At 54.0% G+C, this 115343-nt stretch carries 89 protein-coding genes and 1 tRNA gene (1 of these 90 only partly in view); 71 read left to right on the forward strand and 19 right to left on the reverse strand.

What is annotated here, in order from left to right:
- From KF752_20135 to KF752_20360, 46 genes are all read left to right on the forward strand, one after another.
- On the forward strand, positions 1 to 372 hold the 3' portion of the coding sequence (locus tag KF752_20135; protein MBX3423873.1) for an NAD-dependent epimerase/dehydratase family protein. Its footprint begins 573 nt before the window's first position; the window shows 372 of its 945 coding nt (coding positions 574–945); the start codon falls outside the window, past its left edge; the stop codon is at positions 370 to 372.
- Positions 373 to 425: 53 nt separating this feature from the next.
- Positions 426 to 1751 carry a glycosyltransferase gene (locus KF752_20140; GenBank protein MBX3423874.1) on the forward strand — a complete coding sequence of 442 codons (1326 nt, stop codon included), beginning with the start codon at positions 426 to 428 and terminating at the stop codon, positions 1749 to 1751.
- A gap of 9 nt (positions 1752 to 1760) precedes the next feature.
- The gene (locus KF752_20145; protein MBX3423875.1) at positions 1761 to 2780 is read left to right on the forward strand and encodes a hypothetical protein; all 1020 of its coding nucleotides are present in this window, start codon (positions 1761 to 1763) and stop codon (positions 2778 to 2780) included.
- Positions 2777 to 3709, forward strand: coding sequence for a hypothetical protein (locus KF752_20150; protein ID MBX3423876.1), 933 nt, complete (start codon positions 2777 to 2779; stop codon positions 3707 to 3709). The genes KF752_20145 and KF752_20150 overlap by 4 nt, the downstream gene beginning before the upstream one ends.
- A 192-nt stretch (positions 3710 to 3901) precedes the next feature.
- Entirely contained in the window at positions 3902 to 4126 is a 225-nt protein-coding gene (locus KF752_20155) for a hypothetical protein (protein ID MBX3423877.1), read from the forward strand.
- Positions 4127 to 4213: 87 nt separating this feature from the next.
- Positions 4214 to 4387 carry a hypothetical protein gene (locus tag KF752_20160; protein MBX3423878.1) on the forward strand — a complete coding sequence of 58 codons (174 nt, stop codon included), beginning with the start codon at positions 4214 to 4216 and terminating at the stop codon, positions 4385 to 4387.
- A gap of 24 nt (positions 4388 to 4411) precedes the next feature.
- Positions 4412 to 5860, forward strand: coding sequence for an oligosaccharide flippase family protein (locus KF752_20165; protein MBX3423879.1), 1449 nt, complete (start codon positions 4412 to 4414; stop codon positions 5858 to 5860).
- Positions 5857 to 6831, forward strand: a complete 975-nt coding sequence (locus tag KF752_20170) for a hypothetical protein (GenBank protein MBX3423880.1) — start codon at positions 5857 to 5859, stop codon at positions 6829 to 6831. Before KF752_20165 ends, KF752_20170 begins: the two co-directional genes overlap by 4 nt.
- 3 nt (positions 6832 to 6834) lie before the next feature.
- Positions 6835 to 8187 carry a polysaccharide pyruvyl transferase family protein gene (locus KF752_20175; GenBank protein MBX3423881.1) on the forward strand — a complete coding sequence of 451 codons (1353 nt, stop codon included), beginning with the start codon at positions 6835 to 6837 and terminating at the stop codon, positions 8185 to 8187.
- Positions 8180 to 8920 (forward strand): class I SAM-dependent methyltransferase, encoded by a 741-nt coding sequence (locus tag KF752_20180; GenBank protein ID MBX3423882.1) that lies wholly within the window; start codon positions 8180 to 8182, stop codon positions 8918 to 8920. The genes KF752_20175 and KF752_20180 overlap by 8 nt, the downstream gene beginning before the upstream one ends.
- A 4-nt stretch (positions 8921 to 8924) precedes the next feature.
- On the forward strand, positions 8925 to 9194 hold the full coding sequence (locus KF752_20185) for a hypothetical protein (protein MBX3423883.1): 270 nt from the start codon (positions 8925 to 8927) through the stop codon (positions 9192 to 9194).
- A complete protein-coding gene (locus KF752_20190) occupies positions 9194 to 10582 on the forward strand; it encodes a polysaccharide deacetylase family protein (protein ID MBX3423884.1) in 1389 nt (462 codons plus the stop codon). The genes KF752_20185 and KF752_20190 overlap by 1 nt, the downstream gene beginning before the upstream one ends.
- Before the next feature lie 13 nt (positions 10583 to 10595).
- Positions 10596 to 11702 (forward strand): UDP-N-acetylglucosamine 2-epimerase (non-hydrolyzing), encoded by a 1107-nt coding sequence (wecB, locus tag KF752_20195; protein ID MBX3423885.1) that lies wholly within the window; start codon positions 10596 to 10598, stop codon positions 11700 to 11702.
- Positions 11702 to 13006, forward strand: coding sequence for a glycosyltransferase (locus KF752_20200; GenBank protein MBX3423886.1), 1305 nt, complete (start codon positions 11702 to 11704; stop codon positions 13004 to 13006). The genes wecB and KF752_20200 overlap by 1 nt, the downstream gene beginning before the upstream one ends.
- Before the next feature lie 14 nt (positions 13007 to 13020).
- The gene (locus KF752_20205) at positions 13021 to 14322 is read left to right on the forward strand and encodes an O-antigen ligase family protein (protein ID MBX3423887.1); all 1302 of its coding nucleotides are present in this window, start codon (positions 13021 to 13023) and stop codon (positions 14320 to 14322) included.
- A 23-nt stretch (positions 14323 to 14345) separates the two neighbouring features.
- A complete protein-coding gene (locus tag KF752_20210; protein ID MBX3423888.1) occupies positions 14346 to 16388 on the forward strand; it encodes an acetylxylan esterase in 2043 nt (680 codons plus the stop codon).
- Positions 16381 to 17265: a hypothetical protein gene (locus KF752_20215; protein MBX3423889.1), complete on the forward strand. Its 885-nt coding sequence runs from the start codon at positions 16381 to 16383 to the stop codon at positions 17263 to 17265. The genes KF752_20210 and KF752_20215 overlap by 8 nt, the downstream gene beginning before the upstream one ends.
- A 208-nt stretch (positions 17266 to 17473) precedes the next feature.
- Entirely contained in the window at positions 17474 to 18091 is a 618-nt protein-coding gene (locus KF752_20220; protein MBX3423890.1) for a hypothetical protein, read from the forward strand.
- The gene (locus tag KF752_20225) at positions 18081 to 18890 is read left to right on the forward strand and encodes a hypothetical protein (protein ID MBX3423891.1); all 810 of its coding nucleotides are present in this window, start codon (positions 18081 to 18083) and stop codon (positions 18888 to 18890) included. The genes KF752_20220 and KF752_20225 overlap by 11 nt, the downstream gene beginning before the upstream one ends.
- A gap of 81 nt (positions 18891 to 18971) precedes the next feature.
- Positions 18972 to 20747, forward strand: a complete 1776-nt coding sequence (locus KF752_20230; GenBank protein MBX3423892.1) for a hypothetical protein — start codon at positions 18972 to 18974, stop codon at positions 20745 to 20747.
- 4 nt (positions 20748 to 20751) lie between these two features.
- Positions 20752 to 21951, forward strand: a complete 1200-nt coding sequence (locus tag KF752_20235; protein ID MBX3423893.1) for a glycosyltransferase — start codon at positions 20752 to 20754, stop codon at positions 21949 to 21951.
- Complete coding sequence (locus KF752_20240; protein MBX3423894.1) at positions 21921 to 22832, forward strand: hypothetical protein; 912 nt, start codon at positions 21921 to 21923, stop codon at positions 22830 to 22832. Before KF752_20235 ends, KF752_20240 begins: the two co-directional genes overlap by 31 nt.
- Positions 22833 to 22834: 2 nt before the next feature.
- Positions 22835 to 24742 carry an asparagine synthase (glutamine-hydrolyzing) gene (gene asnB / locus KF752_20245; GenBank protein MBX3423895.1) on the forward strand — a complete coding sequence of 636 codons (1908 nt, stop codon included), beginning with the start codon at positions 22835 to 22837 and terminating at the stop codon, positions 24740 to 24742.
- A gap of 635 nt (positions 24743 to 25377) precedes the next feature.
- Positions 25378 to 25770, forward strand: a complete 393-nt coding sequence (locus KF752_20250; GenBank protein MBX3423896.1) for a GxxExxY protein — start codon at positions 25378 to 25380, stop codon at positions 25768 to 25770.
- Between the two features lie 126 nt (positions 25771 to 25896).
- Positions 25897 to 27057: a glycosyltransferase family 4 protein gene (locus KF752_20255; protein MBX3423897.1), complete on the forward strand. Its 1161-nt coding sequence runs from the start codon at positions 25897 to 25899 to the stop codon at positions 27055 to 27057.
- A 226-nt stretch (positions 27058 to 27283) separates the two neighbouring features.
- Complete coding sequence (locus tag KF752_20260; GenBank protein ID MBX3423898.1) at positions 27284 to 28249, forward strand: GNAT family N-acetyltransferase; 966 nt, start codon at positions 27284 to 27286, stop codon at positions 28247 to 28249.
- Positions 28250 to 28251: 2 nt separating this feature from the next.
- Positions 28252 to 29430 (forward strand): glycosyltransferase, encoded by a 1179-nt coding sequence (locus KF752_20265; protein ID MBX3423899.1) that lies wholly within the window; start codon positions 28252 to 28254, stop codon positions 29428 to 29430.
- 158 nt (positions 29431 to 29588) lie between these two features.
- Positions 29589 to 30611: a glycosyltransferase family 4 protein gene (locus KF752_20270; protein MBX3423900.1), complete on the forward strand. Its 1023-nt coding sequence runs from the start codon at positions 29589 to 29591 to the stop codon at positions 30609 to 30611.
- A gap of 58 nt (positions 30612 to 30669) precedes the next feature.
- A complete protein-coding gene (locus KF752_20275; protein ID MBX3423901.1) occupies positions 30670 to 31356 on the forward strand; it encodes a class I SAM-dependent methyltransferase in 687 nt (228 codons plus the stop codon).
- Positions 31357 to 31637: 281 nt separating this feature from the next.
- Complete coding sequence (locus KF752_20280; protein MBX3423902.1) at positions 31638 to 32597, forward strand: hypothetical protein; 960 nt, start codon at positions 31638 to 31640, stop codon at positions 32595 to 32597.
- Positions 32594 to 34426 (forward strand): hypothetical protein, encoded by a 1833-nt coding sequence (locus tag KF752_20285; protein MBX3423903.1) that lies wholly within the window; start codon positions 32594 to 32596, stop codon positions 34424 to 34426. Before KF752_20280 ends, KF752_20285 begins: the two co-directional genes overlap by 4 nt.
- A 402-nt stretch (positions 34427 to 34828) precedes the next feature.
- A complete protein-coding gene (locus tag KF752_20290; protein MBX3423904.1) occupies positions 34829 to 35647 on the forward strand; it encodes a class I SAM-dependent methyltransferase in 819 nt (272 codons plus the stop codon).
- Between the two features lie 50 nt (positions 35648 to 35697).
- The gene (locus KF752_20295; protein MBX3423905.1) at positions 35698 to 36792 is read left to right on the forward strand and encodes a FemAB family PEP-CTERM system-associated protein; all 1095 of its coding nucleotides are present in this window, start codon (positions 35698 to 35700) and stop codon (positions 36790 to 36792) included.
- Positions 36793 to 37084: 292 nt separating this feature from the next.
- Positions 37085 to 38338, forward strand: coding sequence for a glycosyltransferase family 4 protein (locus KF752_20300; protein ID MBX3423906.1), 1254 nt, complete (start codon positions 37085 to 37087; stop codon positions 38336 to 38338).
- Positions 38317 to 40206, forward strand: a complete 1890-nt coding sequence (locus tag KF752_20305; protein ID MBX3423907.1) for a hypothetical protein — start codon at positions 38317 to 38319, stop codon at positions 40204 to 40206. Before KF752_20300 ends, KF752_20305 begins: the two co-directional genes overlap by 22 nt.
- Before the next feature lie 29 nt (positions 40207 to 40235).
- Complete coding sequence (locus KF752_20310) at positions 40236 to 41087, forward strand: polysaccharide deacetylase family protein (GenBank protein MBX3423908.1); 852 nt, start codon at positions 40236 to 40238, stop codon at positions 41085 to 41087.
- Positions 41088 to 41144: 57 nt separating this feature from the next.
- Positions 41145 to 41798 (forward strand): sugar transferase, encoded by a 654-nt coding sequence (locus KF752_20315; protein ID MBX3423909.1) that lies wholly within the window; start codon positions 41145 to 41147, stop codon positions 41796 to 41798.
- Between the two features lie 6 nt (positions 41799 to 41804).
- Complete coding sequence (locus KF752_20320) at positions 41805 to 43055, forward strand: glycosyltransferase family 4 protein (GenBank protein ID MBX3423910.1); 1251 nt, start codon at positions 41805 to 41807, stop codon at positions 43053 to 43055.
- 111 nt (positions 43056 to 43166) lie between these two features.
- The gene (locus tag KF752_20325) at positions 43167 to 43772 is read left to right on the forward strand and encodes a sugar transferase (GenBank protein ID MBX3423911.1); all 606 of its coding nucleotides are present in this window, start codon (positions 43167 to 43169) and stop codon (positions 43770 to 43772) included.
- Between the two features lie 90 nt (positions 43773 to 43862).
- Positions 43863 to 44087, forward strand: a complete 225-nt coding sequence (locus tag KF752_20330; protein MBX3423912.1) for an acyl carrier protein — start codon at positions 43863 to 43865, stop codon at positions 44085 to 44087.
- 50 nt (positions 44088 to 44137) lie between these two features.
- Positions 44138 to 45412, forward strand: a complete 1275-nt coding sequence (locus KF752_20335; protein ID MBX3423913.1) for an AMP-binding protein — start codon at positions 44138 to 44140, stop codon at positions 45410 to 45412.
- A 1-nt stretch (position 45413) separates the two neighbouring features.
- Positions 45414 to 46139, forward strand: a complete 726-nt coding sequence (locus KF752_20340) for an SDR family oxidoreductase (protein MBX3423914.1) — start codon at positions 45414 to 45416, stop codon at positions 46137 to 46139.
- A gap of 144 nt (positions 46140 to 46283) precedes the next feature.
- Positions 46284 to 46895: a hypothetical protein gene (locus KF752_20345; protein ID MBX3423915.1), complete on the forward strand. Its 612-nt coding sequence runs from the start codon at positions 46284 to 46286 to the stop codon at positions 46893 to 46895.
- A gap of 62 nt (positions 46896 to 46957) precedes the next feature.
- The gene (locus tag KF752_20350) at positions 46958 to 48109 is read left to right on the forward strand and encodes an aminotransferase class I/II-fold pyridoxal phosphate-dependent enzyme (GenBank protein ID MBX3423916.1); all 1152 of its coding nucleotides are present in this window, start codon (positions 46958 to 46960) and stop codon (positions 48107 to 48109) included.
- 257 nt (positions 48110 to 48366) lie between these two features.
- Positions 48367 to 50187 (forward strand): exosortase U, encoded by a 1821-nt coding sequence (gene xrtU, locus KF752_20355; GenBank protein MBX3423917.1) that lies wholly within the window; start codon positions 48367 to 48369, stop codon positions 50185 to 50187.
- 304 nt (positions 50188 to 50491) lie between these two features.
- The gene (locus tag KF752_20360) at positions 50492 to 51889 is read left to right on the forward strand and encodes a UDP-glucose 6-dehydrogenase (GenBank protein ID MBX3423918.1); all 1398 of its coding nucleotides are present in this window, start codon (positions 50492 to 50494) and stop codon (positions 51887 to 51889) included.
- On the opposite strand, the gene KF752_20365 is transcribed toward KF752_20360, so the two are convergent.
- Both KF752_20365 and rpiB read right to left on the reverse strand, forming a co-directional pair.
- Positions 51836 to 53515, reverse strand: a complete 1680-nt coding sequence (locus KF752_20365; protein MBX3423919.1) for a HEAT repeat domain-containing protein — start codon at positions 53513 to 53515, stop codon at positions 51836 to 51838. The genes KF752_20360 and KF752_20365 overlap by 54 nt on opposite strands.
- A 78-nt stretch (positions 53516 to 53593) precedes the next feature.
- On the reverse strand, positions 53594 to 54112 hold the full coding sequence (gene rpiB / locus KF752_20370) for a ribose 5-phosphate isomerase B (GenBank protein ID MBX3423920.1): 519 nt from the start codon (positions 54110 to 54112) through the stop codon (positions 53594 to 53596).
- Between the two features lie 550 nt (positions 54113 to 54662).
- On the opposite strand from rpiB, the gene KF752_20375 reads away from it, so the two are divergent.
- Positions 54663 to 56471 (forward strand): 30S ribosomal protein S1, encoded by a 1809-nt coding sequence (locus tag KF752_20375; GenBank protein ID MBX3423921.1) that lies wholly within the window; start codon positions 54663 to 54665, stop codon positions 56469 to 56471.
- Positions 56472 to 56583: 112 nt separating this feature from the next.
- On the opposite strand, the gene KF752_20380 is transcribed toward KF752_20375, so the two are convergent.
- Together KF752_20380 and KF752_20385 are read right to left on the reverse strand one after the other, a co-directional pair.
- Positions 56584 to 56769, reverse strand: a complete 186-nt coding sequence (locus KF752_20380; GenBank protein MBX3423922.1) for a hypothetical protein — start codon at positions 56767 to 56769, stop codon at positions 56584 to 56586.
- Positions 56770 to 56941: 172 nt separating this feature from the next.
- Positions 56942 to 57310, reverse strand: coding sequence for a DUF971 domain-containing protein (locus KF752_20385; GenBank protein MBX3423923.1), 369 nt, complete (start codon positions 57308 to 57310; stop codon positions 56942 to 56944).
- A gap of 248 nt (positions 57311 to 57558) precedes the next feature.
- On the opposite strand from KF752_20385, the gene KF752_20390 reads away from it, so the two are divergent.
- The 4 genes from KF752_20390 (at position 57559) to KF752_20405 (ending at position 63175) form a co-directional block, all read left to right on the forward strand.
- A complete protein-coding gene (locus KF752_20390) occupies positions 57559 to 59082 on the forward strand; it encodes an RtcB family protein (protein ID MBX3423924.1) in 1524 nt (507 codons plus the stop codon).
- 261 nt (positions 59083 to 59343) lie between these two features.
- On the forward strand, positions 59344 to 61368 hold the full coding sequence (locus KF752_20395) for a hypothetical protein (protein ID MBX3423925.1): 2025 nt from the start codon (positions 59344 to 59346) through the stop codon (positions 61366 to 61368).
- Between the two features lie 209 nt (positions 61369 to 61577).
- The gene (locus KF752_20400) at positions 61578 to 62525 is read left to right on the forward strand and encodes a DNA integrity scanning protein DisA nucleotide-binding domain protein (protein ID MBX3423926.1); all 948 of its coding nucleotides are present in this window, start codon (positions 61578 to 61580) and stop codon (positions 62523 to 62525) included.
- Positions 62526 to 62716: 191 nt separating this feature from the next.
- Positions 62717 to 63175 carry a DinB family protein gene (locus KF752_20405; protein MBX3423927.1) on the forward strand — a complete coding sequence of 153 codons (459 nt, stop codon included), beginning with the start codon at positions 62717 to 62719 and terminating at the stop codon, positions 63173 to 63175.
- A gap of 116 nt (positions 63176 to 63291) precedes the next feature.
- On the opposite strand, the gene KF752_20410 is transcribed toward KF752_20405, so the two are convergent.
- Positions 63292 to 64026, reverse strand: a complete 735-nt coding sequence (locus KF752_20410; GenBank protein ID MBX3423928.1) for an NAD(P)H-hydrate epimerase — start codon at positions 64024 to 64026, stop codon at positions 63292 to 63294.
- Positions 64027 to 64331: 305 nt separating this feature from the next.
- Here KF752_20410 and KF752_20415 point away from each other — a divergent pair, with 305 nt between their 5' ends.
- From KF752_20415 to smc, 7 genes are all read left to right on the forward strand, one after another.
- Positions 64332 to 64565 carry a zinc ribbon domain-containing protein gene (locus tag KF752_20415; GenBank protein ID MBX3423929.1) on the forward strand — a complete coding sequence of 78 codons (234 nt, stop codon included), beginning with the start codon at positions 64332 to 64334 and terminating at the stop codon, positions 64563 to 64565.
- A 40-nt stretch (positions 64566 to 64605) separates the two neighbouring features.
- Entirely contained in the window at positions 64606 to 66501 is a 1896-nt protein-coding gene (locus KF752_20420; protein ID MBX3423930.1) for a PQQ-dependent sugar dehydrogenase, read from the forward strand.
- Between the two features lie 17 nt (positions 66502 to 66518).
- Entirely contained in the window at positions 66519 to 67628 is a 1110-nt protein-coding gene (gene ald / locus KF752_20425) for an alanine dehydrogenase (protein ID MBX3423931.1), read from the forward strand.
- A 2-nt stretch (positions 67629 to 67630) separates the two neighbouring features.
- A complete protein-coding gene (gene mtnA, locus KF752_20430) occupies positions 67631 to 68692 on the forward strand; it encodes an S-methyl-5-thioribose-1-phosphate isomerase (protein ID MBX3423932.1) in 1062 nt (353 codons plus the stop codon).
- The gene (locus KF752_20435) at positions 68689 to 70089 is read left to right on the forward strand and encodes a serine hydrolase (GenBank protein ID MBX3423933.1); all 1401 of its coding nucleotides are present in this window, start codon (positions 68689 to 68691) and stop codon (positions 70087 to 70089) included. The genes mtnA and KF752_20435 overlap by 4 nt, the downstream gene beginning before the upstream one ends.
- 244 nt (positions 70090 to 70333) lie before the next feature.
- Positions 70334 to 72010, forward strand: coding sequence for a flagellar basal body P-ring protein FlgI (locus KF752_20440; protein MBX3423934.1), 1677 nt, complete (start codon positions 70334 to 70336; stop codon positions 72008 to 72010).
- A gap of 94 nt (positions 72011 to 72104) precedes the next feature.
- Entirely contained in the window at positions 72105 to 75722 is a 3618-nt protein-coding gene (gene smc / locus KF752_20445; GenBank protein ID MBX3423935.1) for a chromosome segregation protein SMC, read from the forward strand.
- A 29-nt stretch (positions 75723 to 75751) separates the two neighbouring features.
- Here smc and KF752_20450 read toward each other — a convergent pair whose 3' ends face one another.
- Positions 75752 to 76165, reverse strand: coding sequence for a YkgJ family cysteine cluster protein (locus KF752_20450; GenBank protein ID MBX3423936.1), 414 nt, complete (start codon positions 76163 to 76165; stop codon positions 75752 to 75754).
- Between the two features lie 34 nt (positions 76166 to 76199).
- The gene (locus KF752_20455; GenBank protein ID MBX3423937.1) at positions 76200 to 77402 is read right to left on the reverse strand and encodes an aminotransferase class V-fold PLP-dependent enzyme; all 1203 of its coding nucleotides are present in this window, start codon (positions 77400 to 77402) and stop codon (positions 76200 to 76202) included.
- Between the two features lie 183 nt (positions 77403 to 77585).
- Between KF752_20455 and der the strand changes: the two genes are divergently transcribed.
- From der to KF752_20470, 3 genes are all read left to right on the forward strand, one after another.
- Positions 77586 to 78968 carry a ribosome biogenesis GTPase Der gene (gene der / locus KF752_20460; GenBank protein ID MBX3423938.1) on the forward strand — a complete coding sequence of 461 codons (1383 nt, stop codon included), beginning with the start codon at positions 77586 to 77588 and terminating at the stop codon, positions 78966 to 78968.
- Positions 78969 to 79039: 71 nt separating this feature from the next.
- Positions 79040 to 81181, forward strand: coding sequence for a penicillin acylase family protein (locus tag KF752_20465; GenBank protein ID MBX3423939.1), 2142 nt, complete (start codon positions 79040 to 79042; stop codon positions 81179 to 81181).
- Between the two features lie 9 nt (positions 81182 to 81190).
- Positions 81191 to 81778, forward strand: coding sequence for a DJ-1/PfpI family protein (locus tag KF752_20470; protein MBX3423940.1), 588 nt, complete (start codon positions 81191 to 81193; stop codon positions 81776 to 81778).
- A 67-nt stretch (positions 81779 to 81845) separates the two neighbouring features.
- On the opposite strand, the gene KF752_20475 is transcribed toward KF752_20470, so the two are convergent.
- Entirely contained in the window at positions 81846 to 83321 is a 1476-nt protein-coding gene (locus KF752_20475; protein MBX3423941.1) for a hypothetical protein, read from the reverse strand.
- A gap of 320 nt (positions 83322 to 83641) precedes the next feature.
- Between KF752_20475 and KF752_20480 the strand changes: the two genes are divergently transcribed.
- The 4 genes from KF752_20480 (at position 83642) to KF752_20495 (ending at position 89955) form a co-directional block, all read left to right on the forward strand.
- Positions 83642 to 83715: transfer RNA gene (locus KF752_20480), tRNA-Lys, on the forward strand.
- A gap of 646 nt (positions 83716 to 84361) precedes the next feature.
- On the forward strand, positions 84362 to 85873 hold the full coding sequence (locus KF752_20485; GenBank protein ID MBX3423942.1) for a DUF3375 domain-containing protein: 1512 nt from the start codon (positions 84362 to 84364) through the stop codon (positions 85871 to 85873).
- Positions 85870 to 86595 carry a DUF4194 domain-containing protein gene (locus tag KF752_20490; GenBank protein ID MBX3423943.1) on the forward strand — a complete coding sequence of 242 codons (726 nt, stop codon included), beginning with the start codon at positions 85870 to 85872 and terminating at the stop codon, positions 86593 to 86595. The genes KF752_20485 and KF752_20490 overlap by 4 nt, the downstream gene beginning before the upstream one ends.
- Positions 86596 to 86598: 3 nt before the next feature.
- Complete coding sequence (locus KF752_20495) at positions 86599 to 89955, forward strand: hypothetical protein (GenBank protein MBX3423944.1); 3357 nt, start codon at positions 86599 to 86601, stop codon at positions 89953 to 89955.
- Between the two features lie 384 nt (positions 89956 to 90339).
- Here the strand turns inward: KF752_20495 and KF752_20500 are convergent, their stop codons facing one another.
- Positions 90340 to 91008, reverse strand: a complete 669-nt coding sequence (locus KF752_20500) for an isochorismatase family protein (protein MBX3423945.1) — start codon at positions 91006 to 91008, stop codon at positions 90340 to 90342.
- A gap of 185 nt (positions 91009 to 91193) precedes the next feature.
- Between KF752_20500 and KF752_20505 the strand changes: the two genes are divergently transcribed.
- Together KF752_20505 and KF752_20510 are read left to right on the forward strand one after the other, a co-directional pair.
- Positions 91194 to 91541 (forward strand): helix-turn-helix transcriptional regulator, encoded by a 348-nt coding sequence (locus KF752_20505; GenBank protein MBX3423946.1) that lies wholly within the window; start codon positions 91194 to 91196, stop codon positions 91539 to 91541.
- 221 nt (positions 91542 to 91762) lie between these two features.
- Entirely contained in the window at positions 91763 to 92938 is a 1176-nt protein-coding gene (locus KF752_20510) for a hypothetical protein (protein ID MBX3423947.1), read from the forward strand.
- Between the two features lie 150 nt (positions 92939 to 93088).
- Here the strand turns inward: KF752_20510 and KF752_20515 are convergent, their stop codons facing one another.
- From KF752_20515 to KF752_20545, 7 genes are all read right to left on the reverse strand, one after another.
- Positions 93089 to 94678 (reverse strand): porin, encoded by a 1590-nt coding sequence (locus tag KF752_20515; protein MBX3423948.1) that lies wholly within the window; start codon positions 94676 to 94678, stop codon positions 93089 to 93091.
- A 530-nt stretch (positions 94679 to 95208) separates the two neighbouring features.
- Entirely contained in the window at positions 95209 to 96321 is a 1113-nt protein-coding gene (gene moaA / locus KF752_20520; protein ID MBX3423949.1) for a GTP 3',8-cyclase MoaA, read from the reverse strand.
- An 8-nt stretch (positions 96322 to 96329) separates the two neighbouring features.
- Entirely contained in the window at positions 96330 to 96809 is a 480-nt protein-coding gene (locus tag KF752_20525) for a molybdenum cofactor biosynthesis protein MoaE (protein ID MBX3423950.1), read from the reverse strand.
- 12 nt (positions 96810 to 96821) lie between these two features.
- Complete coding sequence (locus KF752_20530) at positions 96822 to 97130, reverse strand: MoaD/ThiS family protein (protein ID MBX3423951.1); 309 nt, start codon at positions 97128 to 97130, stop codon at positions 96822 to 96824.
- A 47-nt stretch (positions 97131 to 97177) separates the two neighbouring features.
- The gene (locus tag KF752_20535; GenBank protein ID MBX3423952.1) at positions 97178 to 100285 is read right to left on the reverse strand and encodes an anaerobic glycerol-3-phosphate dehydrogenase subunit C; all 3108 of its coding nucleotides are present in this window, start codon (positions 100283 to 100285) and stop codon (positions 97178 to 97180) included.
- A gap of 11 nt (positions 100286 to 100296) precedes the next feature.
- Positions 100297 to 100623: a hypothetical protein gene (locus KF752_20540; GenBank protein MBX3423953.1), complete on the reverse strand. Its 327-nt coding sequence runs from the start codon at positions 100621 to 100623 to the stop codon at positions 100297 to 100299.
- 179 nt (positions 100624 to 100802) lie between these two features.
- Entirely contained in the window at positions 100803 to 102887 is a 2085-nt protein-coding gene (locus KF752_20545) for a hypothetical protein (protein MBX3423954.1), read from the reverse strand.
- A gap of 748 nt (positions 102888 to 103635) precedes the next feature.
- Between KF752_20545 and KF752_20550 the strand changes: the two genes are divergently transcribed.
- Together KF752_20550 and KF752_20555 are read left to right on the forward strand one after the other, a co-directional pair.
- Complete coding sequence (locus tag KF752_20550; GenBank protein MBX3423955.1) at positions 103636 to 107655, forward strand: hypothetical protein; 4020 nt, start codon at positions 103636 to 103638, stop codon at positions 107653 to 107655.
- Between the two features lie 179 nt (positions 107656 to 107834).
- A complete protein-coding gene (locus KF752_20555; protein ID MBX3423956.1) occupies positions 107835 to 108998 on the forward strand; it encodes an LptF/LptG family permease in 1164 nt (387 codons plus the stop codon).
- A gap of 16 nt (positions 108999 to 109014) precedes the next feature.
- Here the strand turns inward: KF752_20555 and KF752_20560 are convergent, their stop codons facing one another.
- Positions 109015 to 109632, reverse strand: a complete 618-nt coding sequence (locus KF752_20560; protein MBX3423957.1) for a DUF4254 domain-containing protein — start codon at positions 109630 to 109632, stop codon at positions 109015 to 109017.
- A 214-nt stretch (positions 109633 to 109846) separates the two neighbouring features.
- Here KF752_20560 and KF752_20565 point away from each other — a divergent pair, with 214 nt between their 5' ends.
- Positions 109847 to 110983 carry a hypothetical protein gene (locus KF752_20565; GenBank protein MBX3423958.1) on the forward strand — a complete coding sequence of 379 codons (1137 nt, stop codon included), beginning with the start codon at positions 109847 to 109849 and terminating at the stop codon, positions 110981 to 110983.
- 56 nt (positions 110984 to 111039) lie between these two features.
- On the opposite strand, the gene KF752_20570 is transcribed toward KF752_20565, so the two are convergent.
- Together KF752_20570 and KF752_20575 are read right to left on the reverse strand one after the other, a co-directional pair.
- Complete coding sequence (locus KF752_20570; protein MBX3423959.1) at positions 111040 to 112470, reverse strand: sigma-54-dependent Fis family transcriptional regulator; 1431 nt, start codon at positions 112468 to 112470, stop codon at positions 111040 to 111042.
- Entirely contained in the window at positions 112461 to 113909 is a 1449-nt protein-coding gene (locus KF752_20575; protein MBX3423960.1) for a HAMP domain-containing histidine kinase, read from the reverse strand. The genes KF752_20570 and KF752_20575 overlap by 10 nt, the downstream gene beginning before the upstream one ends.
- A gap of 316 nt (positions 113910 to 114225) precedes the next feature.
- Here KF752_20575 and KF752_20580 point away from each other — a divergent pair, with 316 nt between their 5' ends.
- Positions 114226 to 115254, forward strand: coding sequence for a DUF1559 domain-containing protein (locus KF752_20580; protein ID MBX3423961.1), 1029 nt, complete (start codon positions 114226 to 114228; stop codon positions 115252 to 115254).
- The last annotated feature ends 89 nt before the right edge of the window (positions 115255 to 115343 follow it).

Here is a 115343-nt window from a genome sequence, read left to right on the forward strand (position 1 = left end):
ATTTTTATCAAGCGTGCTTTGAAGAACGAAACCATTCGCATGAACGGCGACGGCAATCAAATCCGCGCCTGGTGCTACGTGGATGATTTTGTCGAGTGCATCATGCGCTGCTTGACCAGCCCACAGGCCATCGGTGAAAGTTTCAACATCGGCAACGCCCGAGCGGTGATTACGATCTTGGGCCTGGCCAATACGGTGTGCCGTGTGCTTGGTTCGTCCTCCAAGATCGTGCATGATCCGCCACTGTCTGCCGATATCGCGATCCGAATTCCTAGCGTCGACAAAGCCGAGAAAATTTTGGGCTTTAAGGCCAAGGTGGATTTGGAGCAAGGGATTTTGCAAACCGCCCAGTGGATGAGCAAGGCAAGTTAAATGGGGTCCTGTCGCAATGGCTCGTAGCAATTAATTGCACCAATCGACGGATCGTGCACACAGAATACCGAGTGTTCATAGGCCCTGTGGAGGTGGCAGGGTATTACCACCATTTGTACGCCGGGCTGCAATCATTGGGCGTTAATTGTGATTTGGTTGAGTATCGACCGCACCGATTTCGATACGGCACTAAGATCAAGACCCCCATGTTTGTCCGTTGGTCACAGCAGTTGGCAGCGCTCACCAGCGGTAAGAAAACTTGGCGCACGCTAGCTCAGCCAGTCGAAAAGCTATGTCTGGTGTTGTTTGCGGCGCAAGCCATATTTCGCTACAACGTTTTTGTATTTGGATTTGGTAAGTCACTGTTGCCGGCGAATTTGGATCTACCCATTTTGAAGCTGCTTGGCAAGCGCGTGATTATGAACCTGGGTCACGGTTCAGAAGCTCGACCGACCTACTTCAACGGCGCTGAACCCGAAGTAGATGGACGGCGACGCATGTCAGTGGTACAGCTTAAACGCAAAGTCAAACGACGCAGGCGGCTGGTGCAGCGGCTTGAGCGACTGGTCGACTACTGCGTGGGCGCCCCTTACACCAGCCAGTTCGCTCACCGACCGATGATCAATTGGTTTGCCCTGGGGGTTCCGTTTCAGCTACCGCCGTTGGCTGGTATTTCAAACTCAAACGATGTACAACTTGACAGCCACCAACGTCCAGTGCTCATTCTACACAGTCCCTCCCATCAAGCCGCTAAAGGCACCGCCTTGATTCGTGCAGCAATCGAGCGGCTGCGTGCCAAAGGATACGACATCGACTACCGCGAGATTGTTGGCCGTCCTAATTCGGAAGTGCTGCATGAAATTGCCAATTGTGACTTGGTAGTCGATCAACTATACTCCGACACCCCGCTGGCCGGATTCGCCACCGAAGCCGCCAGCTTCGGCAAGCCCGTAGTCGTGGGTGGTTATGCTCTCGGCGAGCTGCAACAATTTGTACCTGAAGGCATGTGGCCTCCCTCGCTGGTCTGTCATCCTAACCAGCTGGACGACGCCATTGAACAGTTGCTGGTCGACAGCCAATTGCGAGTAGCCCTGGGGCACCGCCTGCGCCAGTTCATGGCAAGCAAATGGACTGCCGAGCAAGTCGCTGAGCGTTATCTACAGTTGTTCGCCGGCAACGTGAATAAGGATTGGTGGCTACAACCGAGCCAGATTCATTATGTCCAAGGATATGGACAAGACGAGTCGGTCACCCAAGACCGAATTGCGAGACTTGTGAAGACGCATGGCGCCTGTTCGCTACAGTTGGCTCATCACCCTGCGTTACAGAGTGCGTGCCTGAAGTTTGCCGGAGTGGCACCGTCGACAAACACGCCCTGAAGGCGATGAATGATTGCCCACTGGCTGATCCTAAATGCAGTCAAGCAGTTCCAACTCGAACTGACCGGCAGAACCGTCTTGACGGAAGCGGCTTCTGGCAATTACTGCTGCACACCGCTGATCGCCGCAGCAGCCGGTGCTCGCGTGTTCGCATTTGGCAAAGACAGTAAGTATGGGCGTTATACAGACGTGCGCGACAGCCTACTGACGATGTCGCAGCAACTGGGATTGGCCGACAGGCTGACCGTTGTCGACCATATTCCAGACGTTCCATTGGCCAAGGTAGACATCCTGACGAACACTGGATTCTTGCGGCCAATTAACAAGCCATTGCTGGATCAGCTGTCCCGCAACTGCATCATTCCACTGATGTATGAACCTTGGGAATTCAGGCCAGCCGACATAGACCTGGACTATTGCAGGCAACGTGGCATTAAGGTAATTGGCACAAACGAGTCCGACCAGCGCCTGAAGACGATGTCGTACATTGGCCTGACCGTCCTCTACTTTTTGCTGCACGAAAAACTGACCCCGCCAAACGCACGAGTGCTGCTGGTCGGTTCAGCAAAGTTTAATGATGCCATACTTGAAACCCTGTCGAGCTTGCATTTTGATACGACTGCATACACCACCGACCAGTTTCCTACGGAGATCGATATCGCCAGCTTCAACGCCATCGTGCTGACCGAGTTTGTAGACCGACGCCTGTTGCTAGGACCGTCCAGCGCACTCATTCCACTCGACAAACTTGCGCAACACCAGGTGGTAATTCACATAGCGGGAAATACGAACACCCAAGGCATAAAATCAAAGTTATATCCCAGCTGCCCGGCTCCTGCCCAAACGATGAGCTACACAACGGATTTCATCAACCCCAGGGCCGTAGTGGATCTACACGCTGCGGGACTGGCAGTGGCCGATGGTGCCATTCGCGCTAGAGAAGCCGGAATTGCTGACGACCAGTTCGCCAATTACCTGCAGTCCCACTACCCGGCACTCCTGTTCCCAGAAGATCTGCCAAGCCAATGAAAATCGCGATCATTGGCCGGTCGGAGTACATGTATGAAACCATGGTGCTGTTACATGAGTCGAACTACGATATCCGCCTCATCGTTACCGCCAAAGGTGCCCCAGAATACATCTACCAGTCATCGGACTTTAAGCGCTTTGCCGAGGCAACGCAGACGCCCTTTTTGCACCAGCCCCAGCTGACTGCTCAACAGTTACAAGAGCTAGCTAGCGTTCACCAGGGACTGGATGCCGCCGTGAGCATCAACTATTCTGGCGTTATTTCAGCAGACATCGTCAACATGTTCCCGCTTGGGATTCTGAACCTACACGCTGGAGACCTACCCAAATATCGGGGCAATGCGCCGGTCGCTTGGGCAATGCTGAGGAACGAGTCACGCATCGGCCTGTGCGTGCACAAGATGATTGGTGGCCAACTAGATTCTGGCGACATCATTGTCCGTGACTATTTTCCGATTGGAATCAATACGCGCATTGCCGAGGTATTCCAGTGGATTCGTGTTCGCGCTCCTGGCATGATGCGCGACGCCCTGAGGCTCTTGCAAGCAGATCCGAGTTATGTGCTGGAGCGCCAGAGCCCAGATCCCCATGATGCGCTGCGTGGCTACCCGCGATTACCGATCGACGCCCGCATTGACTGGAACCGCTCAAACGAGGATGTGCTTCGCCTCATCAATGTCTCCTCTGAGCCGTTTTCGGGAGCATACTGCGATTTCAATGGCCAGCAGATGAACCTGTGGCGGGCTGAAATCCTGGAAGATGGCGAGCAGTATTGCGCTGCGGCGGGACAAATAACCGAGATCCGTGGCGACGGCTGTGTTGTTGTCACAACCGGAGCAGGAAAATTGGTCCTGAGCGAAGTTTCCGTGGACGGTAACCGCGCTCGACCAGCTAGTTTTATCAAGAGTATCCGCACGCGGCTCCTGTGAATAGCAGCAACTATCCTGAAGACTTACCCTGCGCAGCCGATTGGGCCGCTTGACAATGCAGGTAAAGCACAGGCACTCTGCAATTTTATCATCATCTGGCATCGTACAGCACGCGCTTGAATTTTGCGGGCGCTGCCGAATTTAGCACTTAAAGCCATGCTCTCTCCAGAGACACTTTAATACTATCGAGAAATGACGCCTGGCCAGCGGCTTAAATTGACGCTGGAGATGAGCCGGGCTGCCTGGAAGGCGCTGTGCGAGGGGGACGAAGAAATCATCCGCCGTCGGATACTACGGCGACAGCAAGAAAACGACTTGCGGAATCAGAGGATAACTGAAGGGCTGCTGTTGGCTGAGCAGCGAATGGAACAGTCGCCGGGAAAGGACCAAGTCGATTGCTGCTGGTCTGTGGGATAGGGGCGACCTGTTTGTCAATGAAGCACACTTCCAAGCATCCGTCATCGCTCGACGCCAGCAGTTTGACTTTGATGGTCGTCCAGCTTGGTGCGTGACCTGCGAAGACTTAATTTTGCTCAAGCTGCTCCCAATTGCCCTCGTGATCTGGGCGGTGTGACCGACATGCTGTTCGTGCCAGGTCAGTTGGACACCACCTACCGACGCCGCTGGGCGGAGCGGTTAGGAATAACCCAAAGACTGGCTCAAGCTCCGGCCGTTTGAGCCGTATTGAACTAACGTAACTAAGTGCGCAAAAAAACCAACACATCGTTTCGAGGAGATGTCCTACGTTTGGCTTCAGGCACCGGAGTGGCTCAAGCAGTTGGATTGGCTGCTGCGCCAATTCTTACGCGACTGTTCGCACCTGACGCCTTTGGCCAGTCCGCCATGTTTGCGACCATTGTCAGCGTGTTATGTATTGTTGCTTCATTGGGTTACGAGTATGCGATTGTGTCGCCAAAGTCGGATAGGCTGGCCGCCAATCTTCTGGTTGCGGTCATGCTGGTTTGCACCGCTGTCGTCGTCCTGATTCTTGCACCTCTAACGATCTTCTTAGGCACACCAATTCTTTCCGGCCTGCGGATGACAGAGCTAGCTGGGGTTATATGGCTGATGCCGATTGCCGTTTGGCTTCATGGAACCTATCAAGCGTTGAACTATTGGAATGTTCGTTCAAAGTATTTTACGCGACTATCTATCTCTCAGGTCACTGCCACTGCAACTTCTAACGGAACGAACTTAGGATTCGGATTCGCGGGGTACGCAACCGGCGCGTACATGATCAGCGCGCAGATCACTGGGCAAGCCATTGCGACCATCGTCTTAGGTGCCCAGATCTTGCGGGATGATGGAAGATTCATTGCATCGTGCTTGTCCGGCCGAGCAATGAAGCATCTCCTGGGCAAATACAAAAACTTTCCGCTGTATTACACCGGTGCAAACTTGGTCCGGACGGTCTCTTCCTCTCTTGTAATCTTTTTGCTAGCAGCTTCATTTTCCCCCGCGATCCTAGGCTTTTACTCCCTTGCTTTGCGATTATTGCTCGCTCCTGTAGGCCTGCTTGGGGGAGCAATTTCCCGAGTGTTTCATGAGAAGGCGGCGGTGGCAAGCCTGGATGGCACGCTGCCGGTCCTGGTAACAAGCACCTTTGGGCAGCTCGCCAATCTTGGCGTTTATCCCATCATGCTTACCGGCATTTTTGCCGAGGAATTGTTCAGCTTTGTTTTCGGTGACAGGTGGATCGAAGCAGGATTGTACGCAGCCATTCTCAGCCCCTATGTAGCCCTGCAGTTCATTACTGCACCCATCGGCATTCTCACTGCCGTCTTGCAACTTCAGCGATTCTCTCTAATTTTTAATTCACTCGTGTTAGTCTCTACGGCGTCAGGACTGGTCATCGCTGGCTACGTCGGAAACGCAGTACTAGCCGTCGCGCTTGTGTCCATAATTGGCAGTGCCACTTATATTATCAAGTCAGTACTGATCAATCGCTATGCGGGCGTACCGGCTAGGCAGACACTGTCGATCGCTCTCAAACCCTTTCTGCCTGTTTGTTTTATCCTGTTTCTCTATACCATCTCCAAACAGGCTGATTTTAACAGGCTAGCGTACATCGCCATCTATGCCGTTCTAATGGCTGGAAGCTTCCTCTATTTCTATCGCCATTCCCGGCGGCGTATGAGCACTAGCAAATGACCATTCAAGTGAGAGAACTGGCAAGGACTGACTGGAAACGCTTCTTTTCATTGAACGAAACCAGCCCTCAGGGTTCAGTCTTCTGCACTGAATCTTGGGTGGACACCGTGTCCGGTGTTTTACATAGGAAGCAAGAACCTAAGATTTACATCGCTGAAAAAAATGGCGAGATTCTGGCTGGCTGTCTGGTCATGGCCAACTTGGAACGGCGAACAAGTTTTCGCGATTTGCCTTTCACTCCGTACACGGGAGTGATCATGGACCACGCTGTCAGCGACCTCAATCTAATTCGAGCGATTGAAAATGCGTTTATTGACACATTGATCAAACCTCATTCCTTTCAGCTTAAGCTCAGTCCAGACTACTTGGATCCAAGACAATTCCTGTGGAAGCGAGTGAACCTCAACCCCCTTTGGACCTTTAGAATCACCAAAGATCATTGGCAACGGCATAGAGAAAAAATAAAAACTGAAAAGTGCATTGACCAGGTGGAACCCCAGACTGTCTGCCAATCGAACGATGCTGCACTTTTACAATCGCTATGGAGAATGACGTATACTCCTAGAGACAGTACGCTGTCTGATAGGTTTCTGGCACACGCCATCAAATGTCAGTGGGCCAGATTCTACATATGTCGCGATGTCAGTGGAGAACCGTGTTGTGGAATGCTATATCTGCGGTATCGCAATATTGGATATGGCTGTGCAACCTTTCACAATGGCAAGATTGGTAGGGAATATGATCGCCTGCGCTTTCACGTCCTCGACACAGAATTGAATGGGCAGATTGACGTATTCGATTGGTGCGGGGCAAACGTCCCCTCGCGGAATACTTATAAGGCAGACTTCATGCCCCTCCTGACTCCGTACTATCAATTGGTGCATGGCACAGGTTCGCCAGACCTAGGATGGCTCGTCAGTCAAAGGGCAAAACTTGGTGTACTCTTGAAGAAGGTGGGGCTTAGGAAATAGTTTATGACCAAAATCTTAGTAACAGGCCTATGCCTCAGTCGAAATCTGGGCGGCCCAGCCATGGGCCTCACCTTGGTGGATCAGCTTCGAAAGCACTTCGGTGATGCACTTGAATTCAAATTTGCAGTGTCTGCTGAAGCCTTCGAAGAAGAGTCACGCTGGGCGGAGCATTATGGATTGAAAGCCGTTCGGCGCGATTCGATGTTTTTTTACTGGCTTCAGACCAGCAAAATCGTGCGGTGCATACGCGGGGTGAAGAGAATCGTTCGGGCACTCCGACAGCGCAAGAGCGTGATTGCTGAACTGCGCATGGCGGCCCCTTGGGATATTCACCAAGTCCATAAAGAATACCTGGCTGCCTTCCAATGGGCAGACTTGGTTATCGACATGTCAGGCATTAGCTATGTTGGCGATGGAGTGGCTAGTCCGCTGGCGGCAATTCATAGCTACAGCAGCCTGTACTATTCACAACGAGCCGGCAAACCCTTCGCTCGGTTCATTCAATCGTTTGGCCCATTCGACAACTGGTTGGTCAGATATGTAGCTAAAAAAGAGTTTGCAAAGCTGCCCTTTATTCCTGCGCGGGGCAATCATAGTGCAGAATTCTGCCGACGCATTGTGGCGGATACCTCGAAAGTCCACGCGTTTCCTGATTCTGCTATTCTCCTTCCTGCAAACTTCACTTGGGCTACAGATTTTCTTAAGAAAAACAATCTCTCGCAGAAAGAATATGTGATCGTTTCTCCAAGTGCTGTGATTCACGCCAGCATTCGTGGAGCAGTCGGCGGAAGCGTCGGCAGTAAACACGTCGAAGCTATGGCCAAAATTTGCATGGGATTGATTGAGCGGGGTGAACAGATTGTCTTTCTCCCCCATATGTATTCACAGAATTTGCGCGAATGCGATCGACAGGTTGCTCGGTTGGTAGCTGCCCGTATCCCCAAAGGCAAGTGGTTGATTGTCGAGGAAGATATCGATCCCATGATGGCCAAAGGCCTAATTGCAACTTCAAAGTATGCGATCGTATCGAGGTATCATGCGCTGGTGGCCGCACTGTCAACAGGAGTTGATGTCATCACGGTAGGATGGAATATTAAGTACCAAGACATGATGGAGTATTATGGCAAGGAGCGATACGCCGTAGACATGCGGCAGCATGAACCTCAGGAACTCGCAGACCGAGTTCGTGCTCTCGCGGATGACTTTGGCAAGCCGCTATCTAAGACAGAAGACGAAAAATTCAGGCACATGCAGAAAGACGCCGAGCAACGGGTTCATGATGCTTTCAAACTGTTGTTTGACTGGATGGAAAATGTACGACCACACAGTCAGGCAGGAGTGAGACTCAATGGTTGATGAGTCAATCGACCGAGAACAGATTAAATCGATCTATCAAGAGTGGTTTCGTCAACCAACGTTACTTTCTGCCCACGACGCGCAACTCCAGTATTTACTGGCAATCCTACCTGAAGATCAAAGCGTTGCGATCCTGGACGCAGGTTGTGGCGATGGTCGGTACAGTCAGTACCTGCGTTCGCGGGGTTATGCCAACATTATGGCGGTAGATTTGTTTGCCAAGTCACCGGTGGATGATCTACCATATCGCTCCGCAAGTATCGACGCACTGCCCTTTGAGAATGAGTCGTTTGATGTCGTGTTTTCAAATTCTGTCGTATATTATGCCGATCCGCCGGGGAGAGCATTAGCCGAATTCGCGCGTGTTTTGAAGCCGGGAGGGACGCTCATGTTCACGGCGCATACGAAGTGGTCCTTATTCACTCTGCAAAGGGTGATCAAGCGAGACGTTCTAAAAAGTAAAGCGGTGTCGCATTTGACCGGTGTCAAATTTTATTCTGCCGAGTATTATAATAGAGCTTTGCGAGCACAGGGGTTTGAGGTGTGCTTGAGAGATGGATGGCGATGTTCATTCCTAGCATATCCGACTTATCTATATGCATCGGCTATTCTGAATAAAGTTGCGGGCTTTCGACTGCCTGAGATTCGGCCATTTATGAGCAGAGCAAGGTGGATCGGTAAGTTGAAGAGTGAATTCGCCTACCATTCGGTATTTATCGCCAAGAAGCCTTAGCTAAGTGAGGAATGCCACCACTTTTCTTGTCATGGATGTTACCTGCTGTCGCAACGATATGCTTGAGACTAACGTTGATACTAAGTTTGACCGAAGCGACGCGTTCGGCAGCAATGCGCTACTTCAATCTTCCACGTTTCGCCTGCAAGTTATTGAAGACAACGCCGAAGTTCATAGAAATATGCACATGTTCATGAAGTGGTGCATTGCGGAGGCGGAGGCGGGCAAGAAGTTAGTTGACGACGCAAGCCACAATCTGGGGAGCGTTCGTTAGTGCTCGTAATCGCGTCATCAAACGCTGGGTCGCCCAATGTTTTGTACGCTGCCAGCCGAGTTTTCGACGAGGCTTTAGGTCTACCGTGGAGAGCGGAAGCAGCAGAGATACCAGACTTTCGAATCAGGCTTGAGGGTGCAACTGGTGAAGTCCGTCTACCGGATGTTTTCTTTCGACGAGCCGAAGCCGATTGGCTGAGCCCTGATAGTCTTCCCGTGGAGCCGCTTCAGAAGTGGGACAGTCGTGAAATCACGTCCGAGATTTCGCTAGTGCACCCCGTCGTTCCGGTGATATTCGGTGCACCACATCCTCAGACGCAGGTAAATTCAGAATGCATCACGCTGCCAATTGATATCCTTGGCTCAACTTTCTTCATGTTATCCCGTTACGAGGAGGCGGTCCTCGCGGATCGTGATGAACACGATCGGTTTCCGGCAACGGCATCGTTGGCCTACCAGGCTGGTTTTTTAGATCGCCCAATCATCGACGAATACATCGAAATCCTCTGGGAGGCAATGAAGCGGCTGTGGCCGGGGCTTAAGCGGAAGCCCAGAAGTCGCACAATCCGGGTAACTTGTGATGTTGATAGTCCATACGCTGTGGATTATTCCGGACGCTCCATGGTGCGTGGGCTGGTCAATGATTTGGTTAAGCAAAAAACTCCTGGCCTGGCACTTCAAAACCTATACACACGCTTAAGAGCGCTGTGCGGCAATTTTTCGGGCGATCCCCATTTGGAGAAGATCCAGTGGATGATGGATGAAAACGAGCGGGCGGGCAACCGTGTAGCATTCTACTTTCTGACCGACTGCAAGTATCCGGGACTGGACGGACGATATCGCATCGGCCAGCCAGTGATCCGCAAGCTCTTACGGCAGATATATGATCGAGGTCATGAAATCGGTCTGCATCCCAGTTACGCCACCTATCTGAATTCCCAACAGACCACACACGAAGCAGAATTATTGCGCCGTACACTTGAGGAGGAGGGAATTCCATCAGCAGGACTTGGAGGACGCCAACATTACCTGCGTTGGCGCACTCCGACCACCGCCCGCAACTGGGAAATGGCTGACATGGCCTATGATTCGACGTTATCGTATGCCGACCGAGCCGGGTTCCGCTGTGGCACCAGTCGCGAGTTTACAATGTACGATGTCGAGCAACGTCGGCCAATGAAGCTCAAGCAGCGCCCGCTGATACTTATGGAATGCTCGGTGATCGCGGAGCGGTACATGGCGCTGGGCTATACCGATGAAGCCTTAGCATACATGCGGTCATTGAAGGAGCGAGCCCTGTCGATCGGTGGCGAATTCACTTTGCTGTGGCACAATTCGTTTTTCTTGAATCCGGCAGCAGATTGCTTTTACCAGGATATGATTCAGTGATTACCGGAATGACATGTTAGTTGCCACGATCATCGGCGCGCGCCCTCAGTTCATTAAAGCGGCTGTAGTGTCGCGCGCCATTGCTGTGTACTCAGGCCAACATCCAAGTGCCTTGCGTGAGGTTATCATCCACACTGGGCAGCACTTTGACGCCAATATGTCGGATGTGTTTTTCGACGAACTGGATATTCCTCGCCCAGACCATCACTTGGGTATCGGTGGTGGAAGTCACGGTCAAAATACCGGTCGTATGATCGAAGCCCTCGAGGCGATTCTAATCCAGCAGCGCCCCAACTGGGTATTGATCTACGGCGATACCGACTCGACGTTGGCTGGGGCCTTGGCTGCGGTCAAGTTACACATACCGGTGGCGCATGTGGAAGCCGGCCTACGCAGCTTCAATCGACGTATGCCGGAAGAGATCAATCGCGTCCTGGCAGACCATGCCTCCGACTTGCTGCTCACTCCCACAGACACCGCTACACGGAATTTGGTTGGTGAAGGTCTCAGCGGAGACAAGGTGCTGCAAGTTGGCGATGTGATGTATGACGCGGCACTCTACTATGGTCAAAGGGCACAGAAGACGAGCCGCATCATAGGACAACTTGAACTACAAGAACACCGATTCATCCTGGCCACAATCCATCGCGCTGAAAATACGGACGACCGCAATCATCTAGGCGAGATTTTATCCGGGCTGAGTACGAGTACGCTGCCTGTTGTACTACCCATTCATCCGCGCACTCGCAAGCGGCTGACCGATTTTGGAATAGCCCTGCCAGAAAACATTAAATTGATCGATCCTGTCGGCTACCTAGACATGGTGCGACTGGAGTGCTCGGCTGCACTGATCGTTACCGACAGCGGCGGAGTCCAAAAAGAGGCCTTCTTCCATCGCGTGCCCTGCGTGACGGTCCGCAATGAAACCGAGTGGGTGGAGACTGTCGCGTCAGGCTGGAATCGACTGACCGGTGCTAACGGCCAGAGAATTGCCAAGGCACTAGTAGATTTTGCGGCACCGACGGAAGTGTCTCACAACTTTTATGGCCATGGGGATGCAGGCGGTAGTATTGTTCGCTGCTTGATTGAACGTAACCGTGCGGGCCAGTCAGCGTCCTAATGCAAACCAGCCCTGCAGAACAGCCCCAGACACTGCGTCTGCTGCTGGTGGCCTATCCGTTTCCGCCTTCACCGGCTATCGGGGCGGTGCGTGCCTGGGCAATGGCTAAGTACTTGTCGCGACTTGGTTGGCAAGTCACCGTACTGACACCGCGTCCAGCAGACTCCATGGGAGCAGACGCCATACAGGCGGCAGACGAGCAATGTCAGCGCGAGAATATTCATCGACTATTTGCCGGTCACCAGTTTTGGCCACCCACTCAGTCGTGGACTAAACAGCCTGGGCGATGGGGAAGCTATTTACTCCAAAGACTCTTGTCGAAACTCCTTGGACCATTCGGACTTAATCCAACGGAAATGTGGTGGCTGGCCTGCCGTCGGTCGCTCGGTCGAATTTGCCAAGGCAGCTTTGACGTGGTGCTGACTACCGGATCGCCCTTCTACCCGTTTCAAGCTGTGCAGCATTTTGCAGCCAAGCACAAGATTCCGTTCGTCTTGGACTACCGAGACCCCTGGACGGCCAACAATTTGACCCCCACGAAAATTCAGCGATCCTTGCGGCGACTTGAGAATCGAGTTGTTGCCGACGCTGCAGAAGTTGTGATGATTTCGCCGTCTCAGGCGCTGTGGCAGGCGCAGCATGTGCGTCTGAACCGCTCGGCTGCTGTCATCCATAACGGCTACGATCCAGAGCAGTTACACAACGTCCAGGCAACTCAGTTCTCGGACTTGGCCATTGTATACACCGGTGAGTTTTACCCTGGGCAACGCGAAATCGATCCTATAATTAAGGTGATTGTTCGAGCTAATGAATTTCTGGGCTCTTCAAGTCGACCAATCCGCCTACACTATTATGGCCGAGCAGGGGATTACGTGAACGACAAGGCGACTCAGTACGGAGCTCAGGCGTTGGTCGAGTGCCATGGTCGCGTTCCCCGCAGCCAAGCGTTGGCCGCTGTCAAGGGTTCGCACCTAACAGCCGTGATCGCTGGCATCGCCGATCAAGCTGACCTGGACGAGCGTGGAATCGTTACCGGCAAGATTTTTGAACCCTTGGGTTTGGGCGTTCCCATCCTGCTGATTGCACCAGAAGGCAACGATGCGGCCGCCATTTTGGAGGAGACTGGTGCGGGTCGCAGCTTTCGGGCTTCGCAGATTGAAGAAATGGCAGGCTGGCTGGTCGAGCAAGCTAGCATCTCCAAACCTCGACAACTCACTCCACCAGCCAATTACGCTTGGCCGCATTTGGCGTCTAAATTGGACGTAATCCTGCGACAAGTCATTGATCGGCAGTTTAATCTCTAGGAGCAAGTAGAGCCATGCAAGACAGACTTTCACCCAAGTATTGGCTGACCGTGTCAACGGTATGGGCGGTTTGGTACACGGTTATTTTCAGTTTTACCAATAACGACAACATTCGCATCTTCATCTGGGGTGGGGCCGCCATAGCTCTGGTTGGATTGCTACCCGCACTTTCACTGAAATTCACGTGGGACGCTGTCCCCGCAGAAGCCTTATTTTTGGGATTTCTATCCGCTTGGGGACTGGCTGGTGTTTTGGTGGCGATCGAATCTGCCCTGGTGATTCCTTACGTTCAGAAGTTGATTCAATTCGTTCTACTGGTTAGTGCCATTTCGTTTTTGATCGGTAGTTCGGGCTTCGTTCAGCCGCTGTTGTATGGCTTTATTGCAGCAGCGGTTCTAAACGTATTCTTGCGAGTGACCAGTCTAGACGTTGGTTTCGCCGAGGCTACACAGGTTTTAGAGCGCGAGGCGGGTGCCAATGCGGCTGGATTCCGGACCGTAGTAGCCATGTTTGCAATATTATCATTGTACCCTGAAACCAGAAGTCGATTCGTGCGCGCCGGACTACTGGGTGCGGCGGCCATTGTGCTCTATGGGATGGTGTTATCGGGCTCACGCGGAGCGATGGTGGGAATGATGATGCTGTTCTTCTTTTGGTTTGTGTTCTGCTCCGCAACTTTATTCAAGGGACGACAGATTACAGCTCTGCTCATTCTGCTTGGCATCGGTATCGTCGGCGTGCTACTCTACGACGTGATTTTGGAGAACACCAACCTCGGGAGACGCTTTCAAGACCTTCAAAGATTCGAAGATGGCAGTACACAATTGCGCTGGCTACTGATCGTCCGAGGATTCGAGATATTCTTGGAGAATCCAATCTTCGGAGTTGGTTTGGGACAGTTTGGCATCGCCTCCGGATTGGATATGTATGCCCACAACGAACTAGCGGAACTCATTGCCACGACAGGACTGGTCGGCACGCTGATCTACTATGGTGCATATTTTACAACTTGGCGGCGGTTACGATTTGGTGTCCGAGATACCTGTAATCCGACTTTTCACTATCGAGCCAACATGGCCACCGCTGGTCTATTGCTGTTGATCGCCTGTGGTTCTCTGTTCCGGCCTAACTTTCTCGCGCAAGATACAATGTTTTTCTATGCTTATCTGATTGGGTTAAGTATTTGGTTGCAGAGTGCCGTAGCCTCAGAGCGTAGAGTTCACACTGCGCTTGCCCGCGCACGACAAAACTTGGCTCGTCCCAAACGCAGACAAGTCACCCCACGTGGCGGCGTCTCAGGTCGATTTTCGTCATAACGCCCATGCTACTTGGAAGACTAATGCGATTAGCTGTCAGGTTCATGCCTGCTGAGCTTAAAGTCCGCGCAAAACGTACAGCTGATCACTATAGCGTGCGTCGGCGTCACTACTTAGCTTGGCAGGTGCTTCACGAACAGGCCAAGCAAATCTCCGAGAGCTGCCTGTGTGAAATCGAGTGTCTGCCGGATTGGCAACGGCTTCGGCAACAGCGGCACACTCAACTGGTCGAAATGCTGGGAATGGATCGGCAGCCAGAGCGAGGTGAAGTTCCGTACCACTGCACTGGAATCGTCGAGCGTTCCCAATATCGAATTGAAAAAATAGTCTTTGAGAGCCAGCCTGGGCTGTTTGTCACAGCGAATCTATACCTACCCAGCGCCCCTGCCGGCCCACTACCGTGCGTCGTCTACCTGAATGGACATTGGCCATCGTTGGACGGTGCCAAGACCGGATATCAGAATTGCTACCAGTGGTATCCTCGCAACGGGTTTGCACTGTTGGTCATAGACCCCATGGGCTACGGCGAGATTCCCGGAATTCATCACGGAACTCAACGCCTGGGGCGTTGGCATTGGACCTCGTTGGGCTACACACCAGCCGCCGTCGAACTTTGGAATGCCATGCGTGCAGTCGATTGGTTGGAACAAAGACCAGAGGTTGACTCCAACCGCATTGGAGTGACTGGCATTTCGGGCGGAGGGGTGATGACCCAGTATTTGACGGCACTGGACCAGAGAATCAAAGTCGCTGCGGCGTCCTGTTCCACGTTTACTGTTGGTCATCAAGTTACGCATGACCTCGTGCGGCAACAATGTGATTGTAGTTTTTTTCCTAACATTTACGGCTGGGATTTTCCAGATGTGCTGGCGCTGATAGCTCCTCGTCCGCTACTACTGTTAGGTGGTAGAAAAGACCCGATCTTTCCGCCCGCTGGATTTCGGGCTGCATTTCATCGAGTTCAATCGGTTTACAAATTGTATCCAGAAGCTCAAGCCACCGATCGAATCCGGCTCGTCGAATCAAATGCTGGACATACCGACCCGCCTGCGTTTTTGCAGGAGACCTGGCAATGGTTTAGCAAATGGCTGGAGGTCCCAGCTACTGCAACTGGTGCGACCAATGCAGTTGAATTCACTCCGGAGACGCCGCAGACGCTACGAGTCTGCGCACAATCACCGGTTTATCGAATTAATGAACATATCGATGACTTATGGTATGGTACCAGGCATGACGACTCAGACTCATCTGGACCGTTGAGCGACCAGCGCGTGGCTGAACTGGAAAATGTGCTAAAGCGAAGGGTATTTCGCTGGCTTCCGAAATCGACAGCCCCATTCAATACCAAACGGTGCCATACTTCCGGTGGCATGCTGCAGGAGTTTGTTGAATTCGGTGAGTTTACTTTCGACAGTGAACCAGGGGCTCAAGTTCTGGTACGCCTTCTGAAGCCTCGCGACACAACGGCACACCTTCCGGTTATTGTGTACGTGCGCGGAATTCAAACGGAATCGAGCTTTCCAGATCTGGACGAGTTTTATCCGTTGTTGCAAAGTCATGCCGTAGCTGTGCTCACGCCCCGATTTGCCGAACGATCTAATACGGCGGCAGAGTACACTCGAATTCAGCGTTCCGCCATGCTGTGCGGTAGAACGATCGTCTCCCAATGGGTGTGGGATGTGCTACGCACACTGGATTGGTTGACCGATGATCGACAATTACCTCTCAGGGAGTTCTCCGTGTATGGATCAGGCGAAGCGGGCGTAGCCGGATTGTATGCTGGATTGCTGAACCGCCAAGTCGATCATGTGATTTTGCGTGATCCCCCAGCATCGCACAGGCACGGAGCACACTTGCCGACCATTCTCCGGGATACCGACTTAGGGGAAATTGCCGGTCTACTTGCCCCGCGGCGACTGACATTCTTAGGACCATCGAACGAATTGTACGTGCGCGCCGCGCAACATTACTCCCAGCGCTGTGTGACAGATCAATGCACCTGTCAGCCAAGCTTAATTGCCGCCATACAACATTGGCCTGCGCCAAGCGCTTGCAGCAATGCTTAGCACCGTATTAACCGAGGCTCAATTCGCAGCTCAACAGCAATCTCTGGGACGGGCTATTCATTTTCATGATGGAGTGTGGTGGGAGAGACTGTTCGGGTGTTACTGTCAGCCGGCATTCTTCTTTCGCGCGGTCACGCCAAAGTTGGCCCGTCCGGCGTTTCGACATAGTCTTCTGGGTTATAGTCATCTGACACCAGCGGCTCATCAAGCGAATCGCTCCTTGACTTTTATGACCATTCAGCGAAAGGCTCTGGAGTCGTTTTCGCTTAGCAGTCTGCCATCCAAAAAGCGAAACCAGGTTCGCAAAGCGCAAGAACACTGCCAAGTCGCCAAGATCCTTGATTTGGAACCCTGGCTCGAGCAAATGCGCTGCATCAACATTGCTCAATCATTACGACAGCAGCGAGCGTATGGTGCTGAGACCCCCTTGCACAGGTTTACGAAGCAGGCACAGGAGTGGAGGCAAGACACTCGTCGACAGTTTATGTTGGAAGGACGAGCATGGTGGGGAGCGTTTAGGACGAACCGACTAATTGCTTATCTGCGCTGTCATCAAGTAGAAGATGTGTGTGTTATTGAGCAGGTACGCTCTGACACGGATTACCATAAGTTGAATCCAGTTGACGCGCTGTACTTTCATCTACTGCAGCTTGTATCCGCGACCGAATCCTGCAATCTGATCATCAACGGCAGACCGCATCATCCGTCGCTGAATCACTTCAAGCAACAGTTTCTATTTCGACCGGTCGAGTTTCCATATTACTCCAGTAATTTGCTGTTGTTTCGGCTTGGGAAGTTTGTTCGACAGCAAATGCGGAGTATATCAAGCTTTAAGATTACGCGTGATGTGAGGCAAGTAAATGTTGTCGGAGGCTGAATTTGCGGAACAACAGAGGCTGCTAGGCAGACGTATACACTTCCATGACGGCGTATACTGGGAGCAAGTGAATTCATGGTATTGTAAGCCGGCCTTTCAGTACCAAGCTTTTGAGCCAGGTAGCGCGCGACCCAGCCGAATTCGGAGTCTGTTGGGGTACAGCCATTTAACTTTAGACCCAGGTCAGGCAAACCGCACCAGCCCTGCCATGCTCCTCGACCGCTCGACGCTTGATCGTTTTGAACTTAAGAATCTGCAACCTCGCAAGAGAACTACCATCCGTCGTGCATTGGAAGCCTGCCAGATTCAATTAATTCCAGATGTAGAGGCGGACTTGGAGCGAATTCGCTTGATCAACGTCTCTCAGGCTCAGCGACAAGCAAACATTAGCCACACTGCCGAATCAATTGAGCGTTACACTGCCCAGGCGGATGATTGGAGAGCGCAAATTCGCCAAGAGGCTAGATTGCCAGGTCGCCAGTGGTGGGGCGCTTATATCGAGGGAAATCTAGTGGCATACCTTCGCAGTTATCAGGTTGGCAACCGGTTGGTGATTCAGCAGGTCAAGTCCGACACGAACTATCTGAAGTCCTCGCCAGTTGATGCCTTGTACTATTCTGTGTTGTCTCAAGCCGCCAGCGATCCGAGTTGCGATCTGATCTTCAACGGCGAACCGATGCACGCCTCACTCAACCAGTTCAAAGAATTATACCTGTTTCGTGCCGTTGACTTGCCAGTTTATTCTAGCAACGCGATGCTGATCAACTTCTATAAGCAACGATTGCTACGTCATTCACAGGCAGCCAGTACCGTCCATGCCTCCTGAAGAATATATTGCCGCCAAACGCAAGACTGGCTGCCGACTGCATGAGCACGATGGTGTGTGGTGGGAAACCACACGTTGGGGCTACTGCAAACCTGCCTTGCCCTTCCAGGAACTCGTTCCTGGAGTAACCAAGCCGAGATTGAGCGAAGCGTTCATAGGATACACTCATCGCGTGTCCGAAGCGTATCCAGCCTCAGGACATTGGCACGCGCTGTTGATGCAGGCAGAGACCATCGCCAACTGGACAGTAGAACATTCCGTGGATTCCAAACGCCGTAATCTGATTCGTAAAGGACTGAAACTGAACGAAGTAAGAGTCATAGAGGACATCGAGCCCTATCGAGACAGTTTCAGTCAGATTGCGATCTCCACGGCAATTCGCAACCAGCGGGGCTATCCTGCCGAGTACTACCGGGATCAAAACGACGAATGGTGGGAATCCATGCGGGCGGTAGCCAGTTACTCGGAGGTCTGGGGAGCATTTCATCAAGATACCCTTGCTGCCTACTTTAGCATTCAGGTTGCGGGCCAGCGGGCGGTGATTGATGGCGCCAAAAGTGCAACTGAAAGTCTCAATGTCTGCCCCAACGACGCACTGTTGTGTACTTTCTTGCAGTCTTGCCGCCAGCGAAGTATTGAAGAGATTTGGTACGGGCACTGGAGCTTAGACAAACCTTCACTCAACCAGTTTAAGCAGAGCTTTGGTTTCGAGGATGTGCGCGTTCCATATTGTCGCAAGATGCTGGGCGGTCTAACTTCGATGCCTCATTGGCTGGGCGGTTTGCTGCGTGCTTCTTAACGACGCTAGTTCTACGCAACGCAACGTAAACTCCAGTCGCCTGTTTGTTTCAGTGTCATCCTTCGTTCGATAATCAATTGCGTGTCTACCGCTACCGTTCCTGAGACTATACGAAATCTGCTGGTAAGAGTGCGCTGCGGCGAGGCGGTGCAGGTGCGGCTAGGTAGCGGACCTGTTTCGAGCCAACGCCCCAACTCGTCTGAGCCCATAGCGCCTGACGGCAAATGGCTCCCGCTCAGCGAAGTCGGCACCACTACAGATGACTTGGCCTATCTAGCTGTCGGCTGCAATTACAGCTCAAACCGCGATCAAGTGTTGCGCACGCTTAGACAAGCCTTCGACAGCAAATCAGAATCGCAATTAACTGCCAGCATCCACGATTTTGTGGCCAGTGAAGATGGTGAGTTCCTCGTTATAGCTGAACAGCTATCAAGTGGCAGATGTTTAATATTCAATGATTTCTTGGGGCGATTGCCACTTTATCAAGCAGTGAACTCTTCCACAGACGATCTTGTCTTGGGACGCTCCGTTGTTGAACTTGCCAAGGCAATCGGCAATACCTGCCCGGATCGACTAGGCCTAGCTGCACGACTGCTCTTCTGCTATCCGCTGGACGAGCGCACTGAGTTTTCGGCGGTATCCAGCGTCGCTGAATCTAGCATTTTCTTCCGCAACAGTCAGATGGATCGAGTGCGACACTCGCGCCGTGCCGTCGATTATGGAGGAGACGATGGTGTAGAACTGAAGATATCTCGTAAACCCATCACCTCGCAGATCGTATCTGATTTGGGTGAAGCGCTAGTACAAGCGTGCGTTCGGCGCGCAAATGCTCTGCCTGATTTGTTACCCACCGTATCTCTCAGCGGCGGATTAGATTCGCGATTGGTAGCGTGCGGGCTGCGAGCGGCGCTGGTTGAATTTGAAGCCATCACGCGGCAGGATTACTTGGCGGAAGCCCTGGATGCGAACGTTGCCTGCCAAATTGCGCGGCTATTGTCTGCTCGTCATCATAAATTCTCGTGTGGCCAGATCAACTTTCCATTGATATCCAAATTGACTCAAACCGCCGATGGTGTCTTATCCACCGATTCGGCACACATGTTAGGATTCTTGCTGCAAGCTCAAGCCACACTGGGTACTGAGCGTTTCATGTTGACGGGCGACGGTGGTGACAAGACCGTAGCCCCGTTGCTGCCGCTAGGGACTATCAAAAGCCGGCGCGAGGTGGAACGCTTGTTTGCCAATCCGACCGCCGAAGAAAGGCAAGCGGTGCTGTCCTGGTTAGGACTTTCAGACAAGGAGCTACGCGAATACTGCCTGACGAGTTTTGAAGGGCAACCCGGCCTCACAGCGGCCCAGAAAACGCGAGCAATTGCGTTTCGGCAACGGGCAAGGCGCTGGCTGGCAGTGGCCGAGGATAGGAACCGCTCGGTGTATTGGTCGACATCCCCTTTTTACTCACCGACCTTCTTTAAACTGACCAATCAACTGCCGGATCGCTGTAAGCAGCGTGATAGATTGTATTGGAAGCTGTTGGCCTACTTGAATCATCAAGCAGCCAGCATTCCTAGGCCAGGCCAGCGGCGTTTCATTGGGTTACGTCAGTTGCTGCTGGAAATCTACATGCAATTGGACCGCATGCCAAGCTTGACCGCCTTCTACAGGCGACTAAAAGCCCCGAAGCAGTCCAAACAGGCCGATACGGGGTTTCTTGATTGGATAGTTCAGGCAGGAGATCACAGTGGGTTGCTGTCCGAATTCGGTGACCGCAGCGCAAAAGAACTAGTCTGTGCCATGCCTACGGACAGACTACGTAACCGGCTAATACCGCTTCTGCTCCGCGATCTTCAATCCTGACCCGATGTCTATAGATTCCATAAAGCACCTGCTGGTGATCACGACCAACTTCCCATCGCCTGTAACCCCTAGCCATGGGACATTCGTCAAGGAATTTGCACAAGCGGTCATTCGCCTAGGCACTTCTTGCACGGTTGTTGCTCCGATACCGCTGCATAAGGCATTAGGCAGGTCCGACCTTTGTAAAGATGAGTATATCGACTACGCCAATGGCCAATTACGGGTTTTGCGACCAACCTATTTATCGGTCGGTACGCACGGCAGATTTTCTTTCATGGGAAGGTTCAACCCTGGCCGCAGCACATTCCTGCTGTTTGAACATGCTGTTCGCTCCGCAATTAAGAAACACTCAATTCAACCTGATGCGATTTACGGGCACTTTTTGTATTTTGCGGGTGCTGCGGCAGTCAGGGTTGGAAGCAGATTAAACGTACCAGCCTTTCCTTGCGTAGGTGAAGGCGAGCTGTGGAGTATTCGCTGGTATGGCAAGCGAACCGCCCAGCGTGACTTGGCTGGAGCAGCCGGTTTTCTGACGGTCAACTCGGACCTCGCCAAGACTCTGCGTGAAGATTTGCACTTCCGATCGCAGCCCATCGGCATTTTCCCCAACGGTGCGGACCTGAAAAAATTTTTTCCGCGTGATCGCCAGCAGTCGCGCATAGAGTTGGGCTTGCCGCAAGATAAGTTTTTAGTGGCATCCGTGGGAAATTTTTTGGAACAGAAGGGCGTAAACCGAGTGGGCCAAGCCATCGACGGATTGCCCGGGGTGGCCGGAGTGTTTGCAGGTTCGGGACCCGTGCCGCCGGTCTGCCAGAATGTCGCACTGTGTGGTCGAGTATCGCACGAAGATATGCCTAAACTGTTGTCCGCCTGCGATGTATTCGTCCTGCCAACCTTGATCGAAGGTTCATGTAATGCGATCATCGAAGCCATGGCATGCGGTCTGCCGATTATTAGCTCCGACAGCGCATTTAACGATGACTTCTTAGACGATAGCCTGTCGGTTCGTGTCCATCCATTGGACATCGCTGCGATCCGAGAAGCGGTTGTGCGGCTGCGCGACAATTCCCAATGGCGTAAACAACTGGCGGTGAACAGCCTGAAGAAGGCACAACATTTTGACGTGAATCAGCGTGCTAGGAATATGCTGGCCTTCATGTCTAACCCTTCGCAATGGAAGACACCGGCACAAGCATCGTGCTAGAGTTGGCATCAATTACAGAAGCTGAATTTGCGCAAGCTGAATTGCGACTCGGCAGAGAATTGCACGAGCACAATGGAGTGTGGTGGGTCAAGTCTGCCCCGTATTACTGCAAGCCGGTCCATGAATTTCGACCATTCAAGCGTGGTTCTGTACGGCCCGCCTTTCGCCGTTCATGGTTGGGGTATTCGCACCAGCTCGAGAGCGACCACCGCGCCTCGCGGCTACTGACGTGGAATATCTTGCAGGGACAAAACCTGCGACAGTTTTCACTGACACTGATCGGTCAGAAGAAACGAAATCAGGTACGACAGAGCCTAAAGCAGTGTACGGTGCTTCCGATCCCTGATGTCGCTCCCTGGCTGGACGCCATGAGACACATCAACATCGCGCAGGCTCAGCGCTTTGATGCGCTCGGCGACCGTAAGGCCTATTTGCCCGCCGAGTATTATCAAACGCAAGAAGCCCAGTGGCGACAAGACATGCTCAAGATATTCTCACATCCTGGCCATACACTGATCGGTGTGTTCGTCGATCAGGCCTTAGCTGCCTATATGGATTTGGTGCGAATCGAAGACACCTGGATGTTTGGTGCCGTCAAGAGTGCTGACGAATACCTCGCCTTTCGCCCCGTAGATGCGCTGTACTTCAGTGTCTTGAGCTTGGCGGCTCAGTCTGATTGTCAGCGCGTTGTCAACGGCGGCGGCCAAGAGCGCGAGGGATTGGTGCATTTCAAGCGACAGTTTCTGTTTCAGGCTGTTTCGCTACCCTACTTCACTTGGTCGTTACTTCCAATCGAACGACTTAAGCGACTCCGGCAATTCATGCTCCGCAGATCATCCAGTACAGCTCACACATACATTCTTGACTGTCAACTTCCTTAGTTATGTGTGGCATTACCGGCGTAGTCGATTTCCAACAACCATCTTTGGTTGTTCAATACTTACAGCAAATGAACGACGTCGCAGTCCATCGTGGCCCAGACGATTCAGGGTTTATCTATTTTTCAGATGACAATGCGGTAAAGGTGATGACCGACCAGCAGTCGGCCGCACAGCAGGTTTGTCCTATCGGCGTGGCAATGAGGCGGCTGGCTATCGTTGATCTGTCGGAAGCTGGCCACCAACCGATGACGGACGAGAGTGGACGATATTGGATTGTCTACAACGGCGAAGTTTATAACTTCATCGAACTCCGCCAAGAACTGGAACAATTGGGGCGAGCGTTCCGCAGCCGTACCGACACGGAAGTTGTCCTACAAGCCTTTATCGAATGGGGACCTACGTGCCTATTGAAATTTAATGGCATGTGGGCGTTGGTGATCTACGACAGACAGACTCGTCAGATTTTCTGCGCGCGTGACCGATTTGGCGTCAAGCCGTTCCATTTTGCACACCAGCCAGGCCGCTTCGCATTCAGCTCGGAAATCAAACAATTACTGGAGCTGCCGTGGGTCAGCCGACAGGCAAATCGACAACGCTTAGCCGATTTCTTCCTATGGGGTTTCGAGAATCACACCAACGAGACCTGCTTCCAGCATGTCCATTGCCTGCCGGCCTCGCACTATATGGTGCTGACCTACGATGACATTCAACGCGGTAACTACGAACCCAAACGCTACTGGCAACCCAATGCAGTTGAACGACTGCCGGACGCTGATGCAATTGAAAAATTTCGTGATCTGTTAGCTGACGCAGTTCAGTTACGTTTGCGCAGCGACGTGCCAGTCGGTGTAACCCTTTCCGGTGGACTCGATTCGTCTAGTATTGCCTGTCTGGCTGGCGATTCGCGGCAAAAACTGGGGGTGACTTCACCATTGGATGCTTTCAACGTCGACTTCGGGACTGCAGGGTATTCAGAACGGGAATTTGCGGCAGCAGCTGCCAATAGAGCCCATGCCAGACTGGTGACGTTGCGGCCTGATCAAACTGACTTGCTGCGTGACTGGGACAAATTTATCTGGCACATGGAATGCCCGTTTGGGGGCTTATCTTATTTCTCGAACTTTCAAATATATCGATTGATTCGTTCCAGCGGAATCTCGGTAGTACTCAGCGGCCAAGGTGCGGACGAGCTTCTGCTGGGTTACGAACGATATCGTGTCTACGACATGTTATTCAAATTCCGATCAAAGCGTATCGTTGCAGCAGTACAACAAATAATGCAAGCGCGCCGTTCTGCTAACCTGCGACTATCAACCCAAATTGGACACACACTCTACTTTTCGATTCCCAAGTTGCGTAGCTTTAGACGCCAATTGGCGATGCGCAGGTTTATGCAGCCCAAGTTTTATGCAGACTTTAGGAACCAGACGGAGCATGTTCGTGCAGCTACGGTTCATCCAAGCCGTGAATCGCTGCAAATTAGTGAATACTATCACTACAAATTGCCACACTTATTACATCACGAAGATTGCGTGTCGATGGCTCATTCGGTCGAAACGCGATTGCCATTTGTCGATTACCGACTTCTAGAGTTTGTTTTAGGGCACCCGCTTGACCTGTTGTTTCGGGACGGCTGGAGCAAGTATATTCTGCGTCAGGCCATGCGAGGTGTATTACCCGATGTCGTGCGATCTCGCACAGACAAGATGGGTTATGAAACGCCAACTGGCAACTTGATCCGACAGAATAGCGATCTGTTTCGGCCGATGTTAGCTCGACACCGTGACGACCCTATCATCTGCATTCCCGCTATTGAAGCTCGCTTTGCCAAACCTAATTTGGATGAGGGAACTCTATGTCGCACGGTTAGCTATCTCAGTTGGAAAGAAGCATTCGGCGTAGCGATTTAGTCTGTTACAAACCAATTCAATCTCTGATTCCTCAATGCAACTGAAGAAATGAACATCGATAGACAGGATTTACAGGATAACTGACGATCCTCGATCCGATTTAATGTTTGGGAAAGTCACTAAGCAATTTGTCGGCTGCGCGCTGGAAGTTCGCTGGGAGCCGGGCTCCTTGAATCAGTCGATCAGTAAGCCTTGGGCATCCGAAACTCGAATTCATACGATTCAAACGCCACAACTGACTCTATCAGCGACTTAAGCTCATCCTGTCTATCCTGTCCATCCATGCCAATTCGCTCTTTGATACTCTTCCTTCGCGGGCGAGTTCATAACGAACATCGATAGACAGGATTTGCAGGATAACTGACGATCCTCGATCCGATTTAATGTTTGGGAAAGTCACTAAGCAATTTGTCGGCTGCGCGCTGGAAGTTCGCTGAGAGCCGGGCTCCTTGAATCAGTCGATCAGTAAGCCTTGGGCATCCGAAACTCGAATTCATACGATTCATACGCCACAAGTGAATCGATCGCTTGCTTAAGCCAATCCTGTACATCATGTACATCCCTGTTCATTCGCTCTCGGAAGACTTCGTTAACCGGCGCGCTTATTACGAACATCGATAGACAGGATATGCAGGATAACTGACGATCCTCGATCCGATTTACAGTTTGGAGAAATCACTGAGAAAATCATCGGCTGTGCGCTGGAGGTCATCAGTGAACTTGGAGCCGGTTTCCTTGAGTCAGTCTATGAGAAGGCCTTGGCAATCGCTCTCCAGGAAAAGGGGCTCCGCGTACACTGCCAACATCCTATCCATGTTCATTTTCGACAACGCATAATCAGCGAATTCTATGCTGACCTGCTTGTTGAGGGAAAAGTCATCGTCGAGCTCAAGGCTGCAAGGGCGATCGCCCGCGAGCACCAGGCTCGGATCATTAACTACCTCAAGGCAACAGCGATCGAGGTTGGCTTACTGATCAATTTTGGCAATCCAAAACTCGAATACAAACGATTCACGCGCCACAAGTGACTCGACCGGTGACCTAAGCTCATCCTGTCCATCCTGCCCATCCATGTTCATTCGTCTTGTTCACACACTTGTTCATCAGCGACGATCTCCACGTTCTGGCGAACGTAGCGACCAGTTTTTTAATTGATGCATATTGCTTTTTTAACTTTGAACTACCCAACACCAGCGCGGCCGACGGTGGGTACCTTTGTGCAGCAGTTCGTGTGGGCCATGGCTCGCCAGGGCCATCGCTGCAGCGTGATCAATCCGGCCAGCTTGCATCACAAGCGATTCGGAGCATTGCCTCCCGAAGCATCGACTGAGCAAGCGGGGCAGGGCAGTCAAGTGGCAGTGTATCGTCCACGCTTCCTGTCGCTGTCGTCCAGAGATTGTGGAGTCTTCCACACGGGTCGCTGGACGCAGCGAGTGCTGAACAGCGTGTCGATCCGTGCCGTCAGAAAACTGCCTAGCAAACCCGATATCGTCTATGGACATTTTTTGTATCACTGCGGACGCAACGCCACAGTGGTCGGCAATCGTTTGGGCATACCCTCGGTCATCGGTGTCGGAGAAGGCACTTTTTGGACGGTCAAGCCTTTCGGATTCCGACGAGCCCGCAGGGATTTTGCTACCACAACTGGCTTCATCGCCGTAGCCTCACATATCCGCCAAGGACTAGTCGATCAAATTGGCGTCGCCCCCGAGAAGATTCTGCTGGCTCCTAACGGAGTCGACTTGTCGCGCTTTGTGGCCCAGGATCGTCAGGCCATTCGCCGTGAATTGAAGATACCGACGGACCTATTTCTGATCGCCTTCGTGGGTACCTTTGATGACCTGAAAGGTGGTACTGAACTGGTGCAAGCCACCAGCGGACTGGATGGCGTCGGTCTGGCGATGATCGGCCAGGGCGATAAACTGTTTGAAGGCCCGCAGATTATTCATCGCGGTCGCCTCAGGCATGACATGATCCCCAAGTGGCTGAGCGCTGCTGATATTTTCGTGCTGCCAACTCGCGAAGAAGGGTCCTGCAACGCAGTCATCGAAGCACTTGCCTGTGGACTGCCGATCGTTACCAGCAGTGGCGACTACATGAACGACATCGTCGATGATCAGGTCGCCTTGCGTGTCGATCCCACCGATGTCCAGGCCATTCGACAGGCGATTATCACACTCAAGAATGATCCGGAGCGTAGAACCGCAATGGCGCGTGCCTGCCTGGAGAAGGCTGGCACTCTAGACATTAATAAGCGAGCACAGCGCGTTACACAGTGGTTGGAAGCACTGGTTCAACCAGGACGAGTGGAGTAGCGTCTCAGACGAATTACGTTCAAGGCCTGCAAGAGGCTCAATTGAATCCCGCAGTCTCGAACTGCGGAGTATTCGGCTTTATGCTACAGATATGCCTTCGACAAACTCCAACTACTGCCAACATTTGCGACGGATGGTCCTTAGCAAAAAACGGAACAATCCACAGGTTAAACCTGCGGGATTATGGTTTGTGGCGAGAAGTTCCCGAGGAAACAAATAGAACTCAATGAAACTACGCGCCCTGGAGGCTGAAGAATTACCGGCATACGATCAACTGGCCCGAAGCCACGGCACGCTGTTTAATCGCGTGGACTGGTTGAGCATGTTCGGCGATCGCGTGAGACTGCTGGGCTTGTTTGACAAAGGCGATCGAATGGTCGGCGGTGCTGCTGTGTATGCCGAATCGCGATTTGGCCTTACGCTGCTGCGTCGCGCACCGTTCACGCCTGGTTGCGGACCTTTTCTGAAACCAGCCGCTAAGAATCCTGTGGCGCGGTTGGAAGAACATCGTGAGGCGCTGTCGTTGCTGCTGGATTATGTTGAATCACTCAAACCCGCAATCTGCATGTTACCGCTAAATCAACAGGTGCGGGATGTTATGCCCTTGCTGTGGCGCAAGTACAAAGCAGTGCCAGCCTACACTTACCAAATCGACTTGACTCAAGCTTTGGACGAAATCCGTTCGCAAATGTCACCTACGCGCCGCAACGATATCTCCAAAGCAGTCCGCGATGGTGTTGAGGTACGACAGATTTCGGATCCTCATATCGTCTACGAATTGGTGCTCAGCACTTTTCGTCGTCAGAGTAAGGCAGTGGATACACAAACGCTGAATTCGATCTTGCACCACTATCGCAACGAACAAAATAGTTTTGCTTTTTGCGCCTATCGCGATGCCTTACCGGTTGCCGTATCACTGATCGTGCACGACGGTACGATCGGTTATTATCTACTGGGTGGTGCCATCGAATCCAATCGACACCATGGTGCTGGAGCTGTGGCATTATTCGCAGCCATCGAGCACGCTCATCGCATTGGATTAAAAGTTTTCGACTTCGAGGGTTCGGTCATCCCGGCTATTGAACGATTCTTTCGCGGTTTCGGCGGACGGCTGGTGCCCTACTACACCATGAATAAGGCCTGGCTGCCGCTGGAGATGTTGCTGAAATTTAAGAAACGCGAGTGGTTTTAGGGGTGCTTGCTGTAGCTGGAAGCCGAACGATTCGCAGGGCAACTCTACGGGATTCGATTTGCCAACTGACTTCAGCGCACGCGCTGGACGACGAGCGTATTCTACATCGCATGGCGTGGTCGGCCCAACGTTTGGGATACCGCAGTCAGGTTGCTGGCCCAGCAGCAACTGATGGCCACTACGCGGGCATCACGTTGCACTCAGTTTATGACCGCACAGCGCCAGGCTTATGGAACCGAAGATTGCTGGCTTGGCTACGATTGGCTTGGTGGGCACTGCGCAGCAACTTTCGGGTCTTTCACCTTCATGATCCCGATTTGCTGCTGACTGGCATGGTGCTTAGGCTCTGCGGCAGAAAGGTGATCTACGACGTACATGACGACTATCAAGCGGCCTTTCAAACTCGGCTGCGCGGACGTCCCGTGCTACGGGCTCTTGTGCCTCGCACATGGTGGCTCCTGGAACGCAACGCTGCCCGACTATTTCAAGGCGTAATCGTGGCTGATCATCATCTGGCCAGAAAGTTTCGCCACTGCCAGCCAGTAATCTTAGGGAACTATCCACGGCTGGATTTTACAAGAGCTGCCGACACGTCGCGCGAAACAACCTTTAATCTGCTGTATGTTGGGGGAGTATCCAGATATCGTGGGCTGCACATTGTGGCTCAAGCCCTCCAATTGCTGCCTCAGACCGATTTGCGGCTGCATATCGTGGGAACTTGTAGAGAGGCTGGACTGCGAGACGAACTCACAGCGGATGCAAGGGTTGTGCTGCATGGGCAGGTCGAGTGGACTCGGCTACACACCATTTACGAGCGCGCGCATGTGGGATTAGCGATCTATCAGCCGATACCAGAGTTCGTGACAGTGGACCACTCCGCTAAAATCATCGAATACATGGCCGCCGGGCTGCCGATTATCACCGCCGACTTTCCAGGCCTTCGCCGTTTCGTGCAAGAACCTGGCTGCGGAGTGGTAGTGGATCCGACCAGTCCCACAGCGCTGGCTGCCGAGATCGACAGTCTGTACAAGGATCCCCAGAGACGTCTGGAGCTTGGACGGCGTGGGCGCAAGCTGTTTGAAGCCGAGTATCATTGGGAACAGCATGAGCCCAAGCTGGCGGCACTTTACGGACAGCTTCGACATCATGCGCCCGTCATAGAACGATCAGCATATTATTGATGGTGTCGCTTAGCCACCACCTAGCATCCCCTCAATGCAACGCATACTTCGCAATGGCTGAATGCATCGATCGCTCTACCGGCATCTGTCAACTCACGACCGGACATTCACTCGATGACGAGCGAATACTGCACCGCATGGCTTGGACGGCTAATCGAATGGGGTTTCGTGCAGCTGTCGCAGGCCCAGCAGACGCATCCGGTGATTATCAAGGCATCGCGCTAATCTCGATCTTTGACCCAACTCGGATTCGCTGGTTTCGCCACCGAGTTTTTGCATGGATACGAGTTTGCTGGTGGGCATTGTTTTCAAAATTTCGTATCTTCCACTTTCACGATCCAGACCTGATCCCAGCAGGCATCGTACTCAGGCTATTTGGTAGAAAGGTAATCTACGATGTGCATGACGATTACCAAGCGACCTTCCAGTTATTGACTGCCAATCGCTGGTGGTTACGGAATTGGTTTCCGAGTTGCTGGTGGAGATTCGAGCGAACTGCTGCTAGGTTATTTAACGGCGTAATCGTGGCAGACCGGCATTTGGCACAAAAATTCCAAGCTTGTAGACCCATCGTTCTGGGAAATTTTCCCCGTTTGGATTTCACCAATCCAGCAGACACTTCTCATGAATCAACATTCAATGTGCTGTATGTTGGAGGCGTTACACGTGAGCGCGGACTAAAGGTAGCTCTTGATTCGCTCAAGACACTTCCGCAACAAGATATTCGGTTGCATGTAATTGGCCCTTGTCACGATCAATTGTTGCTGCAGGAGCTAAGCCATGACCCACGTGTCGTAGTACACGGTCGGTTGAATTGGACTGAACTCAGTCGCCATTACGAACGCGCCCACATTGGGCTGGCTCTGTATCAGCCGCTACCCATTTTTTTGTATTGTACTGGGGAAAACGCCGTAAAAATCATCGAATATATGGCCGCTGGCATTCCGGTACTGTCAGCGGATTTTCCCGGCCTGAGGGCATTCGTTAGCGAAGCCGGAGTTGGACTGGTGGTTGATCCGCAAGATGCTGTGGCCGTCGCAGGACAAATCCAGCGACTGTACAGTGATCGCGAGCTGCTGTCTCACTTGGGGAGGCGGGGACGAGAACTATTCGAATCTGAGTACCATTGGGAAAAACACGAGCCCAAGCTCGCCGAACTCTATCGGCAAGTCAGCAACTGACGTAAGACTACGAACCGACCAGGTGTGTTGATTTCACAGATGAAGGTCATGAAATACGATGGCTAAAGAGACCTATTCGCAAATTCTGCTCAAAGGCGGGCCGTTGGTGCGCTGGCAGCGGTTTGCGCGATTCCATGCCGCCGTTGGCTACATGCAGCAACTAGGTGCACACCAGCAGCAACGGCTATTGGACATCGGAGCGGCCGATGGCATCGGATTGCCTTTTTTTGAACCGTTGTTCAAGGAAGTCGTGTGCTTGAACTACTATGAAAACCATTGTCGCGAACTGCTGTCCGCCTTTCCAGGCCGGACTGTTGTTGCGGCTGACGCTCGCAATATTCCGTTGCCCGATGGTGGGTTTTCCTTCGTGGTCTCGCTAGAAACATTGCATTTGATCCCGGAACGTCGGGAGGATGCAATCCGCCAAGTACATCGACTCCTGGAACCGGGTGGTCATTTCATCTTCAGTGTGCCCATTGAGATCGGATACACGGCGCTGCTCAAATATTTCTCGCGCGGTCTGAGCCGTCATGGATTAGATGGCATGAATTTTCCCATGGCTCTGCGACACGTCTTCCCCAAGGCGTTCAATGTCAAACAATTCGACAAAGGTCGGCAGGTTGGCTTCGATGCCTACGATTTTCGCGATAGCATCGCACCTTGGTTTGATGTGATCCGCACACGTGTGCTGCCTCTGCCCGTACTGCTGCCATTCAATTTGATGGTGGTCGCACGTCGTAAGTAAACCGGCCAACGAGAGCAGATCAGTAGCCACCGTCACCAGCCGGTGGAACCCATAACCACTTCCACACAAATAGTTTGATACAACGGGAGAAACTAACATGGATTTACAGGATTTACAGGATGATCGTCGATCCGTATTACAGGCTGGAGAGACCACTGAGCAAATTATCCTGTATAACTTGTCCATCAATGTTTATTTAGTTTTTAGACCTTATGTATAGGTGACGATCCGTCCACGAATCTGCCCACCGTCTGGCGACGGTAACTACAAAGAAAAATAGATTGTTAACTACTCAGACACCTTCGATAGCTCGCGCGACGTCCGACGATCCAATCCTTTGGCCCGATGGCCAGCGGTTCGCGCTGTTTCTGTCGCACGACATCGATCAGATCTACGACCGCGAAATGTGGCGGATACTGGCCGATGGAAATCACGTTCGCAGAATGATCACCCAGGGTGAGGGTGGCAATGTGGCCCTGGCACTGCGACGGATGGCGCGCTGTATTGTATGGCCGAGGCGTACCGGTGAAGATTTCCGTGTGCTGCTAGATATTGAAGCGCAGTATCGGTTTCGTTCGACCTACTACGTGCTGCACGACCCTTACTGGAAACGCAACGGACCGCGCTATGGATTAGACTCGGCTGGGTTGCGCGGCATCATCGAGCAGATCAAATCCGCCAACTGCGAAATCGGTGTTCATGGTGGTTACTATCGCTACAATAATGCGGACGCCTATCGCGAAAGTCGTCTGGCGATCTCCGACAAATTTGATGTGCCAGTGACGGGAATTCGCAACCATCTTCTACGGTTCTCGTATCCTGAGACCTGGCGCGCCCAGGCGGCGGCTGGCTTTTCGTACGATTCGACCTACGGACCCTACAGACAAATCGGTGTCGCTGATGGTCACTATTTTCCGTTTCAACCAGTCGATCCGGCTACGGGTCACTCGATGAACTTGACCGTGCTGCCGCTGAGTGTCATGGATGTCAACCTATTCAGTCACTTGCGGCTGACGGGCCAACAGGCACTGGAGGCGGCATGGAAAGCGATCGTGCCTATCATCGAGCGAGGTGGTTTGGTCAGTTTGCTGTGGCATAACAACTATTTTCACGAGCCCGAGTACGCTGATTGGCAGTGGGTGTACCACCAGTTGTTGGATCGCTGCGCCCAACACCAGCCCTGGTGCGCGACGGGGGCAGAAATTGACTCGTGGTGCAGACAACAGTGGGTGAACAAGTGATGTGGTTGGTTCTGGTGGCTGGCTGGGCGGTGGCAATCGCCTTGGCTGCGCATTTTATCGTCGCCAAGTGTTGGTTTCTGTCCAGCAGTTGGCTGGGCTGGCCGATGCTGATAGCGAATGCCATTTATGAAACGGTAGAAATCCGAGGCCGCCTGCCGCGCATGAAGCAAGATGTGTTCATCTTTGTTGTATTGACGGCCGGTTTTACGCTGCTGGGTGGGCCATGGTTCGGACTCGCGTTTGTACTGGTAGGTGGAACAGCTTGGCTCGGCTCACAAATCGTCGATATGCAGTGGCGACTGGATGTACCTGCAACCCAACTGGCGTCCGTGGGCGGTCGAGTTCCCTTGCCGATCCCGTGTTACATCGCCTGGCTAAAGGGGCCGGTAGTCGAGCGCCGATCGAGCCTCTATGAACTTGGCCATTGGCCTCAGGGTTTAACCCAAGCCTTTGAACTATGGATTCTGAATCCTGGCACCGTGCGACCCCAATTGCCCCTGTCGATCCGCATCGAATCGTCAACTACGTCAATCACTGTTGAGCGAACAAATCAAGTCGACGTTTGCCCGGAGCCCAGCCAGGTGGTCTGCCAACAGTTTCGGCTCTCGGCCGCTCAGGCGGGCCGGGGCGGTCGCGTAACCATTGAGATCGTCCACGGCGATCGCGTTTGGTCAAGGACTTTGAATCTGAGTGGCATTGTGCCGGCCGAGCAAGTTCAGATTCGATCAGCGCAAATCAATCGCTGGAAATATGGCTGCCAGGGCGGCTTTGTGTGGCGTGGCGATCACGACCTTTACGATCCATCAACGTTTCAGTCCGAAGAGGGGTTGAAAAAGGCACTGGGCTTGGCGGCGCGATATCGAATGCCCACGACGGTCATGCTGTCCACAGGTTTAAATCTCGATCAACAGACGCATCGGGCGTTCTGCGAAAAGTTTGGCTGGAATCGTCATTCCGAAGAGATACCTGCGTTTATCGAGTTCATGCGGCGTGATATTGACATGACCAATGAGCAGGATTTTCCAACCAGTATGGACAAGCCGTTTTCAGCAGAGATCGGCAATCACATGCATTTGCACTACGGCACTCATGCCGCTGCCGATGCTGGCAATAATTGGAAATCCCACGCGCGGATGGGCGATGGCAACTATCCATGGTTGCAGAAATATCCCTGTTCATCACTGGACGAGCAGCGCGACAACATGCTCAAGTGCGATAAGATGATTCAGCAGCATTTGGGGGTCAAGACGACCTGTTTTACGGTCCCGAGCGATGCGTGGGATGAGTTCACGCCTCAAGCTGTCGAGGCGGCGGGAATCCCTGTCAGCGTCGAGACGGCCATGAGTAAGCTGGCTAAGCTGCTGTTTTTTCCGCGCGAACACCATCCTGCGGGCTGCGAGTCGTTGGCTGAAATGACGCGCATGTTGCCACGTGATCCGGTCAATGGTGCTCAGATCGCCATGCTAAAGTTCTGGGTGGGGGTTGCCCGACGACGCCGACAAGCACTGGTCTTTCTGGCGCATCATCACTTGGTGATGTACCAAAGCAATGCCTGCTATAACCTGACGTCTGAGCTGATGCGCCATGTCCTGGCAGACACCGAAGGCGATGTCTATCCTGGTACTCTAACAGCCATGGGATTGTACTGGCGCGATGTCCTGAGCCAGCGAACCCGCAAAGTGCAATTGGAAGTGCGCGGGCGCGAGGTTGTGGCGCACAATTCGGGCGAGCGTCCATTGTCGGGATTGCCTGTCGAGATATGCTTGGCCGATGGACGCCACTGGATGCAGTTGGTTGACATCGCGCCGCAATCTTCGGTTCGCTTGTAAGGCAGAGTTTCGGAAGTCTCATGCCAAAGCTCTGCCCTCCTCGCGATACACAACTTTCACCTAGTTCAACTTTATTGATTACATGCAGGAGCCAGGAATCACGGGACACAAGTTGCGAAACCCGTCCCGTCGGGACAAGATGTTGGTAGAACAAACGATCCCAAGCGACATGGAGTTCCGTAGGAACGCTATGTTTTCATGACCACAAATAACTTGCCAACAATATTTCGCCACTATCGGGGCTAGATGAACGTTGCGGCTGTTTGTTGGCTACTAATATTTCGCCCCTATCGGGGCAGAATTGTCAATTAATCAACGAGTTCTAAAAGCAAGATTATCCATGCTATGGTTAGTGAATTAAGGCCTACTCTTGAACCTTGCGATTTATGTTCGTCCGACAGTTTGAAACCTATCGTCCAGGAGCGGGGCTATCAGATTTATCGTTGCCGGAACTGCGGGCTGGCTCAGGTGCGCCCGATTCCCCAAGATACCACGATCGAGAATAGCGATTACTGGCACGTCAACGTAGACGACCCGCAGGTACAAGTCTCTCGTTTGGGATCGCAAAAGGTATTTGCGGGTGGCATCGACAAGATTGAACAACATTCAGGTCTGTCGGTTCGCGGCAAAAAGTTGCTGGATGTTGGCTGCGGAATGGGGTTGTTCTTGGAAGTGGCTCAGCAGCGTGGCGCCGCTATTCACGGCATCGACTTGACTCCTGAAGCCGTACAATTCACTCGCAAACTGTGCGGTGTCGACACGATTCAACAAGGCAGCTTTGAATCCAGCGATTACGCACCCGGCAGCTTTGAGATCATTACCGGTTGGAACATGTTGCACTCGGTGAATAGCCCCACCGATTGGTTGAAGAAAGCTCATCAATTGTTGAGCGATCATGGAATCTTGCTCCTGAAGGTGCCGAACATCACATTCTTCAACGCGTTGCACCGCCTGCCGCGACTGACCAAGCTGTTGGGTATTCCCAAGACGCCGTACTTGACCACCGTTCCGCCGCTTGCCTTGTACGGTTATTCGACAACGACCTTGAGTAAGCTGTTGCGTAAAGCGAATTTCGATGTTTTGTGGGTCGGCTGTTCACCGATTAACGAACGACGCGGCATGCACGCCAAGTTATCAACGGCGTTGTCGACACTGGCGACTGCTTCGATGGGTCATGTCAACTATCACCCAGTCATCATGGCCGTGGCACGCAAGCGATAAGGCCAGGTAGCTGCGCTCGCCAGTGCGTGGTCGGTCAAGGTAGCTACGAATTGTCTGCTGATGTTTTATTTAAGTACACAAGCCACGACGATCAACGGGAGTCCGCTGCAGTGGTGACGGTACGGCTACTTCAGTCCGCGACAGAGGACCTGCATCGCTGGGATCGATACGTTTTGGCACATCCTGAAGCCACCATGTTTCACCTCAGTTCGTGGCAGATGGTTATTCAGCGTGCACTGGGATATCAACCCAGCTATTTGCTAGCTGAGCAATCCGGCGCGGTAGTGGGCATCTGTCCGCTTTTCGTCCTGCGGACACGTCTATTCGGTACTTTTGCGGTTAGCCTGCCATTCTTGAACTATGGAGGAATTGTTGGAGATTCAATTCAAATTCAGCAGGCGCTGTTGGATCAGGCTAGCGACATTGGCCGACAGGCCGACTGCCGATACATTGAACTCCGCCAGCGTTACCCGCTGCAGCTCGATCTGCCGCGTGACGAACGTAAAGTAGGGTCGTTTTTGTCGTTAGAGGGTGGCACCGAGCAAGTCTTCAAGCGGCTGCACCAAAATGTGCGGAACAAAGTTCGCAAAGCTGAAAAAAACGAAGTGATCGTCCAGTCAGGGCCAGAATGTCTGAAGGATTTTTATGCGGTCTACTCGCGCAATTTGCGCGACCTGGGCACTCCGGTGATTTCGCCACGTTTTTTTGCCGAGATTCAGCGAGCGTTTCCCGATACTTGCCGCGTGTATCGGGCTGTGCGCCACGGACACACGATCGCGGCTAAGTTCGTAGTTTTCGACGCTAACACCTGCTATTTTGTGTGGTCGGCGTCGATTCGCGATCAATTGCAGTACGCACCTGTTCAGCTCATGAACTGGCGAGCCATTGAGGATGCGATCGGGGTTGGCTGCCAGACCGTTGACTTTGGCCGCAGTACACGGGGTTCGAGCCACGAAGAGTTCAAAAAATTCTGGGGCGTTCAGGCGGAGACGTTGCCTTGGTGTTACAAGTTGCTAAGTCAGACTGAGATGCCTGGACTAGCCAAAGAGAATCCGAAATTCAGTTTGGCAATTGAAGGTTGGAAACGCTTACCGCTGCCAATCAGCCGGCTACTTGGCCCACCTTTGGCTCGATTGCTACCGTAAATGCTGATCTCTTGGTAACCGTTCGCGTCCCATGGTGGGTCGGCACGGGGCTAAACAATGTGCAGGGAGACAGTCTTGAGTCGAATCGGCAAAATTTAACGTTGAACACCCATTTTCATCATCCCCGCTTGACCCAGCCTACAACTAGCGTGAACGGTTATCCTTCGCCTGAAGTACCATTGGCAAATAAGGTGCTGTATCAGCTGGTACGCCTTAGCGTCCGGTTTTTTGTTAGAAACCGGGTGCTAGCGCACTGCGGCTGATCAGAAACGGGCACTGTCCAGAAAACAATATGCGTCTGATTTTCATCCACCAATTTTTTGCCGGCCCCGAATCGCCTGGCCCAGCGCAGCCGCGCCGATTGGTGCGCTACTTGGCTGATCGGGGCCATGAGGTCATCGTACTGGCTGGCGATTACAACGCCTACACCGAACAGACCGAACCGACGGAGTCGATCACGACTCAGCAGGGCGGTTCGGTAATGGTTCATCGCTTGAAGGTGCCCAGGCAATTACGAGCCAGCATGCTCAATCGCCTGCGGTCATACGGTTATTTCGCGTGGGCTGCCTATCGGTTTGGTCGCAGTCTACCCGCTGCGGATGTGGTGCTGGCGAGTATTCAACCTCTGTTCAGCGGGATGGCTGCGCGAGCGCTAGCGCGTAAGTTTCGTTGCCCGTTCTTGTTGGAAGTACGCGATCTTTGGCCCGACGCGCTGGTCGTTCGTCGTTTGGTAACCGGCTATAAAGCCTGGATATTGGAGCGAATGGCCCGGTCGAACTACTTCTCCGCAGATCGCGTCGTGTGTTTGACTCCGGGGCTCAAGACCGAACTGCTAAAGAAGGGCGTGCCCGCCGAGCGAATTGACCTGTTCCCCAATGCTTATGACAAGCATTTGTATGATCTGCCGCCTGAAACCCGACAGCAGGTACGCCAGCAGATGGGCTGGGGCGACCAATTTGTGGCAGTCTATACCGGCACACACACTGTGGTCACCGCCATCGATGTCATCGTCCGTGCTGCCAACGAATTGAAGGATCGCGCGGATATTCGTATCGACCTGTTTGGTACTGGACAGACCAAGCAGGAAGCCATCGAACTGGCCGCGCAGTTAGGTCTAACCAACATCCACTTTCACGATGCGGTGCCCAAGAAGCGTGTGCCCGAGATTTTGGCCGGTGCGGACGCCGGTATCATGACGTTGTTTCAGAGCCCGCTGATACATATTTATTTTGAGAACAAGTTGATCGACTACATGGCCGCAGGCAAGCCGATACTGGCTGCGATGGACGGAGTGCAGCCGATCTTAATAGAGCGAGCTGGTGCCGGTCGCGTTGTTCATGGTCTGGATCATGCTGGACTGTCGAAACTGATCCGTGATACAGCCGACAATCCGGCCAATGCGAGAGCCATGGGCGAGGCAGGATACAAATTCGTATCTGCCAATGTGACTCAAGAAATTGTCCTGCAGCACTACGCGGCTGTTCTGGAGGCGATGGCTCAGCGCAAACTGCATGAGGTACCGGTTTGGGATCCACTGAATCTGTGATGAATCTGGTGGTCAGCTTAATTGCATTGAGCGGCTTGGCTGCGTGGCTGCCGTTGATTTTGAGTCGCTGTTTGGAGCTAGCGCCCTACCGCATCGGCTGGACCATGTACCTGTCCAATGTCCTGTTGGAGACCGCCGAAAAGCGATTGTCGCTGAACCGATGGTGGTTGGAAGCTGGTCTGACGATCGTGGTTGCCGTTGTGCTAAGCATTGGCCTACAGCGATGGTGGGTAGGCTTGGCTGTCGTGTTGCTGCAGTTGCTGCTGGCACTGAAGAATCTGCTGGAAGAACGACACGTTGTCAATCAAGTGTATGCGACACAAGAGACTGTTGGACTGCGCGGTGGCGGCGACGGTCAAGCTGCTGAGCGTTATCCGGCTCCCGGCTTACACCCCAGGTTGTGCTTGAATCTGGAAGGCCCTTTTATCGAGCGATTGCCAGAGTATCAGCTCGGGCTGGTAGCGCTCGACCAACCGTTTCAAATTCAACTACTGATCGGCAATCACAGCCGAGTACCCTGCCAGACGCCTGTGGCAGTTGAAATTCAATTGCCATCCGGCTGGAATATAGTGGACGGAGAATTGCAACTGCAACTACCGGCGATTGCATCTGGGCAGGTTCAGCAAGTATGTTGGAGACTGGTATCGACCAAGGCTTCAGTTCAACCACAAAGTCTGCGCATCTGTGTTCGCGGTAGCCGTTTTGAGGGTAATCTGCAGGTTCATTCATTGGGCACACGCACAGTCCAAGTCAGCGAAATTGAAAGTGTCGAAATCAGCCGCTACCCGGGTGGGCGGCGTTCGGCGTTCTCCCTGCGCGGAGATTTTGATCTATACGATACGGCTTCGTTTCAGACGATCGAAGGATTGGAAGCCGCTTTCGGCTTGAGCATGCGGTATGGTATGGCTCAGACGATGTATCTGTCTACGCGATTGAGTTTAGATCAGCAGGCCGCCGCCGAGTGGGCCGATCACTACAGTATTGCGCGGGGCGCTGATCAGATCCCCGAGTTTATCCAGTGGATGCGGGAGCACGTAGAGCTGTGTTACTCCGCGGCGTACCCAGTTCGTACATCTCGGCGTTACGCAATCGAATTGGGCAATCATGGGCACCTGCACTACGATACTGACGCTTCAGGTGCACCAGGCAATCAGTGGCTGGCTGGTGCTAAGGCCGGGCAAGGTCAATATCCCTGGCAAGGTGCGGATCGTTCGTCGCTGGCAGATCAGCGCGATAACATGCTTGAAGCGGCTCGCTGGTGCCAGCAATTGTTTCAATATGTGCCACGCTCGTGGGCTAAACCGGGTCGCGGCAACGATCGGTTCTCACCGGCTGCAGTCCAGGCCGCTGGCTGCGAAGTGGCCACCGGTTCGGACATCAGTCCCAAAGACAATGTGCTGCGACAGCCAGCTCCCCATCATCCATCCGGCACGAGCATCGTGGAACTGACCGCTCGCTACCCATCGGATCCACAGCATATACAACATGCAGCCATGCTCCGATTTTGGATCTACCGTGGTCACCGCCTGGCTCGTCCGCTGGTTCTGCTGGTGCATCAACACCTACGACAATTCGATGGCGTTGTTTGTCAGAGAATGACGGAGTGGCTGTTGCATCAAGCTGTACATGCATTTCATGGCGATCTATTTGTGGATACGGTGTATGGCGTGGGGCGATATTGGCTGGATGTCTTGAGCCCCTTAACCAAGCAAGTTCGCGTGCAGTTTGAAGATTCCTGCATCAAGATTCACAATGACGGCACGCGTGCGCTATCACAAGTGCCTGTTGATGTGCGACTGAAGTCGGGCCAGCGGCTAACACGACTGGTGGACCTACCTGCACACCAAACCCTAGTCATTGCCCTCTAGTGCCTACACTACATACCAAATCGATTTTATTGTCAGCCGACATCGAGGATTGGGCGCAGTCGACGCTCGATCCGGAAATGCCAATCTATCCGCGAGCCGGTACCAATACCGAGCACTTGCTGGATCTGGTAGCCCGAGCGGACTGCAAATTAACCTGCTTTGTGCTAGGCAAATTTGCTGAGAAGTTCCCAGAAACGGTACGGCGCATGGTCCGTGAAGGACACGAAGTCGCCTCGCATGGATACGGCCATGTGAACATTTATGAACAAACTCCGGAGCAATTTCGCAACGATGTGCGGCGATCCAAAGCGCAACTGGAGGATCTGACAGGTCAGGCGGTTGTGGGCTACCGTGGGCCGTGTTTTTCACTGGGACCAGCGGGCAACTGGCCCTTGGAGATTCTGGCTGAAGAGAGTTTCTTGTACGACTCGAGTATCTTCCCGTCGCCCACCTATCGCAACGGCCGAGCAGACTGGCCGGCCCATCCGGTCAACGTGACACTGCCTTCAGGTCGGAAGCTGGTCGAGTTTCCGGCGGCAACATTGCAGCGGTTCGGGCGCGTGTTGCCGGTGGCCGGCGGTGGTTACCATCGACTGTTGCCCTGGCCACTCATCAACTGGTGTGTCCAACAGTCGCTGGCTGACAATGGCATCTTTACCTTGTATTGCCATCCATACGAATTTGATCCCGACGAATTTGCACATTTGCCACTTGAACTTTCCTGGAAAGTTCGACTTCACCAAGGACTGGGACGCCGCACATTTGAGTCCAAGTTTTGTAAGTTGATGTCAAAATATCCAACGACTACGGCGCGAGAGTTATTGGCAAGGGATTGGCCTGAGTTTCGCGCTGCGTCGGACACTGCGCAGCGTCAGACGTAGTTGGAGATACTCTTCTCTGGTCTAATGACTCCCCGACCTATTCCCGTCTCTTGAAGAATTCCTGACTTGTTAACCCCGACACAATCCGCAATCAAGCGATGCTTTGATCTGGCTATGTCCGCCATCGGATTAGCCCTGACTGGCTGGATTATTTTGCTCGCTTGGCTACTGGCCTCACGAGACTGCCGAGCCAACGGCTTCTTTACACAGTACCGAATTGGGGCTGGTGGCAAACGATTCAAGGTCATCAAAATTCGCACAATGCGAGTCACCGACCAGCATCAGTTGGAAGACGAATTAGAAGGCCGGTTGCCAGAAGGTGGCTGGACGACGGTGACAACCGCCAACGACCCGCGCATTACCAAATTGGGACGCTTTTGGCGCAAGACAAAGATCGACGAGTTGCCGCAATTGATCAATGTCTTGCTGGGACAGATGAGTTTTGTCGGTCCGCGCCCCGATGTGCCAGGTTTCGCAGATTTGCTGGACGGCGATGACCGAATTGTGTTGTCGGTCCGCCCTGGCATTACAGGTCCAGCAACACTCAAGTATCGACACGAAGAAGAAATCCTGGCCGGAGTGGACGACCCCGAAGCCTACAATCGGGACGTTATCTTCCCCGACAAAGTGCGACTCAATCGCGAATATGTTCAGCAGTGGTCGTTCTGGAAGGACATCGGTTACATATTGCAGACGATTTTCTCGCGGTAGTCTCCGATGCGTATCCTGTATATCAGTAAATATGCGGTTAGTCCTGTTTTCGGCGACCCAACGCGACAGTTTTTCTACTGCAAGTATTTGTCGCGTCAACCTGCCACGCACGTGCATTTGGTCAGTTCGGCTTCCGCTACCTGTCATTTATTACAACCTTTTCGAGGGGCCTGTGTGCAGCAGCAGTACGAACGGCTGACGCACAGTGTCCTCAATGGTCCGCGCATTAGCCTGGGATTTAGTCTCAAGCGAATCTGGTCATGGTTATGGTTCGAATTTCAAATCTGGCGACAATTCAGCCGCATTCGACGCTGGCAACCGGATGTGATCATCGTCAGCTCGCTTTCCATTTTGACTTTTGTCACAGGGTTGATCCTAAAGTATATTTTGCGCAGACCGCTGATCATTGAAGTCCGCGACGTGTATCCAGAAACGCTGATTTCACTGGCCGGTTACCGCAGTTACCACCCGCTAGTGATCGCCCTGGCATGTATCGAGAAGACCGGCTACCGCCGCGCGGACGCTATCGTTAGCAGTTTGCCTAATCTGGCCCCTCACGTCCGACATAAGCTGGGACATGACAAACCTGTTGCCTACCTGCCCATGGGTTTTGATCCTGAGTTCTATGCTCCAGCGCCGCCTTCGCCGAAAGGCCAAGAGACCATCCGACAGTTGCAGACATTGAAGGATAAGTTTGTCGTTGGATACATAGGAACGATAGGCCTGGCCAACGCGCTTGAAGAACCGCTGCGAGCCTTCCGCGACTTGCAACGGTCTCATCCTAATATTCATCTGGTCATCGTAGGTGATGGTCCGCTGAGTCAAAAGTATCAGGCCGAGTATAGCGGCCTAGGCAATATTCATTTTTTTGATCGACATCCCAAGAGCGACTTACCCTATTTGCTCGAGCACATGCAGGTAGTCATTAGCCCCTGGCTGGATCGCTCCATTTACCAATTTGGGATCAGCCCAAACAAGTGGATTGACTACTTGGCCGCAGCCAAACCGATCCTTGCCTGTCTGAGCGGATTCCGGTTTCTGTTGGACGAGCAACGTTGCGGATGGTTCATTCCACCACAGGATTGTGCGGCGTTTCAAGCTGGCGTCATCAGGGCCTATCAGACTCCGGCAAGTGAACTGACGGCGATGGGGCAACGCGGTCAAAAATACTTGAAGGAAAACTTGACATACGACGTTTTGGCAGCGCGGCTGCGTGAAATTATCGACCAGGTTGTGGCGGGACCATGCGGCAGTTGACAATCTACCGTAGCGATCGTCGCCAGAGGCTGGTCTTGCCTGGGATTTACCGTCTGGCGACGGCCGCTTCAGTTCGGCCGCTTGCCTGACAGGACACTTGGAAAACTCCCATTGCTAAAACGAGCCATTGATATTGCGGTTGCCGCAGGGGCCATCCTGCTGTTTTCGCCGCTGCTGGCGATCATCGCACTGGCGATTGTTCGCAGCTTGGGCAAGCCGGTGCTCTTTTCGCAGCAACGACCCGGAATCAAGGGACAACCCTTTTGGATGTTCAAGTTTCGCACCATGACCGATGCACGCGACGCCGAAGGTCACCTCTTGCCCGACGATCAACGTTTGAATCGCCTGGGTAAGTTTCTGCGTTCCAGCAGCCTGGATGAACTGCCTGAACTGTGGAACGTACTCAAAGGCGACATGAGTCTGGTTGGACCGCGACCGTTATTGATGCAGTATCTGCCCCTGTATACACCTCGGCAGGCTCGGCGCCACGATGTGCGCCCTGGCATTACCGGTTGGGCGCAGATTAACGGTCGTAACGCGCTAACTTGGGAACAAAAGTTTGAATACGACGTATGGTACGTTGAGAATCAGTCGCTGTGGCTAGACTTGAGAATCTTGGCCTGCACCATTTTCAAGGTCTTAGGTCGACAAGGAATTTCTGCCCCCGGACACGTCACGGCAGACTTTTTTCGAGGTAGCCCCGATGAAAACGGCTGATGACTCACCACCAAGGCTGTCACCAAATCATCTCCAACGTAAAATGACGACTCGGAGCCCTTGGAATTGAATCACGATACTGATCAAAAACTGACTGCGGTCACCAAGCACCTCAACGAGGTGCTTCGAGTCTCGCAGCGCCCGCCGGTGAGCCGGTTGACGCCAACGCTGCGTTTACGTCAAGACCTGGGCCTGGATTCTCTTGAGCTGGCCGAGTTCACCGTGCGGTTGGAAGCCGAGTTTGGCGTCGACATCTTCCGCGATGGCCTAGTCAATACGGTAGGTGAAGTGCTAGATCGACTTGGCGCGGACTGATCTAATCGCCTAGCACGCAACCCTTAGCACTCGCTGCATTTTGAAGTTCCATGCTGTTCTTAATTAGTCCCACAGGGGATGTTCAATTTGGTTACGATCGACTGCTGGACGATTTGATTCGTGGAACAGCGTTGGTACCAAGTGGTGATGCGACCTCGGATCTATACGCCGAACTGGTTTATTGGTTGGGAAGCATTCTGCGATGTCGGCCAGAAGTGCGCTGGAATGGAACCGTATCGCGCGATTTGGCGGAGAATCATCGCGACGAGTTGCCGGAGAAAACTAGAAAAGCCTTAGAAAGCGCGAACTTCTCCAACCCTCAGTCGAACCTGGCCCCATGGCGAGAACCGTTTCTCCGGTCAACCAGCCGAATTCTGCTGGAGACATCGGGGTCCAGCGGCCATCCCAAACGTGTCTGGCACTCGATGCAGTCCCTAACACGCGGTGCCAAATTGTCCGCCAAACATCGTTCAGCAGTCTGGGGTTTGACCTATCCCACGGATCACTTAGCGGGTATTCAAGTATTGTTCCAAGCGATACTGAACAGGAATCCCCTTGTGAATTTGTATCGGGCCAGCGCCGCCGATGTGCATCGCGCGCTACAGCGCTGGAAAATTACGCACGTCAGTTGCACTCCCACATTTCTGCGGATGTTGTTGTACGATACCTACGTGCACCCGCACTTGGAACGGTTAACGACTGGTGGCGAACGGTTGGATGCTCAACTGCTGGAACCGATTGCCCGAATGTTTCCGCACGCTCGGCTGACCAACATTTATGCGTCCACTGAAGTTGGATCGTTATTGGTCAGCCATAACGACGGTTTTGTGATCGGCGACCAATTGTTGGATCGAGTTCGCATCGTGGACGGGCAATTGTACCTGCACGACAGTTTGAAAGTTGACAGCCACGATGAATACGATTTTGCAATTGAGCCCAGCGGTTCCACAAGCCAGATGGACGGATTTTGGGCGACTGGCGATCAGGTCGAGATCATCCACGACCAGCCGCTGACCATCCGCTTCTTGGCTCGTAGTCATGAAGGGTTCAACGTGGCCGGCTTTCGTGTTGACCCGGTACGGTTGGAGGCAATTGCTAGAACGCATCCTCAAGTGGCAGATGCTCGCTTCTATGGCATCCCCAATTCAGTCACGGAACATCTGGTTGCCTGTGATTTGGTGCCGGTCCAAGGCGGTCAACCGCCTGAGGTATCGCAGTGGCAAGATTGGTTTCGACCGCAAGTTGCGCGCCACGAAGTACCTCGCGTCGTGCGTTGGGTGCGTGCGCTCGACACCACGGACTCTGGCAAAGTAAAGCGCAGTTAGCATGAAACACGTGCTCGTTACAGGCGGATCGCAGGGACTTGGTCTGGTGATTGTCGAGCGCCTACTGAGTCAGGGGTGGCGGGTTACATCGGTTCAGCGAACGACCAGCAGTCCATTACAGTGCTTGTCGGACGAGTATCCGGATCGGTTGCGTGTATTCAATATCGATTTGACGGATACAGCAGCGATCGAACCACAATTTCGCGACGTTTGGTTTCCGGAAAACCAGCCCGTCGATGGTTTGGTGAACAATGCTGGCATGGCCTACGATGACTTGGTCAGCAATTTGAATGTAGATCAATTGGATGCGATGATGCGCTTGAACGTGTACGCTGCCATGGCGTTATCGCGGGCTGTCATTCGTCGGTTGCTGTTGGTTGGATCGGCAGGTTCTATCGTCAATGTGTCGTCTGTATGCGCTCACACCGGCTACAAAGGCTTGGCTATGTATGCCGCCACCAAGGGGGCGCTCGAGGCGTTTTCGCGGACTGCTGCACGTGAATGGGGTGGTCGGCGCATTCGTTGCAACTGTGTGGTTCCAGGATTCATGGAAACCGCCATGTCGCAAGGACTGAGCAGCGATCAGCGCCAACAGATTTATCGACGCAATGCGCTGCACTCTGCCACTGATCCGCAATCCGTCGCGGCTACCGTCGAATTCCTACTGTCTGATTCTGCCGCCTCAATCACTGGGCAGAATATCGTTGTTGATGCCGGAACAATCTAAGGCCAGCGCTCCGAGGTGTAGCTACGCTCACGGACTCTGTAGCTACGCATGCCAGAGCGAGGTTGATCTCAGATCCAGCGTCTGGCGACGGCGGCTACTATTGAACCTTTCCCCATTCTCCGTTTTCACGTATTGATTAGTGTCATGCGCAAGAACATCATAATTTTTGGCGATCGTACTGCGGCCGAGATGTTGGCTGTGGCCCAGGAAGTTTGCCGTGACCAATTTCGGCAAGTAGAGACTTGTTTTGTGAACCCCGAAAATGTCCACTTCGATCCACAGTGCAAATTGTTGCAGGAACCGGCGTCGGAGGTCGACTACTTGATTGGCGTCCTGGACTTGAACCTCAAATTGCGCATCGAACAGGTCTGCCAATCTCGCGGCTATCGCCCCTGGACGCTGATACATCCCTCGGCCTATGTGGCTGCCTCGGCTAAGATCGGGCCAGGATGTTTTATCGCTCCACATGCTGCCATTGGAATTGAAGCCGATATTGGGGAGCACACGATTGTTCATTTCCACGCCTCGATTGGGCACGGTGCCCGACTTGGCCGACATTGCGCCATCCTGCCGGGAGCTAGAATCAGCGGTCGTGTCCACTTGGAGGACGGCGTGCTGGTGGGCTCGAACGCCTTCATTTACCAGGGAACAACCGTGGGTGCGCAAGCTCAGATTGACGCGTTAACCTATGTCAAAGACGATTTGGCGCCGCGACGTGTCGTCTCGGTTCGTCGGGGCGCGAATCATGATCAATAACCAAGCGAGCGTCGGTGTCGGGCCACAGCCTATCAGATTTTCAACGAGTCAGTGAAACACAGATCGTGAATAAGATATTTTTGTCACCACCTTGCATGTTGGGCAATGAGCGTCAGTTGTTACTGGACGCCTTTGACTCCAACTGGATTGCTCCACTTGGGCCGCATGTCGATGCCTTTGAACGTGAGTTTGCACAGCGCGTGCACATGCCGCATGCAGCCGCTCTTTCCAGTGGCACGGCAGCACTGCACTTAGCGCTGCTGGCGTTAGGCGTTAGACCTGACGATGAAGTGATCACTTCGTCGTTTACGTTCGCGGCCACCGCCAACGCCATTACGTACGTCGGAGCACGCCCAGTGTTTATTGACAGCGACCGGTCGAGTTGGAACATGGACCCCAATCTGTTGCGAGACGAGCTGGTTGATTGCCGTCAGCGCAATCGACTGCCGGCAGCCATCCTGGCCGTGGACATTCTGGGACAATGCTGCAACTACACGGCGATCGAAGAAATATGCCGAGAATTCGGGGTGCCGCTGATCGAAGATGCTGCTGAAGCCCTAGGAGCAACCTTGGCTGGCAGACCTGCAGGAAGCTTTGGATTGTTGTCCTGCTTTTCATTTAACGGAAACAAAATTATCACGACCAGCGGTGGCGGTATGTTGGTCGGTCGCGACGCCGAAACCGTTCAACACATCCGATTCCTGGCTACTCAAGCCCGCGATCCCGCTGCGCACTATGAGCACTCACACATCGGCTATAATTATCGCATGAGCAACCTCCTGGCCGCCGTCGGCCGAGGACAATTGGCTACCCTGGATCAACACGTGGCGCGACGTCGGGCGAATTTTGAGCAGTACGTAAAACTACTGCAGGGCAGTCCTGGGATCGCCTTCATGCCGGAAATCCCTGGCGGACGTTCGACTCGTTGGCTAACCGTGGTGTTGGTCGATCCGGACCTGTTTGGCCGTGATCGCGAGTCGATTCGGCTTGAGCTGGAAGCTCATCAAATCGAGTCGCGGCCGGCCTGGAAGCCCATGCATTGCCAGCCTATCTTCCGCAACTGTCGTAGCCGCGGTGGCCAAGTTTCGGAAGAGATTTTCCGTCTGGGACTGTGCCTACCAAGCGGTAGCTCGTTACAAACCGAGGATATTACGCGAATTGTGCAGGTCATGACGAATAACCGCGTAGCATCTTCGCTGATTGGAAACAGCTAGATGGCTGAGGTAGGTTGCCAATTGGACATTTTCGAGCACAATTGACGATTGAGGCGGTTTTCTGGACCTTCTGCGAACCTGAAGACAGTCGACTGTCCCTTGGACCACTGCCCGGAACATTCTGTAGTATGTTGTCCGTATCTACCCCGCAAGAATCAAATTCCCATCGGACTAGTTCGTTCAGTAACTTTCATTGTTTTTCAGAACGTCGCGTCCGCCTTACTTAGCAGCCAATGGCTGCGGAGCTTCATTTAGTTATGAGTAGTCTGGCTCAAGAGTCACCTTTCAATGTGAGTTCGCAATCGCCGATTGGAGAACGTTGGCGAGGCTTTTTCCAATCGCCTGTGGATTGGGTATTGGTCAGCGGACTTGTCGGCTTGGCTCCATTGCTGTATTCGGAAGCCAAGTCGCTGTGGTACCTCAAACACTACCAGTTTTTCCCGATGGCTTGGGCAGCGTTCGTTGCCATTCTCCTGCTGCGCGGACAATTGGCCAATTCCGTCAGTCGTGGACGGAAGATCATCGGTACTGCAGGTCTGACGTTTACAGTGGGCATCTCTGTATTAGCAGTGCTGCTGTATTATCCTAAGGTCGCCCATATCGCTGTCATTGGGCTGCTCATGGGTTGGATGCTGCTGCGGCTGAAGAATCCATGGTACGAGTGCGTGGCATGGACCGCATTGCTGTTGGTGACCGTCCGACTACCCGTCACGTTGGACCAGAATTTGATTCATGGATTGCAGACTCGCTCTTCGCAGTCTGCCAGCGCCTTGCTCGACCTGACCTCGATCCCGCATTTGGCAACCGGCAATGTGATCGAGATTAAGCCCGGCAAGCTGTTTGTGGAGGAGGCGTGCAGCGGCGTCGATAGCTTTTACGCCTTGATGGCCGTAGCCATCATGCTGTGTGTTTGGCAGCGGCGCGGACTATTGGTCAGCCTGTTGACACTTGCAGCAGTACCGCTGTGGGCCTGGTTTGGCAATGTCGTTCGTTTGTACATATTGACTCTGCTGTATAACAATTTTGACATTAACCTGACCGAAGGCTGGCAACACACCGTTTTAGGATTGGTAATTTTCTCGCTGGCCTTCGGTGGCCTGCTATCGATGATGGAGGCTCTCAACCGGCTTTTCGGTCCGTTGCCGGGTGGCGAAACCAACACCGATTGGGCGCACTGGTTGTATAACGTAGTGGTCAGTTGGCCCGATAGCTTCGCAGACGATGCTGCTCCTGCCAGTAGCGCTGGTACATCGGCTAACCTGACCAGTGGTGCATCCTCAAACAATGCGGCCGCTCGACCAGGCGGCTTGGGACTGGCTCTGCCGGTTCTGGGAGTCGTTGCGTTTCTAATATGTGGTGCAGTTTCGGCCGCTCCGTTGGTGGGCCTTGGCAAGAACCAGGCCACCAGATCCCCCGGATTCGATCGTGGTGAGGTTGCTGCAACCTTTGCCGAAGACAATCTGCCAGCCGATTTCGAAGGGATGGTCCGTAAGGCCTTCGAAGTCTCCCATCGCGAGCGCAATAGCATGTTCGGTGCGCACTCGGCTACTTGGACATTTCAAGACAAGGGACGCGATATTGTCCTCTCTCTGGACTTTGCATTTACGGTCTTCCACCCGTTGGAGGTCTGCTACATCTCGACCGGTTCGAAGGTCGTTGGCGAAATCGAACAGTTCGAGTATCAGACAGACTTAGGCACGCAGTTTGCCAGTTCAGTACAGTTGTTAGACTTGTTCGGCGAGCAATCCCACTTGATTTACACTGAGTTTACCGACGAAGGAATTTCGGCTGAGCGCATGGACAATCTCTCGCTAACAGCATTCTTCAATAAAGGTATCTTTGAGAAGTCTTTGGGGCCGCTATTTCAATTGCAGATTTTGATACCGGACGCATCCAGCTTGTCCGATGCAGAGAAAGACCGCTATCGCGATATACTTATCAAAGCGCGTGAGAAACTGCTTCCTAAAATTAAGCAATTGACATCGCCCGGATCTGCGCCAGTCGCCCTGCCGCAGGATTCAGTTCCGGCGGATTCCGCCCCGGAGAGCACGGCTCCGGTAGACGCCGCGAATAGTTAGCACTTGGATGTCTGCTCAGAACACGGGGCGGGTGTCGCCATGCGCTGTCGGAATTCTTTTGTGTAATTGAGGGAATTTTCCGATCGCAACTCCGGGTCTGCGTGAACGGGGATTCCCGCAGCACAGGTATGTGCAGCGGATTCCCTCAGACGAAATATCCGAATCTGGCTGCACAACCGAATCATTGCACCAACGTCGACTGGACTCATTGAGTTTACTGAACACCGGTCATTGAATGCTGTCCCAAGCGAATTAGGCTGAAGACTTGAAATCCTACGTTCCCAGTACTTCCAGCCCGAAAATCATGAATATTTGCTGCATTGGTGCGGGATATGTGGGCGGCCCGACCATGGCGATGATCGCCAAGCAGTGCCCCGATGTCAGCGTGAATGTTGTCGATTTGAATCAATCGCGGATTGACGCATGGAATTCTGAGCAATTACCAATTTATGAGCCGGGGCTGGACGAAGTTGTCCGCGCGGCGCGGGGTCGCAATCTCAGCTTTTCAACAGACGTGGATGGGGCCATAGACCAGGCCCAAATGATCTTTATCTGCGTGAACACACCCACCAAGACGTTTGGCATCGGTGCAGGACGTGCTGCAAACCTGGAGTACATAGAAAAGTGCGCTCGACGCATTGCGCGCGTCTCTCATGGACACAAAATTGTCGTCGAAAAATCGACATTGCCAGTGAGAACCGCCGAAGCTGTTAAACAAATCCTGTCGATCACGGACAACGGGGCCACTTTTGAGGTTTTGAGCAATCCAGAATTTCTAGCGGAAGGAACCGCGATCGACGATCTTATGAACCCGGATCGGGTACTGATCGGAGGTGAATCGTCGACAGCCATTGAGGCCTTAGCTGGTATCTATTCGCGCTGGGTACCACGTGAACGCATCCTGACGACCAATCTCTGGAGCAGCGAACTTTCCAAGTTGACGGCCAACGCATTTTTGGCACAGCGTGTTTCATCCATCAATGCCATTTCAGCGCTGTGTGAAGCCACCGGTGCTGACGTGGACGAAGTAGCGCGGGCCATCGGCACAGATTCTCGCATCGGCCCCAAATTCTTGAAGGCCTCGGTGGGCTTTGGCGGCAGTTGCTTCCAAAAGGACATTCTGAATCTGGCGTATCTGTGCGAGTATTTTGGACTGCAGGAAGTCGCGAATTACTGGCAGCAGGTTGTTTCGCTGAACGACTATCAACGCCGACGTTTTGCACAAAACATAGTGCGCACGCTGTTCAACACGGTCTCGAACAAGCGCATTGCCATGTTGGGTTGGGCTTTCAAGAAGGACACGAACGATACGCGTGAATCGGCTGCTATCTACGTTTGCCGTGACCTGTTGAATGAACGAGCCCAAGTCCACGTTTTCGATCCGCGCGTCGAGCGTGATCAAATCCTCGCGGATATTCGGCAGTCAATGTCGGATGCCGAAGGTCATATCTCGCCGGCTGCTGTCGAACTGATCTCCGACAATTTAGTAGTTGAGCCAGACGTGTATCAGGCCACCGGCGGCGCTCATGCAATCGCCGTGATGACCGAGTGGGATCAATTTCGTACCTTGGACTTCCAACGAATTCATCGCTCGATGCAAAAGCCGGCCTTTATTTTCGACGGGCGCAATATCCTGGATAACGACCAACTAACGCAGATCGGATTCCAGGTCTACTCGATCGGGCGCGGCCGTAGCGCCTGAACCGTCTTCTGCCTCGGCATCCCACCCGGGATTGAACGCCGATAGCAATTGTCGCCCACGATAGATCGCTAGTACGATCTGCGGTGACAAATTTATTGGACAGGACGCGGTGGGAAATGCCAGACAAGTCTGCTGGTCGGCGATCCCAACAGCAATCTGCTCGTCGCGCTTGATCTTGGCCAGCAAAGCTGGCTGACCCAATAAGTAGGTCAGCGCTATCGGCTGAACGATTTGGTAGCCGGCATCGGTCAACACATCGCTCAGCCGGTGCGCTTCACGTTGCTGCTGTACATTCCAATGTTCGGCGGCAACTTCGTAAATCTCTTCGTGATCCAATTGCCAACCGGCAAACGCCGCGTAGGCATCTTCTAGGATCAGCCCAGTCAATATGTCGGCAAAGGAATGCACCAGCGGGCCGGCGATTCCCAGGTTGACCAGCTCGCGATCAGGCAGTTGATATCTGTAGCGGAACAGATAGCAGTCGCGAGGTTCTTCAAACCCTGGCCAATACAGTGTCCGACTATCAACCAGCTCGATTGCCTGCGGCCCGACGGCAAACTGCATTGGACTAGCCAGCCAAGTCGCCAATTCGGACTCGGCCAAGGCCGCTGGGTGGAGATACCGCTGGTCGATTCGATCGGCTATTTCCAGTTCTTCTGCGTATTGTACAGCCTGGCGACGCGCCACCGGGTCGCTGGCCAGTTCAATCAAGCGTTCCACTCCTCGGGCATCTCCCAGACGCGCCAAAGCGGCCGCCGCTTCTGTCTGAATGCGTCGGTGCGGTAAGTCCAAGGCCTCGGCAAGTGCCGCCGTGGCCTCTGGAACACCCATCAATCCCAGCCCATCACATAGCGAGACGCATAACGCGGTGCTGTCGGCTAATATCCGTTGCACCTCTTCGACTTGCTCGCCATACGATCTGGGGTCTCGAGCCAGTTTCTCCAAGCGAATACACAGTTGCCGCAACAATTCAACCAGGCTGGCTTGCATGTGTAGAAGCGGATGCCGCTTCAATCGCCGCGATCGAACAGCATGATTTGCCAAGTCCAGAATGACGGTGCACAGCACCGGCTTGGTGAGCGAGTCATCTTCTAATCGCTCGAAGAAAAACTCCAGCGGCGCGCTATCCAGTTTCCATAACGGACTTAACCCCAGGCCCACCAGCGTCCATTGAGGAGGCGGTTGGCGATTTAATGCAAACGCCAATGCCGCCAATGATTCTTCGTCAGCCTGAGCAGCCAGGCATTGCAGAACATGCGCTGCCGCTACACTGTCACGGCTGGAAAGATCAAAATACAGTTGCGACAGCGTAGCGGCACTCACTGGCGAGTCGCCCTGGTCGGTGGTTGCGGGTGAAAATCCCCGAGCGCCAGCGACTAAGCGGCTGGCGATAGCCTGAAGAATCTTGCGAATGCGCTCCCCACGCGCTCGGTCTTCCAGGTCGTTACCCCCGAAAGCGCGATCTTCAATGACAATGGGTTGGAGGGCTTCGCACAGCACTTCTAACTCGCCGGGACTAGCCAGCCCTAACGTCTGCCCCAGTTCTGGCGGCCCTGAAGCCCCCACGGCTTCATCGCCGCGAATCCAAGCCAGCGTTTGTTGAAACCAACTCTGTGGGATCGTCAACGTAGTACCCTGTAGTTGAAAAGCTCGCCACTGCGCTCCGCCAGCTTGGCTGCGGCACACCACCAGCGCCGCGGAAGTCTAGGTGCTGTAAAAACCTTGGAGTGCTCGACGCTCGATGTCCAGTAGCTTATCCAGCCGCAGTTGATGGCGTGGCTGGGGCGTGTAGCGGGCGGCCAAGAAACTGCCAACAATCTCTTTGGCCAACTCACTGCCAATAATGCGTGCCCCAATGCACAGGACGTTCATATCGTCGTGCTCAACCCCCTGTCGCGCCGAGTAGGTATCGTGACAAACGCAGGCGCGAATGCCGGGAATCTTGTTGGCGGTCACACTCACACCGACGCCGCTACCGCACACCAAAATCCCGCGCTCAGCCCGACCACGAAGCACCTCCAAGGCCACCTTCTCTGCAAAATCGGGAAAATCACAGGGGCTATCGCTGTGCGGACCGCAGTCGTTGACGTTGAACCCTTGGTCCCGAAGCTGCTCGGCTAGCAGGGATTTGAGGCTGAATCCGGCGTGGTCCCCGCCGATTGCGACTGACGTCTTGGCTGCGGATTCAGGGCGATTACGACTACTTGGCGTACTGTCCGGCATGGCAACTTAGAAATTGGCTACAAGATGGTAAGGATGATCCAATAAAATCTGGGTTCCACGGCGGTTCAGTGTACTCAACAGGCGACCTTTTACGAGGCGTCAGGTGGGCGCCAAGCCGGTGAGCGCTGAAATTGCCGGAAATTGCCGACCGACCAAGGGTCACTGACATTGCCGTTCAGTGCGGCTGGTGTTAGATTGTGCGGTTCGTCTCTCCTGAGCGTTTTCAGGCCGGATTGTTCCGGTCGGCCAGGCTGGGAACTCACCCCTTTTTGAACCTCTCAACCGCACTTCGGATTGGTAAATCAGTGGAGTGGCCTAGCCACTCGACGTAGCGCTGCCCGACGTAAGGCCATCTAATGCCATGCCACTGGATGTGCTGCACCACTGGGTGCACTGCGATTGTGTGGCCTGCTGTGGCCTTCTGCCAAGCGGGCCAACTGTAGCCAATCGTGTGGCAACTAGCCGCGTGTCGCCCGACGGCCTAGTAAAAGCCAAGCGTTACCCCGACCGTCACCATGCCGTCCACAGAGGCTCACTGTTTAGGAAATCTATGGTAAATCGCAATCTTATTCGCTCATTGGAAGATGACTCCATCGCTTTGCAGCTCGATTCTTTGCTGCCCGAGGATCAATTAGACGACATGATCCTGCCAACTCTGGAGGATCTGAATCGTCAGTTCGACGTCAATCAAATCGTCGACGGCACCATCGTAGAAGTCAACGGCGAATTTGTGGTAATCGACGTGGGCTTTAAGAGCGAAGGCGCTATCAATATCAGCGAATGGGAAGGCGATGCCGAGCAGCCCATCCCCGGCACAACCATCAAGGTACTTATCGAAGAAATGGAAGATTCGTTGGGACCCGCCAACGATATCCACGGCATGATTTCGCTCAGCAAGCGGAAGGCCGAAAAGATACTGGAATGGGAAAAGATGATGTCCCAAGTCAAGGAGGGCCAGGTCGTGACTGGCACCGTGACTCGGAAGATCAAAGGCGGCCTGTTGGTGGATATCGGCGTCAATGTCTTTTTGCCTGCCAGCCAAGTCGACATTCGTCGCCCCAACGATATCGCCGACTACATCGGTCGGGTGGTTCAGTGCGAAGTCTTGAAAATCGACGAGACCCGACGCAACATCGTGGTCAGCCGCCGTTCGCTGATCGAACGCCAGCGAGAAGAAGACCGCGAACACCTGCTGGGCGAATTGGAAGTCGGTCAGATTCGCAAGGGCGTCGTCAAGAATATCGCCGACTTCGGTGCCTTCGTGGACTTGGGCGGTATCGACGGCCTGCTACACATTACCGACATGAGCTGGGAGCGCATTGGACATCCGTCGGAAATGGTGGCCATCGACCAAGAGATCGAAGTCAAAGTGCTGCAGATCGATCGCGAAAAACAAAAGATTGCCTTGGGATTGAAGCAGAAGCAAAACAATCCATGGGACAATATCGTGGACAAATATCCGGTTGGCTCCGTCATCAAGGGCGAAGTGGTCAACGTGATGAGCTACGGCGCGTTCGTCAAGCTGGAGCCGGGTATCGAAGGCTTGGTACATATCAGCGAAATGTCTTGGACGCGACGAGTCAGCGATCCCAAGGAATTGGTGGCTGTGGGTGACCAAATCGAGGTCAAGATTCTGGGTGTCGATCCGGTCGGTCAGCAGTTGTCGCTGGGTATGAAGCAGACTATGTCCAACCCGTGGGATACGATCCTCGAGCGTTATCCCGAAGGCAGCATTGTGTCTGGCAAAGTTCGCAATCTAACCAATTACGGTGCGTTCATTGAACTGGAACAGGGCATCGACGGACTGTTGCACGTCTCCGATATGTCGTGGACTCGCAAGATCAGCCATCCTAGCGAGCTGGTGGAAAAGGGTACCGAACTCAAGTGTCGTGTGCTGTCGGTGGACAATGACCGCCGGCGCATCGCACTAGGACTCAAGCAGCTTGACGAGGATCCATGGGTAACCAGCATCCCCGCCAAGTATCAGGCCGGTTTGAAGATCACAGGCAAGGTCACCAAGATCACCAATTTCGGGGTGTTTGTTGGTTTGGAGGATGGCCTGGAGGGCCTGCTGCACATTTCTGAGCTTTCCGACGATAAGATCGAAAACCCCGAAGAGCTGGTGAAGGTCGGCGATGATCTGGAAGTGAAAGTGCTTCGTGTCGACGCGGATGAACGCAAGATCGGCCTGTCACGCAAGCGACTCAATTGGGCCGCCGAGCAAGAAGAAGCCGCCGCTCGCGAAGAACAGCGGCAGCAGCAAATCGCTGAAGCCAAACAGCCGCAAGAACTCAAAGGTGGCCTAGGCAGCGACGGTCCGCTGATCTCAACCGGCTCAAGCAAGGACAGCAACAAGTAGTCCAAGTCCGCTTAGCTACGTTCAGGCGGGCAGGCAACGGCTGTCTACGTTCGACAGAACGTGGACAGCCCAAGTAGGGCAAGTGTGGCTTGTCTTCCAAGAATCTGCTTCGTCAGCAGACTTTGACTCTTTTGTTGATAGCTGTCTGAATCTGCCACTGCGGACTTATTTGTTGAGCCTTGAGCACCGCTCGCAAGTATTGACGGATCTCAATGTGGCGATAGATGACTGCTATCAGCAACATGGCATCGAAATGGCATTTCCCTAGCGCGATTTGCACATTCGTAGCGTGCCCCATCAAGCTTCCGCAGCAGCCACGTTTCTCGGCCTTGCCGAGACCGATACTGCAGAGGCATAAGAAACCGGGGCTGTACACGGGCAATCCAACCCGCCTTCACAAGGCGGGCGTGATGCGGCCTGAAGCCCATGAAATTGATCCTCTGGATCTTGATTGCCTACCGGAATCAGCCCTACATCGGCTCGGAGCGTACGGCTATGGGGTGGCCGAGCTGATGGAGCAGATCGAAAGTAAAGATGCCAGAATTATGACCGTCGGAAAAGTGTATGCTGTAAGCATAGTTGCCGATCGGATGCATGCGCACAATCTCTAGCGGCTGCAACTCGGCGGGCGATAGTACTGGCATCGAAATGCTGGCCATTGGCTTCTGCAATTGTCCACTGGATTTTTCGCGACAGACCGCACAGGGACAGGCATCTCGCAGTTGACGGGGCAAATACCGCCGACGGTCGCCATTGCTCCAAGCAATCTCGATGCCGTCTGCTAACTTGTGTATTGCCACCGGAATGACGCTCATGTGCTTAATATAAGCCTGGCACATGAACAGCCAACTCCCCCACCTGTCTTCAGTGCAGGTAAAATTGGGAGGGAATCAACCAATCGCCTCTTGGGCTAGGAGCAGGCTGTCCGTTCCTACCTGAGGCCACTTGTGCCGGTGGTGGACCGGCGCAAGACCGATCCAATCCCTGTCGAAGTTGTGCCTATCGTTAACCAACATTGCGACAGACAGCCAGGATATAACGCGGCCCCGCTGAATCCCGTCCTTCAAAGCCTGCTAACCGATATCAAATGTTAGATGCCTTTCAACCCGACGCACCCAAGCCTTCTTCCTATCGCAGCCTAATGAGGCGCCAGGATGCAGGGCTTTCATATCTTGAGCTTGGGGATGCCGTTTCGCCAATTACCGTTATAGCCAACCAAACGATTGCCGATGGTCTGGAAGATCAGTGTTTGGCTCAGGCAATCAATGCTCGTTTAGCACCCGGCGTTTCGCAGGTTGTCATCAACCCGGATGCTCATCTGGGTTACGGGGCTCCGGTAGGCTGTGTGATGGTCTCGCCGACACATATTTATCCCGGACCCGTTGGCGTGGACATCAAGTGCTCGATGAGCCTGCTGCAGACCAACATCGAGGCCCAGGCGATCGCGGATCGTCGAGTTCGCCGCGAACTGATTCGTGCCATCGGCCAACGCATTCCAACTGGAGCCGGACGCGGATCGCGCGATGTTCCCAAGAGCCGAAAGATCGACGAGCGGTTGGGATTTGAAGCCGCTTCCACGGGCGGCTCAAAGAACGTCCTGCGCAAGCTGGGAATACCCAGCGATTGGGCCGAACGCTGCGAGGATTCCGCGCACTGTGGCCCCGATGGCTCATACGATTCGATCGCGGTTCGTCTGGAACGGCTGGTACGCGACAAGCTTTCCAAGTTCGCTCAGCAGTCAGCTCAGTTGGGTTCCTATGGAGGCGGCAATCATTTTGGTGAGTGTGAAGTTGTCTACTTGAGCGATGATCCAACCTACCGAGCCATCGGTGAAGGCTTCGGCTTGCAGCATGGTAAGATAGCCTTTTTGTCCCACTGCGGTTCGCGTGGGCTGGGACACACTTTGGCCACTCATCAGTTTTCTACGCTCAAGAATCGCTTTAAAAAGAAGCGTATTGGATTCCCGGGAGGCGACGCTGACATGGTGTATGCCGAAGTTGGCTCGCCAGAAGCCTACGACTATTTGTGTGACATGGCGCTGGGAGCGAACTTTGCCACGGTCAACCACCTGCTCATCAATCAACTTGTTCTGGAGGCATTCCAGCAAGTGTTGCCAGGGACACAAGGTCAGTTGATCTACTTCATCAGCCACAATATCGCTCGCCAAGAAACCGTGGATGGCCAATTGCAGTGGGTTCATCGCAAAGGGGCCACGCGAGCCATGCCAGCCGGGCATCCCGAACTGGAAGGCACACCGTTTGCAACCACGGGGCATCCGATTTTGTTGCCAGGAAATCCTCGCGATGGATCGGCGATCATGGTGGCATTGCCCGGCGCACAGCGGGCCTGCTATTCCGTCAATCACGGAGCCGGTCGAGCGATGTCTCGCAGAGGCGCCAAGCGCAGTCTAAATCAGCAGCAGGTGGACAGCGAACTGTTGGCCTGTGACATCTTGAGCAATTGCCGGACCTACCCGCTAGACGAAGCCCCCAGCGCCTACAAGAACTTCCACGAAGTCCTAAGCAGCGTGCGAGCCGCTGGATTGGCTGAATCCGTAGCCCGATTGGACGCGCGATTCGTAATTAAGGATAGCTCCGATCCTGATGACTGAACCGCAGTCTAGTCATGGCAATGTTCGCTAGAAGGTGAGATCGCGCAACTGGGAAATGAGCTAGGTTCACAGTATGTGGCTGAAGGCACTGACTCCCCAAACTTGAGAAACTGAGGGCTCATGTGCAGCGAGTATTCCGAGTACCCGAAGTCGGCACCATGCAGCTTCAGGAAAGTGGCTGCGGATGCCGAATAGAGTGGATGTCGACTCCGCATCTTTCACAACGCTAGCATCGTTGTGTACTCGTAATGAAAAGTCTCCATGTCGCTCCACTCACCGATGTCCTTGGTGCGAGAACTTATCTACCAGCCGAATTTGGCCGCATGGCTGTGGATGGGAATGCTGGCATTCCCTGTCCTGATGCTGGCTGACCAGCCATCGGTCAAGTCCGATGGAGTGGTATCCATTCAATTGAAGCGCAGTACCAGCGCTGTAAAGCCTGTTGAATCTTCCGGGGGTACCGTCAATGAAGCAACTGCCGCCGCACGTGCTCCTGAATCAAACACAACCAATGACATTTCAACCGACAGACTGCTTCTGGATGCTGCAACCCCCGGGCTTCAGCTAATCGCGCCCAGTGGCGATCACATAGGCAGCACCCCATCAGGAGCAATGGTTGCTGACCAAGGTCCGGTGCCGGCCGCGAATTCCAATATCTACCGCAAAACGCTTAGCGATACTCTTGATAGTACAGTTCGACTCAAGAGATTTCCGCCGCCGTCAGCGGCCGTGGGATCGCCACCCGCCGCAGCCGGACCGCTTTACGCGTCGCAATTCGATTCTGCACGAACGATGCCAGAGACCCTCACTCCACAGGGCAAGCCGACACTTCAGGCCAGCGAAACTGCTGACTCCGCCTCACAAGTTCACATACTGAACGAATATTTTCTGATGGATGCGGCTGCCACTCCAAGCAAATTCACCTCCGACCAATGGGCGGGGTTCGAAACGGAATCCGATGTCAATTCAGATACTGTAGTCGATGATGCAAATGATCCTGAATCGAGCGATTGGCAGTTAGACACGGGGACTGATTCAATTGCAGACCAGCCTTCAGAGTTTGCAGCCGACCGGTCCAGGGGCGAGTCGAACGAAATCCAAGCTTCGGACGGTCGAGAATCCACGCAGGAGTGTCCAGGTGGTGAAGTGGACTGCAGTGGTGCTGTGGCGCATCTGCCGACGCAGCCGGACGACGTTCCGCTGGAACAAGAGGAACATCCGTTTGACGCTCCGGCCGCCAAAGCCACCAAGACCGAACGTCGCCTGGAAACTGCCGGTCGCTCAAACGCTGTCGGATTTAGCGATGCTGAATTGGAAATGATGCGTCGCATTGATCAATGCTTGGACTACTTCCGCACGCATCCGGAAAACATCGTTCGCCGCGGCCCTTGGGCGTTGATGCACACGATCCTCCCCTTTGGGGTTGAATCGGAAGTTTTAGCCGGCAAACAGCGCGCCAACACGATTGGGTGGCTCTGCCACAATGGAGTCTGTGCTCGACAGCGGATGTTTCAGCCTACCAGGAGTGGCTTCCGGCCCAACATCGGGCCCGGAGTGCAGGGGCACGAGGGACAATTTTTAGCCATCTTGGCGCAGTCGCATGTGCAACCCGACTATCCACTGCAAATTGGCAATCGGCGCTACACTGTCATGGACTTGGTGCAATACGAAAAGGCAACTTGCCGTGAGAAATCCGAGTTGACTTTCAAGCTGATTGCCTTCGCCCATTACCTTGATCCCAATGACGTGTGGCGCGACAACCGCGGGCAAAGGTGGAATATTGAGAAGTTGGTGGCTGAGGAGCTAGCACAACCGGTCAACGGAGCGGCTTGCGGCGGTACCCACCGGCTAATGGGACTGAGCTGTGCCGTGAATCGCCGACAAGAGGCGGGACTGTCCATCACAGGGCATTTTGCTCGAGCCGAGAAGTTCTTGGACGATTTCATCGCCTATACACTTACCCTGCAAAATCCAGACGGCGGCTTCAGCACAGAATGGTTCGAGCGCCGCGCCGACGAACCTAACGTCGATCGCAAAATCCAAACTACCGGCCACATTCTGGAATGGCTTGTCTACACCATGCCGGACGAGCATCTGAGATCACCGGAGATTCAGCGAGCTGTCAACTTTTTGTTGGATTCCATCGGCGAAAACCCGCAGCGGGATTGGCCCATTGGCCCGCGTGGCCATTCGCTGCGAGCTCTAGCTTTATATCGCAAGCGAGTTTTCAAGGATCACCAGCCGCCGCGACTGACCGTCGATCGCCCAGCTCCCAGCAAGCGCTGACGCGAGAGTGGCCAACCAGAGCTTTCCAGTAGCCATCGCCGCCAGGCGCTGGAAAACACCATTCACACTCCGCGAGAGCGACGCTTGCTACTCATTTGCCGCTCGCCTCAGGGCTGATTCTGCCAACCGTGATTGCTGCCAGCCAGCGTGTCGACTACATTTAGCGACTTCTACAAACGTGCACCGCAATCCATGACTTCCGTACAACGATGGCCACACATCGCTTCACCAAGCAACTGACCACCATTGTCGAAACGGCTGGCGCGTTGATGTTTCAGACCGGTGCGGATGCTATGTTGCTTCTGCTGGACGGCCCCATGGACTGGGAGAAGCTGAGGCAAACCCTGCCACACGGCATCGAAAACGTTATTGTTGCTGCCGACTCGGCGAATGATCTTAAAGGCGCAGAGTTAGCCGGACTACTACCGTTAACATTGCACAAGGAGAAATCGCCGCTGCTGGAACGGCTGCAACACGCTTTGTTAGAAGCGGTGGCCGACGGCTATCTGCCAACCGACGGAAACGTAGTCGCGGTTTACAGCGCTTTCGAACAACAGAAGCTGGATTCGATTAGCTCAATTCGGCTCGATGATCGCCTGCGGCGACTGACAACTCGCGACCTGCAGCGCTTGGAGCACAGTGTACCACTGAAAAGCCTAAAGACTGCCATTGATCTGGCGGCTCAAATCGGCCGTGAAGGACGCGAGGGCAAGAAGGTCGGTGCCTTGTTTGTCATCGGCGAACTGCGACAGGTATTGAAGCATTGCAAGGATGCTGGCTTCGATCCATTGCGCGGCTACAAGCGCGAAATGCGCAGTCTGTTTGACGCTCGCGTCCGCGAGGATCTGAAAGAAATTGCGCAGATGGACGGTGCTTTTGTCGTCTCACCAGAAGGAATCGTGGAGCGTAGTCGCCAGATCATTGAAGTGACTCATGCCAACTTGACGCTCTCCAAAGGCTTGGGAACACGCCACTGGGCAGCAGCCGCCATTTCGCAAATAACTACAGCAATTGCCATCGTTGTTAGTCAGTCAACCGGCACAGTGCGTATCTTCCAAAATGGTGAGACGGTGCTGCGGATCGAGCCCATGGATAATAATGTTTTATGGCAAGAGTTTAACTACGAACCCCCACCCACCGATACCCAAGAGAGCTGACGCCTTGGCGACTGTTCACTGTTGTCAGGCGGTCACACTGACCGACGGCCATAGTGCGGTACTGCTTTCAAATTTATTGGACACTGCACTGGATTTTAGATCACCGCTGTTTGCCGGGCAACGGCCCGCTGCTAGCGCAGGCGAGCCCGACCTGACCGGTTACAAGTTTTCGCATGTCAAGGAACTCATCCATGGATCGCTCGTTGATCGAAAACTATGTGGCAGGTGGCTCGCAACTACGTCAGGCATATCAAGGGCTGACTCGGCAGCAACTGCTGGCCGTTCCTATTCCTGGAACGTGGACATTGCATCAGATCGCGCTGCACATGATGGATAGTGACCTGATTGCCAGCGATCGTATGAAACGCATCGCCAGCATGGACAAGCCCCTGCTGATCGGCTATGACGAAACCGCCTTCAGCAAGTTACCCGGCTCGGAAGACATCGAAGCGGCTGAGGCCATCGACCTCTTCGATCGCAATCGGCAATTAACCGCTCGCATCCTTCGTAAGCTGCCTGACGAAGCCTTTGAACGTTTTGGCATTCACAACGAGTCAGGTAAGGTAACACTGCAGTACATGGTGAAGAGCTACATCGACCATCTGGATGGCCACTTACGATGGGTCATCAAGAAGCGGGCGATGGTGTAGAGGCGTATCGACCAAGCTAGCGGCCACTATGAGTACACCTGTGGCCATACCTACCATGCGGTGGAAACATTACTCGTCCACGCTCTGGCGACGGTAGCTACCAAGACGCCGAGTGCTTAGGACGGAGCAGGGCTATCAAGCTGCACGACCTCTAAAATCAATTGTTCGGGGATGCCGATCGGCAACACATGCAGCTCGCCATAAATCGCGGCTGAATTTGCACTCACCATGCTGGGCTTGAGTGCTACGAATGTCAACGTCGCATCGGCTTGAAATACTGGCTCGAATAGTTGACCACTATCTGCGTCAACTCCAGTTGGAATGTCGATGGCCAATCGAAACGCCGGCGCCTGATTCGCGGCCTCGATCCAATCGCACAGCGGGCGTCGAGCTGGCCCTCGAGCACCGGTACCGAGCATCGCATCTACAATCAAACCAGCAGATGACAGTTCGTCAGTCGGCAATGCCCCATGTTCTGGATCGATAACCTGCAGTCCGGAACCACCGGCTGCTTGCAGTATCTTAGCGTTTTGGTACGCATCGGGCGAAAACTTACTGGCCGGCCCCAAGATAAAGCACTGGCAACTCCAGCCGCGACTTCTCAGCTGCCGAGTAATTACCAGTCCATCGCCGCCATTGTTTCCCGGACCACACAGCACCACGATTCTGTTGTCCGCTTTAAAACGCTGGCGAATCCAGTAAGCGCACTCGATGGCGGCGTTTTCCATCAACACCAACGAATGCATTCCATAGCGCTGGACCGCCTGTTGGTCAACCCAACGAACTTGCTGTGTAGACAACTGGCGGCTGCTGAGCTGCTGCCAGGCGGAGGGCGTCGATGGTTGCTGCATGAATACTTTCCGATCGGGTGCGAACTTTTCAGCTCAAGGCGCGCGGCTAGCGTACACATACCATCACCGGGCTCTGGCGAGGGTAGCTACCAAGACTCCGCTGGCTCAAGCGCAACACTGTGAATCATCAGTGGCCAGCGGCTCAGGCTCGGGTTAGAATACCTTCGCTGGCTGCCATGTCCACAGGCACTCATCCAGAATAACGCCCACTGGCTGATGTCTGAGGTCGCAAGCGGACAACAGCAGTTATTTGGATGCAGCACCTTCGGTCCAGCACGAATACAACTGTAGGAATTTTTGACACCATGCCCTTGTACGAATACCACTGCCCGAATTGTCAGACTCAGTGCGAACTGTTGATGCGCGACAACCGTCAACAAGCCACATGCCCCAATTGCGGTCACCAGAAATTGGAGCGATTGCTGAGCGTTGCCGCAGCACCGGCCAAGAGCGGCCACAACCTGCCGGTTTGCCCGCCTCCAGCCTCGGGCTGCGGTCGCCCACAGTGCGGTTCTGGCCAATGCATGTTTGGCGAGTAGTATGTTTGACCAGTAACCCCTTAGCATTAAGGATTTTTTCATGCGGTTATATATATTCTGCGCGGTCGTACTGTTCGGGCTGCCAGGCAATGGCTGCCATGCCGAGGCGACTGCCAATCAGCTCTCGCGAGCCGAAGCGATCAGCGGCTGGGAACTGCTGTTCGATGGACAGACGGCAGACCAATTTCGCAACTATGGTCAGCAACAGGTCAGCAGTGGCTGGCAGGTTGACGACGGAGCGATAACCCGCGTCGCCAAAGGTGCTGGCGACATCATAACCAAGCAGGAGTTTCGATATTTCGAGCTGTCGATCGAATACAACATCGCTCATGGAGGCAATAGCGGCATCATGTTCCACGTCGAAGAGGGAGCTGGTCCTCCGTGGTTCACCGGCCCCGAAGTCCAAGTGCTATGTAATGCCGCCGGTCACGATCCCCAGCGCGCCGGTTGGTTGTACCAACTGTATTCACCTCGCAAAGAAAACGGACTGCATTTGGATGCAACTCGACCTGCCGGACAATGGAACCAAATCTACTTGCGCATTTCGCCAACCGGCTGCGAAGTGTGCATGAACGGGGTGCGCTATTACACGTTCAATTTGGGAGACCAGAACTGGGACAAACGCGTCGCAGAGAGCAAATTTGCCAAGATGAAGAAATTCGGCAAGACTGGCAAAGGACATATCTGCCTTCAGGATCACGGGGATCGAGTCGCTTATCGCAATATCAAGATTCGTCGTCTGACCGAAGACGGCTCACTGCCCAAGCCACCCGTTGACGGCAAGCTGGACATCCAGCCGGTCGTCGCCTTCCCCGAACTGCAGTGGGAGGGATATCAGCCAGTTGACGAAGATGGTAATGTCACTAAGCAACTGCGGCTTATTGAACTAACGTATGCTCGAGGGATTCCTAAGCGGTTGTTTGCAGCGGCCCAAAATGGCATCGTCTACACGTTCGAGAACCAGCCGAATGTTGCTAAAGCAAGTATCGTTCTGGATTTGAGCGACAAGGTCAGCCGCTGGTCATCCAGCCCCATGGCCAACGAGCAAGGACTGTTGGGAATTGCCATGCACCCTGATTTTAAGAGCAATGGGCGATTTTTCGTATCCTACAATTTGGGCCAAGACGACAAGACCGTCATTTCCAGTTTTCAAATCTCCGCCAGCGACCCGCTGAAGGCCGATCCGGATTCGGAAGTAGTACTCTTGGAGCTGCCGCAGCCCTATAAGAACCACAACGGTGGAGCCATTGAATTCGGGCCGGATGGCTATCTATACATTGGTCTGGGCGATGGTGGGCTGCGCAATGATCCACATTCACATGGCCAAGACCTCAGTACACTCCTGGGCACGATTCTAAGAATCGACGTGGATCATCCCCGCAATGGCCAGAACTACAGTATTCCAGTCGACAATCCGTTCGTTGGCAACTCGTCAGCAAAACCTGAAATCTATGCTTATGGGCTGCGGAATCCATGGCGGATCGCCTTTGATCGCCAGACTGGCCGACTGTGGTGTGGTGATGTAGGCCAAGAGCTATGGGAAGAGATCAACGTGATCGAAAAAGGTGGAAATTATGGTTGGAGCTATCGCGAGGGCACAAAGCCGTTCGGCAACGCAGTCCAACCTGCAGACTTTGCGCCTATCGAACCAGTGTGGGAATACGATCACGGTGTTGGCAAGTCGATCACCGGTGGACGTGTATTTTCTTCTGATCGCTTGCCGCAACTGACTGGCAAGTATCTCTATGCTGACTACGTCAGTGGCGGTATCTGGGCTCTGACCTACGATCAACTGGCAGGCCAAGCCACGCGCAACGAACAAATCGCTTCCGGCGGTATACCGGTCCTAGCATTTGGCGAAGACGAGTCTGGCGAAGTTTACTATTGCACCGACAACGGCCAAGCGCGGTGTATTTTCAAGTTTGAAGCCAAGTAGCGTGCTGAGTTCGCCTCATGAAAATTGGAGTCCCTACTGAAATCAAGTCCGATGAATATCGCGTGGCCATGTTGCCGGTGGGCGTCGAAGAGTTAGTTTCCCGCGGACATCAGGTGTTCATCCAAGCTGGTGCCGGCATGGGCTCTGGCTTGGCCGATCACGATTACCTGGCGGCCGGGGCGGAACTGGTTGCGGGTATTGAGGATATTTACAGCCTGGCCCAGATAATCGTCAAAGTCAAAGAACCCCAGCCGCGTGAATACGCCTTGATTCGCCCGGATCATACGCTGTTTACTTACTTTCATTTTGCTGCCGATCGCAGCTTGACCGAAGCCATGATACAGTCAGGCGCGACCTGCCTGGCTTACGAAACGTTGGAGGATCAACAAGGTCGATTGCCGTTGCTGACTCCCATGAGCGAGGTCGCTGGACGCATGAGCATCCAGGAGGGAGCCAAGTATCTTGAGCGCCCGCAAATGGGACGTGGCATTCTGCTTGGTGGCGTGCCAGGTGTCGCTCCTGCACATATTACCATCCTGGGGGGTGGTGTGGTGGGGGCCAACGCTGCGCGCATTGCCGCTGGCTTTCAAGCGGATGTGGCCATTTTAGATGTTAACATGGACCGCTTGCGCTACCTGGACGACGTCATGCCGCCCAATGTCAACGTGCTGTTTAGCGATCGTCACACCATCCGCGAGCAATTGCGATTGGCAGACCTTATCATCGGTTCTGTACTGATACGCGGTGCCAAGGCTCCGCGTTTAGTCACACGTGACGATCTTGGGCGGATGAAGCCGGGGTCCGTCGTGATCGATGTGGCCATCGATCAAGGTGGGTGCTTGGAGACCAGCCGCCCCACGACGCACAAGGATCCCACGTATATCGTGGACGATGTGTTGCATTACTGCGTGACCAACATGCCAGGGGCCGTTGGTCGCACCAGCACCTACGCGCTGTGCAATGTAACTTTGCCGTGGGTCATCAAACTGGCCAGCCTTGGAACCGTTGAGGCTGTGCAGCAATGTTCGGCTCTTCAATCAGCGGCCAACATCGTCAATCATCGCGTTACCAATCGGGCCGTCGCTGACACGTTCAATCTACCGTATGAGAGTCTGTCAGCGGGATGAGCATGACGTCACAGTCGCAATTTGTCGATGTGCCGGTTTGTCTTCAGTGGGTCGGCGGACCCGCGGGTCATCTGAGGCTGTTGGATCAAACGCTGCTTCCCAGCCAAGTGCGTTGGATCGAGTGCCACAGTGTGGATGCGGTTTGGGAAGCGATCAAGAAACTGCGCGTCCGCGGAGCACCAGCCATTGGAATCGCAGCCGCTTATGGTGTCGTTCTGGCTGGTGGCCAAGGTCGCAGTAGCGAGCCACTTGCCATAGCCGTTCAGAGTGCCATCCGCCATTTGGCTACCAGCCGCCCAACCGCCATCAATCTTTTTTGGGCGCTGCGACGCATGGAACAAGTCATGTCACGCTCGGAACCAATTGCGCAAGATTTGCAAGCCGCGCTATTGACAGAGGCTCAGGCCATCGAAGCCGAAGACCGCCAAATGTGCCGCGCCATCGGACTGCATGGCGCGGACCTCATTCCCGACGGTGCAACTCTGCTGACCCATTGCAATGCTGGTGGATTGGCAACTGCGCAATACGGCACGGCGCTGAGCGTGATGTATGCCTGCCAGGATCAAGGCAAACGCATCCAGGTATACGCAGACGAAACGCGACCGTTGTGGCAAGGGGCTCGGTTGACCGCCTGGGAACTTCAGCGCCACCAGATACCAACAACGATTATTTGCGACAGCATGGCCGCTCACGTCATGCAAACTCGTCGAGTCGATGCCGTATTAGTGGGTGCCGATCGCATAACTCGGCGAGGTGATGTGGCCAACAAGATTGGCACTTATGCAGTGGCCGTAGCGGCTCGCTATCACCAAGTACCCTTTTATGTCGCTGCTCCAAGTAGTACATTCGATCTAGAACTGACAGATGGACGGGATATTCCCATCGAACACCGCGATGCCGCCGAAGTCATCCGGCCCTACGGTTTGCGACTCGCTCCCGAAGGCGTGCAGGTCTACAATCCGGCCTTCGATGTAACTCCCGCTGAACTGATCACTGCTATTATTACCGAACGAGGTGTCATTCGCCCGGTTAACGAGAATTCTATATTGGAACTGCTAGCATGATCCTTCAATATCCAACACGCTCCGCCAGTGTCTGTCTATTGTGCTTAGTTAGCGCGATAAGCTTCGGGGCTGAGACTGCCACCGCGCAAGATGTGTTGCGAGATCAGGTATCCAGCCATGTCCAACCCTATCTCGACCAAAAGATTATCTCGGGGCTGAGTGTTGGTGTACTGTCTGGCGGCCAGTCATGGACAAGTGGCTATGGACGATGGACCGACAAACTTGAATCGGTGCCTAACGACCGCACCGTCTACGAAATCGGCTCGATCAGTAAAGTCTTCACTGGACTGTTGCTAGCCGATGCCATTGAGCGTGGTCCATTGCGCCTGGACCAACGTTTCACCGAGCTTGTTCCGTCAACAGTCGCGAGTCCGCATGATAGCCAAGTCGACATTACGTTAGTACATCTGGCAACTCACACATCGGGACTCCCGCGAATGCCCAGCAACATGGCCGACAGCGATCCCAAGAATCCGTATCTGGCTTACTCGCCACAAAAATTGTACGAGTTCCTCAGCCAACATCGTTTGCGACGAATGGCTGGCGAGAAGCATGAGTATTCCAACCTCGCCATGGGATTGTTAGGGCAGTTATTGGCAGACCAGGCCGAAGTCAGCTACCAGGAATTACTACTTCAGCGAATTACCCAGCCGTTAGCATTGCAGGACACGGTACAAGACCTGTCCGCAGATCAACGCGCGCGATTGGCCGAGGGCCACGATGCGAGCGGCCAATCCGTCGGCAACTGGGATTTTGACGCCTTAGCAGGCGCCGGTGCAGTACGCAGTACCGTTCACGATTTACTGCTGTTTGCCAAGGCAATATTGCAGCCACCTGACAATGAGTTGGGGCGAGCCATCGAACTGGCATGGAAAATTCACCAACCGCCGCCAAGCGAAACGGATTTTGCCATGGGATTGGGTTGGCTGGTTGCCCGCGATGGTTCGACTCGCTTTCACAATGGACAAACCGGCGGCTACCATTCAGCGCTGTTTGTGAGCCGCGAACTGAAACAGGCCGTTGTTGTGCTGGCCAACACCGCCACCATGGAAGTTGATCGCCTGGCGGAAGACGTTTTCAAAGTGGTGGCTGGCATGAATGTCGCACCGCGTGAGTTTCCAGTCGAAGTATCAGTACCCGTGGAAACACTGCAGCGTTATGCGGGGACCTATCAACTGGGGCCAGGGATGATTTTCACAGTCAGTGTCAATAACGGTCGGCTGATGGTTGGCCTGACCGGTCAATCAACCTTTCAAGTATTCTCCAAATCTGAAACAGAGTGGTATTACAAGATTGTCCCCGCCTCGATAACCTTTAACGTCGATGATCAAGGACAGGTCGATTCGCTCGAGCTATTTCAAAACGGCGCTCGAATGAAAGCCCCGAAAATCCAGTAGCCCCTTTCGGCTGGCGTTCATTTCTGCTGGCTTATTTTACAAGCCAACGAATGATAGCATCACAATTCCCGGCTTGACGCCCGTCAGGTTTCGTTTGTAGTCTGGCGGCGCTGGGAATCTTCGTAAATGCGAGGCAGGGATGCGATCGACTTATTGGATGAAATGCAACAGACGTAGTCTACTTGGCTGGACTGCGGTACTAGGTTGCTTGGTTAGTTCCGGCTGCGTGTCCTCCTGGCTGCACATGCCAGGAAACAAGACCAACGGTTCCAAGCGCGAGCAGATTCGCAAGAAATTGATGGCCGAAGATCGCCCGCAGCTGATCTCTGAAATTGCAACGGCCCGCCAGTTGCACTATGGTACCCTGGAAAACATCGCACTGGTTACGCATTTACCTGGTACGGGTGGTTCGGTTCGTCCTAGCCAACCGCGCGAAAAGCTGTTAGATATCATGCGCCGCAACGATGTCCCGGAACCCAATTCGGTGCTGGACTCGAAGCAGACTGCGATGGTCGTCGCGTTGGCGGCTATTCCACCTGCGGTACGCAAAGGCGACCGCGTCAATGTATCCGTCAAATTGTCGTCGCATGCTGAGGCACAAGATCTAGCTCATGGCTGGCTGCGAGAAACTGCCTTGGTAGAGATGGGAAACCTGGGTGGTCGAGTGCGCGAAAGTTTCGATCGCGCGAAAGCCGAAGGGCCGCTTGTCACTCTGGCACAGTACACCGGCAGCCAAGACCCGCAGGCCAAACTGGATGCCGTAGTAGTTGGCGGAGCAAGAATGCTGAAAGAACGCGAACTGGCGATTGGACTTTCAAGCGAATTTGCCGACGCGCTGACGATGGCAGCCGTCGTTCCAGCCATCAATCGGCGATTCACTTACTTTGATGGCCACCAACAGGCCGGTATCGCAACTCCGATCAGCGATGACTATATCGAATTAAAACTACCTTCGCGATACGCTGCCGATCCCGAACATTTTATCAATGTCGTTCTGCATCTTGGCTTTGGCCAGTCCAGCGATCAACAGACGCAGCGAATTGAACAGCTAGCCAAACAATTGGATGATCCCTCGCAGGTTCAGCGCGCGTGCTGGGAACTGGAGGCGGCTGGCCAAGCGAGTGTGCTGCCACTCGCAGCTCGGGTCAATCACCCGTCTGACACCGTCCGCTTCTGCTGCGCGCACGCCCTGGCTTACTTGGGTGACGCGAGTAGCATTCCGACACTGGTCGAACTGGCCGGCAGCCAGCCCCTGCTGCGCGGCAGGTGCTTGGCCGCACTGAGTTCGATCGACCATTATCAGGCCGAGGACGCACTGAAAGGACTGGTGCATCAAGCCGAGCCGGAAACGCGCTATGGCGCACTGCGTAGTCTACGACGTCGCAATGCTCGCGATCCACTGGTGCAGGCTGAGCAAATCCCACAGGTTGGAGGTTTGCTGGTTGTTCCCAGCCATGGGCCAGCTTTGGTGGCGGTGAGCATGTTTGAAGTGCCTGAAATCGTATTTTTTGGCCCGGTCCCCAAGCTGCAACTGGCTGATTTTCACAATGTCAATCCTAGCATTTTGATTCAACCCACTGGCCCACAACAGATGACCGTCAGCCATTTCATCCCCGACCAACAAACGCAAATCGTTCAGTGTGCCGACGATCTGCGGAGCGTCTTACAGGCCATTGGTCAGGTCGGGGGCGGATACGGCGATTGGGTCAACCTGGTCAGGCAATGCCATGAATCCAAACTGATCGATGTGCCGGTCTGCATGAATCCCGTTCCAAATATTCAATCGCCGCTTGAGGCGGACGACGAATCATCCGCCACCACAACTGCAGATGCAGGTCAGGCGATGTCGCCATCCAGCACTGAAACCACCGATCGCGCCACTGGCACTGCCTGGCTGCGTCCGTGGTCGTGGTGGAATTAGCGAACTGGAGGCCCATTCGTGCTGACGCGCAAATCAACGTCAACGTGGCGAACAAACCCGACTTGAACCTTACTCTTACCTGCTTAGTCCATCCATGCTAGTCGCCTTAGAAGTGGCGGGCTTCAAGAGCTTTGCCGACAGAACGCGATTCAACTTCCCGGATGGCATCACTGTCATTGTTGGCCCCAACGGCTCTGGCAAGTCCAATGTGGTAGATGCCATTAAATGGGTTTTGGGGGCCCAAAGCGCCAAAGCGCTTCGCGGCCAGGATATGGCCGATGTCATCTTCAAAGGCTCCGCAGGCTCGGGACGTAAACCTGCCAATAGCGCCGAAGCAACGCTGGTCTTCGACAACTCTACCAAGACACTGCCGATCGACGAGGAAGAGGTGCAAATCACCCGCCGTGTCTATCGCAACGGAGACAGTGAGTACCTGATCAACGGCCAAGCCTCGCGATTGAAAGACATCAAGAACCTCTTTCGTGGCACTGGGGTTGGCGTCGATGCCTACAGCTTGATCGAACAAGGCAAAGTTGATCGGATGTTGCAGGCTTCCCCCAAGGACAGACGGTTGATTTTCGAAGAGGCGGCTGGCATCAGCCGCTTCAACGCCAAAAAAGCCGAAGCCGAACGCCGACTGCAGCGAGTGGACCACAATCTGGTCCGACTAAAAGACATCGTCGATGAGGTCTCCACGCACCTGAATCAAGTAAAAAGCCAGGCCAGTAAAGCTCAGCAGTATCGCCAGATGACCACGCGCTTGCATGAGATTCGCTTGCGATTGGGCTGGACTGAATACAGTCAATTACAATCCACACAGCAACAATTGGTGGCGCGGCAAGACCAGATCGTTCAACAGCAACAATCACATCAGTTGCAACTTACTCAGGCCCGCAGCCAGGCGCATGATGCCGAAATGCACCTGCATCAAGTTGCCCAGCGGTGCCAAAGCGTCGAAGGCTCTCTACAAAACGCGTTGCAGCGTATCGCTGTAGCGCAAAACCAGCAGCTCAGCCTCGCCCAACGTATCGACGAAGCCTCTCAAGAGTGGTCTCGACAAACCGTGCGCTTGGGGCAAATGCTGAAACGTCAGCAAGAGGAAGCTGCAGAATTATTCGTAGCGCAGCGTTCGGCAGCTACAGCTGAACATCAACATTCTCAAGCGCGTTCTGAGGCCGAGGCCAGTCAGGCGCGTGTCGAACAACTCCGTACTAATCTAAACGCCTGTGCCGCGTCGCACGATAGCCTGCGCAAAGAACATGTACGGCTGCTACGAGAGGCTTCTGACCGAGCGGGGCAAATCGCCGAACAGCGCAACTTGCTTGGACAACTGTTAGCCAGTATTCAAGAGACTCAACAGGCCTTGCAAGACAACTTGGCTCAAGAACAAAGTACGCGCAAGACTGCCGATCGATCGGCAGAGCGACTCAAGGCCATCCACCACCAGCACCAACAAGTAGCACAACAATTAGCCAGCGCCCGTGACGAGTTAGAAACCAATCGCGACCTGCTGTCTAAGCTACAAGCACAATCCGCCGTACTTCAGGGACGGCTTGAAGGAGCCAACAGTCGCTTAGAGATCCTGCAAGAATTGCAACGGCATTACGACGGCGTGGATGCCGGTGCCAGGCATCTGCTGAATCAAAAATCTGCCGGTACCGATCCAGCACTGCAGTCCATCTACGGGTTGGTCGCTGATCTAATCCAAGTGGAGGTCGGTCTGGCACCGCTGATCGATACAGCCCTGGGACAAGCCGCCAATGCGCTGGTCTTAACCGATGGTCAGTTGATCCACTTGGCTCGCTCGGGAAAACTGTCTGTGCCGGGACGCTTGATGCTGATGCGAATGGACCGCGTGCCAACCAGTCGATTTGGCGAAAAAGTTCAATTGGAAGGCGTGGCTGGCGTCATGGGGCGCGCCGATCGCATGATTAAATATCGGCGCGAAGTCCAACCGCTGATGCGCTACTTACTGGGCACAACGTGGTTGGTTCAATCGCTAGAAGTCGCACTTGAGTTAGGACATTTTCGCGGAGCCGGTTTGCGATTTGTGACCCATTCATGCGAACTGATCGAAGCAGACGGAACGATCACACTGGGTTCGTTGAGCACATCGAGCGGTCTGGTGTCGCGGCGCAGCGAAATCGAAAACTCGTTGGGCGAGATTGCAGAAGGTAGGCATCGCTTTCAGAAGCTCCAAGGCGAAATCGAGCGCGTGCAGAGCCGTATACGCCATCTCTTGCCTAGCGTTCATCAGTTGGAAGCCAATGCCACAGAACTGGCTCAAGAACTAGCCCACCATCGCTCGGCCGCCCAATCGGCCGCCACACGCCTGGACGAGATCGAGAAACATGCACAACGCCTCCAGGAAAATCTGACGATCCATCAACGAAATCGGGCGCAGGTCGAGCCGATGATCGCTGCGCTCATGGACTCTGTGACCGAAGGACAGCTCAAAATCGACTCGCTGGACGCGGAACTATCGGGGTACGAAGCGGCATTACAGGAATTTGAAACACAGTTCGCTCAGGCCAGCCAAGACAATATTGCCGATCAAGTAAATTTGGCTCGGGCCGAGCAGGTTCTCCAGTCTGCCTCGTCAGGTCTCCAACAATGCCAGCGCCATGCCGACGAGCGACAGCTGGCAGTCAATGAGACTCGCGCGGAAATTGCCCGATTAGAGTCGCGACGTTGTCATGCGGAACTGGAGATTCTGCAACTGACCAGCCAACTCGCCGAAGATTATTGCGGAGCCGAAGCCGAAGAGGCTCAACTGGAACAGCTAGCCGTTGAAGCCAGGATTCTGCGCCAACGACGAGCGGTTACTGCGAAACATTTGGAGTCGGTCACTCGGACGCTGGACAAGTTGAATCAGCAATTGGAATCCGTGGCAGGCGAACTGGAACGCAGCCGGCAGGCTGGCCAGAGCCTATTACAGCGTTTTGCCGACGACTATCAAATTCATTTCGACAGCCTTCAATCTGTGGAGATCGTCGAAGATGCGGCTGAACTATCGGCCATGAACGCCGAGGCAACGCGACTGCGTCAAGACATCAGCTCAGTCGGCGAGATCAACATGACCGCCCTTGCCGAATTGGATGCATTGCAGGCGCGGCACGATCATTTGGATAGCCAATACCAGGATTTAGTAGCCGCTAAAGAATCGCTGCAACGCATCATTCACAAGATCAACGGAGATTCGCGCCGACTATTCTTGGAGACACTGGAAGCCATTCGCGGCAATTTCCAGAAGCTGTATCGCAAGTCCTTCGGTGGCGGTCACGCTGATATCGTATTGGAAGACGGCGCGGATGTCTTGGAGTGCGGTATCGACATCGTGGCCACCCCACCCGGCAAGACGTCCTTTTCCAACTCGCTACTCAGCGGCGGTGAAAAAGCGCTGACCGCCGTGGCCTTGCTGCTGGCCATCTTTCAATACCGCCCCAGTCCGTTTTGCGTGCTGGATGAAGTGGACGCGCCTTTTGATGAAGCCAACATCGGCCGATTTGTGCAGGTGTTGTCCGAATTCTTAGATTGGACAAAATTCATCGTGGTGACGCATTCCAAGAAGACCATGACCGCCGCCAACACGTTGTACGGTGTCACCATGCAAGAGTCTGGAGTCAGCAAGCAGGTGGCAGTTCGTTTTGAGGACGTCAACGACAAGGGCGAAATTGTGAATGCGGGCAAAGCCACGCGCCGCGCTGCCTAGCGCCGCCGGCCACGGACGCAAACTGGAAATCAGACCCGCTTCTTCTTCCGCTGAATCTCGATGTGATCGAAACTATACAGTTTGCCCGTGCCCGCACCGGGACACACTCGGCAGGTTTGCTCCCAATCTTCTTTGGTCCGCAGGTTGGAACTCCAAAACGGCCACGTGCGGCATTGAATTGGACGGCCCTCGTAAGCCAAGCAGTGGCGTGTCTTGGGGTCCAACAGCAGACAATCGCCGTCGGGGTATTCCCGTAAACTGTAACGCCGGCCAACTTGACGCACAAACTGTTGGCGGAACTGCGCATCAGACAGGTTCATAGCCTGGGCCAACTCGGCAATCTCATCGGAATTCACCCACACATATCCGGGCTCTCCCGAGCAGCATTTACCGCAGGCTGTGCACTGGAATTTTAAACCATCCTGATACCATGGTTCGGCCATGCTACTCCTCCACTCGATATTTCCTAACGATGTCTTATGAACTGGTGGCGATTTCTGTGATGGCTGCCAGCACCGCAGCTATATCGGCAGACGTTGTATGGTGCCCCAGGCTGATCCGCAAGGTGCCTCCGACTTCTTGGCTATTCAAGGCTGAATGAATCAGGGCGGCGCAGTGTAGTCCTGCGCGTACTTCGATTCCATAGTGGCTGTCCAAAACGGCCGCCAAGTCATGCACATCCCAGCCTTCAAGTTGCATACTTATCAGTGGCAACCGATCGACAATGGGCCTACCTGGGGCGGCGGACCAATCGTCTGCTGTGAAACCCAGCAATTTCACGCCGGGTATCTCTCGCAGTCCGCTGACCAACCCTTGCATCATTTCCCGCCACTGCACCTGCCAACGGATGGGGGAATCTTGCGCTTGAATAAGCAACTCCTGAGCCGCTGCCGCCATGGAAATGATTCCCGGCAGATTGTGATTGCCAACTTCCACCGCATGCGGCCAAGCTGGCCGGTGATCGACGGACTGACTGTGCAGCCCCGTACCTCCCGTCATCAGCGGCCTTACCGAGGCCTGCAATTCAGGGCTCACGTACAACAAGCCTGTCCCAGCCAGTGCCTGTAAGCCCTTGTGTCCGGCTGACGCAAAGACGTCGATGCCCATCGCCTGAACATCGATTGCCACATAACCCAATGTTTGAGAGCCATCAACCATCAGCCGGGCTCCAGAGTCGCGCGCCAAACGACTCCAGCCCGACAAGTCCTGTACAGCTCCAGTTACATTCGAACCATGCCCAATGATAAACCAGCGCGTGTGGCTGCGAACCAGCGAACGAGCCTGCTCTAGGCTGACTATTCCCCGCTCATCGCTATGCACGTACTCGACATCAATGCCTAGTTGCTGAGTCAATTGATGCAGCGGGCGCAATACGCTGTTGTGCTCGATCTGGGTCGTGATGACATGGTCTCCAGAATTGACCAAGCCCCATAAGGCGGCATTCACAGCGTGAGTACCAGAACTGCAAAAGGCGATGGAACCTGAATCGCTGGCACCGATCAGCTTGGATAAACTGCGACGAGCATCCGCCAGCCACTGTTCGGCCCGGCGCGCGCTGGCATACGATCCTCTGCCAGCCGTAGCGCCACAGCTGGTCATGAAGTCCCAAGCAGCATCCAGTACCGATTGTGGCTTTGGCCAACTGGTTGCGGCGTTGTCCAGGTAAATACGTTGCGGCATGGTTCTCATTCAGGCTGCGAGTTCTCGAGATTTTACCCAATCCACTGCATCCAACGAGTCGGGCTGCATAGCCAGCGGCTTGTTTTGCGTCTAAACTACGGGTTTTACGCCGCAGGCCGGGTGTTCTCCCACTCGACACGCGCTGGGCGACTACCGCTTGAGGACTACCCACGTCAATCTGTTATGCCTGTTCCTCGCGTTGTTATCGTAGGCCGTCCCAATGTCGGCAAGAGTAGTATTTTCAACTGGTTAGACGGACGCAGGCTGGCGGTCGTGGACGATCAAGCCGGTGTTACTCGAGATCGACTGACCACCCTCATCGAGTACGGCGACCGTTACTTCGAGCTGATGGATACCGGCGGGATGGGGATTCAAGATAGCGACAATCTGACCAAGGAAGTCGAAGAGCAGATTTCTACCGGAATCGACGAAGCCGACTTGATCATGTTCGTAGTGGACGTTCGATCCGGTTTGGCATCGCTGGACGAACTGGTGGCTGAGCGACTGCGCAAGGTACAGAAACCTGTCTTGCTGTTGGCCAACAAAGCTGACCATGCCGGCCTGGATTCCCATGCAGTCGAATTTCATCGTCTGGGATGCGGCTGGCTGATCCCGGTCAGCACGCTGCAAAACCGTAACCGCGAGACATTGCTGGATGAAATCATTCAGCGACTGCCTGAAAAGCATCCCGACGAATCGGACATCACCGATCCTCGCATGAAGCTGGCGATCGTCGGTCGGCGCAATGTGGGCAAGAGCACATTCGTAAACAGCCTAGCAAAAGCTCAACGAATGATCGTCAGCGAAGTCCCCGGAACGACACGCGACAGCGTGGATGTGCATTTCAATTTAGACGGGCACAAGTTCGTAGCCATCGATACGCCCGGTCTTCGTCGCAACAAGAGCATTCGTACCGACATTGACTTTTACGGCTTGCATCGCGCTCAGCGTAGCATCCGCCGGGCTGACGTAAGCCTGCTGTTCTTCGACTGCACCGAGTCAATTAGCAAAGTTGATAAGCAGCTTGCTCACTACATCGAACAGCAATTCAAACCCTGTATCTTTGTGGCAAACAAATGGGACTTGGCGGTTGACAAAGTACCGACTGAGCGCTGGGTCCGATATCTGCGGGAGAATTTTCCGTCAATGTCTTATTGCCCCATCGCCTTCATAACGGGGCAGACAGGCAAGAACATGAAGGCCCTGCTGAATCACGCGCAGATGCTGTACAAGCAAACTCAAACTCGGGTGTCAACAGCGCAGATCAACAAGCTTCTGAAAGCGGCCACCACCCAGCAACAGCCGCCACTGTATATGAATCGGCGTCCCAAAATCTATTTTGGCTCGCAGATCGCTACAACTCCGCCAACAATAATTCTCATGTGCAATCAGCCGCTGGGCTTTCCACCTAGTTACCGCCGGTACTTGATCAACGTCTTTCGCGAGCATCTACCGTTCGGCGAAGTGCCCATCAAGCTGTATTTACAAAAGCGTGATAGTGAAGGCGGTGGCAGCGGTAGAGGTAGTGGAGATCACGATCGCTCTGAACCGTCCGACGACGACTAGGACTCATTGGGAAGCTGCTATAATGTGCGCCGACCAGTCCGCCTGTAAACCTTGAAGAGAGCCTGTGAAACATGAGCCAATATTCAAAAATGTGCCGAACGATGTGTTGCGTGTTGGCCGCCATGTCATGTGTCCATAATTCCGTGAATTGTCTGTGGGCTCAAGAAGCAACTCTGTATCGCGACACATGGGGCGTACCGCATGTCTACTCGGAAAGCGAAGCCGCCGCCATGTACGCTCTGGGTTATGCCCAGGCTGAAGACCGACTGGCAGATATCTATTTGGCCATTCGTACCGCCATCGGGCGCATGGCCGAGGTCACGGGTAAGTCGATGGTAGATCAAGACTACATGATGCGGCTGGTAGGAAACGATAGTATCCATGAAGCATTTTTGGAGCAGGCATCAGACGCCATGAAGGCTAATTTGAATGCCTTTGTGGCGGGTATTCAGTCCTACATCGACCAGCATCCTGGCGAGGCGGCTGATGTGGCCATCGACATCCAACCGTGGCATCCATTGGCTGTCGGACGCGCCATGATCCTTCGTTGGCCCATCGGCACTGTCATGGACGATCTAAAACGTGGCAAAGACCCGGTCAAGCCAGGTATGGGTTCTAATCAATGGGCGGTTTCCCCATCCCGTTCTGCCGATGGTTCAGCCATTCTAATGTCGGACCCGCATTTGACCTGGGAAGGCTTGGCGGTGCTTTACGAAGCCCGATTTCACGGTGGCGATCTGCACATGAACGGTTACTACTTGATCGGTTCACCCATGATGGGCATCGGCCACAATCAACATGTTGGTTGGGCGTTGACCACTGGCGGTCCCGACACATCGGATATCTACCGGATCAAATTCCGCTTGGTGCCGCAGCCCCAGTACCTGTACGACGACCAGTGGAAGCCGATCACCATGAAGACCTTTAAAATCCCCGTCAAAGATGGACCACCGGTGACTCGCCCGGCCTTCTACACGCATCTTGGTCCAGTTGTTAGTGAGCCCGACATGGCCGCAGGCACCGCTTTTGTCGGCGCGTCGCCCTACTTCGAGCAAACCGGTCTGTATCAGCAGTTTTATGACATGGCGAGAGTCCGTGACGTGCATGAGTTCAACCAGGTCCTGTCGGCTCATCAATACAACGAGCAAAACGTGATGTCTGCCGACGTCTTGGGTAATATTTCCTACGTCCGCAACGGTGCCACGCCAATTCGACCGGCAGGCTACGATTGGTCGCGGCCCGTGGATGGTACGACCAGTGCTACAGCCTGGAAGGGCATTCATCCCCAATCCGATTTGGTGCATATCATAAACCCGCCTCAAGGCTACATGCAGAATTGCAACATTAGTCCTCAATTCATGATGGTCGATTCGCCGATGCACCCGGACAAATATCCGCCCTATATTTACAACGTCAGTTGGGACTTGAATAATCCTCGCGGCAAGCGAACGGTGGATTTGTTGCACCACGATGCCTCGATCACAGTTGAAGACGCTCAGAATATCACTTTGGACGTCTACGATATATTGGCCCACCGTTGGCAGTTGGAACTAAAAGCTGCTCTGTCCGAATGCGGCCAGGACTTTCAGTCCGACTCCGAATTCCAAGCGGCTGTGGCAGCGCTCCTCGCTTGGGATGGACACTATACACCGGAAGCCACCGCCTCTGTGTTATACAAATTCTGGCGGTTGAAGTGCGGCGAACAAATCGACCTTTCGCCGCTAGGACAGGAACAAGCTCTACCCACTGAGTCTCGAAAACAAGCGCTGTCGCTGTTAAAACTAACCATCAATCAACTCAAAGAACAATATGGTCGCTGGGATATTCCATGGGGGCAGGTGCATGTAGTGGGTCGAGGCGGCCAGTACTTCCCAGTTGGCGGAGCTGATTACAGTGCAGGCGACAAGGAAGCCAATTTCTCCGAGACTCTGTTCGATGTGCGTTCCGAGCCCGATAAGCTACAACCTGGACGCTTTATCGCCAACAGTGGATCGATGGCGATGATCACTATGTTCTTCGACAAGAATGGTGTTCGCTCGTACACTTGTACACCGTGGGGGCAATCCGCGCACGAGAATTCGCCGCACTACATGGATCAAGGCGAACACTTATACTCTAAGCGCAAGATGAAGCCCACTTGGTGGAACAAGGCTGATTTGCTGGAACACGTGGAGTCCACCAAGACGTTTCAGCTACCTACCAGTGCGAAGTAACCGAGTCCCATGCCTGCCAAGAAAATTCTGTTTATCGTCGGCGATTTCGTAGAAGACTACGAGATCATGGTGCCGTTTCAGATGCTGCTGATGGTTGGCCATCAGTGTGATGTCGTCTGTCCTGACAAGCGTCCGGGGGATTGGGTGGCAACTGCCATTCACGATTTCGAGGGGCATCAGACCTACACCGAAAAACCGGGGCATCGCTTCGGGCTGAACGCCGACTTCGCAGAAGTTCAGCCTGAACGGTACGATGCGCTGGTAATTCCCGGAGGTCGCGCGCCAGAATATCTACGGCTCAATCAACGCGTGCTTGAACTCGTCCGCCACTTTAGCCAAGCGGACAAACCCATCGCTGCAATTTGCCATGGAGCCCAGATTTTGGCGGCGGCCGGAGTGCTCGTCGGCAAACAGTGCAGTTGCTATCCGGCAGTTGGTCCAGAAGTCACCGCAAGTGGAGGAACGTATGTTGCAGCTTCTTCCAGTCTGGATAGCGCGCACACCGATGGCAACTTTGTTACAGCCCCCGCCTGGCCGGCGCATCCCGCCTGGATGCGGCAGTTCTTAGCATTGTTAGGCTCAACCATCAAAGCCTAACTCTGCGCCTCAACTCAGGTCCATAGGCGATTGGCTCGCCAGTAATGCGACGCCGCTGTCTACCGACTCACTTTTTCGCCCGGTAGGCCGCATACTCTTGAGCCGTGATAAGACCGTCGCGATCTGTGTCGGCGGCGTCGGGTTTGACGAGCATCTTTTCCCACTCGTCTTTGGACAGCATGCCATCGCCATTTTTGTCGTACTTGGCGATCTGTCGCTTAGACCATTCAAGTTCGGCATCACCTACTTTGGCGACCGCCCCGGTATCGGAACGACTGCTAGCGCTTTTGGCACTGGTTGACTGCGAAGTAGTCGAGGAGCGTGACTGACCGGAAGATGCCGCCCCCGCCCCAGCTCGCACACCCGCCAGTGCCTCGCGAGCGGTAATGACGCCGTCGCCGTTCAGATCCCACTGTTGAAATTCCAGCAACTTCTGTTCTGTGACCTGTTCTGCGAACTCATTCAAAAAAATCTGCCCATCACCGTCGCGGTCGCTGGCATGAAAAAAGTCGGGCAGGTCTTTGATCTCTGCCGCTGAACTACTAATTCGATAGCTCTTGGCACTTCCAAAGCGCTCTTCGGGTTTCTTTGCGTCACCGCTGCCAGAGGAACCGCTTGACTTGCCTCCACCGCGATCAGTGGACTCACCGCCGCGCGACCAACCGCTTGAACTGCCTCCGCCCCATGCACCGCCCCCCGCTGCCGACGAACCCTGACTGGCCGTCGAATCAGATTGTCGCTGCCGGCGCTCAGCTTGGCGAATTGCCAGTTCGTCGATGGACAGCTTGCCATCGCGATTGCGGTCAAACTGCATGGGATCGTCCGACCAGCGTCCGGCAGCGATTTCGTCTGGAGTTAGCGATCCATCATTGTTGCGATCGTAGCGCCGCATTCGGTCTTCGGCCTCAGCGCGATCGCGATCTGTCACGGTCACATCGGACGACTTGCTGCCCGCAACTCCAAATCCGGGAACGGTCGGTGGGGTGCTAGCTAGCCGAAAATCCGGCACCAACAACTCGGGGCCGCTGCTCGATGAACCGCCTGAAGATTCCTCGGAGGAGTCACCGGAGGGACTTGGACCGCCGCCCATCATACCGCTGCGCATGCGTTCGACTTCGCCAGTGATTACGTCGATTGGAATGGGCTTGCTGAGGTCGATGCGCGGGTTGTTTTGAGCCATCCGTTGTAGGAAGAAGCCGGCAGGTCCAGGAATTTCGTCGGGGTCAATCATGTTGTTGCCATTGCGATCGAAGCGGCGAATCATATCCACCATCCCGCCGCCGCCCATGAAACCACCGAAGCCGCCCCCGCCGCCAAAGCCGCCACCGCCAAACATACCCCCCCCAGGCGGCATGCCTCCACCCCAACGCGATCCGCCTCCGCGGTCTCCAGACGATGCACGATCGTCACGACCACTGCTGCGACTTCTGTCTCCCCGGTCCGATCGCCGTCCTTCATCCCTGCCATTGGTCGAGGAAGATTGAGCGACTGCGCTACCCGAGATCATCCAGAAAACTGCCAAAAAAAGAATTGTCCACCGCATCGACAGATTCCCACCTCAATCTTAGACCGCACTGTCAGCCGGCGCTTGGATGTAGCCCGCCGGATGAGCCCCCAGGGGACGCCAAAAAGCGGGCATTAAACCATCCACAACCGCCACCGCCGGGATAGCGAATCCGGCGGACCCAAAGCCTATTATACTCAACCGAATCAAACCACCCAATCTTAACCCTCGCGTTATCAACATGTTCCGCCGGGCCACCGGTAAACACCAACGGGGCTTGCGACTTTTGGCAGTTTGTTTAACATCCTGGCTGGGCTGGGGCGAACAGCATACTACGTCCCAAATAGCCCACTCCACCCGCCTCCGTAGCTCAGTTGGTTAGAGCAGCTGACTCTTAATCAGCGGGTCCAAGGTTCGAGTCCTTGCGGGGGTATCAAGGGCCATCGTAGAACCCTGAAGTTTTGCGGTGGCCCTTGTTTTTTCTGGATTTTCGGGAAGTGGCTTCCCCCGCCCGGATGTGATCTCCAGGAAAAGCTGTCCCACCTGTTGCCCCCGCCCTGTCAGCCTGCCGTAGTGAGGTGGTACCGATAGTCCGGTTTGACCACTTTGATTCTTGGCGCGAATCAGTGGTCGAGCTGACCATCCTTGCCTTTAGGAACTGCCACGTTTCCCAGCGGCAGGGCTTGTCCGGAATGCAGCTGTATTTCCTTCCTACGGCGCAGCCTCGAACGGCTTGTCGGCTTCCAGACCGTCCAGGTACTTCAGGAAAAGCAGCCAGGACGATTGCTCGGTATAATCAAGTTCCGTGGTGCAGCCCGCTTGTTTCTGTAGTACATCGTTGATGTTGCAGAAGGCTTGTTTCGAACATGAAGGCTACATGTTGGAAATGGGACCAAGAACAGCAATGGTTCAGCAGCGAATATTGCAAATCATCATCAAATCCTTAGGTTCAGCGGTCATCGACAAAGCCACGGGACTGATGGGGAGAATGGAAAGCATGAAATCCATTCTTCGCATAGATCGCCTTCCTCCCATCCTTTCTGCGTATTTTGGATTGTTGGCGAACTACAATAGTCGGCATGTCTGCCAGCAGCTATATTTCGTCAATGCGACGCGAAAGTATCCGAGCTTTCTTTGAGGCTTCGCCAACTGCGAAATTATTGCGATCGGATTTCGCGCCATGGGTGATCGACTTTCTGAATCAAACCTTCAAGTCTGGCGAGTCAATCTCGATCGGCCAAACTGAATTGCGTTCGCGTTTGTCGGTTTATCAGGAGGAGCTGCATGAGACCGAGCCGGACCTGCTGACCGGACCACCAGAACGGTATGTGGCTCAGTGGACTGAGGCTGGCTGGCTACAACGGTTTCTTGAGTCAGCCTCAATCGAACCGCAATTCCAGTTGTCACGATTCGCCGAAGCAGCGATCCGGTTCATTGACACAAATGTCACGCACGGTACGAGCTTGGTGGGCACGGAAAGCCGCTTGCGGCTAGTGATCGAGACACTGGAGGACATCGTGCGTGGAGCGTCGGCGGACCCGGATCGGCGTTTGAATTACCTGCGGGAGCAGCGTGCACAAATCGAAGCCGAAATCGAAGCGATCCAGTCGGGCAAGTCGGTTCAGGTTTATCGTCCTTCGCAAATTCGCGATCGCTTTCAAACGGCGGTGAATTTGCTGAAAGACCTACAGTCAGACTTCCGCGCAGTCGAAGAGCGTTTCCAAGGCATTGCTCGCGACGTTCAGCAGCTTCAAGCCTCGGGCAGCGACTCGCGTGGCGGCATCTTGGGATTTGCGCTCGACGCCGAGGACATGCTCAAGACACAGGACGAAGGTATCAGCTTCTACGCCTTCGTGGCTTTCCTGTTCTCCCCGGCTCAGCAAGCTGCATTGGTGAAGACCATTCAAGAGTTACAACAACTCACTGCGCTGCACGATCAATCGGAGTCGATGCAGCGGGTGCGCCGCATGGTTCCGGCTCTACTGGCTGAAGCTGACAAGGTGATGCGAACCACTGCTAGACTCTCAACAACACTTCGGCGATTGCTTGACGCAAGAGCGGCTGCCGATCGGGTGCGATTGGCGAACGTCCTGTGCGATATTCGCCAGGCCGCGCTGCGGCTCGGCCAAGCCGCTGCCGACCCATCGATCCAATTGTCTCCCAGCGCGGAGATCGATCTGAACTGTCCGATGTCGCGGACCTTCTGGTCCCCCGCCCAGGCATTTACCGAACAGGCCGCAATGCAACACGCTATTGACGGCCAGCAAGCACTCAAGATAGCGGCTGCCTTTGCACGCTTGCAACGTCTTGATTTTCGCCAAATGCGTAGCAAAATCCGAGAGTCTATGGTCGATGGCCGAAGCCTAACGCTGGTACAACTGGTCGAGCGACATCCGGTTCAGGCTGGCGTGGTGGAACTATTGGGCTACCTACAAATCGCCCACGACGACGGCCACTCGATCGACTCGACGCACTTCGACCGGATTGTCGTTCACGACCGTCACGAGGCGTCTCCTTTGTCCGTGTCCATTCCACACATCACCTTCACCCCCAAAGCTCGCCACCTAGAGATCGGCAAGAAACCGCGATGACCCCTGCTGCCGGCGTCGAAAAACAATCTGAGTCCAGCGAACGATTGCCAGGCACCATGGAATGGAGCGCTGCGGCGGTGCGCTTGTTACAGGGTGTGGTGTATCACAATGACAACGAAAAGACTTGGGACACATTGCTGCGTTCTACCAGTCCACTGAGCGACTACTTTGCCAAGATTGGGCTGTTGCTGGTCGTGGATGAGGCCGAAGGCATGGCCTACTTGCGACAATTGGACGAAGATGAGATCGCTCCGGAAAGCGACAGCGTACCCCGATTGTTTCGTCGCACGCCGCTGGGCTACGAAGCCAGCTTGCTATGCGTCCTTCTGCGAGACAGGCTGCGACAGTTTGAAGAAGAGGATGTTCAAAACGAGCGTTGCGTGGTCGCTCAACATGATTTGTTGGACCTGTGGAAAGTCTTCTTCAGCAGTCAGCCCGACGAGGTCAAACTGAATCGTTCGCTGCAAGCCTCACTCCGCAAGCTGGAAGAACTGAAATTTGTGCGACAGTTTGAAGATGAGCCACTGAGCTGGGAAATTCGTCGCATCTTGAAGGCCCGCATTCCGCTGAGTGAGCTAGAGAATCTGAAGTCGGTCTTAACAGGCGCTGTCGAGTCCATGACAGATGTTAAGACCCAGGGAACTGTTGAAGGAGAAGTACCGCGCACTGGCGAGCTTAGCTACGATGCGTCGGCCACACTTCCGGAGGCTGAGAGCCAGTAGCGCATGGACTTTGATCCCGATCAACCAATGCCACTACCGGGCTACCGGTTGGCAAAATTTGAAGTCTACAACTGGGGGACATTTGATGGCTCAGTTTATTCGGTGCAACCGCGCGGACAAACGACCCTGCTGATTGGTGAGAACGGTTCCGGCAAGTCGACGCTGGTAGATGCTCTATTGACTCTGTTGGTACGTCCGCAGACTCGCAATTACAACGTGGCGGCTGGGGCTCAAAAGAACGAACGCGACGAACGAACCTACATTCGTGGGGCACATGATCGAACGGTGGGCCAAGATGGTCGCCCCAAAGTCGTCTTTCATCGTCCTGGGCTAGGCCACTACAGCGCACTGTTGGCCTGCTTTGAGAACGCGGGACGGCAGAGCACGTTTACGATTTGCCAGGTGCTGTATTTGGACAGCGACAACAATGTTCAAAAGATTTACGCCTTTGCCAACTCTGAACGCGGGATTGTTCAGGACTTGGGCGATCTATCGTCGACCAGTGGATTGGCCAAGCAGCTCCGCGAGCGAGGTTTCAAAACCACACAAAGCTACAAAGAGTATTTTCTGTGGTTGCAAAAAGCTACCGGCTTCAAAGCCAAAGCGATGGACATTTTTAATCAGACCGTTGCCGTCAAGGATGTCCAACGTCTGGATGTGTTTATTCGCCAGCACATGCTGGAAAAGAAGCTTTGGGACGAGCGCGTCGGACAATTGCTCCGACATTTCAGCGAACTCAGCGACGCTCATCGCATGCTGGTTCGCGTGCGTCAGCAAGATGAACTGTTGCGTCCGATTGTAGCCGAAGGCCAACGTTACCGTAGCAAGTTAGATGAAGTTCAAGTGGCGCGCCGGCTGCTGGAGGCCACCGCACTATACTTTGCTCAGGAACAGGTGCAACTGCTTGAGCCGCTATGCCAGCAGTGGAAGCAACAGATTCAGCATCTAATCGACGACATCCAGCGACTTGGCAATCTCAAAGAGAAGCTTGATCAGGAAATCGCACGGCTTAAAGTTGACATTGAAAACGCCGGAGGCGATCGACTACGTAGCTTGCCCGGACTGATTGAGCAAGAGGAGCAAATTGCGCGAGTCAAGGCTGGCCAGCGTAGGAGATTCGAGGCTCAATTGCAATTGGCCGAAATTGTCACGCGGCTGACATCGCCCGAACAGTTCCACAAGATTCACCGGGAACTGTCAGAACAGCGTCAACAACTGGTTCAACGGCGTGACGAGCAGAGAATAGCTGGTGAAATGATTCAGCGCGAGTTGGGAGGCGTCATTCAGCAGCTTTCAGAGGACCGTCGTGAGCTGGCAGCGCTGGAACGTCGTCGAGGCAATCTGCCTGAATCTTTTATTGTTCTGCGCGAAGCGATGTGTCGCGACTTGAACTTAGCCCCCAGCGACTTGCCGTTTGCCGCCGAGTTAATTGCGGTCAAGGCTTCCGAGCCGGACTGGGAGGCCTCGATCGAACAGGCACTGTACGCGTTCTCCCGCACATTGTTAGTCTCCGGAGATTTCTATTCGCGAGTGGCCGGTTACGTCGATCGCACGCGCCTAGTCGATGGACGCGGACAGGGCCAGCGATTGGTATATCTGAAAATCAGCTCGCGACAGGATGAGGCCGACGCTAGTCACGACACGTCTGGCAAGGCGATGCTGGTCGACAAATTAGAATTCCGCGCTGATCATCAGCTTTCGCGGTGGGTACAGAGCGAGATCAAGCAACGATTCAACTACATCGCCTGCGAGACAATCGAGAGTTTTCAACGTGCCACCGGTGCTGCAATGACGCGCAGTCGGCATCTCAAGACCGCGCAGGCCAGACACGAAAAGGACGATCGGTCGCATCCCGATGATCGCCGAAACTTTGTCTTGGGCTGGGATAACAAAGCCAAGAAGCTGGCTCTGGCCGAGGCAATTCGTAAACTAGAGAGTGACCACGCTACGTTGGCCGAGCGTTCTCAGCGTTTGAACAGGGAGATCGATCGGCTGTCCTCAGCCATCGGCGCACTTGACGAAGCGGCGAAAACGGAAGACTACGACACCATTGACAGCCACAAGCACGATGTCACCGCTGCCAAATATCGGCTGGAGAAACAGAAGCTAGAGGAATCCAACGACACAGTGCGTGAACTCCGCAAGCAGGTCACGCAACTGCAAGCTGAGAGTGTGGGCCATCAAGCGGATCGCGACGCGAGTATTGAGAAAAAAACCAATCTGGAGCGAGAAGCGCGGGGCGGCGAGCATGTCCTAGCCAACGCTCGACAAAAGCTACGCAATGCTGTGGCCGACGGACTGCTCGCATCGGCCACCGAGCAGTTCGAGGAGTTGCGCCAGCTAGTCAATCAGCCATTAACGTTAGACAACTTGGCTAGCTTGCCCGATTCTTTTGAGCGTCAGCAGCGGCAGCGGAAGGAGAAGCTGGAAGGTCAGCTCGCCCCAATCGAACGCGAAGTCACTAGCGCCATGGTCAAGTATTTGCGCAAATTTCAAGACGAACAAGCTGACCTGGATGCCAACGTCGAATCGCTGTCCAGTTTTGAAGGCCTTCAGCAGCGCATTGCCCTGGATGACTTACCGCAACACGAAGAACGCTTCAAGAGCCGACTAAACGAAAAGGTACTACACGAAATCGGACTGCTCAACGGTGGCCTGGAGACCGATCGGCAGGAAATCCGTGACAAGATCAGCCAGCTCAACGAAGCGCTCAAGTTGTTGCAATGGAAACCAGACACTTACATGCAACTGGAACCGAGCGACGTACAGGATCGTGAAATCTTGGATTTTCGGCGTGAACTAGCAGGCTGCCTGACCGGCACGTTCGATGCAACGCCAGAAGCTAACGAGGCCACCTTCATCCGCATTGAAAAGCTGGTAGAGAAACTACGCGATGAAAACAACACGCGTTGGCGCGAAAAGGCCATCGACGTCCGCAACTGGTTCAACTTCGCGGCCCGTGAGCTAGTGCGGGAGACTGGCGAGTCTCGCAGTTATTACGATGGCGGGGCAGGGCAGTCTGGCGGAGAGAAAGGTAAACTGGCGTTCTTAGTGTTAGTAGCGGCCATTGCTTACCAGTACGACATCGAACCGGATGCCGAGTTGAGCGACCGCTTCCATTTCGTGATGGTCGACGAAATGTTTTCGCGCAGCGACGACCAGCATGCGGAGTACGCCCTGGAACTGTTTGAACGCTTTCGTCTTCAGTTGCTAATTGTGGCTCCACTAGATGCAAAAGCTCGAGTCACCGAGCACTACGTTGGCACCTATCTGCACGTCGTCAAGGACAAGATCACGCACAAGAGCCAGCTTCTATCGATCACCGCTGAAGAATTGAACAGCTCGCTAGAGAACAGCTAGTTGCCTTGCCGGATATGCTGGGTCGCAGCTAGTTGATAGCACACGGGGCGGCCGATTAAAGCATGCGGCGTTCAGAATACATAGGTGGAGAGTGTTGAAATCGAGCAAAAGCGAACCGATCTTCTACCAGGCATCCGAAAGACTATTCGGGTTGAGGTTTTCCATCGATCCGAAACATTTCGGCCAAAGCATCAAGACGAAAGGCACCCCATTGTTCCTGCTTGATAGTCAGGTATTACGTTTTGGATCTCTTCGCGTGCATTCATCACAAACAGGCCGTGGCCGAGCCGTATGCGATCAACCCGGAGCGAAACGATAGCTGCCTGGGCCAGCCATCGAATGTCAATGCAGCAACCAATCGCTTCAACACCTCTTGAGCGCCACTCACCGATACTTGTCTAGTTTTGTCTCTGGACCATCCGTGGCAACTTGCTGTGCCTTGCCGAAACTTTCGATCAAGCACTTGTATTCAGGGCAAACGTGCTCAGACAGTATCTCTGCAAACTTCGAGCCTTCGGCCCGATTCCAAGTGCGCATCAACTCGGCCACGATAGCAAATGTGTCTGTGGGAATAGCACCTGCCTGTGCAACCCGAGCGATTGTGATATCTGTCGCTAGCTTGCTCCAGTTCCCGGAAGCATCGACTACGCAATATGCTTTGTAGCCCGCTTCCACTGCACTGATTGCCGGAAAGGCCATGCAAACACTGGTCAGCGTCCCAGCGATGATGACTGTTTTTCGTCCTGTCTTTTCAATCGCCTCGACGAAAAGTGGATTGTCCCATGCATTGATTTGCCCAGTACGTGGGACATAATGCGCATGGGGAGCAAACTTGTGAATCTCCGGTATCAACGGTCCGTTTGGTCCATCTGGTACCGAAGCCGTTGTGATAACTGGGATCTTTAGCAATGTTGCGGTTTTCGCGAGTGCTACCGCATAATTTCGCAGGTCAGGAACGGGGACATCTCGCACAGTGTTGAACAATCCACTTTGATGATCGATGAGAAGCATCACTGAATCTTCCGGATCGAGCATTCCATTCGTTGCAGTCATTAGATTATCCTTTGCAAATTTTTGGTGCTTCGAGGCGTAACTGGAACCGAATTTCAAACGCTTAGTACCAACTATGCACTAACATATTAGACTTGTATGCTGGTGACGCCCAAGTAGCAAGTATGGGCGGAATAGTTAGTAGTTACTTCTAGGATACTGAAGGCGCGACGATGGCGAAAAAGGTGATGCGAGAAACTGCGACTTGCCCAGTAGAAACAACTCTCAAAATCATTGGAGGACGCTGGAAAGTGCTGATCATTCATTTTCTTATCGACGGCAAGCAGCGTTTCGGAGAACTCGCACGCTCACTTGGAAGCATTTCGGCCCGCACGCTCTCGAAGCAATTACGTGAGCTTGAAGAAGACGGAGTCATAGATCGCCAGGATTTTCGCGAAATTCCGCCAAAGGTCGAGTATGCACTCACGCCTCTCGGCAAGTCACTTGAACCGGTTTTAAGAGCAATGGAATCATGGGGATTGATCGCCGAAAAGAACGCTAAGAGCAAGAAGCGAATTCGGCCAGCCCGTAATTAAGTTGCTATCCTCAAAGGACTTGCTCGAAGATGCCAGTATTGTGAACTGCCATTTGCATGCGACCGACACGGCTCTGGCTCTTTTTTCTGCCCGCGTTTTAGCGGTGAGATGGCAAAGCCAAGTACCACTCGCTGTCTGTGGACTGCTCGCAAAATGCGGCTGCCTCATCAAATTCCCTAAGCTTAGGCGCTCATGCAATTTGACATAAATGGAGCTTAACATTGATCGACCCAGTTGAGCTGCGGGAGAAGGCGACGCGAATCTACGGGCGAGCGATTGACGCTTGGTTGCGGAGCGATGAGAGCTTTTTTCCTTACGCAATTCGCGCCAACACTCAATTAGCTGACGATCACGTCACGGCCATCAAACAGGTTGATGCGCTGCGGCAGCATTCGAAGGAGAGTTTGGGGTTCGGCTACTCGATCTTATGGCAGGAGCGCAAGACTCGCAAACATGGCAGCCAACGACTGCCCGGCGGCTTCTACATTGAATCGCTCAATGACTTGTTGAGTTGGATCGACAAGCAACGGGAGTTTACTAGACTTCGAAAAGTAACTCATGTGATTCGGCACCAGTGTGCACAGCTCGAGCCTTGGTTGTTGCAACATTGGCGTCGCGCGTTGGAGGTTCATCAAGATATCGAAGATCTGTTGTTGGTTGCCAACCATCTGTGCAACTACCCGCGTCCGAATTGTTATCCGCGCGAACTGCCGTTGCCGGTTTCCACCAAATTGATTGAAAGAAATTTCAAGCTGCTGGCCGAGTGGCTGGATATCGTTCTGCCGAATGGTGCCATCGACTACCAGTATGGTAGAGACAACTTTGCTGGACGCTATGGCTTCCGGCAATCGTCGCCGCACTTTTTGATGCGGCTGTTGGATGACTCGTTAAGAAACCAGCTCTGCTTTCCCGGGGTCGAGCTATCTCTGCCGATCGAAACAATAGCTCAATTGCCCGTTTCCGACGTGCGAGTGTTCGTTGTCGAAAACAGAACTAATCTGCTCACGCTACCGTACCTCAGCCGTGCAATTGCCCTGGGGGGCCTGGGTTACAATGTAAGCCAGTTTTTCGATGTCACCTGGCTGGAGAAGAATATCGTTTACTACTGGGGTGACATCGATGTCGATGGATTCTGTATTTTATCCAGCTTGCGGCAGCGGTTTCCGTTAGTCAAAAGTCTAATGATGGACGCTGCTACGCTCAATCAATTCCGCTGCCTAATCGGACCGGGAAACCAAGCCAGCCCCGAGCCGCCAAAACATCTTGAGTCACATGAATTGGAGGCGTTCCAACTATGCCGCGATAATAACTGGCGATTAGAGCAGGAGCACGTTCCGCAATCGTACGTCAACTCACAGGTTGGCGAGATTGGGATTTTGCATCGCGTAAACAATTAGAATCTGAGCAAGAGCCGCTTGCGCGGATCGTTGGTTGCCTGAATGTCAAGGCGAGCGGCAGTTGCAAATCTACCGCAGCCATCGTCGCCAGACGGTGGTCTAGCTTGCGATCCACCGTCTGGCGACGGCAGCTACATTTCGGTCGCTGGTTTAAAAATCCAGTTGGCAGCGAACGCCGAAGGCACTGGCTTGTGATGCCATGAGGGCGTTAGACTGGATAACCCCGTTGCGGATGGGCCGCGCTTCGGCCCAAGAGTGAATGTAGTTGAATACGCATTTGCAGTAGGGATTCACATACCAATTCAATCCAGCAGTCATATTCTGCATGAGCCCGCCGGTAATTCCTCGATTGTTCAAGTCCAAATAGGACCAGCGTGCGGCCAGCTCCCAGGCTCCACAACCTCCGCATCGAGAGACGCTATTTCGCGGCAACACACGGTCGATAGCTCCGGCTTTGCGATCGTATGGGCGATGTTCGCCGGTCAAGAACCAACCGACTTGCGAGTAGGCACCGTTAAAAAACGCATCTCCGCTGGCGGCAGTATTCACAAAGCAGCCCATTGCCTCGGATTGCCATGACAACGGTCCACGTACCCACAACGACTCAATGCCCAGTGTCTGCGTCAACTCGATATTGGTCAATGTGCCGGTATCCACAAAGAACGGGGTGCCATTGGCAACATCGGGTACCGGTTGGCCGCTGGTGCCTATTGGACTTACTGAAGGTACAACAAACTCGCCGACGAAGATTTCCGGGATACTCCGAAATCGAACCCGGTCGTTGGGCGGTGAATTCAGAACATATGCCGTTCCCAAATGCAAATAATCGGCTCCTTGAGAACCGTGCCACAGCAAGTGCGTCAGCCGAGTCGCCATGCCGTTGCCACCGTTGGAGCTGAGCGATCCGCCAAACTGGTCCTGGCCAGTGCGAAAGTAGGATGTCGCCCAGGTCCAGTTCAAGTCCTGAGAGTGGTCATAGAACCCGACGCCGATATGCCGGAAAGGTACGAAGGCTTGAAAGGTCGAGGAGCGTTCCATGAATGTTGTGTAGCGGAAGCTGCTTACGGTCTCTAAGCCGAAGGGTTGCTTCCACTGGCCAACGCGCACTGTACCCAGCGGTCCCGCATCCTTGAAATCCGCCCATACATCGGTAAACGTTGGCCGGCCAAAGAATCCAAAATCCATTTGCAAGAAGTAGTCCATGCGATCTGAGACAGCGCCCTTGGCGCTCAGTCGAGCGCGACGAAAGTCTGCGCCGTTCTCAATGCGCCCGTACGTCAACCGACTAGCGTCATCCTGGTCAAACGACACCGCGTCAGCTTGAAACACGCCATTAATTGTGATGTTGGGCAGCTTTTTATTGTCCGCCTCGGCTTTAGACTTGGCGTCGGCCAGTTTTTTTAATTCGCCTTGCGTCTCGGCGTGCAGCCTTTCCAACGCTTTGACGCGACTGTCTATATCCTGAACCGTGCCTGAATCCTCCGTACCTGTTGCCAGTTTCGATACCAAATTTGTCTGCTGGTCAATTGCTGCGGGAAAATCTACGGACAGCTGTGTATCGGGAACGGAAAACACAAGTTGGCCGGACGCTAATTGTCCGCTTAACAGGCAGAGCAGTAGGGCAACCACTGCGCGGTAAAATGTGAGCATATTGGCAAGTCCCGCACACGTCCTATTGCAATTGGCATCAGCAAATACGATATGCTTGCCTTGCGCTTCGATGTCTGCTAAGAGTCTCAACAAACTGAAGCTCTAGGTCGGATCGGAATCCGTCGCGCCCTTAAATCAGTACATTCGGTTCAGCCGCTTCATTCTTCGCAGCTTGCTGCATCGCGATCACGCTCTGCCGCACTACCTGGAACCGTGCGTTCCTCAGTGGGCAAGAACCTGTTAGTGCTATCATTGGATGAACCGAATCGGCCTAATTGAATGGATTCGTCCCAGAGGGACAAGTACCCACTTCGTCCCTACGGGACGATTGTTGTCCTGCACGTGGCACACTTGCGACTACCAATATTCTGTCCCTACAGGACTATTCTTCGGTAGCTGTTTGTAACCCCAAGGACTTATCCTCGCTTCCAATCGAAAGAGACGATGGTTGTAGATAGCAACGAGGCGAAAACTGGCAGCTTCGTTTTGCGAAAAAGAAGGCGAAAAAGAAGGATTGTGCACAGAGGCAAGCGGCCGTTGAGAATAGACCGTGACTGTCTTTGCCAGACGTTGGGTCTCTAGCAAGTTTACCGTCTGGCGACGCTAGTTCGGCCGCTCGCCTAGCCGCCAATCTGATACATCGCCCGCTCTGGGGGATGAAAGTCGAGGTCATGAACTCCGTGAGCTGCGGCTTTAGCGGCGACGCAGTCTCGAATAATCTGAACGACTTGCTGCTGAGCTGCGCTGTATGCTAGTGGCAACGACGAAGCAGCGGCAGAAGTGTTGGTATGCTCGAACTGCGCGGAATTCCATTGTTGCGACAAATGCGCTAGCTCTAGCAGTTGCGGCGCAACGTCCCATTCTTGCTTGCCAAATAGACAGTTGCGAATCTTGCCATCGGAGGTGATGCGCAGCCGATCACAATTACCGCAAAAGGGTCGGGTTACGGAGTCGATAAAGCCGACTGCGGTACCATCGCAGAACACATAATCGGTAGAAGGCTGAGCGCTGTCAGGTCGCGGCTTGATTGTCAACGGTCCAAAATGCCGCACCAACCGCTGGCGCAGTTCGTCGCCGGAGACCATGCGCTGCTGACTCCACGCGCGCTGACCATCTAACGGCATGAATTCTATGAAGCGAATCACCACACCGCGCTGTCTGGCAAACGACACCAAGTCGACCACATCATCTAAATTAACATCGCGAAGCACGAGCGCGTTCAATCGCAGCTCGACGCCGGGCTGGGCGAGTACCGCTTCGATGCCTTCCAGTACACGGTGCAATCCGGCTCGGCGGCTGAGTCGTTGAAACGACTCTTCGGACAGCGTATCCAGGCTGATGTTGACACGAGATAGACCGGCACTCACCAACTGCGGCAATTGCTCAGCCAAAAACATGCCGTTGGTCGTCAAAGCCACTTCCTGCACGCCGCGAATAGGTACCAGCAGCTCGATCAACTTATACAGATCGGGACGCATCAATGGTTCGCCACCGGTCAGCCGATAGTGAGTCACACCCAGCGAAGCAGTCACACGCACGAATTCAGCCAGCTGACCAAAGGACAAATGTCGCTCGCTGGGCATGAACGGAACCTTGCCATCCGGCATGCAGTATTGACAGCGGATGTTACAGACGTCGGTTACGCTGACGCGCAACGATCGGTGTGCGCGCTGGAACCGATCTACCAATGGCAATTCGCGTTGCACATCATCTCGTATGCGCTCGGGGGTCATGGAACTGATCATTTCGAACTGTTTGCATTTTGGGCAGGATGTACCCACCGGGACGGACCGTCTACATAATGTTCCTGCTTCCAGATCGGCACATCGAGTTTAATTGAGTCGATCAACCACTGGGCGGCCTGAAATGCGGCCTGGCGGTGGGGACTACTGACGGCGATGACCACGCTGGCCTCCTGAGGCAGGACCTTACCTAGGCGATGCACGATGGCGACGCCTCGTAACGGCCAGCGTTGCCGGGCCTGGTGGACCAAGCGCTCCAATTGAGCCAGTGCCATTTCCGAGTAAGCTTCGTAGAATAGAAACTCGGTCTCAAGTCGCCCTTCTGCAGTCGGATCAGAAGTACCGCTTTGCCTGAAGTCTGCCGCTGCGGTCCAGCGCCGTGTCGTACCCACAAATAGAACCTCACCACCGGCTTCATCGTGGGCCACATGTTGCAGCACACGCTGCGAATCGATGGGGGAATTGGTTAGTTCAATCATGTGACTCAACCATTAGCCACCGCTGACGGGCGGGATGAGCGCGACGGTTTGTTCTGACTGGACTGGATACTGAGCGCTCACGAATTCATTTCCCACCGCCCAGCGCGACTGCTGGACAATACCGCGCAGTTGGGGAAACTCATTGCACAATTGACGACCTATCTGATCGATATCTGTGATGGAAGCTTCCGGCCTACAGAGCGCACGCAGCTGAACGCTACTCGTACCCGCCAACTGGGCAGCCGCCGCAAACAGTCGCACTTGCACGGTTATTGTTGGATTGGACGCCTGCGACTGGGCAGCGAGATCAACAGCGCTCATGCGACAAGCCTCGTCCGACGGCCGAAATAATCAAAACTTAGTGGCTGCTAGTTTACTCTCATGCCATCGTTTCGAGAAGTGAACCAAGCAGCCAACTGCGGCATACTGCCATACGAATAGGCTAACAAAGCCACTGGATGCACCGTTGGCTTGCTGGTGGCTAGCTCCATTTGCATTTTGCAGGCCACACATTCGGTCGAGCCCAACTGGGCAGTGGTTTCTCTCATGCGACTGATCAGATTCCACCCAACGCGAATACTGGTTCGAAAATTCTTGCGTTGTAGCCCGAAGGTACCGGCCATACCGCTGCAGCCAGCATCGGCCTGGTCAATTTGCAAACCGGGAATGAGTTGCATCAGCCGCAGCGCGGGTTGATGAGGATACAGCGCACGAGCATGGCAAGGCTCATGGTAGATAATCGACAAATTGACGGGACGCAGATCCAATTCCAATTCATTGCGCTGATGCATGGCCCACAAATAGGCGGACGCTTCGTAACAGTTTTCGGCAATCAATTGCGTATCTTCGCTATCCTGCAAGTAACGATATTCTTGCTGGAAGCAAAGAGCTGCTGTCGGTTCGAGCGTCACGATGTCATAACCCATGCGCACACCCTCAGCCAGAATCTTGATGTTGTTCTTGATGTGCTTGCGAGCGCGCTGCACATCACCGGACGAGATCATGGCCATAAACGAGGGCGACTGACTGGTAGGCACGTACACATTCACATTCTGATGCCGCATGACCTCAACTAAGGCGCGTCCCAAAAGCGGATTGTGCCAGTTAGCATATTGATCGACAAAGAATAGTACCTTGCGACCACTAGCGCGATCGGGCCGATTCAGTTTTTCTCGCGCTGCCCAACTGAGAAATGTCTTGCGCGCCACCTTGGGCAGTTTGCGTGCCTGAGCGACACCAAATGTCTTTTCCAGCAGCCAGCGCATGAGCGGACTGCCAATGGCCCAATTGGCAGTCCTCGGAAAGCGGCTGCCGATTGCTGAAATGAGATCGGTACGATTGATCATTCGGTCTTTGAGAGTCAAACCATGACTGGCGACATGCTGTGCCTTGGCTTCTTGAACGAGCTTAGGAATATTTACATTGGCAGGACATTCCGTGCGACACTGATGACAGTTGAAGCACAGGTCGCTGATATTTTTTAACTCCTCGCTCTCCAGCAATTCTGCATCCAACGTGCCGGTTAAAATTCCTCGCATTAAATTCGCTTTGGCGCGCGGCGAGGCCTCTTCGCCTTTGTGCACTCGAAACATGGGGCACATGCGTTCCGAAGCAGCACTCGTCCGACAACGGCCACAGCCATTGCAACTGCGGGATGTATAGGCCAGTGATTCCTGCTGGTTCCAGTGGAGCAGGACCGGTAACTCAACTCGCTCAATCGCCATGTGATCACCGTCGACCACCGGCAATCTGTCCTCCCACGGCAGTTTGGCCATATCTGCCGGCGACAACTGTTCGGCCACATGCTGTTCCGACCCCAGCAGGGCTTCCGCAGCATCCAAAGAGTTTCCAAGGGGTGACAATTCCTTGCCGGCTTCAATGGCGGGTGATTGGTAGTGGTGACTGGGCACTGGCCGCAGGTGTTCCGTGACTTTTGGCGGAGTCGGACTGAGGAACTTTCCAGGATTTAGAATTCCGTGCGGATCGAACAACTGTCGCAGGCGTCGGAACAGTTCCAGTCGCGGCCCAAGCTGCTTTTCTGCCCAGGCTGCCCGACTGAGGCCCATGGCATGCTGCCCACAGACTACGCCCTCGAACTCAAACACTTTGGCATATAGCGCCTCACACAGTCGACTAAGTCGCAGCTGATGTTGCTTATCAGCCAGATCGAAGAAGGGCCGTACGTCGACATGCCCGTGCAAAGCGTGTGCGAATAGCGTCGATGTAACTCGCTCGGTCTTGAAAATGTTCTGAACTTCAACGAGGAATTCGGGCAATCGCCTGGGCGGAATCAAGATGTCGTCCAACAGCGGTAGCGGCCGCAAATTGCCTTTGAGTCGGTACAGTCGAGGAATCACTCGTCGAGCCAATCGCCACAACATGCCACGTTCGATCGGATCGGTGGTCAGTCGATGCGAAACAATCGGCCTTCCACCATGCTGCATGCCCTGCAGTATTCGCGTCAATTGACTGCGGACCCAAGCCGGATCGTCGCCCTGCATTTCGACCAGCAACATTGCTTCGGCACCGCGTGGAACGATAGCAGCATAAACCTGTTCGGACTCGCGAGCAATTTCCAGCAAGCGCCGATCCATCAAATCACAGGCGCTGAGCTGTTCTTTCTGCAGCTCCACGGCGGCTTTGGCAGCCTGCTCTAAACGAGCAAAGAACAGCAACATCAGACCACGAACGTGCGGGATGGGTTCGAGTCGTAAGGTGGCCTCGGTAATCAACCCCAGCGTTCCCTCGGAACCTGCAATCAATCTGGCCAAATTGACTCGATCGCCATCCAGTACCTTTTCGATACGATACCCGCAACCACGGGCTACCTCACCCCAGGGTGGGCGCATGATGAGCGCCGCGTTTTGCTGAAGCATCAAACCGACTTGCTGGGCCAGTTCCCCCTGTCGTGTCGGCGCGGCCTGTTCCGCGATCCACTCGTGCTGAGCAAGTTCCAATACTTCACCATTGGAAAGCACGACTTGTAAACTTTGGACACTGTCGCCGGTCGAGCCATATCGTGGAGAATGGCTGCCGGCAGCGTCCACGGCAATCATACTGCCAATCGCGGAAACACTGCGCGTGACCGGATCTGGACCAAACAACATCCCAAAGCGTTGCAAATGCCGATTGAGGTCAGCTTGAACCACACCGCTCTGTACTCGGACATAGTTCTGCTGAGGTGCATGGATGCGTCGCAAATAGCGTGAGAAATCGACGATAATGCCGCGTCCCAGTGACTGCCCTGCTAGCCCGCTGCCTCCCCCGCGCGGAAACACTGGAATTTCGCGCTCCGAGCAATACTTTAGTAGTTCGGAAACATCGTTCACGCTACGCGGGCGAACCACGCCCAACGGTTGAATCTCGTGAATACTGGCATCGCTGGCATACAACTGCTGAAAAATCGGCGCGAAGTGTACGTCGCCGGTCAAGATTCCACGCAAATCGGCTTGCAGTCGCGACCCATCCAGCTCCATCAATCGCCTCGCTACTCGCCCAGCTCACCTAGCTGCGACAACAAGTCACTCATTTCTGCAGCCGCATGCAAATCGCCGACTTGTCGCGCGATGTCAATTCCATCGCGCAACCAAGCTCGTGCGTGGCTGATCTCATTGTGCCCGATCAACATTTGGGCCGCGCGAAAATACGACGGTACGTGCGGTGGCTGCTCATGAGCCAACTGACTGTGAATGTCCAAAGCCTGCTGGAACTCACCGGCCTTATCTAGCTCCATCGCCAATGCATACCGCAAAAACACATCCTGCGGTTCAGCCTCCAGCATGGTCAATATTTTTTCGCGGCGTGATTCTGGCATGTGCAATCATTGTACTTTGCAAATGGACGGATTGTGGGTTCGGGCAAGTCGACCTAAGTATCATAACCGCCCAGGCTGAGAAGGCACTACCGCAACTGCGCGCGTGATGCCTGCAAATAGCTGATTAGCGGCGAAAACCAGCAGTGCGAGGCACATTTGAAGAATCAGCCTATGGCTTACTAGCGAACCAGGGGCACTACATCAGCCGAGCGCGCAGTTCGGCGGATGGCCTCCAAGAATTGAGTCGTCTCTTCTTGGACCAGTTGCACGCCAGCATCGTCTGTTTTCACCTCTGCGCGGAACCGGTGCATGCCTGGAGCTGATGCCAATGCAATAATCTTCAGCGTCACGGTTTCGCCAGGTTTGATCTGAACAATAGGCTCAAAACGAACTTGACCAGGCATGAGCTGATGGCGATGCCCCTCGGCGCGTACCGGTTCAATATCGTTGGAGAACAGTCCAGCCACCAATACCTGTTGGACAGTCTTGGACCCACGATTGGCCAAAGCAAGTTCGTATACAACTTCGCTGCCCACAGATGCCGGACCACTCGGATCGCTGACCATAAGTTTCAAATCGGTAACCGCCTTGACTTGCGTGACTGCATCGCTGCGCACCGCACTACCTGTGCTAGTAGAGCAGTCGGCCGTTACGTGATTGTCGCCCTCCCTCGCCAACGCGACTTGAAACTGAATTTCCTGCGAACCGCCAGGAGACAACTGGTCGAGGTTCCACACGAGAATGCCCGACTGGTTGACCAAGTCGGGTGGTGCATTCAGCAAGCGAGCGTCAGATGGCAGATGGATTCGCGTGCACACTGCTCGGGCTACCGCGTCTCCATGATTGCTCAGTCGTACCTCATAGGTCGATGCCGATCCGTAATACGCCAATTCGGGTGCATCCAGTTGAATATCCAATCGCGACTGGCGAACATGCACTCCGGTTTCCGTACGAGTCGCCAAGCCGCCGCGAGCCCTGGCATCGGCAGTAATATTCATTTTACCAGGTTGTTTAAAAACCAATTCGACGTCAATCGCCTCGGACCCACCGGCGGTAACTGTACCCACATCCAGCGAGCTAGAGCCAAACTCTTGCGCCGCGAGCGTCACCACGACATCATGCGCATCTGCTGTCCCACGATTAAGAACTTGTAGTCGGTATGTATTGGCTTCGGCGTAGTTAACCTCGCCGGGTCCCTGCAATTGCAATTCCAGGGCCGGCGAAATGACTTCGATGGGCGTTCGTCCTTCTAATGGTTGAAAAGTCCATTCGAGCCCCACAGAAAAGTCGATACCAGTTTGAGCCGCGATTTGCAGGGGAACTGCAACTTGTTCGCCCGGTCCCATTGTGTCGAACATACAGGTTACCAGCGTTGCGCCGTCGGCCAATTGTTCGGCGGTAATCCGGTTCTGATGGTTGGTAGGAGGTTGCAATTGGACGCCTCTGGGAACATCCAAGCGCACGATTAGACCCGGTACTTGCATCTGACTTTCATTGACGACCTCTAGAAAGTACTGCTGCGCCGATCCGACTTCAACGACGTTCGGTCCGCGTAGCGCAACATGAACGTTCGGTGCCTGCACTGCCAAGCGCCTCTCAGCAACCTTTGGCGGTCCGCGCCGAGTGTCAGATTGAGCACTCGAGGGACGTAGGTTCGACTGCAACTTCGGTGCGGCGAATGGAGGCGCAGAGCCTGCCTCACTGCTGCCAGCTTCCGATGTCATCTTTTCGACCAATGGAAGGCTTTGTTGAATGCTTGGCGGGTCGCTGCTGATGCCCATGCCGGTGTCTTCACCACTCTCACCGGTGTCGCCATGAACCGGAAGTGGCGGCAATGAGCTAACTCGCTGAGGTTGACTTAGTGGCTGGGGCAGTGACTGGCTAGCAGTCGGTGCTGGCTCAGCGATGCTGCGTCGCACAGGTACCCGTGAGACCTTAGGAGATTGAAGTGCGGGCGTAGTTGGCGCACCCTGCACTTGATTGTGTTGAATCGTTGCATTCTGCGCCTGGCTATCAACCAATTCGGCCTGGATCGTCGAAATGGAATTTTCCGGCGCTGGCTGAACAGTAAAATCAGCTCGCAACTTGTAAGGTGATCCCGTCGAGTAGTCTCGATCTGATTCAGGCGAGCGCAGGGCGGCTGGCAATGTGCGAGTCGGTCCGGCGTCCGAACGGGACGGGCTGCGCACCATCTTGACTGCTGCCGGAATGCTTGTGGATGTAGTTTGACGGGATTCCGACTGGCCGTAGATTTTGGTGGCCAATGGCCCTGCAACCTGAAGACTCAAAGCGCAACACAGCGCAGACCGGATCCAACTAATCTTCACTCTACGTAGTAATTGATGTCTGCTGCAATTCATTCCAATTCACTCCCGTAACGCTGATTTGCTCGGCACCACGCATTGCCCCGTTACGTCGGTCACCTACGGCATGCTCCCGTAGAGAACGGAGCGCTCCAGCTCAGGTAATCGACCGTCTCAACCTCTATCGACCAAGTTAAGCTGTAACGATTAGCCAATCTTTTCGGCTTGAGTTCATTTCTGGAGCCAGTGGAAACAAATGATGGTCGCTTCGGTACTTCTGCTGTCGAATTGCAACCCGTTGTTGCATTTTGCAACGTTCAGCGGATGATTGCTGTGGCCGACGGACATTCGCTTGATTCGTGTTAGTCACGCCGCCGGGGCAATAAAGGCATAGGATTTGCAACGATTAGCATCTGCCTGGCTTGCCGATCTCGCCCACCCATAGCCATTATTCGGTGCCGGCACAAAATTTGCACCTAGTGGCCAGTTCACCTGTCGGCGACCGTGTGCTGGAGCCGGTTTGACAGGGGCGGGCACCCTATATTCGTAACGCCAAAATTGCTCTGAAGTTCAATCTGTCTGGTTTTTTGTAGCAGTTCGAGGGCTGGGTGAATAAAATGCAACACAGCGCTGGCCGCCTGCGTATCAAACCACCCACAAGAGCTACTTCATAATTTCCGATCGCAACAAACTGTTCAGGTGATGATTTATGTCTGGCATTCCTAATTGCTTCACTTCTGGAATGGTTATTCGCTTTATCAAGTCGCTAGCGTTTATCGCGATACTCGCCTGGACTTCGTTGGCGTTTGCTGACCAAGGGGCTGCCAGTCGCTGGTCCACCTTTAACGAAGGTCAACATCAGCTCTATGCTCTATGCCTTCAGCCTGGCCAACAACAGGACTACGCGCGCCCCGACGGCTACGAAATAGCAGTGCTGTTTGACACCTCTGCATCGCAAACAGGTTGGATTCGTCGTGAAGCGCTCGAGGTACTGGAAGAGCTGGTTGCGACGCTACCGGTTGGGGCTCAGGTGGGACTGATTGCCTGTGATATTCAAGCGGTGCCGATGACAACCGGTCTGGTATCACCCAGCGATCCGGCTTGGCAACAAGCGCTGGAAAGACTTAGGCAGCGTGTCCCCTTGGGGGCTACCAATTTGTCAGGCGCGATTCGATCGGCGGCCGAATTGCTTGGCAACAAACCAACGATGCAGCGGACGATCATCTACCTGGGCGATGGCGTAAATCGTAGCCAGTTCTTAACACCGGGCGAGCATCGGATGTTAATTGACGATCTGGTTAGCCGACAGATCACGTTTTCGTCATTGGCCATTGGCCCGTTTACCGATGTTAATACCTTAGCAGCCATAGCCAATCACACCGGTGGTGTCCTCTACAATCGCGATGCGATAACCGAATCAACACAAGTGATTGGTCGCAATTTAGGACTTAGCACTGCGCTACCTGTGGTCTGGATTGAGAATGCCGAACTGCCGCGCGGAATTGCCAACCATTTCCCGCAGCGCTTTCCTCCGTTACGATTAGACCGGGATACGGTCGTGGTTGGTCAATTGGACGGTGATGTAGCCACGGGACAAGTCAAGTTGGTTGGCCTGGTTGCGGGACAACCGATTGAATTGAAATGGCAGGTGACCCCCGAGCCCAGTCACCCTGATATGGGTTTCTTGACGTCTGTGATCGACCGTGTTCGCTCTGATGGCGGGCTGAATTTGCCGGCACTGGGTTCCGATGGCCTGCGGTCGCTGAGCCATGCGTTGGCTGATGATGCTGTGTCGCTGATCAAGTCCGGAGAATTTGCGCTGCGATCCGGGCAGCCCGAAAGCGCTTTGCGAATTGCCGAAGAAGCGCTCAAGCGTGACCCCGAGAACCCCGCGGCCCTGCAACTTCGCAAGGCATCTCTCAAAGCAATCGACGCTGACGACAAGAGCATTCCTGTCGGCAAGCTGATGCAGTTCAATGGACCGGCAGCGGCAGATCGAGCACAATCTTCTCTGTTGTCGGAAACTCTGGCCGCCAGCGACTTATTGGCTCAGGAGCAGGAATTGCGACGCGCGGCTGCTCAAGCCATGCAGCAGCACGTTCGCCATCAGCTCGGCGATGCTCGCAAATTGTCGTCGCAAGATCCCACTGGCGTCAAAAATTCACTCAAGCTGTTGTTGGAAGAGGTCGATTCCACCACCGACGTCGATGCCGCCACCCGACAGCAATTGCGAGACCAAATCGGCTCGGCCATCGCCCAGGCTTCGCTACAGGAAGTCAAACTCCGACAACGGCTGGCCCAATCCGAAGTGGTACGAGCACAGGCTGATGCTGCCCAGCGGATTCTGAATGATACCAGGCGTAGCCAAGAATCACTGAAGCAGCTCGTCGAGCACTTCAACTATTTGATGGCTCAGCAGCGTTACTTGGAGGCCTCTAAGGATGTTTCTCCAGAAATTGAAAAGCAGGTGCCCGATTCGGTACTGGCTGTGGTGACTCGTGAAGAAAGCTCGCTGTTATCGAATCAAGCGCTGGTGATGGATGCATTTAAGCGCCGTGAGCAAGGCTTCATCGACGCCATGCGTGGTGTGGAAGAAGCAGCGGTACCGTTTGATGGCTATCCGTCACCGGTCATCTATCCGCCACCCGAAATCTGGCAAGCATTGTCGGCACGTCGCAAGGAGCGTTATAGTGCTGTCAGCTTATCCAGTGGCGACGACCAGGCGCGCGGAATTTATTCGGCGTTGAAACAGTCCACGAGCAACAATCAATTCAATGGACAACCGCTGTCGCAAGTGATTCAGGGCTTGGCAGATGAATTCAAGATTCCCATGTGGATGAATCTTGCCGAACTCGAGAACGATGGCATCGAACCTGACGCGCCAATCACCTTGGAATTGCCACCTATTTCCTTACGCAGCCTATTGCGATTGCTGTTGGAACCATTGAATCTAACGTACATCGTCCGCAATGAAGTGCTGGAGATTACCACACTCGCCAGTGTTGAAAAGGATCCTGTCACGCGCATCTATCCAGTTGGTGACCTAGTTGTCCCCAGAATGCCCATGGGTGGCGGGATGATGGGCGGCATGATGGGTGGCATGGGCGGCGGCATGATGGGTGGCATGGGCGGCGGTATGGGCGGCATGGGCGGCGGCATGATGGGTGGCATGGGCGGCGGTATGGGTGGCATGGGCGGCGGTATGGGCGGCATGGGCGGCGGTATGTTTGCCGTTCCCGACGACACCACCAAACAAGCCCCGACGGCTAAGCCTAAAACTACCGCGAGCACGGACCCGAAAACCTGGGTCAGGCTGTATGAAAAGGCTGATGATCAGGCAACCGACAAGCTCAACACGCGTGTGCAGACCGTCGTTCAGCAGTGTGTTGAAGTAGCCGAAGCCCATCTCGAAGCCGGGCAACTCGATAAAGCTCGTGACGCATTCGAGAAAGTTATTCAGTTAATCGGTGGCTTGCTGAGCGCTGGCTACCCACAGCCATGGATGTATCAGGCGCTGAGCCTGAGCATGGAAGCCTGCAATTATCCGGCTGAGGAAATCAAGCGTGTGCTGCTGAGTTCTATTGACTTTCAAGCCGACACGACTCAAGCCTTCCAGATCGCTCGGCATATGGCAAACAAGGGCATGAAGCGCGACGCACTGCAACTGTTGCGTGACATCGCGCACGTCGAACCGCTGCGGTACGATGTGTTCGCTTTAGCACTTCCACTGGCCAAAGAAACCGGTGATGTCGAGGCGCTGCGGTGGGTTTGTACGGGCATTCTGAGTAAGGCTTGGCCCAAAGAACATGCTTCACTGTTTGATGACGCACAGATGCTGGCGCAGGCTACGCTCATACGCATGTCCAAAGAAGGGCGTGTTATTGAATCAACCGCTCTGGAACAAGAGATTCATCAATCTTTACAACGCGATATTATTGTGCGCGTTAATTGGACTGGCCAAGCCGATCTTGATCTGCGCGTCCGCGAACCAGGGGGTACGATTTGTTCGTTGGCCAACCCAGTGACGCTCAGCGGCGGCACACTGGTTGGGGATGCTTCCGGCCTGAACGAAAAGCCGCAGTTGGAGGGATTCTCCGAATACTACGTGTGCTCACAAGGCTATAGCGGACAGTACGATATCGTGATTCGTCGCGTATTAGGCGAAGTATCGGGTGGCAAAGCGACTGTAGAAATCTACACCGACTATGGAACCCCGGAACAACAGTTTGCTTCACAAGTGGTGGACCTGAGCCAGAAAGATGCATTAATTCAAGTTGTCGTCAAGAATGGACGTAGACAGGAACCAATTGCTGATACACAGTTGGCTGCTGTGAGAACAAAGCAACTGGCAACTAGCCGAGCTGTACTTGGTCAGATATCGGCAGGAGGAGCTTCCGCAGACAGCAGCGCCAGCAACTACAACTATTTTCGCCAATTGCAATTGCGCAATGCGCTTATCAACGGCCTTGGCTTTCCCGCAGGCCGCGGCGCCGTTGGCTATACACCAGTCATTACCACGCTTCCCGAAGGTGCCAACCTGTCTACAACGGGTGTCGTTTCCCCAGATCGACGCTATGTCCGACTGTCTCCTACGCCGTTTTTTACCGGCATTGGCGAAATCTTCACCTTTAACTTTGTAACCGGAGAATCGGGGGCGGGCGGTGCTGGGATTGGTGGGGGCAATACGGGTGGTGGAGGGATCGGTGGTGGAGGCGGCGGAATCTTCTAATTCTGCCTGCGGCTGTAAAATTTGGGTTGCAATTTGCAAGAATCATAGCCGCGAATTAGCCCTAGCAAATGCTGGCAATTGACGCTGTCATGGGAACCGCTGGAAGAAGCCTTGCGATGTGAGCGTGTAATTTGCGAAACTGCGGTAAACTGCATCGCATCTCGCATGGCCCGCCGACAATGCTACTGACTCGCATCGATCGCTATCTACTGCTACTTTATTTTCGCATCCTGCTGATCTGCTTTGTGTCGATTGCGGGCTTGATGATCGTCATTCATTTGTTCAGCAACTTGGATGACTTTGATCGACACGCCCAACAACAGCAAACGTCAGTACTGACAACGCTAGCCGGCTATTATGGCCCATTTTCGTTATCTGTATTCGAACGAGTCAGCGCGATGCTGGCGCTTTTGGCCTTGTTGTTTACGATCGGATGGATCAATAAGACAAATGAACTGACCGCGCTACTCGCGGCAGGTATTACCAAACGCCGTGTGGCTCGGCCACTGCTGGCAGCCTCGTTTTGCGTAATCGCCAGTGCTGCGGTGCTGCGGGAGACGGCCATTCCGCGCTACCAAGACCGGCTGGACCGCAAGCCCAGTGATTTGACCGGTGATTTGCCACGACCTATTCGACCGGCCTATGATCCGCAAACAGTAACTCTCATTCACGGTCGCCATCTTGTGCCGGTGCGGCATGAAATCGTGGATATTCATCTGAAGATTCAAGGCGGACCGTTGCTCGACGGAATCGGAAACAAGCTGCTCGCGAACCTGGGGACCTACCTCGAAGCCACAGTCGAACATCCTGCAGGCTATCTACTAAGCGGCGTTCACCTGCCGCGCAACATCGACTCGCGGCCATCGGTCTACGATCCCATCACTCAATCACCATTGCTGTTGACTCGGCACGATCACCCGTGGCTGGAGCCCGGTAGCTGCCTGTTTGTCAGCACGGTGGGCTATGAAACGCTGCGAGGCGGCAATACCTGGCAACAATTCGCCTCCACACCGGAATTAATCACTCAACTGAAGGCCGAAAGACTACCGCTGGCCGGCAATGATTTACGTGTTAGCATTCATCAGCGACTGGTTCGGCCTGCGATCGACTGGACGGTGCTGCTCTTGGGAATTCCTGTACTTCTATCGCGTCCCGATCGCCACATGTTTTGGCTAGCGGGAGTCAGCATTGGCATGGTCGGCGGCTTTACGGCAGTGGTCATGGGACTGGCCGCAATTGGGTCGACCGGCTATCTGCTGTCGCCACAATTGGCCGTGTGGCTACCGTTGTTAGTCTTTCTGCCATGGGGTTGGGCCAAGACCCACCAAGCCCTGGAAACTTAGTAAACGACAGGCTCCCCTAACTCGATTTGTACAGAAATGGATTGAGCGTACAATCGTTGTACATCTTCAACTGACGATAGGTCTGATGCCGCTTTCGCCCCTGCTGCATATCACACAACAGCTCGTCGAGAGACTGCGCCAAATCGGCTTGCTGCCTCCGGCAGATTTCGATGCGTTTGCGAACCATCTGCCGGTGTTGTTCATCGGCATCTAACCGCTCCAATTGCTTTTCATAATGGTAGATTCTGAGCGCCATAATGCTCAACCGATCAACGACACTGCCTGGCGTTTCGGTGTTCAACCTCGCACCAGGACCGGCAACAATGCCTGCTGCGGCTAGTCTCTCGGCAAGCCAGTCATCCAGCTTTTCGATGTAGTCGTTGCGCAATTGATTCAACCTGTCAATGTTGCGCTTGACTTGCGCAATTTCGCTATCGGAAGCGATTGGACTGCGTGCCTGGTCTTCCCAGTGCCACAACTCAAAGTTGTACCGATGCTGCTGACACACCAAGCCCAAATAACCCGTGTCGGAGTTACCCATCGGTGCGGTCTGCCAGGCTCGCACCATCCGCGCGTGCAACTCTAGCACTTGACCGACATCGATCAACGGCTTGGCAACAGCGGCATCATTCATCGCCTATTACTCGCTAGCATTAATTGCCACTCGTCGTGCAAATGCCGCCAAACGGAAGCGACCTCAGCAACGTGGATTGTAGCTATCAAAACCTAGGTAGCCTAGCGCAGGGTTTAGGGCATCGCTACACTCTGCCTCATTTTACTCAAACATTCATGGGGGGAACGACCGATACAACCCGCAGGAAATGTTGCCGCCGATTAAGGATTCAATTATGCGACGATTTGAACTGGCTCTACTTGGTTTGTTGCTTTTGCCTGGCGGTGCGTTGCAGGCTCAGAATGGCAATTTTGTACCCGGACATGGCGTCGAACTGGACAATGTGGGCGACGATTTTGAAGATCCAAACTGGAAGTACATTTTTAATGAACCCAAGAGTACAGAAGAGAACAATGAGCAGCAAAACCTACCACTTGGCAAGTCAGCCAATGGACGCTGGTTCGAAGGTGCCAAGCGTGGGCAACCCGATGTCGTTGAGCGCATCGATACGCCACCTGGGGGCTTGCCCGGCAGCTTGGGTTCACTCTTGCTGCAATCCCTGCATACCGGCATCCCGAATCGACCAAGTCACAAGATGCAGCAAGAAGATTTCATCTTAAACATTCAGTATCGCACGGGCGGTACCATTCCCATCAGCAAGAATCCGAGTGTCACGACGCGCGTCTACATGCCACCGATCGACCAGTGGGATCGCCGCAGCGGCACTCACTTTACCTTTCGTGTAGCCCTTGAAACCACCAAGACAGTTCCTGGCAAGATACTGGTCTTCACCACCAAAAAAGAGAACGAAGTCTATTGGCCAGGCTTGTTCGTGTGCCTGGAACCCAAGGAACTGACCAAGCGCGCCGAAGATCGCATTTTTTTCCGAATTCGTTCTAACGGCAATGGCGGCGACATGCCGGGGCCCGAGATTACCACGCTCGGTTGGTGGACGATGGGGCTAGCTGTTTCAGCCAATGGAGCCGTCCACTATTACGCCAAGCCCGGTGTAGAGGACTTGACTGCCGAAGATCATATCGCAACGCAGTATCCTTACGGCTACCGCGCCGAACGATTTCGATCGGCCTTCTTTAACGTAGTCAATGGCGACAATGGAAGAGATTGGACTGCACCTTGGATCATTGACGACACGCGAGTCTACCTAGGTACCGGCCCCAGCCAATTGGCGCGGACCGCTCCGACGGCAAGTAATCCGGCAGCACGGGTTGCTAGACAATCCACAACTCCTGCTCGACAATCCACACCTCCTGCTGCACCTGTCACGTCCAATCGTAACGCACTACAGGCCGGCGACAGCGACAGCGACGAAGGAGCCCCTGCTGACTCGGCTGATTTGGATTATTTTCGATAGCCACGCTAACACCAGCGGCTCGTTCACCCTGGGCGGCGTTGTGGTCAGCGAACTATTCACTCAATCCCATATCGTTTCAAGCGCTCGCGCAAAGTTGCCCGATGAATACCCAAGATTTCAGCGCTGGTCGACCGATTGCCCTTCACAGCCTCAAGAACGGCTCTTAATACGAAGGGCTCCGAGGCTTCCAAGAACCGCTCGTATAAGTCAATCGGATGTTGTGGTGATTTGTTGCCAGCGGCTGGTGATGGTTCAAGTTGCCTCGCCACCCATGTCTGAATAGCTTCCTCAAGTCCTGTTTCGCCCTGACTCTGTCTCAAGACTGGGTTGACTTGAAAATCGCTGAGGTCCAGTTTTCGATTGCGGGCAAGGACCGCTGCCCTGGCAACAGCATTGCGAAGCTCTCGAACATTACCCGGCCAGGGCCAGGTCTTGAGTTCATCGAGCACCGCTGAGTTGATCCATTGCTCAGGCGGCGAATATCCGGCCAGTTTGAGAAAGTGAAAAACCAGCATTTCGATATCTTCCAATCTCTCTCGTAGCGGCGGAATCTCAATGACTACGGCGCTCAACCGATAAAGCAAATCCTCGCGAAATCGACCTTCAGCCACGGCCTGCCGCAGATCTTTGTGTGTAGCGGCCAAGATGCGCACGTCACAGCTCCGCCAGCGACTATCTCCTACGCGACAGAGGTTTTTTTGCTCCAAGACTCTGAGTAATTTCACTTGCGATTCCAGCGGCAGCTCACCGATTTCATCCAACAAAATGGTGCCACCGTGAGCAATCTCAAATACCCCAGGTCGATCATCCATTGCCCCAGTAAATGCTCCTCGAACATGCCCAAATAGCTCGCTTTCCAGCAGTGCCGGACTGTACGTCGCAGGTGCAATGGCAATATACGGCCGGCCTTGTCGAGCACTGTATTGGTGAATCGCCTGAGCGACCAATTCCTTGCCTGTCCCTGTCTCACCAGTGATCAAGATCGATAAGTCAGAATCAGCTACTAACGCAATTTGATGAAACAACTTCTGCATAGCTGCCGATTTTCCTATCAAACGGTTTTCGGGCAGCTCGTGTCCAGATTCTGTGCCATTTGCCGTTGAAGTCACGGGCGTTTCTAAGGACTCTCTACGAATGGCTCGCTGGCAGGCCGCGAGCGCATCAGACAGTCGAAAGGGTTTGTGCAAGTAATCCACGGCCCCGCCGTCCATAGCAGCGACCACCGTTTCCAAATTTCCGTGAGCCGTCATTATGATGATTGGCGCATTGTCAGTAGCTGCGCGCAACGGTTCGATCAACTCCAAGCCGCTGCTGTCGGGTAATCGCACATCTAGCAACACCAATCCAACCGGCCGATGCTTCTTAGCAGCAGTCAATCCGGCCTCAGCTGTACCAGCAGTCACCACCTCCATGTCGATGGATTGTAAGAGCTTCTTGAAACCCCAACAGATACTGGGCTCGTCATCGATCACCAAGGCTACGGACATGGAGCTGTCGCCGCTTTCTCAACGTGAAATGTAAGCTCAAAAACTGTGCGCTGGTCACGCCTGATCCAAGTGACTCGACCGCCAAGTGACTCGGCGGCCCGCTGGACCAACGCCAGGCCAAGCCCCAATCCGTCGACTTTAGTCGTCACAAACGGATCGAACAAAGTATCCCATATTGCAGGGTCAGGCCCAGGCCCATCATCAGTCACTGATACAACGGCACATCGAGAAGACGAGTGTACGTCACCGGAGACACTAATCTGCTTACCTGCCGCAATTGCGTTCCAAATCAAATTGCCGATAGCAGCCATTAAAGTTAAACCATCGTTGACGATAAAATTCGCGAGTTGCTCCGGCAAGTGCCATTGAATGTTTGCACCGCGGTGGGCGGCGGTAGCAGACAACGTTGTCTGCAGAGTTTGGAAACACTCTGCCAGCACCATTGGCTGAGGCCGGTGCGTGTCATTGCGGCAGGCAAGCAATATCCGTGAAACGTATTGCTCGGCTTGTTCAACCTGTGCCACAGCAACCGAAAGTGGGTCGAGCTCCTCTGGGAGACTCGCTACTTCGCCCCGTTTGTCTGATGCTCCGGAAGTTGTAGCTTGAGCTAGTTCGACGGCCATTCTAGCACCCGTCAGCGCGTTACGCAGATTATGCGCTAACCCGCTAGAAATTTGATGCAGTAATTGCTCGCTGTGCCAGCGACGGAATTTCTTCCACATTTGATCAAGCTGCTGCGCCATGCCGGCTACGTCACGCGCCAAATCACCTAGTTCATCTTGGCTATCAATCGAAACTGGAGTGAGAAAATTGCCACGAGCAATCAGATTCACATCTGCCTGCAATCGACCTACACGCCGCGCCCAGCGACTGGTGACCATTAGTGAAATTGCAACCATACAGGCAATCGTTAATAATCCAACGATCAATGGAGCCGAAATTGCGCGGCGAATCGCCGCGCGGCGACTTGAGTCATCCACGATGACCACCACCTCCTGGACCGCGTTGTGCTCACGCAAGTCGCTACCAGAGCTCCTTTGAAAACGCGCTGCGCGATACCAATGTTCACCCAGACGAATTGAGGCAATGAGGCCTGAATCTGCATAGCGGGGAATACTCGTAAGCAACTCCCGGTCGGGCTGTTCCGCTGGCTCAATTGGCACATCCGGCTTGGCTCGAATCGGCCGGCCTGCAAGAACGACGCCGTCGCTAGATGTGGTAAACCAAGTAGCTGAAGTCAAACTGCCAAGCATGCTGAGCACGGTTGGGTTGAGCGGGAAATTGGATCGCTGAATCATCAACTCGATCGCAGCGTATCGATCATGCAATTCCGCCTCGGTACTGCTAACAGCCAGCCAATACGACGCTAGCGTCACGGCGATGGTCGTCACCAACGCTGCCAGGAGTATCGGAACAGTCAGCTTTCGGCTCAATGACATAGTCCTAATACCGTAGGTGTCACCGGCCTTTCTGAGTAGCTGCCACGCTGGCTAGTGACAGAATTTTCACCAAGTTGCTGGAAAAACCGCCAATTTCTAGCGTGCCATCGTTGGCGGTACCCTTAGTAACAGGGCGTGCACTGTCGAAGAACTTCAGCGAGAATGGCCGGTGCTGCATCAACTGTCGGCAGACATGCGCAAATCCGCTAGCCTGGTCCGTGTTTTGCTGCGGCGATCAGAGAAGCAACATGTTAGCAGGCAATGTTGACCTGCAACCAGTGGAGTCGAGTGATTGGAAAGATAGGAGATCGGTCCTTTGCAAATACAACTCCCGACCAGAAGCGCATTTACGCTGGTTGAGCTGTTGGTAGTGATTGCGATTATCGGCCTGCTGGTTGGTTTACTACTGCCCGCAGTACAAGCCGCTCGTGAAGCGGCTCGCAGATTAAGTTGCCAGAACAACCTAAAGCAAATCTCGTTGGCGGCATTGAATCATGAATCAGCTCTCGGATACTTTCCACCGTCGGCGATTATCCACACGGTGGGAGCGGTCAATACCAATAATTCTTGGTCAATTCACGGACGGCTCTTGCCTTATTTGGAACAAGGCAACCTGTACAACCAAGTCGATCTCAATACCAGCTGGGACAATCAAGCGGCGATTGGCGGCCTGAAGATTGCAACCTATTCGTGTGCGTCAGATCCTAATGCAGATGTCCCTCGTGACATGAGTCCTAAATTAGCCAATCCACTCTATCCAACGAATTACGGGTTCAATTTTGGCAGTTGGCTTATCTATGATCCGCGAACCGATTCGATCGGAGACGGCGTGTTTGGTCCCAATGCAGGAATTGGAATGCGAGATCTGATCGATGGGTCCAGTCAGACGCTAATGGTGGCGGAAGTCAAAGCCCAGCAGTTCTATGGCCGCAACGAGCCGGTACTCGGTGGCTGGGCGATACCAGCAGCCAACGCGGCAGCAGTCGCAGCCCGAGTTCCACAAACCTTCGCGTGGTGCCGACCCAATGGGCATACCGAATGGCCTGACGGCCGAGTGCATCACCAAGGCTTTACAACCGGCTTGACGCCGAACGGCAAATTGGTGCTCGCCAATGCGCAGAATCTCTGCCCAAACGGAGTCAGCATCGACTACACCTCTCGCCAGGAAGCCACGAGTGCCACCGAGGCCACCTATGCGGTCATTACATCTCGCAGCTTCCACGCTGGCATGGTCAATGTGGCTCTCATGGACGGTTCAGTCCGGTCATTTGGCGACCGGACTGAACTGACAACTTGGCGAGCCCTCGGAACGCGAGCTGGCAGCGAAATAGTTCAGGCGGACTGAAGTCAAATCTAGATTTCCTGGGGCATTCGTTATCGAATCCTGAAAACTTGTCGTGCGAGTGGTCCTACAGCCGGCGACGATCTGGACTA

This window comes from Pirellulaceae bacterium (assembly GCA_019636385.1).
Taxonomy (GTDB): Bacteria; Planctomycetota; Planctomycetia; order Pirellulales; family Pirellulaceae; genus Aureliella.

What these genes read in the sequence shown, in the direction of transcription:
- KF752_20145 (MBX3423875.1), top strand. Translation starts at nt 1,761, where the DNA reads ATGATTGCCCACTGGCTGATCCTAAATGCAGTCAAGCAGTTCCAACTC.
- KF752_20150 (MBX3423876.1), top strand. Translation starts at nt 2,777, where the DNA reads ATGAAAATCGCGATCATTGGCCGGTCGGAGTACATGTATGAAACCATG.
- KF752_20155 (MBX3423877.1), top strand. Translation starts at nt 3,902, where the DNA reads ATGACGCCTGGCCAGCGGCTTAAATTGACGCTGGAGATGAGCCGGGCT.
- KF752_20170 (MBX3423880.1), top strand. Translation starts at nt 5,857, where the DNA reads ATGACCATTCAAGTGAGAGAACTGGCAAGGACTGACTGGAAACGCTTC.
- KF752_20175 (MBX3423881.1), top strand. Translation starts at nt 6,835, where the DNA reads ATGACCAAAATCTTAGTAACAGGCCTATGCCTCAGTCGAAATCTGGGC.
- KF752_20180 (MBX3423882.1), top strand. Translation starts at nt 8,180, where the DNA reads ATGGTTGATGAGTCAATCGACCGAGAACAGATTAAATCGATCTATCAA.
- wecB (MBX3423885.1), top strand. Translation starts at nt 10,596, where the DNA reads ATGTTAGTTGCCACGATCATCGGCGCGCGCCCTCAGTTCATTAAAGCG.
- KF752_20200 (MBX3423886.1), top strand. Translation starts at nt 11,702, where the DNA reads ATGCAAACCAGCCCTGCAGAACAGCCCCAGACACTGCGTCTGCTGCTG.
- KF752_20205 (MBX3423887.1), top strand. Translation starts at nt 13,021, where the DNA reads ATGCAAGACAGACTTTCACCCAAGTATTGGCTGACCGTGTCAACGGTA.
- KF752_20210 (MBX3423888.1), top strand. Translation starts at nt 14,346, where the DNA reads ATGCGATTAGCTGTCAGGTTCATGCCTGCTGAGCTTAAAGTCCGCGCA.
- KF752_20215 (MBX3423889.1), top strand. Translation starts at nt 16,381, where the DNA reads ATGCTTAGCACCGTATTAACCGAGGCTCAATTCGCAGCTCAACAGCAA.
- KF752_20220 (MBX3423890.1), top strand. Translation starts at nt 17,474, where the DNA reads ATGCTCCTCGACCGCTCGACGCTTGATCGTTTTGAACTTAAGAATCTG.
- KF752_20225 (MBX3423891.1), top strand. Translation starts at nt 18,081, where the DNA reads ATGCCTCCTGAAGAATATATTGCCGCCAAACGCAAGACTGGCTGCCGA.
- KF752_20235 (MBX3423893.1), top strand. Translation starts at nt 20,752, where the DNA reads ATGTCTATAGATTCCATAAAGCACCTGCTGGTGATCACGACCAACTTC.
- KF752_20240 (MBX3423894.1), top strand. Translation starts at nt 21,921, where the DNA reads ATGGAAGACACCGGCACAAGCATCGTGCTAGAGTTGGCATCAATTACA.
- asnB (MBX3423895.1), top strand. Translation starts at nt 22,835, where the DNA reads ATGTGTGGCATTACCGGCGTAGTCGATTTCCAACAACCATCTTTGGTT.
- KF752_20255 (MBX3423897.1), top strand. Translation starts at nt 25,897, where the DNA reads ATGCATATTGCTTTTTTAACTTTGAACTACCCAACACCAGCGCGGCCG.
- KF752_20260 (MBX3423898.1), top strand. Translation starts at nt 27,284, where the DNA reads ATGAAACTACGCGCCCTGGAGGCTGAAGAATTACCGGCATACGATCAA.
- KF752_20270 (MBX3423900.1), top strand. Translation starts at nt 29,589, where the DNA reads ATGGGGTTTCGTGCAGCTGTCGCAGGCCCAGCAGACGCATCCGGTGAT.
- KF752_20275 (MBX3423901.1), top strand. Translation starts at nt 30,670, where the DNA reads ATGGCTAAAGAGACCTATTCGCAAATTCTGCTCAAAGGCGGGCCGTTG.
- KF752_20300 (MBX3423906.1), top strand. Translation starts at nt 37,085, where the DNA reads ATGCGTCTGATTTTCATCCACCAATTTTTTGCCGGCCCCGAATCGCCT.
- KF752_20320 (MBX3423910.1), top strand. Translation starts at nt 41,805, where the DNA reads ATGCGTATCCTGTATATCAGTAAATATGCGGTTAGTCCTGTTTTCGGC.
- KF752_20335 (MBX3423913.1), top strand. Translation starts at nt 44,138, where the DNA reads ATGCTGTTCTTAATTAGTCCCACAGGGGATGTTCAATTTGGTTACGAT.
- KF752_20340 (MBX3423914.1), top strand. Translation starts at nt 45,414, where the DNA reads ATGAAACACGTGCTCGTTACAGGCGGATCGCAGGGACTTGGTCTGGTG.
- KF752_20345 (MBX3423915.1), top strand. Translation starts at nt 46,284, where the DNA reads ATGCGCAAGAACATCATAATTTTTGGCGATCGTACTGCGGCCGAGATG.
- xrtU (MBX3423917.1), top strand. Translation starts at nt 48,367, where the DNA reads ATGAGTAGTCTGGCTCAAGAGTCACCTTTCAATGTGAGTTCGCAATCG.
- KF752_20360 (MBX3423918.1), top strand. Translation starts at nt 50,492, where the DNA reads ATGAATATTTGCTGCATTGGTGCGGGATATGTGGGCGGCCCGACCATG.
- rpiB (MBX3423920.1), bottom strand. Translation starts at nt 54,112, where the DNA reads ATGCCGGACAGTACGCCAAGTAGTCGTAATCGCCCTGAATCCGCAGCC.
- KF752_20375 (MBX3423921.1), top strand. Translation starts at nt 54,663, where the DNA reads ATGGTAAATCGCAATCTTATTCGCTCATTGGAAGATGACTCCATCGCT.
- KF752_20380 (MBX3423922.1), bottom strand. Translation starts at nt 56,769, where the DNA reads ATGGGGCACGCTACGAATGTGCAAATCGCGCTAGGGAAATGCCATTTC.
- KF752_20385 (MBX3423923.1), bottom strand. Translation starts at nt 57,310, where the DNA reads ATGTGCCAGGCTTATATTAAGCACATGAGCGTCATTCCGGTGGCAATA.
- KF752_20390 (MBX3423924.1), top strand. Translation starts at nt 57,559, where the DNA reads ATGTTAGATGCCTTTCAACCCGACGCACCCAAGCCTTCTTCCTATCGC.
- KF752_20395 (MBX3423925.1), top strand. Translation starts at nt 59,344, where the DNA reads ATGTCGCTCCACTCACCGATGTCCTTGGTGCGAGAACTTATCTACCAG.
- KF752_20400 (MBX3423926.1), top strand. Translation starts at nt 61,578, where the DNA reads ATGGCCACACATCGCTTCACCAAGCAACTGACCACCATTGTCGAAACG.
- KF752_20405 (MBX3423927.1), top strand. Translation starts at nt 62,717, where the DNA reads ATGGATCGCTCGTTGATCGAAAACTATGTGGCAGGTGGCTCGCAACTA.
- KF752_20410 (MBX3423928.1), bottom strand. Translation starts at nt 64,026, where the DNA reads ATGCAGCAACCATCGACGCCCTCCGCCTGGCAGCAGCTCAGCAGCCGC.
- KF752_20415 (MBX3423929.1), top strand. Translation starts at nt 64,332, where the DNA reads ATGCCCTTGTACGAATACCACTGCCCGAATTGTCAGACTCAGTGCGAA.
- KF752_20420 (MBX3423930.1), top strand. Translation starts at nt 64,606, where the DNA reads ATGCGGTTATATATATTCTGCGCGGTCGTACTGTTCGGGCTGCCAGGC.
- ald (MBX3423931.1), top strand. Translation starts at nt 66,519, where the DNA reads ATGAAAATTGGAGTCCCTACTGAAATCAAGTCCGATGAATATCGCGTG.
- mtnA (MBX3423932.1), top strand. Translation starts at nt 67,631, where the DNA reads ATGACGTCACAGTCGCAATTTGTCGATGTGCCGGTTTGTCTTCAGTGG.
- KF752_20435 (MBX3423933.1), top strand. Translation starts at nt 68,689, where the DNA reads ATGATCCTTCAATATCCAACACGCTCCGCCAGTGTCTGTCTATTGTGC.
- KF752_20440 (MBX3423934.1), top strand. Translation starts at nt 70,334, where the DNA reads ATGCCAGGAAACAAGACCAACGGTTCCAAGCGCGAGCAGATTCGCAAG.
- smc (MBX3423935.1), top strand. Translation starts at nt 72,105, where the DNA reads ATGCTAGTCGCCTTAGAAGTGGCGGGCTTCAAGAGCTTTGCCGACAGA.
- KF752_20450 (MBX3423936.1), bottom strand. Translation starts at nt 76,165, where the DNA reads ATGGCCGAACCATGGTATCAGGATGGTTTAAAATTCCAGTGCACAGCC.
- KF752_20455 (MBX3423937.1), bottom strand. Translation starts at nt 77,402, where the DNA reads ATGCCGCAACGTATTTACCTGGACAACGCCGCAACCAGTTGGCCAAAG.
- der (MBX3423938.1), top strand. Translation starts at nt 77,586, where the DNA reads ATGCCTGTTCCTCGCGTTGTTATCGTAGGCCGTCCCAATGTCGGCAAG.
- KF752_20465 (MBX3423939.1), top strand. Translation starts at nt 79,040, where the DNA reads ATGAGCCAATATTCAAAAATGTGCCGAACGATGTGTTGCGTGTTGGCC.
- KF752_20470 (MBX3423940.1), top strand. Translation starts at nt 81,191, where the DNA reads ATGCCTGCCAAGAAAATTCTGTTTATCGTCGGCGATTTCGTAGAAGAC.
- KF752_20475 (MBX3423941.1), bottom strand. Translation starts at nt 83,321, where the DNA reads ATGCGGTGGACAATTCTTTTTTTGGCAGTTTTCTGGATGATCTCGGGT.
- KF752_20485 (MBX3423942.1), top strand. Translation starts at nt 84,362, where the DNA reads ATGTCTGCCAGCAGCTATATTTCGTCAATGCGACGCGAAAGTATCCGA.
- KF752_20490 (MBX3423943.1), top strand. Translation starts at nt 85,870, where the DNA reads ATGACCCCTGCTGCCGGCGTCGAAAAACAATCTGAGTCCAGCGAACGA.
- KF752_20495 (MBX3423944.1), top strand. Translation starts at nt 86,599, where the DNA reads ATGGACTTTGATCCCGATCAACCAATGCCACTACCGGGCTACCGGTTG.
- KF752_20500 (MBX3423945.1), bottom strand. Translation starts at nt 91,008, where the DNA reads ATGACTGCAACGAATGGAATGCTCGATCCGGAAGATTCAGTGATGCTT.
- KF752_20505 (MBX3423946.1), top strand. Translation starts at nt 91,194, where the DNA reads ATGCGAGAAACTGCGACTTGCCCAGTAGAAACAACTCTCAAAATCATT.
- moaA (MBX3423949.1), bottom strand. Translation starts at nt 96,321, where the DNA reads ATGACCCCCGAGCGCATACGAGATGATGTGCAACGCGAATTGCCATTG.
- KF752_20525 (MBX3423950.1), bottom strand. Translation starts at nt 96,809, where the DNA reads ATGATTGAACTAACCAATTCCCCCATCGATTCGCAGCGTGTGCTGCAA.
- KF752_20530 (MBX3423951.1), bottom strand. Translation starts at nt 97,130, where the DNA reads ATGAGCGCTGTTGATCTCGCTGCCCAGTCGCAGGCGTCCAATCCAACA.
- KF752_20535 (MBX3423952.1), bottom strand. Translation starts at nt 100,285, where the DNA reads ATGGAGCTGGATGGGTCGCGACTGCAAGCCGATTTGCGTGGAATCTTG.
- KF752_20540 (MBX3423953.1), bottom strand. Translation starts at nt 100,623, where the DNA reads ATGCCAGAATCACGCCGCGAAAAAATATTGACCATGCTGGAGGCTGAA.
- KF752_20550 (MBX3423955.1), top strand. Translation starts at nt 103,636, where the DNA reads ATGTCTGGCATTCCTAATTGCTTCACTTCTGGAATGGTTATTCGCTTT.
- KF752_20555 (MBX3423956.1), top strand. Translation starts at nt 107,835, where the DNA reads ATGCTACTGACTCGCATCGATCGCTATCTACTGCTACTTTATTTTCGC.
- KF752_20560 (MBX3423957.1), bottom strand. Translation starts at nt 109,632, where the DNA reads ATGAATGATGCCGCTGTTGCCAAGCCGTTGATCGATGTCGGTCAAGTG.
- KF752_20565 (MBX3423958.1), top strand. Translation starts at nt 109,847, where the DNA reads ATGCGACGATTTGAACTGGCTCTACTTGGTTTGTTGCTTTTGCCTGGC.
- KF752_20570 (MBX3423959.1), bottom strand. Translation starts at nt 112,470, where the DNA reads ATGTCCGTAGCCTTGGTGATCGATGACGAGCCCAGTATCTGTTGGGGT.
- KF752_20575 (MBX3423960.1), bottom strand. Translation starts at nt 113,909, where the DNA reads ATGTCATTGAGCCGAAAGCTGACTGTTCCGATACTCCTGGCAGCGTTG.